The following is a 113325-nucleotide window of genomic DNA, read 5'->3' as shown; positions in this document are numbered from 1 at the left end:
ATCGCCGTGCCTGCTGCCCTTGCTCCGAGGCCGCTTCTTCTGCACCGGTGCTCGCAATCTTGTACTCGTCCGCCCTTGAAGCAGAGGTGACGCACGGTCACACGTGATGAGCGTCCCGACCCCTGGTACGGCTTCTGACCATTCCAGTGCTTTTGAGAGGGGGGCGCGCATCAACCACTCCGCCACCTGAACGAGTGAACATCACTCCAGAGTTAGCAAACAAGTTTCCTTTCAAACCTTCTCGGATACCCGCGATCCGCCGGTTGGAACTTCCGCGCGGGCTTTGGCAGGATGCCCGCCCGCACGCCGGACGGAGGCTTTCCTTCCGCCCAGGCACAACCCTGACCTGCTGGTACAGGCCAATATCGGCCTGATGCGGGCTTCGTGAAGGCATCGTGCAGACTGGCCGCATGCGCATCGACCTGGCCACCGCCGCCGGCAGCCCGGAACGTCCGAACGAGGACTGGGCCGCCACCGCACTGCCCGCGTCCGGGCAGGGTGGGGCGCTGGTCCTGCTCGACGGGGTGACTCCTCCTCCGGACGACGACGGTTGTGTGCACTCGGTCCCCTGGTTCACCGCGCGGCTGGGCGGGGCCCTGGTCGAACTGTCCGGTTCGCGGCGGGATCTGACCCTCCAGGAGATTCTGGCCACGTCCATTCGGCGTACCGCCGACGCGCACCGCACCTCATGTGACCTTTCTCACGTCCGCACGCCTCAGGCGACGGTCGTCATGGCCCGCTGGGACGAGGGCGGGGTCGAGCACCTGGTGCTCTCCGATTCCGTACTGCTGCTCGAAGCGCACGACGGAACCGTGCGCCCCCTGCTCGACGACCGGCTCGATCGCCTGCCGCCGGGTTCGCTGGCCAGTGCCGCGATCGCGGACGCCCGGGTGCGGAACAAGGAGGGCGGCTTCTTCACCGCCGCCGCCGACCCCTCCGTGGCGGACCGCGCGGTCACCGGCCACACCCCCGCCGGCCGGGTACGGGCGCTGGCCGCGCTGACCGACGGGGCGGCCCGTTGGACGGAGATGTTCCACGAGGGCGACTGGGCGGACTGCCTCGAAGTGCTGCGCAAGGAAGGGGCCCAGGGGCTGATCGACCGGGTGCGGGCCCTGGAGGGCGGGGAGACGGAGCGTACGCGTCCGGTCCGCGGCAAGATCCATGACGACGCGACGGCGCTCTACGCGGTGCTGTGACGGGCCCGAAGAACCCGAGTCCGGGGGCCTGATCGGTGGCGGCGACCGTCCCGCCCCGGCGTCACTCCTCGGCGCGGGCGTTCAACTGGTGCAGCAGCCGGGCCAGTTCGGCCACCTCGGCCCGGTCCCAGTCGTCGAGCTTGCGGACGTAGCGCTCGCGGCGGGCGTCGCGCACGCTGCGGTAGCGGGCCAGCCCCTCGGCGGTGAGGTGGACGAGGAAGGCCCGGCCGTCGGCCGGGTCGGGCTCGCGCGCCACCAGCCCGAGGCCCTCCAGGGCCCGCAGTTGACGGCTCATCGTCGCCTTGCCCACCCCGAAGTAGGCCGCGAGATCGGTGGCCCGCTGCTGCCCCGCCGACTCCAGCCGGACGAGGAGTCCGTACGCGGCGGATTCCAGCTCCGGATGGACCTCGCGCGCCATCTCCCCGGAATTGGCCCGCGCCCGGCGCAGAAAGACGGCCAACTCGCGTTCCAGAGCGAGGAATGCGTGGTCCACACCACTTTCCCCGGTCGCGCCGCGTTCACTACCGCTTTCGCTCCCGTGCACGTCAACACCCCTCGTGAGCTTTCCCGCTGCTGAAAAATTCTTTCGCCGCTGGTCATCACCGCAGCTCGGCCAGTATTTCGCAGGCGTAGACCAACGACGGCGCCCGGTACCTCTTCCGCAGCGCGTTTCTACGTGCGTAGAGTCATGCCTGGCATGTTCACACCATGACATGCGGCAGGGGTCGCAGCGCGCCCCCTGGGATCAGCGCGTCCCCCCACCACGTCCTCGGAGGCACTCCCATGCCGGTGCTCAGATCCACGTCCGGAAAGTCCCGTCGCCCCCGTCTCGCCGCGGCCGGAACCCTGCTCGCGGCCCTCTCCCTCCTCATCGCCCTGCCGGGCGCGGCAAGCGCCGCCGACCACGACCGGGCCGCCAAGAAGCCCGCCCGCGGCGCGGCCACCATGGGCATGGGCGTCATCGCCCACGACGGCCAGAGCAAGCAGGACAGCGGGTCGGTCAACACCCTCGCCACCCAGACCGAAGGCGTCGACGTCTCCGGCCACCAGGGCAACGTCGCCTGGTCGACGCTCTGGAACAGCGGCGTACGGTGGGCCTACGTCAAGGCCACCGAGGGCACGTACTACAAGAACGAGTACTTCGCGCAGCAGTACAACGGCTCGTACAACGTGGGCATGATCCGGGGCTCGTACCACTTCGCCACCCCGAACACCACGAGCGGCGCCACCCAGGCCGACTACTTCGTGAACAACGGGGGCGGCTGGTCACGGGACGGCAAGACGCTGCCCGGCGTGCTCGACATCGAGTGGAACCCGTACGGCGACCAGTGCTACGGCAAGACCCAGGCCGGCATGGTCTCCTGGATCCGCGACTTCGTGAACCGGTACAAGGCGCGCACCGGCCGTGACGCGGTCATCTACACCGCGACCAGCTGGTGGAAGACCTGCACCGGCAACAACAGCAGCTTCGGCACCACCAACCCGCTGTGGGTGGCCCGCTACAACTCCACCGTCGGCGAACTCCCGGCCGGCTGGGGCTTCTACACGATGTGGCAGTACACCTCGTCCGGCCCCTACGTCGGTGACCACGACCGCTTCAACGGCGCCTACGACCGCCTCCAGGCGCTCGCCAACGGCTGATCCCGACCCGCCGCGAGCCGCGCGGCGTACCTCCCCGCACCGCCACGCCCCGGTGACCCACCCGGTCACCGGGGCATCGCCGTCCCCCGGCCCACCAGGCGTTTCCCCTCCGGCCCGCCGGACGGACCCCCTATGAACCCGCTGTATACAGCATGTGTATAGTCCTCCTCCGTCGCACAAACGTGTGCCCGCACAGCCATGGAGGAGTGAACCGCCTTGTCCCTGAAGACGAAGTCGATCGGTACGGGGTTGGTCGCCGCCCTTGTGACGGCCCTCACTCTGACGCTGAGCGGCTGCTCCATGGAGACCACCGCACCGGGCTCGGCACGTGACGACGCGGGTTCCGACGCCAAGGGATCCTTCGGCCCGGTGGACTGCCGCAAGGCGAAGTGCATAGCCCTGACCTTCGACGCCGGCCCCGGCCAGTACACCCCGCGCCTGCTGGACATCCTCAAGGAGAAGAAGGTCCACGCGACCTTCTTCCTGCTGGGCAAGAACCACGTCAAGAAGCACCCCGACATGGTGCGCAGGCTCGCCGCCGAGGGGCACGAGGTGGCCAACCACACCTGGACCCACCAGGTCCTGACGGACCGGGAACCGGACGAGATACGCGCCGAGCTGGAGAAGACCCAGGACGCGATAGCGGCGATAACCGGCAAGAAGCCGCGGCTGATGCGCCCGCCGCAGGGCCGCACCGACGACACCGTCTCGGAGATCAGCAAGGACCTGGGGCTCTCCCAGATCCTGTGGAGCGCCACCGCGAAGGACTTCTCCACGAACGACTCGGCGCTGATCAAGAAGCGCATCCTGGACCAGGCGAGCAAGGACGGCGTCATCCTGCTGCACGACATCTACAAGGGCACGGTGCCCGCGGTGCCGGGCATCATCGACGCGCTGAAGAAGCAGGGCTACACCTTCGTCACCGTCCCCCAGCTGATGGCGCCCGCCGAGCCGGTCCCCGGCACCATCTACCGCCCCTGAGCCGGACCGCACCGGACGGGGCCCCGGCGTCCGTGCGCCGGGGCCCGCCTTCGTGCTCCGTGCCCCGTGTTCGATCCCGGTGCCGCCGAACGCCGCCCGGACCACGGTCTTCCCGTCGGTCGCCGGGTACACCCGGCAGCGGCCGTCGCCGGGGCCGATGGGCCGGGGCGCTCCCGGCCGTCGGGGCGTCCGGCGTGAACGGAGTACGGCTCCGAGCCGTCGTGGTTCGGCTTGGACGCGGCCGGCTGCCGGAACCGCTCGGGCTGCTCGCGGGGGCTTGAGGCGTGCGGGGCGTACGGGACGTGCGGGGCGTACGGGACGTGCGGGGCGTACGGGAGTACGAGAACGGCCCGCCCTCCCGTTGCCGGGGGGCGGGCCGTCCGTACCGGTCGCGCGCGTGACGCCGCGTCCGTCACGCCGTGGCGGTCACGCCGCGGCCGGGATCCTCCCGTCGGTCCGGGCCGAGGCCGGGGCCAGGGCGATCTCCAGCACCTGGCGGACGTCCGTCACCGGGTGGACCTCCAGCGTGTCCAGGACCTCGGCGGGCACGTCGTCCAGGTCGGCCTCGTTCCGCTTCGGGATCACCACGGTGGTGATCCCGGCCCGGTGCGCGGCCAGCAGCTTCTGCTTCAGGCCGCCGATCGGCAGCACCCGTCCGGTCAGCGAGACCTCACCGGTCATCGCCACGTCCGTACGGACCAGCCGCCCGGAGAGCAGCGAGGCCAGCGCCGTCGTCATGGTGATGCCGGCGCTCGGGCCGTCCTTCGGGACCGCGCCCGCCGGGAAGTGGATGTGCACGCCGCGGTCCTTCAGGTCCGCGACCGGCAGTTCCAGTTCCGCGCCGTGCGACCGCAGGAAGCTCAGCGCGATCTGCGCGGACTCCTTCATCACGTCGCCGAGCTGACCGGTGAGGGTCAGTCCGGACGCCCCGGTCTCCGGGTCGGCGAGCGACGCCTCCACGAAGAGCACGTCGCCGCCGGCGCCGGTCACCGCGAGTCCGGTTGCCACGCCCGGCACCGACGTCCGGCGCTCGGCCGGGTCCTGGGCGGACTCCGGGACGTGGTGCGGGCGCCCGATCAGACCCCGCAGGTCCGCCTCGGTGACCGTGAACGGCAGTTCCCGGTCGCCCAGTTCGTGCTGGGCCGCGATCTTGCGGAGCAGCCGGGCGACGGCCCGTTCCAGGTTCCGTACGCCCGCCTCGCGGGTGTACTCGCCGGCCAGCTTGCGCAGCGCGGACTCGTCGAGCGCGACCTCGTCCTTCTCCAGACCGGCCCGTTCCAGCTGGCGCGGGAGCAGGTGGTCGCGGGCGATGACGACCTTCTCGTCCTCGGTGTAGCCGTCGAGCCTGACCAACTCCATGCGGTCGAGCAGGGCCTCCGGAATCGCTTCGAGCACATTGGCCGTGGCGAGGAAGACCACGTCGCTGAGGTCGAGTTCGACCTCCAGGTAGTGGTCGCGGAAGGTGTGGTTCTGCGCCGGGTCGAGGACTTCGAGGAGGGCCGCGGCCGGGTCGCCCCGGAAGTCGGAGCCGACCTTGTCGATCTCGTCGAGCAGGACGACCGGGTTCATCGAACCGGCCTCCTTGATCGCCCGGACGATGCGTCCCGGCAGGGCGCCCACGTACGTGCGCCGGTGGCCCCGGATCTCCGCCTCGTCCCGCACTCCGCCGAGGGCGACGCGGACGAACTTGCGGCCCATGGCGTGCGCGACGGACTCGCCGAGCGAGGTCTTGCCCACGCCGGGCGGGCCCACCAGTGCCAGCACGGCACCGCCGCGCCGCCCGCCGACGACCCCGAGGCCGCGGTCGGAACGCCGCTTGCGCACGGCCAGGTACTCGGTGATGCGTTCCTTCACGTCCTGGAGTCCGGCGTGCTCGGCGTCGAGCACCTGCTGGGCGCCGCGGATGTCGTAGGCGTCCTCGGTCCGCTCGGTCCACGGCAGTTCGAGGACGGTGTCGAGCCAGGTCCTGATCCAGGAGCCCTCGGGGCTCTGGTCGGAGGAGCGTTCCAGCTTCTCGACCTCCTTGAGCGCGGCCTCGCGGACGTGCTCGGGGAGGTCGGCGGCCTCGACGCGGGCCCGGTAGTCGTCGGACTCGTCCTCCGGGTCGCCGTTGAGTTCGGCGAGCTCCTTGCGCACGGCGTCGAGCTGGCGCCGCAGCAGGAACTCGCGCTGCTGCTTGTCGACGCCCTCCTGGACGTCCTTGGCGATGGACTCGGCGACGTCCTGCTCGGCGAGGTGCTCGCCGAGCCACTGGATGGCGAGCCTCAGCCGGGCGACCGGGTCCGTGGTCTCCAGGAGCTGCACCTTCTGGGCGGTGGTGAGGAAGGGGGAGTAACCGGAATTGTCGGCGAGCGCGGAGATGTCCTCGATCTGCTGGACCCGGTCCACGACCTGCCAGGCACCGCGCTTCTTCAGCCAGCTGGTGGCGAGCGCCTTGTACTCCTTGACCAGCTCGGCGGCGGCGCCGGGAAGCGGGTCGGGGACGACCGCGTCGACCCTGGTCCCCTCCACCCACAGCGCTCCGCCCGGCCCGCTGGTCCCGGCCCCGATCCGCACCCGGCCCCGGCCGCGGATGAGCGCGCCCGGATCTCCGTCCGAAAGCCGTCCGACCTGCTCGACGGTGCCGATCACACCGGTGCCGGTGTACGTGCCGTCGATCCGCGGCACCAGGAGCACCTCGGGCTTGCCCCCGCCGTCCCGGGCTGCGGCCTGCGCGGCCTCCACCGCGGCGCGTACATCGGTGTCGGACAGGTCCAGAGGCACCACCATCCCGGGCAGCACGACCTCGTCGTCGAGCGGCAGCACGGGCAGGGCGAGCGGAGTGACCGCATTGGAATCGATAGCCATGATCTCCCCTTCGGCAGTCAAGTTGAGCTATGCAGACTCAATGCTCCTGAGCCGTCCATTGTTCCCCGGGAAGTGTTCGCTCTGAGCGATCATCCGGTAGCCGTCCAGAACCAATGGACCTCGCACGGCCGGCCCGCGCACGCCCCGCCGTCAGTACCCGTCCCCGGCATCCGGCATCCGGCATCCGGCATCCGGCCATGAGCATGATCGGGGAGTACGCCCGCCTGACACCCGCCGAACCGGATCGCGCGCTCCGTGACCCCGAGCGGGCCCGGGGGTTCGTCGTCCACCCCGCCGTCGCCCGGGAGCGCGGCGAGTCGCTCGACCACGTGACCAGCCACTACCAGGCGCTGGTTCCGTTCTTCCGGGCAGCGGCGGACGCCGGGGACGCCATGCTCGTCCGGCCGGACCGACAGGTGCGCGCCCGGCCGCCCGCGCGCCGCCGGAGGGATGCGCGTGCCGGGTCCGTCACTCCGCGGCGGCCGGGGAGAAGTCCGGCACCGGCACCGGGCGCGAACCGTTCCTCAGCGATTCCGCACCGGCCACGCCGACCAGCGACGCGGCCACCGCGGGCCGCACCGGGACCAGCGGCGGCTCCCCGCGTTCCACCGTGGCCCGGAATCCCTGGAGGACGCGCACCGTGCCCTCGGCCCGTCGCTCCACCGGCCGACCGTCCAGGGTGAGGGGCGGCGCGACCCGCTCCTCCTCGTGCGCGACGCCGTCGTCCCGGGTCCAGCCCTCCGCCCGGACGCGGACGGACCAGGACCGCTCGCCCGACGCGCGCACGGACTCGGCCAGCGCCCGGGTGCCGCGGACGGACAGCCAGCTCCAGTGGCTGTCGGGCTCGCCCTGGAGGAAGCCGTGGCGGGTCACGGCCAGCGCACCGGTGGACAGCCGGACGGTCATGACGACGGCCCGGGCCGGGTCCGCCTCGTGCGCCCGGAACGCGGACACCTCCACCGGCCAGGCGTCCGTGAGGGCCAGCACCGGCGAGACGGTGTGCGTGCAGTACGCCGTGGCGGAGATGCGGCCGCGCCAGCTGCCGGGGTCGCCGATCAGCGCGTGGACGTCCTGCGGCGACATGCCGTGCAGGTAGTCGGCCTCGATCAGGTCGACCCGGCCCAGCTCCCCGGCCCCGATCGCCTGCCGGAGCAGCCGGACGTGCGGGTGGAGGACGTAGTTCTCGGCGAAGGAGTAGGTAGCGGTGGACCGCTCCGCCGCCTCGACCAGCCGCCGGCCCTCCTCCTCGTCCACGCAGGCCGCGCACTCGGAGAGCACGTGCACGCCCCGCTCCAGGAACGCGATGGCCAACGGGGCGTGCGCGTCGAAGTCGTCGGCCAGGACGATCCCGTCCAGGGGGAGGTCCAGCAGGTCCTCCCACCGGTCGGTGAGCACCGCTCCCGGCAGTTCCTCCCGCGCCGCCTCCAGGCGTCCGGCCTCCCGGTCGCAGGCGGCCACCACCTCCATGCCCACCCGCCGGCACCAGCCCGCCAGGTACAGCCCCATCCCCAACCCGATCACGGCAACGCGCATACGCGCATGCTCTCCTGGCACCGCCCGCCCGCACCAAGCCTTTTCCGGCCGTCCTGCCCGGCGCGTGCACGCCCCTGCCCGACACACGCGGAAAATCGTTCGGCTCCGCACGAGGCACCGGGCACAGTGCCCCCATGGACGACGACAACGGCGGTGGCGGCAACGGGGACCGGGGGCTGGGCGAGGACGGGACGATCCGGCGGGAGGGCTCGCTGAGCCGGGTGTCCGCGGTGTTCGCCCCCGTGGTGGCGGCGGCCCGGTCCCGGATCTCCGTGGCGTTCGACGGCACGCGGCTGCACAGCGCGTACGTCTACGGCAGCATCCCGCGGGGCACGGCCGTGCCCGGTGTCTCCGACCTGGACCTGCTGCTGGCGCTGCACGAGGCGCCCACCCCGGCGGACGAGGCCGCGGCCCGCGCCGTCGAGGCCGATCTGGACGCCTCGTCCGACCGGATCGACGGGGTCGGCGTCCTCCTCTCCGACGTCGGGACGCTCACCGGTGAGCTCGAACGCGACGACCTCGGCTTCTTCGTCGCCTGCCTCTGCACGCCGCTGCTGGGCGAGGACCTCGCCCAGCGGTTGCCGTCCTACCGCCCGACCGGCCGGCTGGCCCGGGAGACCAACGGGGACCTCCATCTGCTGCTCCCCCGGTGGCGGCGGAGGGCCGCCGAAGCCGCCACGGACACCGAGCGCCGGCACCTCAGCCGCGGAGTGGCCCGCCGGCTCGTCCGTTCCGGCTTCACCCTCGTGATGCCGCGGTGGGGCGGCTGGACCAGTGATCTGACGGAGTCGGCCGAGGTGTTCGCCCGTTACTACGCCGACCGTCCGGAGCGGGTCGGGCAGATGCGGTCGGCCGCGCGCATCGGGCGCGCCCCGTCGGCCGACCCCGCCGTCATCGCGATGCTCGTCGAGGATCTCGCTCCGTGGCTGGCGGCCGAGTACCTCGCGGTGCACGGACCGAAGGCACCACGCCCCTGAGCACCGCGTCCCCGCCGAGCCCGTCCCTGCCGCCCGTTCCCCTGCCGAGCGCGCCTCCGCCGAAGCCGCCCGCGCCCCTGCGCGCCACGGCCCGCCGCAGCAGCGGCCGGCAGGCCACCCCCAGCAGCAGCGCCAGCAGATGGCCCCAGCCGGTGAGCGGGCTGCCCAGCTCGACCAGGTCCCGCACCACCATCGCGCCGACCGCGCCGAGCACCCAGATCCGCGGCAGCGGGGTGAGCAGCCCGGCGAGCGCGCCCACGCTCGCCATCAGCCCGAAGCTGATGCCGTGGTCGAGGCGGTGCAGGGACGACTCCGGCAGCCGGCCGGCCACCACGGACAGCCCGACCGGTATCTCCGTGGCGAGCGTCGCCACGACATGGCCGAGCAGGAACACCCCGGCGGTGCGCCATCCCCCGATGCGGCGTTCCAGCGCGGTCAGCACGAGGGCGAAGCCGAGGACGTACGGGGAGGCGAGGCCGCCGACGACCCACAGGGCGCCGGCGGCCAGGACGAGCAGCGGCCGTTCGCCGAGGTGCGCCACGTCCGTGCTCGATCCGTGCAGCACGGCGGAGACGGTGCCGGGATCGGCGTACCCCATGAAGAGGGACGTGGCGACCAGCACCGGCAGGTACCCGAAGGTGAACGGGGTACCGGTGGGGGTCGGCAGCAGCCCCGGCCACCACCGGCGCCGCCCGGCCGCAGGAGCGGCGGGGCCCTCCCCGGGCTCCGTGCGAACCGCCCTGTCCGTACGCTGATGCACCGCGTGGGGCCCCTTTCCGAACGAGCCCCGGATCCGGATCCGAACGCGTTCCGTATCCGTGCCGGACCCCTGCCGGCCCCGGAGCAGGGCCCCACCCTCCGTGATCCTCCTCCGCCCCGTCCATGGCGCGAGACACACGGGCCGTCCGTGAACCGGTCCGCTCCCGGTGCCCGATAGAAGAGGTGTGAAGCTGTTGCACCCCTCGGGGGAGGACCGGGACGACGAGGCGCTGCTGCGCGCCGTCGCCCGCGGGGACACGGAAGCGCTGGCGGCGCTCTACGACCGGCACGCCGGCTGGCTGCTCGCCCGGCTGAACAGGCGGTGCGCGGACGGCGAGACCGTGCGGGAGGTGCTCCAGGACACGTTCGTGACGGTCTGGCGCTCCGCCGGTTCGCACCGCGGTGCGCAGGTCGGCGGCTGGCTGTGGGTGATCGCCTCGCGCCGTCTGGTGGACGCGCAGCGGACGCACGCCCGTGTCCGGCTCGCCGTGCGGGCCGAGCGGGCCGGGCACGAGGAGCGGGCCGCCACCGCGCCGTCCGCCGAGGAGCGGGTGCTCGCCGGCCTGGAGTACGGGGACGTGGGCGCGGCGCTCGGCCGGATCTCGCCCGAGCTGCGGGAGGTCCTGCGCGCCACCGTGATCGACGGGCTGACGACCCGGGAGACGGCCCGGCTCCTCGGCATACCGGAGGGCACGGTCAAGTCCCGGGCGATGCGGGCCAGGCGCGAGCTGCGCGCCGCGCTGGAACTGCCGGTGCCGGGGGCCGGGCCGCTGGGGGGCACGGCATGACCACGACGGGAGGTGACGGCATGGCTCCGTGGCACGTGGCCGGGGAACTGGCCGGGCGGTACGCCGCGAACGCGCTGCCGGAGACGGACGCCTGGTCCGTGGAGAAGCACGTGGAGACGTGCGGGAGGTGCGCGGCGGAGGTCTCGGCCGCGGTGCGCGCGCGCCGGGAGACGGCCGCGGTGCTGGCCGGGGTGCGGGAGGGGGTGCTGGCCGCGGTGGCGGCGGAGGCCGGTGCGCCGGAGGGCGCGGGCCTGCGCCGTTCCGCGCCCCGGCGCGGTACGGATCCGGTGCGCCGCCTGCTGCGTACCGTACGCGGACCGCGCGCGGGGCGGGGGCGTTCGTCCGTCGGTGTGCCGGGGGTCCGGGGCGGGCGGCTGCTGTGGGCCGCGGGGCCCGCGCTGCGCGGACCGTGGCTGCTGGCGCTGGTGCTGGTGGCCGTCGGGGCCCTCGCCCTGGCGTACGGGGCCGGGCTCGGCGGCGCCGCGCGTCCGCTGCTGCTCGTCGTCGCGCCGGTGCTGCCGCTCGCCGGGGTCGTGGTCTCCTACGGGCGGCACACGGACCCGATGCACGAGATCGCCGCGGCCACCCCGTCCGGCGGGCTGCGGCTGCTGCTGACCAGGACCGCCGTGGTGCTGGGCGTGAGCATCCCGGCGCTCACCCTCGCCGGGGCGGCGCTGCCCCCGTCCGCCGCCGGGCCGGGTCCGGCGGCCTGGCTGCTGCCGGGACTGGCGATGACGCTGGCGGCGCTCGCGCTCGGTTCGTACGTCGGCTGCCGCACCGGCGCCTCGTCCGTGGCCGCCGCCTGGGCGGTTGCCGTCGTGCTGTCCGCCGGTGCCTCGCCGCCCGTCGTCGAGGCACCGGTGGCCGAGGCCGCGCGGTACTTCGCCGGTCCCTCCGCACAGGGCGCCTGGGCCGCGGCGGCGCTGCTGTGCGCCGCGCTGCTCGCCGCGCGCCGCAGATCCTTCGACCATCTGGAGACGTCGTGAACGTGAACGGCACCACGGCCGGGAACACGGTGGAGGTCGGGGAACTGACCGTCCGGCACCGCAGGACGACCGCGCTGGACGCGGTCGACCTCGATTTCGCCCCCGGTGTGCACGGGCTCCTCGGCCCGAACGGGGCGGGCAAGACCTCGCTGATCCGGGTGCTCGCCACGGTCGCGGCACCGTCCGGCGGCCGGGTGGAGCTGCTCGGCAGCCGGGTCGGCGGACGGGCGGACCACCGCAGCCGGGCGGAGGTCCGGCGCAGGCTCGGCTATCTGCCCCAGGAGTTCGGCCACTACCCGGGCTTCACGGTCCGCGAGTTCGTCTCCTACGTGGCCTGGCTCAAGGAGATGGACCCGGCGGCCGTGCCCGCCGCCGTCGAACGCGCGGTGGACCGGGTGGGCCTGACGGACCGGATCGATGCCCGGGTGAAGACCCTGTCGGGCGGCATGGTGCGACGGGCCGGCATCGCCCAGGCGATCGTCAACGAACCGGAGCTGCTCCTGTTCGACGAGCCCACCGCCGGTCTCGACCCGGAGCAGCGGGTCGAGTTCCGGGCGCTGATACGGGAACTGGGCCGCACCGCCACCGTGATCGTCTCGACCCATCTGGTCGAGGACGTGGCCGCGGCCTGCACCGGGGTCACGCTGATCGAGGCGGGCCGGGTCGCGTACCGGGGCACGACGCGCGAACTGGCGGAACTCGGCGGCACGGCGGGCGACGGAACGGGACTGCCGGACGGCAACCCCGTCGAGCGCGGCTACACCGCCGCGCTGCGCGCGCACCGGGCGGCGGTGGCGAGCCGATGACGACCCCCGCCGCCCCGAGAAGGACCACCCCGGAAAAGACCACGCCGGAGAAGAGCGCCCCGGAAAGGGCCCTGCCCGAAAGGACCGCCCCCGGGAGGCCCCGGCCCCGCGCCCTCCCGAGCACCGCCCTGCGCACCGAACTGCGGCGCGGGATCGCCCCGTGGACGGGCCCCGCCGTCGCCCTCACGCTCCTCGTCCCGCTGTGGAGCAAGGCGGCCCAGTGGCAGGGGAGTTGGGGCGGGACGCAGACCGAGCTGCACTCGGCGGCGACCCTGCTCGCCGGGCCGCTCGTCGCCGCGGCGGCCTGCTGGCAGGGCGGCAGGGAGCACCGGCGCCGCACCGCCGAGCTGCTGCTCTCCGTGCCGCGCGGCCGGCTCGCCCGGGTGGTGACGGCCATGGCGCCCGTGGCGCTGTGGGCGGCGGCCGGGTATCTGGTCGCGCTGGCCGCGGTGTTCGCGGCGACCGCCCCGTACACCGGTGCGGGCGGCCCGTCCCTCGCGATCGCCGTCACGGACCTCGGGTTCCTGCTGTCCGTCGCCCCCGTGGGCTTCGTCGTCGGCCGGCTGGTGCGGTGGCGGCTGGCCGCTCCGGTGCTCGCGGCCGTCCTGTACGTCGCGCTGGGCGCCCCGGGCTATCTGGAGGCGGACGCCCGCTTCCTGAGCCCGGCCGAACAGTTCTCCCTCGAAGGGTCCGTACCGGTGTGGTGGTTCGCCCCGGTCCTGCTGGCCTGGACGGGTGGCGTCGGCGTCGCCGTACTGCTGGCGTACACAACCCGGCGGCGTCTCCTGGCCGTCGTACCGCTCGTCCTGGCGGTCGCGGCCGGGACGGTGATCGTGCGCACGGGCGAGGACCTGCTCCGGGACGACCCGGCCACGACGCACAGGGTCTGTTCGCGGACCGGCCCCGGCACTCCGCAGATCTGCCTGGCCGCGTCCGACTCCCGGCTGCTGCCCCGGGTGTCCGAGGCCCTGGAGGGGATGTTCTCCCGGCTGGAGGGGGTGCCGGGCGCGCCGGTCCGGTACCTGGCCCCGCGGTACGGGCCGAAGGACGGCGAAGCCTCCCTCGCGCACGCCGTACGGGGCTGGGGCATCACCCGGGACCGGCTGACCGACCCCCGGGCGTACGCGGCGAACACCGCTCTGGGCCTGACCCTCCGCGACTGCCCGGACGGCGGGGGCGGCAGGAGCGCCGAGGAGGCCGAACGGATGGCGCGCACCGACGACGCGGTAGGGAGCTGGCTGGCCGACGAGGAGTCGCCGTGGTACCCGGAGTCCCGTCGGCTCGCCCGCCTCGAAGCCATGCCGGACGCCGACCGCAGGGCCTGGCTCGGCCGCTACCTGGCGACCCGGAAGAGCTGCGTCCCCGCGGAGGTGCCGGCCCTGTGAGCGCCCGCCCGGCCCCCGCCGCTCCCCCGCGCCCGTGGTCCCGTCCCTCTTTCCTCCACGTCCGTTCCCGCGCGCTCCCGCTCACCGCCGCCACCCTGGTCGGCATCGCCCTCGTCGCCGCCTGGGCGGCGCACTGGCTGGAGAGCCGGCCGTACTTCGACCACACCGCCCGCGTCCCGGTCGTCGTACTGGCCCCGCTGCTGGCCTCCGCCGCGATCGGCACCGGCCTGTACGCGCACTGCGACGAGCTGGACCGGACCGCGGTGCGCCGCTGGTGGCCGCGCAGGCTGCTGCACCTGCTGGCGCCGACCGCGCTGGCGGCCTGTGCGCTCGCGGCGGCCGTCCCCGGCCACCCGGAGGCATACGGGGCCCCGGGCATGGTGCGCAACGTGCTCGGCGCGACCGGGGTGGCCGCGGCCTCCGCCGCCCTGATCGGCGCCCGGCCGAGCTGGCTGCCGATGACGCTCTACGGCGGGGCGGTCTATCTGGCGGCGCCGCGCACCCCGGGCGGGGCGGCGGCGGTGTGGGCCTGGCCGATGCAGCCGGGCCCGCAGGTGGCGGCGTGGGCGGTGGCCGTGACCGCGTTCGTGGCGGGGTCGGCCCTCCTCGCGGTACGCGGCGCACGCCCGGAACGCGGGTAGGGGGCGACGGACCGGCCGAATGTCCTCATCGTCCTCCCGCGAGGGGCGGACCGGGCAATCCGCTGGCCTCCCACCGCGCCGACCGGACAGGATGGCGGTGACCTTGTCCGACGTCCACCGGAGACCTGCACCATGCCCGACACGCACCGCTCCGACGCCCCCACCCCCGTCACGCTCGACCGCCGCGAAGGCCCGTACGGCGAGGTCGTTCTGCGGGGGCGCGGTGAAGACTTCGAGATCATCGCCAACGGGTGCTTCCTGATGGACACCTCGGACGGGCGCTCCGAGCGGCTGCTGATCGACGCGGCGCTGGCCGCCCTGCCCGCCGACCGGCCGGAACCCTCGGTGCTCATCGGGGGGCTCGGGGTCGGTTTCTCGCTGGCCCGGGCCGCCGCCGAGCCGCGCTGGGGCCGGATCGTCGTGGCGGAGCGGGAGCAGGCGATCGTGGACTGGCACCTGGAGGGGCCGCTGGCCTCGCTCTCCGGCGCGGCGCTCGCCGACCCGCGGACCTCGATCCTGACGGCGGACCTGGTCGCCCACCTGCACACGACCACGGAGCGTTACGACGCCCTGTGCCTGGACATCGACAACGGGCCGGACTGGACGGTCACCGAGGACAACACGAGCCTGTACTCGCCCGCCGGTCTGGCCGACTGCATGGAGCGGCTGACACCGGGCGGCGTTCTCGCGGTGTGGTCCGCCCAGCCTTCCGCCGACTTCGAACAGGCCCTACGGAATGCCGGATTCAGTGGGGTAAGGACCGAAGAGGTCAGTGTTGCCCGAGGTGTTCCCGACGTGGTGCATCTCGCACTTCGGACGCGCTGAGATCCCCCTCCGGGTATCGACGGCCCCGAAAAGCCCCGGGGCCAAGCATCACAAGGCCGACACTCCGCCACTTCCTCGCGCCCGAGCCGTTACACCCTGCGTAGCCGAGAGCAGTCCGCTGCCTTTACGCTGCTGATCCGTAACGGGGTCACCCACGAAATCCACAAGCGAAGACCGTGCGTCCGGGGGAACGGCCCCCGCGAGGACGGGCAGGGGCGGGGCGATGGAACAGACACACACCACCCACAACAACGTCGCGGCCACCCCGGGAGCGCAGCGCCGGGTGCTGGTGGTCGAGGACGACGCCACGATCGTCGATGCCATTTCCGCCCGGCTGCGGGCCGAGGGCTTTCTGGTGCAGACCGCACTCGACGGCCCCGCGGCGGTGGACGCGGCCGAGGCATGGCAGCCCGACCTGATGGTGCTCGACATCATGCTTCCCGGCTTCGACGGCCTGGAGGTCTGCCGTCGGGTGCAGGCCCAGCGGCCGGTGCCGGTACTGATGCTGACGGCGCGGGACGACGAGACCGACATGCTGGTCGGCCTCGGGGTCGGCGCCGACGACTACATGACCAAGCCGTTCTCGATGCGCGAGCTCGCGGCCCGGGTGCACGTCCTGCTGCGCCGGGTCGAGCGCGCGGCGCTGGCCGCGGTGACGCCGCGGAGCGGGATACTGCGCCTCGGCGAGCTGGAGATCGACCACGCCCAGCGGCGGGTCCGGGTGCGCGCCGAGGACGTCCACCTCACACCGACCGAGTTCGACCTGCTGGTCTGTCTGGCGAACACCCCGCGCGCCGTCCTGTCCCGGGAGCAGCTGCTGGCCGAGGTCTGGGACTGGGCGGACGCCTCCGGCACCCGCACCGTGGACAGCCACATCAAGGCGCTGCGCCGGAAGATCGGCGCGGAGCGGATCCGCACCGTGCACGGTGTCGGCTACGCCCTGGAGACCCCGGCCCCATGACCGCCTCCGGTCCCGGGCTGAGGCCCTTCTCCGTCAAGGCCAAGCTGGGCACGCTCGTGGTGGTCTCGGTGTTCATCACCACCGGGCTGCTGATGGTCGCCGTGCGCACCCGGACCGAGCTGCGGTTCATCACGGTGTTCTCGGTGATCGCGACCCTGCTGATCACGCAGTTCGTGGCGCACGGCCTGACGGCGCCGCTGGACGAGATGACGACGGTGGCCCGGTCGATATCGCACGGCGACTACACCCGGCGGGTGAGCGGTGCCGACCGGCGCGACGAGCTGGGCGACCTGGCCCAGACGATCAACCTCATGGCGGACGACCTGGAGGCGGTGGACCGGCATCGCAAGGAGCTGGTAGCCAACGTCTCGCACGAGTTGCGCACCCCCATCGCGGCGCTGAGAGCCGTGCTGGAGAACGTCGTGGACGGGGTGTCCTCGGCCGATCCGGAGACCATGCGCACCGCGCTGAAGCAGACCGAGCGGCTCGGCCGGCTGGTGGAGACGCTGCTGGACCTTTCCCGGCTGGACAACGGGGTGGTCACGCTCAAGGCGAGCCGCTTCGAGGTGTGGCCGTACCTGTCGGGGGTGCTGAAGGAGGCGAACCTCGCCGTCTCGCACCGCAGGCTGTCGTCCGGCTCCGGGAACCACACCCGCAAGGACGTGCACCTGCATCTGGACGTCTCGCCGCCCGAGCTGACCGCGCACGCGGACGCGGAACGCCTGCACCAGGTGGTGGCCAATCTGATCGACAACGCTGTCAAGCACAGCCCGCCGCACGGCCGGGTCACCGTGCTGGCGCGGCGCGGGGCCGGGCCGGAATCCCTCGTGCTGGAGGTCATGGACGAGGGGCCGGGCATCCCGGAGGCGGAGCGGCACCGGGTCTTCGAGCGTTTCAACCGGGGCGAGGTGCCGTCTCCGCACGGGCCGGGCAGCGACGGGGGCACCGGGCTCGGCCTGGCGATCGCCCGCTGGGCGGTGGATCTGCACGGCGGGCGCATCGGAGTGGCCGAATCTGCTCGCGGCTGCCGAATTCAGGTCACTCTTCCGGGGGCCACACAACCGCGAGGTTGACATAGGGTTCGAACCGGAAGGGCACGTTCTGCGTGTTCCGTTCAAGGGGTGCGATCCAGGGGGCCGCAGCCGCTGTTCGGCGTACCCGCAGTGAAGCGGAACCATGCTTGTTTCCCGCCATTTCCTGCCCCGAAACCCGCCTTCTCGTGTGACTTGCGCGACGAAGACCGGCCCGGCCTGCAAGTAACGGCCCGGGAGGCGTAGCCTTGATTTCCGCTGTCCATCACCTTGTGAAGCGGAAGAGGGCGGTTGCCGCCGTGTCGTCTCAGTCCCCCAGTAACTCGAGCATCTCGACCGACCAAGCCAGCACGGGTGCGAACCCCGCCGCGGCTTTCGGGCCCAATGAGTGGCTCGTCGACGAGATCTACCAGCAGTACCTCCAGGACCCCAATTCGGTCGATCGCGCCTGGTGGGACTTCTTCGCCGACTACAAGCCGGGCGCGTCCGGCACGGCGGACAAGCCCGTTCCCGGCGCCCCGACCCCGGCGGCCCCGGTGACCCCGGCCGCTCCCGCGCAGACCGCCCCGGCGCAGGCCCCCGCGCCGGCCGCGAAGACCCCGGCGCCCGCGGCTCCGGCGCCGGCACCCGCACAGGCCGCCGCCGCCCCGGCGAAGGCCGCGCCGGCCGCCGCCAAGGCCGCCCCGGCCACCGAGACCGCCGAGGGCCCCGAGTACGTGACGCTGCGCGGCCCCTCGGCCGCCGTCGCGAAGAACATGAACGCCTCGCTGGAGCTGCCGACGGCCACGTCCGTCCGCGCCGTCCCGGTGAAGCTGCTCTTCGACAACCGCATCGTCATCAACAACCACCTCAAGCGCGCCCGGGGCGGGAAGATCTCCTTCACGCACCTCATCGGGTACGCGATGGTGCAGGCCATCAAGGCCATGCCGGCGATGAACCACTCCTTCGCGATGAAGGACGGCAAGCCGACCCTGGTCAAGCCCGAACACGTGAACTTCGGTCTGGCCATCGACCTGGTGAAGCCGAACGGCGACCGCCAGCTCGTCGTCGCCGGCATCAAGAAGGCCGAGACGCTCAACTTCTTCGAGTTCTGGCAGGCATACGAGGACATCGTCCGCCGCGCCCGCAACGGCAAGCTGACGATGGACGACTTCTCCGGCGTCACTGTCTCCCTGACGAACCCGGGCGGTCTCGGCACGGTCCACTCGGTCCCCCGTCTGATGCCCGGTCAGTCGGTCATCATGGGCGTCGGCTCGATGGACTACCCGGCCGAGTTCCAGGGCACGTCGCAGGACACCCTGAACAAGCTGGGCATCTCCAAGGTCATGACGCTGACCTCGACGTACGACCACCGGGTCATCCAGGGCGCCGCCTCCGGCGAGTTCCTGCGCATCGTCTCCCAGCTCCTGCTCGGCGAGAACGAGTTCTACGACGAGATCTTCAAGTCGCTGCGCATTCCGTACGAGCCGGTCCGCTGGCTGACGGACATCGACGCCTCGCACGACAACGACGTGACCAAGGCCGCGCGGGTCTTCGAGCTGATCCACTCCTACCGGGTCCGCGGCCACGTCATGGCCGACACCGACCCGCTGGAGTACCGCCAGCGCAAGCACCCCGACCTGGACATCACCGAGCACGGCCTCACCCTGTGGGACCTGGAGCGCGACTTCGCGGTCGGCGGTTTCGCCGGCAAGTCGATGATGAAGCTCCGCGACATCCTCGGCGTGCTGCGCGAGTCGTACTGCCGCACCACCGGCATCGAGTTCATGCACATCCAGGACCCGAAGCAGCGCAAGTGGATCCAGGACCGGGTGGAGCGCACCCGCACCCAGCAGCCCGAGCGCGAGGAGCAGCTGCGCATCCTGCGCCGGCTGAACGCGGCCGAGGCGTTCGAGACCTTCCTGCAGACCAAGTACGTCGGCCAGAAGCGGTTCTCGCTGGAGGGCGGCGAGTCCGTCATCCCGCTGCTCGACGCGGTCATCGACTCCGCCGCCGAGGCCCGCCTCGACGAGGTCGTCATCGGCATGGCCCACCGCGGCCGGCTGAACGTGCTGGCGAACATCGTCGGCAAGTCGTACGCCCAGATCTTCCGCGAGTTCGAGGGCAACCTCGACCCCCGGTCGATGCACGGCTCCGGCGACGTGAAGTACCACCTGGGCGCCGAGGGCACCTTCACCGGTCTGGACGGCGAGCAGATCAAGGTCTCGCTGGCCGCCAACCCCTCGCACCTGGAGGCGGTCGACCCGGTCCTGGAGGGCATCGCCCGCGCCAAGCAGGACATCATCAACAAGGGCGGCACGGACTTCACCGTCCTGCCCGTCGCGCTCCACGGCGACGCGGCCTTCGCGGGCCAGGGCGTCGTCGCCGAGACGCTCAACATGTCGCAGCTGCGCGGCTACCGCACCGGCGGCACCGTGCACGTGGTGATCAACAACCAGGTCGGTTTCACCGCCGCCCCGGAGTCCTCGCGCTCCTCGATGTACGCCACCGACGTGGCGCGCATGATCGAGGCCCCGATCATCCACGTCAACGGCGACGACCCCGAGGCCGTCGTCCGCGTGGCCCGGCTGGCCTTCGAGTTCCGGCAGGCGTTCAACAAGGACGTCGTGATCGACCTCATCTGCTACCGCCGCCGCGGTCACAACGAGGGCGACAACCCGGAGTTCACCAACCCGCAGATGTACACCCTGATCGACAAGAAGCGCTCGGTGCGCAAGCTCTACACCGAGTCCCTCATCGGTCGCGGCGACATCACGCTGGAAGAGGCCGAGCAGGCGCTCCAGGACTTCCAGGGCCAGCTGGAGAAGGTCTTCGCGGAGGTCCGCGAGGCCACCTCGCTGCCGGCCCCGGCGCACTCCCCCGAGGTCCAGCCGGAGTTCCCGGTCGCCGTGACCACCGCGGTCTCCCAGGAGGTCGTGAAGGTCATCGCGGAGTCCCAGGTCAACATCCCCGACCGGATCACCGTCCACCCCCGTCTGATGCCGCAGATGCAGCGCCGCGCGGCCTCGGTGGAGAACGGCACGATCGACTGGGGCATGGGCGAGACCCTGGCCATCGGTTCGCTGCTGATGGAGGGCACCCCGGTCCGGCTCGCCGGCCAGGACAGCCGCCGCGGCACCTTCGGCCAGCGCCACGCGGTCCTCGTCGACCAGGTGACCGGCGAGGACTACACCCCGCTGCTCTACCTCTCCGACGACCAGGCCCGTTACAACGTCTACGACTCGCTGCTCAGCGAGTACGCGGCGATGGGCTTCGAGTACGGCTACTCGCTGGCCCGCCCCGAGTCGCTGGTCATCTGGGAGGCCCAGTTCGGTGACTTCGTCAACGGCGCGCAGACCGTCGTCGACGAGTTCATCTCCTCGGCCGAGCAGAAGTGGGGCCAGACCTCCGGCGTCACGCTGCTGCTGCCGCACGGCTACGAGGGCCAGGGCCCGGACCACTCGTCCGCCCGCCCGGAGCGCTTCCTCACGCTGTGCGCGCAGAACAACATGACGGTCGCCATGCCGACCCTGCCGTCGAACTACTTCCACCTCCTGCGGTGGCAGGTGCACAACCCGCACCACAAGCCGCTGATCGTCTTCACCCCGAAGTCGATGCTCCGCCTCAAGGCGGCCGCGTCGAAGGTGGAGGAGTTCACCAGCGGCGGCTTCCGCCCGGTGATCGGCGACGACTCGGTGAATCCGGCCGACGTCCGCAAGGTCGTCTTCTGCGCCGGCAAGGTCTACTACGACCTGGAGGCCGAGCGCGCCAAGCGCGGCGTCACGGACACCGCGATCATCCGTCTGGAGCGCCTGTACCCGCTGCCGGGTGCCGAGATCCAGGCCGAGATCGCCAAGTACCCGAACGCCGAGAAGTACCTCTGGACCCAGGAGGAGCCGGCCAACCAGGGCGCCTGGCCGTTCATCGCCCTGAACCTGATCGACCACCTGGACCTGGCCGTCGGTGCCGACGTCCCGCACGGTGAGCGCCTGCGCCGCATCTCGCGCCCGCACAGCTCGTCCCCGGCGGTCGGCTCGGCCAAGCGCCACCAGGCCGAGCAGGCCCAGCTGGTCGCCGAGGTCTTCGAGGCCTGACCCGCTGCCGTACGGAAGGGGCCCGTTCCCGCGAGACGATCGCGGGGGCGGGCCCCTCGGCATGCGGCGCTGCGGGGACTGATCCGTCCCCAACGGCACTGCGGCAACAGGTCCGTTCAGACGATCATGGGCTCGAAGTCCCAGAACTCCAGGCGCCCGGCGCGCGCCGGTTCCTCCTCCGCCCGTCGGTAGGCCGCGGTGAGCGGGTGGTCCGGCCCCAACAGGGCCGTCGCCCGCGGGCCGTTCGCCCGGACCAGCCCGTGCGCCTCGTCGGTCCGCCCGTTCCGCACCCGGACGACCACCGCGTTGAACGTGCAGCCGAGCGCCCAGGGATGCCCGGGGTCCACCGCGCGGGACATCAGGGAGCGGGCCCGCTCGATCTCGTAACCGGCGGTGTCCCACTCCCCCAGCGTCCAGCGCATCAGCCCGAGGTTCCCCTCCGTCCCGATGGTGTACGGGTGTTCGTGGCCCAGCATCGACCGGTATCCCGCCACCACCTGTTCGTGCAGCAGCAGCGCCCGGTCCGGGTCCCCCGCCCGCCGCTCCGCGCAGGCCGTGCTCGCCGTGATCAGCAGGGTGAGCGGGTGGTGCTCGCCGAGGAGCCGCAGACAGTCCCGCCGCACCCGGGCGAGGTCGGACCGGGCAGTGCTCCCCTCTCCCGCGGAGTACCGGCACAGCGCGAGGTTGTGCCGGGCGCGCAGGGTCTGCGGGTTGTTGGCTCCGATCGCCTCCAGGTGCCCGCGGACCGTCTGTTCCAGGATCTCCTCGGCCTCGCGGTGATGTCCCAGCAGCCGCAGGTCGATGGCGCAGTTGAGTTCCGAGTACAAGGTGGCGGGGGCCTGTCCGCCCAGCACGGACCGCCGCAGGTCCAGGGTGTGCCAGTCCTGTTCCAGCGCCTCGCCGTAGCGGCCCAGCAGCCGCAGTGACACCGCGAGGTTGTTGTCCGCGTTCAGGGTGCGGTGGTCCTGCCGGCCGAGGACGTCGAGGTAGCGGTCCCGGATCGAGGTGGAGAGCCGCAGCGCCTCGTCGTACCGGCCCAGGCCCCGCAGGTCGGCGGCGAGGCCGCCGGCGGCCCGCAGGTGTGCCAGGTCGTGCTCGCCGCGTTCGGCCCCGAGGTGGTCGGCCGCCTCGCGCTCGACGCGTTCGCTCGTGCGGTAATCGCCCAGGGCGCGGAGCAGATTGGCGTAGTGGTGGCCGAGGTCCCAGATCCGGGGGTGGGCCGGGCCGAGCAGGGTGCGCCAGGAGGTCATGGCCGGTCCGGCGAGCCGGACGCCGCTGCCGTACTCCCCGGAGAGGTACATGTGGCGCAGGCAGTCGAGGACGAGGTCCTGCACCGCGGGTTCGGTGCTCTCCAGCACCTCCGCCCACTTCAGGTGCGGGGTGAGCATGGCGTACTCGGGCCATGCCCGGACGTCGGAGGGCAGGCCCCGGTCGACGGCGGCCAGCGCGCCGCGGGCCGCCGCGGCGCAGGTCGCGTGGTCGGCCGCCGTCAGTTCGTCCCGCACCATGCGGTGGACCATGCGGTGGATGTGGAGGGCACCGGACGGGTCCGCCGTTCCCCCGGCCGGGAGGGCCGCCGTCTCCAGCCTGACGACCGAGTAGCGCAGCAACTGCTGGACCGCGCGGTCGAACACCTCGGGGTCCGCGAGCGCCTCCAGGCCGTCGACGGGGCCCCGGACCACCTTGTGCAGCAGGTGCAGGGGGATGGAGCCGGGGGCGAAGAAGCTGCACAGCCGCAGCAGACCGACGGATTCCGGGACGGTCTCCCTGAGCTTGTTCAACAGGATCGACCAGGCGGTCCGGAAGGCGAGCGGGAAGTCGGCGGAGACCTTGACGACGTCCTGGTCGATGCCTCCCCCCAGCAGCAGTTCGATGTACTCCTCGACGGACATGTCGGATTCGCTGAGCCAGCCCGCCGTCTGGTCGAGGAGCAGCGGCAGGTCCTCCAGCGCCTCGGCGAGCCGGCCGGAGTCGTGCGGGGTCAGCCGCGGTGCGCGGCGGCGGATGAAGGCGACCGACTCGTCACGCCGGTATACCGGGACCTCGACGAGACTGCTGTTGTGTTCGCCCCAGCCCGGATTCCGGGAGGTGATCAGCACATGTCCCGGACCGGTCGGCACCAGGTCCCAGATGTGCTCGGGCTCGTCCGCGCCGTCCAGGACCAGGAGCCAGTGGGAGTGCGGTTCGCCGCGGCGCAGCGCGTCGCGCACCGCCCGCAGCCGCTCCCCGTACTCGGCCCCCGTGGACAGCCCCAGTTCGGGGGCGAGTTCGGCCAGCTTCTGCCGGTAGAGGGAGCGGCGTTCGGCCGGCACCCACCACACGACGTCGTACTCGGAGCCGAACCGGTGGACGTACTCCGCGGCCAGCTGCGTCTTGCCCACGCCCGGCATGCCGTGCAGGGTCACGACCCCGGCGGCGGGGCGAGCCCCGTGCAGGGCCTCGTACGTCGTGGCGAGCAGCTCGTCGCGGCCGGTGAACCGGGTGTTGCGGCGCGGGACCCCGCCCCACACCTCGGGGGCTTCGGCCGGGTACCGGGGCCCCCGTCCTGCCCCGACGGGCTCGGGCAGCGGGCCGGTGGGCAGGCCCAGCCGGACCAGGAGCCGACGCTCGGCCTCCTCGGCACCGACGTTGGTCAGGTCGGCCGCCCCGAGAGCCGCAGCGGCGACGGGCAGGGCGGAGGTGGTGACGCGAACGGCGGCGAAGCGGTCGGGGTCGGGGGCGACGACCTCGCGCAGGGCCTTGTTCCACTCCTCGTGGCCGCGCGGGCCGAGCTGGAAGTACCAGTCGCTGAGGACCACCAGGACCCGGCCGCGGGAGAGCGTCAGATCGCGCAGCGACTCCTCCAGCGGCACCTGCGCCGACGGGTCCCAGCGCTGCTGGACGACCGTCACCCCGCGTCGCTCCAGCCGGTCCCCGATCCACGCCGCCCAGGCACGGTTGAAACCGGCGAAACTGATCGTGACGTGGTCCCCCGGGCGCGCCGCGGGGTACGGGTCCGGGAGCGCTTCGAGGGGCGCGGGTTCCTCGGGGCCGGTCCCGGCCACCGGCTCGTGCGGCTCGGGCACGTACCCGACGACCGGGGCCGTCCGCCGCGAACCGGCCTCCGCCGGCTGGACGATCCGGCAGGGCAGGGCGGCCTTGCGGACCGGCGTCCCCCACTGGTTGGTGAGGGTCAGCCACAGCTCGGCGGGCCCGAGGACCGGGCGCGCTGTGACGACGAACCGGACCGGGCCGTACGTGCCCCCGTAGCGGTGCAGGACGAGGGAGGGGTCGTCGAGCACCTCGCAGACGAAGTGCCGGCCCCCGTCCAGCACGACGGTGAAGGTCAGTTCCTCGTCCTGGTACGGCCAGGCCCCCGGGTCCTCCTCGCCCCGCGACCCGAGCGGGCCGCGCAGGTCGACGGTGACGAGGTAGGCGCAGCCGGCCTCGGCCTGGCGGGGCCGGCTGACGACGGGTTCGACGAGCAGGGCCGGGTCGTCGCCGTTCACCGTGCGTCCCCCTCCCCGTGCGTCGTCCCGCCGGGGCGTGGTCCGCTCAGGCTGAGCGTGCTGAGCGGATGCCCGTAGTACTGGAACATGAGGCTGTACAGCAGACGCAGGACGGGCCGCTGTCCGTCCACGTTCAGCCGTCCTTCGTGCCGGGCGCGCGGCAGGTTCGTCAAGGGGCCGAACTCGTCCAGCGCGCGGGCCCGGAACAGGCGCAGCGAGTCGGCGACCGGCCGCCAGGGTTCGGCCGCCAGGGTGTCGACGAGTTGCCGGATGAGTTCGCGCGCCTCGCTGTCGCCGACCTGTCCGGCCGCGACGACGCAGCCCCCGGCGCCCTTGCGGAGGAAGAGTTCGGTGAAACCTCGCAGGTCCGTCTCCCCCAGTCCGGTGTTGCGGACGAACCTGGCCGAGTGGCAGGCGTTGAGGCAGACCATCGAGTGGTCCTTGTCGAGCACCGTCATCGGGCGGTCGTCGTACTCGGCCCAGGTCACCTCGGCGAGGGTGAGTGCGTCGACCCGGTCGTCGTAGGTGCCGTGGGCCGCCATGTAGACGAGGCCGACGGGGTCGGTCGGACATGCGTCGAGTTCGTCGAGGAAGTCGTCGATCGTCACGTGCGGACGGTGCGCGTAGCCCTGGAAGACCGTCATGTCGGCCCGCATGTCATGGATGCGGCGTACTGCGTCGCGGTGCGGGCGGGCCGGGCGCGCGTCGTGGAAGTAGTAGCCGAGCACGTCGCCCGCGGCCGCCACGGACGCCTCGGGCAGCACCAGGTCGGCGCTGCGGATGGTGAGCCACCGGGTGACCGGGACCAGGGCGCCGAGGAGTCCTTCGCCCAGCCCGTTCGCGGGGTCGGCCGGCAGCCAGAACGCCTCCCAGGGGATCTCGTAGCCGGTGTCGTCGTGGACGGTGATCCTCAGGTCGTCGCCGTGCACCGTGCGGGCGCGGTTGATCCAGGCGGCGAGCCGTCGCTGGTTGTGGGACCAGTGCCGGATGTCGCGGAGCAGTTGGGAGGGGGCGGGGCCGCCGCCCAGCGCGTTGCCCAGGCCGATGCCGGCGGGGCGCAGCTGGGTGGGGCCGGTGGTGTACGGGAGCCGGGGGATGCCTTCGCACCAGGCGCTGACCCCGAACGCCGGGACGCCGCCGTGGCTTTCGTGGTGCGGGACGACCGTGATCCGGGCGGTGTGCGGTGGGGGCCGGCTGTCGGCGTCGGCCTCCGTGAGTCCGAGCCGTTCGCGCAGTCCGGTGCGCACCCCGGCGGGCACGGGGGTCCTGGCCAGGCGTCGGCCGGTGGCCACGGAGTTCTCCAACAGGCGGCGCAGGCCCGCGGATTCACCGCCCATGGTCGGCCGCCTCGGGTTCCGGCCTGCCCGTGACCACCCTGCCGTCGAGGGCCTCGGCCAGCAGGTGCGGGAGTTCCGGGTAGGGCTGCCGGCCCGGGTCGACGACCAGGACGTGCAGCCGGGTCCGGTCCATGCCGCTGATCCGGCCGGCCGCGGCGAGCGCGTCGTCGATGCCGGTGCGGCCCACGGCGCCGCGCCCGGCCCGGCCGAGGTGGCTCGCGGCGAGCGGGACGTTGCCGCGCCCGTCGGTCACCACGACCAGCAGGGCCTCCACCAGGCCGGCGCGGTGGTGCCGGAAGGCCCGGCGCAGGGTCTGTTCGGCCAGTTCCAGTCCATGGGCGAGCGGGGTGGACCGGCCGGGCGGCCGGTCGAGGGCGGCGGCGATGCGCGGGGAGCGGGTGGACGGCGTGGTGAAGGACTCGGCCCGTACCTCGTTCGGTGCCCCGCGTCCGCCGATCTCGACCACGTGCACCGGGGCGCGGGTGACGTAGGCCCAGTGCAGGAACGGTTCGAGCGCCGGGTGCCAGTCCCAGTCCTCGCGGCAGGTGTGGTCCAGGACGAGGGTGAGCATCCGGACGGGTTCCGGTGCCCGGACGTATCCGCGCAGGTCGCGCGGCAGGACCACCAGGCGGTCGCCGCTCTCCCGCACCGCCCGGTACTTGGCCGCCTCCATGGCCGTGCGCACGGGGGCGAGGTCCCACAGGTCCCGGGCGGGGCGCACGCCGACGACGGGGCCGCGTGCGGCCCGGGGGCCGGTGGCGCGCCGGGCCGGGGTGCGCAGGGCGGTGTCCTCCGGCGGCGGTCCCGGGGCGTCCTCCGGGTACGGGGTGTCGGCGGCCGGCCAGGGACCGGCCGCGCGGGCCGAACCGATGTGTTCGGCGGGCCCGGGCTCCAGGACGGGGGTGCCGGGTGCGGGGGGCCGGTCGGTGCCGGGCCGGGGTTCGGGGAGGATGCGGGGAGCACTCCGGGCGGTGTCCGCGGCGTCGGGTCCGGGTGGGGGTTCGGCGCAGGGGCGCCGGGCGCCGCGCAGCCGGAGGAGGCGGGCGGCCGCCTCGGCGTGCCCGGCCGTGAGCCGTCCGGCGCCGTCGAGCCGGGCCAGGGCGCGGGCGGTCCGGGCCAGGGCGAGGGGTCTGCGCTGCCCGGTGCCGTCCTGGTCGTCGAGGAGTTCCAGAACCCGGGAGGCGAAGTCGGCGTCGGGGTGGAGGGGTGGCCTGGGACCGTGGGCGCGGGCCCGGTCCAGGGCCGTGTCCCAGGCGGCGGGGAGGGGGCCGAGCGGGGTGCCGCCCGGCCGGGTGCGCAGTTCCGGGAGGGTGAGGCGGAGCGGGAAGCGGTCCAGGAGGTGCGGGGGGACGCGTTCGACGTCCTCGGTGCGGCAGGCGGCCAGCCAGCGGGCCTCCGGCCGCCAGTGGCGGCTCAGTCCGGCGTGTTCGACGGTGGCGACGTCGGCGCCGAGGAGCTGCACGGCGGCCCGTTTCCCCGGCACGCTGAGCCTGGCGAGGTCGGGGACGACGACGAGGGAGGGGCCGGGCACCGGTTCGGTGAGCGGTCCGGGGTCCAGGGCGAAGTCGATGCCGTGCGGGCCGCGGCGCACCCGGGGCCGTAACCACAGGTCCTCGTCCGTGGTGGCCGCGGTGAGGGTGGTGCGGGGCACGGGCGGGCCGGCGGGTCCGGCGAGCAGCCGGTCGAACGCGGCGGCGACGGCCGCGAGGTGCCGGTCGGGGAGGTCGAACAGCAGCACCCCGGACAGTCCCGGTTCGACGGCGGCGCAGGCCAGTGCGGTGAGCAGCCGCCGGGGCGGTCCTTCGGGGTCCGCGACGGGCGAGGGCCGGGGCACGGGGGCGGGCATCGGCGGCTCAGCCGAAGAGGTCGGCGACGCGGTCGTCCTCGTCCGGCCCCCAGACGAGGGCGGCGCCGTGGGCGGAGTCCGGTCTGCGGTGGCGCAGGGCGAGCGGCAGCACCCGGCGGACGTGGTCCGGCCCGACCCGTGGGTCCCCGTCCCGTGCGGCCAGTGCGCGGGCGGTCTTCGCCACGAGGAGGTCGCCGCGCTGCCCGACCGCGCCCACCCGTTGCGCCGCTTCGGCGCAGAGCCCGCTCATGTCCTCGTCGATCCGGACGTCCCCGAGCCGGTCCCGCGCCGTCAGGAGCGCGGCGCGCAGGGCGTCGTTCTCCTCCTGCGCGGTGCGCAGCCAGGCGGAGTCCTCGTTCTCCAGTTCCTCCTCGAAGGCGAGCACGGTCGTGATCATCCGCCGGCGTTCGTCGAGGTCCAGTTCGGACGCCGCCACCATCAGCCCGAACCGGTCGAGCAGTTGGGGGCGCAGGCTGCCCTCCTCGGGGTTCATGGTGCCGACGAGTCCGAACGACAGCTGCCTGGACAGGTCGATGCCCTCCCGCTGGATGGACAGCACACCGGTGGACACGACGTCCAGGATGATGTTGACGAGGTGGTCGTCCAGCAGGTTGACCTCGTCGATGTACAGCAGCCCTTTCCCGTCGGCCTCCTCCAGCAGCCCGGGCTGCGGCTTCGCCACGCCCCGCATCAGCGCGTCCAGCTCCCAGCCGCCGACGACCCGGTCGTCGGTCGCGTTGATCGGGAGGGTGACGGGCAGTTCGCCGCCGGACATGAGGGCGAAGGCGCGGACGACGGTGGACTTGGCGGTGCCCCGCTGCCCGGCGATCAGCACGCCGCCGATCCTCGGGGAGACGAAGTTGAGTTCCAGGGCCAGTTTGAGTTCGTCCTGCCCGACGATCCGGCTGTACGGGAGGATCGGCATCCGGTCCGCCGGGCCGGCGGGCGGGGGCGGCGCCCCGCTCATGAGGGGGTCGCCACGGCGGTGGCCCGCCCCTCGTTGCCGGGCTGCCAGCGGAAGGTGACCTGGATCTGGGCCTCGGCGCCGGCCTTCACCACGGCCGCCATACCGGCCTCGAAGGTGATCCCGACCTGGAGTTCGATCTCGTCGGGGCGCATCCCCTCGCCCAGGTCGCCGAGTCTGCGCATCGCCTGGGCGGCGCAGCGTCGCGCGAGGTCGAGCCCGTCGCCGTACAGATCACCGGCGCCGCTCAGGGCGCGCCGGGCGGCGTCCGCACCGCCCCGGGTCTCCTCCGGGCTGTAGAAGGACTCGTCCGCCCCGGCCTGTTCCGGTTCCGCCGCGAAGGCATCGGCGTCCACGACGACCGGGATCGGGCCGTCCTCCCCCGGTGCCGCGGATCCGACGACGACCGCCATTCGCTCCCCCGATTCATCTCAACCACCGTGACGAGCAAGGATACTGACGGGCATTCAATTATTGAGCCGCTTTCCCGGAACGGGTCAGATCATCTGCGGTTCGAAGTCCCAGTACGGCCGGTTGCGGGAGCGGGCCGAGACGGTGTGGACGTGCTGGTCGCCCAGGGTCGCCCGGAGGTCCTCCAGCGCCTCCGTCTCGATCTTGTCCGCGCGCTGCCGCTCGCGGAGGCCGCGCAGGTCCGCGGCGTGCGCGATCCGGGCGGAGAGGGTCAGCGGGTGGAGCCGGCCGAGGACCTCGACGGCCCTCGTGGCGACGGCGTCCGTCAGCGCGGCCGCGGATTCCGGGTCGCCCACCAGGTTGCGCAGCGCGGAGGCGTTGATCGCGCAGCCCAGGGTCCAGGGGTGGTGCTCGCCCACGGCCCGGGTCATGTCGGCGAGTGCCTGTTCCAGGAGGGCGTGGGCCTGGTCGCGTTCGCCCACGTTGCGCAGGATCAGGGCATGGTTGGCGCGGGTTCCCGCCACGTAGGGGTGTTCCTCGCCGAGCATGTCCGTGTAGCCGCCGACCACCTTCTCGCTTATGGCCCTGGCCTGGTCGATGTCGGCGTGCTCCCGGGCGAAGAAGCTCTGGCTGGCCGCGAACATCATCGTCAGCGGGTCGTTCTCGCCGAGTACCCGCTCGCACCGTTCGAGGACCCGGGTGAACAGGGCCGCGGCCTTGGACCGCTCCCCCGAACGGTACTGGCACAGCGCGAGGTTGTGCTCGGCGCGCAGGGTCTGCGGGTTGTCCTGGCCCATGACCAGGCGGTGCACCCGGACGCTCTGGTTCTGGAGCGACAGGGCGTCGCCGTACCGGCCGAGCAATCGCAGGTCGGTGGCGTAGTTGATCTCGGAGTAGAGCGTCCAGCTGTGGCGCGGCCGCAGCAGCTGGCGGCGGGCGTCCAGGGTGCGCCGGTTGAGTTCGAGCGCTTCCTCGTACCGGCCCAGCAGGCGCAGTGACGTGCCCAGGTTGTTCTGCGCGCTGAGCGTGCGCGCGTCCTGGTCGCCCAGCAGTTCGCGGTAGGACGCCAGGATCCAGGCTGACATCTCGAACGCCTCGTCGTACCGGCCCAGGCCCCGCAGGTCGGCGGCGAGGCCGCCGGCGGCGCGCAGGTGTTCCAGGTCCTGTACGCCGCGTTCCTCGCGCAGGTGGTCGACGGCGGCGCGCTCGATGGCTTCCGTTCCGGCGTAGTCGCCGACGGCCCGCAGCAGGTTCGCGTAGTGGTGGCTGAGGTCCCAGACCCGGGGGTGGTTCTCGCCGAGGAGTTCCCGCCAGGCCCTCATCGCGCGTTCGCCCAGCTTGATGCCGGCCCGGTACTCGCCGGAGAGGTACATGTAGCGCAGGCAGTTGAGCACCAGGCCGTGCACGGCCGGGTCGGTGCTCATCAGGACGTCGGCCCACTTCAGGTGCGGGCTGATCTCGGCGTAGGCGGGCCACAGCCGGGTGTCGTGGGGGCGGCCGGGGTCCGCGGCGGCGAGGGCCCTGCGGACCACGCCGATGAACTCGTCGCGGTCCCGTTCCGGCATGTCCTTGCCGACGATCTGGTGGACCATGCGGTGCATGTAGAGCGATTCGCCGGACGACGGCTCCTCGCCGGCCATCTCGTGGGACTCCAGGCGGACCACGGAGTACTGGCGGAGCTGGCCGATCGCCTTGTTCCACAGCAGCGGGTCGTTCATCAGGCCGGAGAGCTGTTCCGGCAGATCGCCGGGGGGCATCTCCCGCAGCAGCCGCACGGGGATGGAGCCGGGGGCGAAGAAGCTGCACAGCCGCAGCAGGTCGACCGATTCCGGGACGGTCTCCTTGAGCTTGTTCAGCAGTATCGACCAGGCGGTCTGGAAGGCGAGCGGGAAGTCGGCGGAGACCTTGACGACGTCCTGGTCGATGCCGCCCTCGAGGAGTTCGATGTACTCCTCGACGGACATGTCGGAGTCGTTGAGCCAGCCCGCCGTCTGGTCGAGGAGCAGCGGGAGGTCTTCGAGGGCCTCGGCGAGCTGGTCGGCCTCGTGCGGGGTCAGCCGCGGTGCGCGGCGGCGGATGAAGGCGACCGACTCGTCGCGGTCGTAGACCGGGACCTCGACGAGGTTGCTGTTGTGCTCGCTCCACTCCGGGTTGCGGGAGGTGATCAGCACGTGTCCGGGGCCGGTCGGCACCAGGTCCCAGATGTGCTCGGGCTCGTCCGCGCCGTCCAGGACCAGGAGCCAGTGGGAGTGCGGTTCGCCGCGGCGCAGCGCGTCGCGCACCGCCCGCAGCCGCTCCCCGTACTCGACGCCGGTGGACAGGCCCAGTTCGGGGGCGAGTTCGGCCAGCTTCTGGCGGTAGAGGGCGCGGCGGTCGGCGGGCACCCACCACACGACGTCGTACTCGGAGCCGAACCGGTAGACGTACTCCGCGGCCAGCTGCGTCTTGCCGACACCGGACATGCCGTGCAGGGCCACGACCCCGGCGCCGGAGCCCGCGTCCTGGAGGGCCTCGTACGTCCGGGCGAGCAGCTCGTCGCGGCCGGTGAACCGGGTGTTGCGGCGCGGGACCCCGCCCCACACCTCGGGGGTGTCGGCCGGGTACCGGGGTCCCGGCCGGGCCTCGGCCGCCTCGGGCAGCGGGCCGGTGGGCAGGCCCAGCCGGACCAGGAGCCGGCGCTCGGCCTCCTCGGCACCGACGTTGGTCAGGTCGGCCGCGCCGAGGGCCGAGGTGGCACCGGGCAGGGCGGAGGTGGTGACGCAGACGGCGGCGAACCGGTCGGGGTCGGGGGCGACGACCTCGCGCAGGGCCTTGTTCCACTCCTCGTGGCCGCGCGGGCCGAGCTGGAAGTACCAGTCGCTGAGGACCACCAGGACCCGGCCGCGGGAGAGCGTCAGATCGCGCAGCGACTCCTCCAGCGGCACCTCCACCGGCGGGTCCCAGCGCTGCTGGACGACCGTCACCCCGCGTCGCTCCAGCCGGTCCCCGATCCACGCCGCCCAGGCACGGTTGAAACCGGCGAAACTGATGGTGACGGTTTGCGCCCCGGTTGCTCCAACTTGCTTACGCGTTGCGGGCATTCAACCGTCTCCCTGCCTCGATCCGAGCCTTGTCAACATACACCGGAGCGCGGTCGCTCCGGCGGACGATCCCGGGGTCCCTCACGGCCTTCGCGGGCCGTTCCTCTGCTGCCATATCACCTTGGCGGTGGCCACGTACGCCTCCGCGCGCGCGAGGTGCCCCGCAGGGGGCGGACAATCGTCCAGACGGTGGTAGAGCGCGATCATCTCGTTGACCAGGACCCGGCCCTCGCGGGTGAGTGCCGCCGAGCCGGCCAGGACGGGCAGTACGGCTCCGACCTGTTCGCGGCAGCGGGCGTGCTCGGCCCAGGCCAGGTCCCGGTGGGTGACGCGCCGGGCGCCGCGTGCGAACCGCTGCCAGTAGTCGGCGAGCGCGATGTGCGAGTAGGCGCCCTGCAGGAGGCCGTCGAAGGGCCGGGGGTCGGAGCGCCAGGGGGCGAAGTGGCGCGGCTCGGCGTCCTCGTGGTGCAGCGGTACGAGGGCGCAGAGCGCGGCCAGTTTGGTGTGCTGGAGTTCGTGGACGAGGGTGGAGGCGAAGTAGGCGGGGGTGGCGGGTTTGCTGCTGAGGACGGCGCCGAACGCCTCCCGCCGGGTGCCGCTGCAGTGTGCCGCGCTCTCGCCGACGGGTCCGGAGCCGGGCGGCGGGCCGAGCGGGACCAGACAGCGCAGCAGGAGCGCCGCTTCGGCGAGGCGGTGTTCGCCGCCGATGGCGAGCAGGGGCGCCACTCCGGCCCAGGACTCGGCCCAGGACTTGCGTTCGTGGTCGTCGATGTGGGTGGCGGCGCTCAGCCCGTGGCGCTGGAGTCCGCGGCCGTCGGTGCGGTAGGGGTCGACGTCGTCCAGGGGCACGGGGCCGATGCCGTGCGCCACGGCGGGCAGGGCGAGCACCGGCAGCCAGCGCGGGTCGGCCGAGCCGGTGGTGCCGTCCGGCTGCGGGTGGGCGACGAGGGGCGGTGCGGTCGCGCCGTCCTCACGCATCGTCAGTTCACCGGCGCGGAAGGCGATGTCGACGGCCACGGGGCTCGGGGACGCCGTGCGCAGGGCGCCCAGGGTGGGCAGCGCCAGGAATCCGCCGTGGGCGGTGAGCCGGGTCGTGAACGGGGTTCCGGAACGGATCGCGGCAGCTGCCGCCAGTGCGCTCAAGTGGTCCAGATCGGCGCGGAGTTCGGGGTCGGGGACGGTGCCGGTACGGGCGGGGGCGGGCGTACCCGGGCCGGTGCGGGGGGCGGGGGCGGAGAGGCCGCGCAGGCAGCGGTGGACCCAGGGGCCGGTGAGCGGGTGCAGCAGGACGGCGCGCACCGCGGCCCGGTCGGCGCGTTCGGCCGTCTCCAGCAGGGCCCAGTCCGCGTGGAGGCGGTCGAGTGCCCGGGGCGGGCAGACGGTGGCGGGGGCCGCGCCGGCCGCGTCGAGCAGGGCCCGCAGCAGGACGAGCCGACGGGTGTCCTGGTCGCGCACGAGGACTTCGAGGGTGTGGGGGTCGCCCTCGGTGCGGCCGAGTTGGCGCAGCATGTGGTCCGTGAGTGGGGGGATCATCGGCGTTCTCCTGCGGTTGCGTCGGACAGCCGGGCGGCGACGTGACGCACCAGCCGTTCGAGGTCGGCGCAGTAGACGGACGGGTTGGCGAAGCCGTTCTCTGCGCGGTAGCGGTGGGCGTAGTGGCCGCCTCCGCAGACGGTCAGCAGCGGGCAGGCGCGGCAGGCGGCGGCGAGCGCGTCGGCGCCGGCCCGGCGGGCCGCGACGCCGGGGTGGCGCAGGGCGTCGTCGAAGGTGTGGTGGAAGACGTCGAGCCCGGTGGCCGCGGCCGTGTCGTAGGCGGACTTGAGGGAGTCGACCTGCTCGATCGTCCCGTCCGTCTCGACCACGATCGCGTCGACGGGGTCGAGGCCGAGGGACTCGGTGGCGCCGGGCAGGCCCAGCAGCAGGGCGACGCACTCCTCGAAGAGCCGGACCCGGGTCTCCCTGCGGCCGGTGTGCCACCAGCGGTCGAAGACGGTGACGAGCCAGTCGCCGTACGGGGTCGGGCGGCCGGGAGCCGCGGGCGGGAGGCCGGGGCCGGGGTGCGGTTCGTCCGCGGGCGGGAGGCCGGGCGGCGGGTTGGTCCAGTTGCCGTGCGGCAGCAGCAGATCGATCGCCGGGGGCCGCAGGCCGAGCAGCGACTCGTACGTCTCGATCGGGTCGCTGCGGGGATTGACGACGGTGAGGATGCCCGCGTAGGCGTCGGGGTGCCGGTCGGCGAGGAGCCGGGCGCCGCGTGACGCGGCGGGCCAGGAGGGGCGTCCGGCGTGGTCGGTGCGCCGGGCGTTGTGGGCGGCCAGGCCGCCGTCGAGGCTGATGCCGATGCGTATGCCGTGCCGGGCGAGCGTGGCGATGCGGGCCCCGGTGAGGAGGGTGGCGTTGGTCTGGAGGGTGGTGTGGACGGTGCAGCCGTCGGGTGCCAGGCCGCGTACCCGGTCGGCGAAGGCGGCCAGCCGGTCGGCGCCCGCGAGGAGGGGTTCGCCGCCGTGCAGGACGAGCGCGACGTCGCGCAGTCCGTGGGCCGCCGCGTGTTCGGCGATGCGGTGCGCGGTGCGGTCCAGGACGGCGGGCGCGGCGGCGGCCGGGCGGTCGCGCCAGGTGTGGTCGGGGCCCTCGTAGAGGTAGCAGTAACGGCAGGCGAGGTTGCAGCGGCCGTGCATCTTGACGATGAACTGCCCGAAGGAAGGCCGGATTTGGTTGTTTTCGGCGCACGGGGGCGGTTTCGGCGTCGCCTGTCGAGACACTCCCGCACCCCCGCGCCGTTCATGTTCGCCGGTACGGCCCCCGTTGCCGTCCCGAGGCGAGTATCCCTGGCCCGCCGGGCGGGCAAACCCGTCCCGCGTCACGATGTCCTGTTCAACCGGCCCCCGGACCGAAATCGTGTGTCCCCGGCACCTTTCCTCCGGTGCCGGGGTGCGGGGACCGGCGAAGGGGCGCCGGGGCCGGGAGGAGTGGGGGGGTCAGAACGCGTTGGTGAACCCCCACAGCATCTCCCGGGGTTGCTCGGCCCGCCCGCGCAGATCCGCGACCACCTCGGCGAGCACCGGGTGGTCCAGTGTCCGCAGCGACTCCAGGTCGAGCCCCAGCAGGTCCGGCAGCGCCTCCGGGCCGCCGTCCGGGACGTTCCTGTGTACCGTCTCGCTCATCACGCCTCCCCGTAAGCACCGCTCGTGCCCGCCCCGGCGCGCTCGCCCTCGAACGCGCCCCGCCGGACCCGTGTCCTCGATCTGCCGGCCTGCCGATCCGCGGCCCGTGGTGCGTGGCCCGTGATCCGCGCACCGGCGCGAAGCGCTTCCTCGCAACCGGTCGCCACTGTACGGATGCCCCGCAGGGCCGGGGCTACGCCTTGTGGAACGCACGGCCCGGAGGCGCCGGGCCGTGCGAGGGCGGCCCCGCGCCGCTCCGCCGCCGCTCAGCGTTCCAGTTCCGCCAGCCGTTCGGCGGTCGATTCGCCCGCGGCGCCGCCGCCGTCCGGCAGTTTGTGCCACTCCCGGCGGGCGGCCCAGTACGCCGCGCGGGCCGCCCGGGGGCGCCCCGCCCGCTCGTACGTCACGCCCCGCCAGTGGTGGGCCGTGGCCTGCAACTCGACGGCCGGGCACGCCTGTTGTGGTGCGTCCGGGTCCGACTCCGCCACGCCCGCCGCCTCCGCCGCGCCCCGGAACGCCTCGGCCGCGTCGTCGAGCCGGGCGGGGCGCCGCAGCACCCGGGAGGCGTCGAGGTGGGCGCGGCCCAGCTCCAGCCAGCAGCGCGCCTCGGTCAGCGGGTCGACCGCCTCCTGGGCCGCGAGACCGAAGAGGTGCTCGGCCTCGCGCAGGTCGACCCGGTCCTCGGTGGCCCGGTGCCGCAGCATCAGCGCCCCGCCCAGCATCAGCAGCCGCTCGGCCTGGTGCGCGCTGCCCGCGGCCGTCTCCGTGCGGCAGTCGCGCAGCACCCGGATCGCGGCGCCGACGTGCGGCCCGCCGTCGGGCAGCCGGGCCCGGCGCAGCAGGGTGCCGCCCCATTCGGCGAGCAGGTCGGCGTGGGCCTGCGAGTCACGCGGGACGCCCCGGGCGGCCCGGGCGAACAGGTCGGCCGCCGCCACGAGTTCGTCCGGCTCGCCGGTGTGCTCGTACCGTGCCACGCGGACCCGCCCGGCCCTGATCCGCAGCGAGGCGCGCAGCCGCTGGTCGCGCACGGTCTCCAGGGCCTGTCCGATCAGGGTCGCGGCCTCGTCCGGTTCCTCGCCGGAGCCGAGCAGCGCGTCCACCAGGTCCAGCAGGATGCGCACCTCGGTGCCCATGGTGTACCGGCCGCCCTGCTCGAACGCGGTGCGCAGGGAGCGGGCCGCCTGTCCGGCGTACACCCGGGACTGTTCGGCGTCGGCGGTGGCGCCGGCCAGTTTCAGCAGGGTCCTGCCGTGCGCCAGGGGGAGGGAGGCGGGCCGGTTCTCCTGGTCGGGCCAGACGTCGGCGAACGCCTCCAGCATCCCGCAGGCCGCCTGGAGCAGGGCGGTGTCGCCGTCGAGCCGCCACTGCGCCTCCAGGGCCCGGACCCGTTCCAGGGTGAGCCGCAGCGCCTCGGCGGGTTCCAGGCCGGGGGCCGCGCAGGCGGCCGTGTACTCGCGGTCGGCGCGCCGCAGCAGCTCCACCGCGCCGCGCCGGTCGCCGCGCCGCCGCCGGTCGTCGGCCGCGGCGTGCAACACCTTGGCCAGCACGGCCCGTTCGCGTACGGAGCCGGGGTGCTCGGCGGCCCGTTCGGCGGCGTACTCGGCCTCGCGGAGCAGTTCCGCGTCGCCCTGGACCTCCCACAGGCGCAGGACGCAGCGGGAGTACTCCGCCCACAGCCCGGGTCCGGCGCCCTGTTCCCCCTCGCGTCCGGCGGCGCCGCGCAGCAGCTGCACGGCGTCGATCAGGTACTGCACCATGCGGTCCGACTCGAACTGCCGCAGGAGGTCCCGGGCGCTCTCCACCGCGGCGTTCGGGGTCCGGACGGCGCTCGGGGAGCCGCTTCGTCCGGTCCGTGCCACGAACTGTTCGGGCAGGGGCATGAAACGCTCCAGTACGCGGACCGCCACCTCGGCGAAGGGGTGGGGGACCCGCGACGCGCCGCTCGCGCCGCCCTCCCCGTTCTCGCCGCCCTCCTCGGCCTCTTCGTCGGGCACGACGCCCCCGGCTCCCGTGGGACGGACGTGCCGCGACGGTCCGTGCCTGCCGTCGCCGAGCTGGGCGAAGGCCAGGGCGGGGAAGTTCGGCCCGCCCTTCCCGAACCGCTGCTCGATGTACTCCGAGCAGTGCTTCAGCACCAGCAGCGCCTCGTCCCGCCCCAGCGGTCCGAGCAGCGCCTCCCGGACGCCGGGCACGAACTCGAACCACTGCCCGTCGTCGCCCTCCTCGCCCCTGCTCCGGGTCAGCAGACCGCTCAGCAGCACCTCGGCCAGTTCGGAGGGGCCGGAATGGGGCAGCATCGTGCGCTGCACCAGTTGCATCACCGGCAGGTGCAGCGGTGCCGCCGCGAGGTAGACGGCCAGTTGTCCGGCGACCGGCGAGGCCGCCGAGCGGAAGCGGCTGACCAGTTGGAGCGAGGACAGGCCGCCGCCGGAGCGCTGTGCCGCCGCGGCCGGCTGGTCGGCCCGAACCCAGCCGACCGCGCCGGAGATGTGTCCCGCGCCGCTGCCGGAGAGCAGCCTCGCCCAGGCCGCCAGCGCGGGTTCCACCGGCGGCAGCACCGGGACCGCGAGGGCGCCCGGGTGGACGGCGGGGCCGGCGCCCGGGTGTTCCACCACCTTCAGGACGGCGGCTCCGCCGGGTCCGTCGCCCCGGGACAGCGAACCGTGGGTGACCGGCAGCCTGGTCCGGTTCCACATCCGCTGCGGCAGCGGCTGGAGCACGGCGGCGGGGGCCTGTGCCGCCAGGTGGTGCAGCAGCCGGTGGGCCCGTCCGCTCTGCCAGAGCGGGCCGGCGCAGTCGCTGACCAGGACGGTGACGCGGCGTCCGGTCGGGTCGCTCAGCCGGTCCGCGGAGCTGAGCGGCGCGGCGGCCGGGTCGGGGCTGCGGCTCACCGCGGCCGCGCCGTCGGGCCCCTGGTGCAGATAGCGGACCTGGACGTCCCTGAAGGCACCCAACTGGCCGAATATCTGCTGGAGTTCACCGAACATCCGGTCCCACACCAGCATCGAGGACGAGGCGTCCATGACGCACTGGAGGACCGCTTCGCGCCGGGACTCGCCCCGGAACACCGGCATGATCAGCCCGCCGGCCCGGGCGCTGCGCTCCGCGGTCGCCGCCTCGTCGAGGGTGCGGCGCAGCGGCGGGGCGGCCGGGCGGTAGCGCTGCAACGGGCGCATCGCGCGCTGGAGCCGCAGCGGTGCGGGGAGGACCGGCGCGGCGGGCACCCCGAACGTGAGGGCCCGCGCGCCGCCCCTTCCCGTGCCCGTCCGGCCGGTGTCCGGCGGGGCGCCGGGCCGGGCGGCGGGGGCTCCGGTGCGCGGTACGGGGTAGAGGGTGATCCGCCGGTCGGCGTCCGCCCGGTCGTCCGGCGCCGGACCGTCGTCCGGTTCGTCCTCCGTCCCGGTGGCCGCCCCGGCGCCCGGCGGTTCCACGGCGTCGGGCCCGGTGCGTGCGGACGGCCCGGCCGCCCCCTCCTGGGGGAGGCGGACGAGCGGAACGTCTCCCTCCGTGATGGCGTCGACCGGTGGTGCGTCCGGGTGCCGGGCCCATCGGGCCAGCCAGAAGGCGTCACGGAGCTGCTCGACGTCGGGGTCGAGCCCGGCCTCGCGCAGCCGTGCCACGAACGCGGGGTAGAGCCCGGCGTCGTCGGCGGCGGCCGGGGCGCTCCGCGGCGCCGCGCCCTCCCCCGGTGCCGGCACGCTCTCCGGCGCCCCGGTGTGGCCGGGCTCGCGCCCTCCGTCCGGCCCGTGTCGCGGCCCGGCGCCCGTCATCGGCTCATCACCTCGGCCGGTCGAGTCGCTGGATGAGCAGGTCCGCGAGCCGGTCGCGGCCCGCCGGGGCGGCGGCGTCGGTGAGGTAGATCGCGTTCAACAGCTGGTCGGTGGCGAGGAGTTCGCTGCGGGAGCGCTCCAGGAAGTGGGCGATGAGGTCGTCCCCGGAACGGGCCGCCTCGTCGCCCAGGTGGGCACGGACGAACGTGGCCAGGCGCTGGTGGTCGGGGCGGCCGAGCTCCAGGTGGATGCAGCGGCGCATCAGGGGCGCCGGGAAGTCCCGTTCGCCGTTGCTGGTGAGCACCACGAACGGGAAGGACGTGCACTGCACCCGGCCGCCGCGCACCTTCACCTTGTTGCCGTCGTCGTCGAGCACCTCCGCCTCCCCGTCGGGCAGCCGGTCGGCGATCCGCTCCAGCTCGGGGATGCCGAACTCGCCCTCCTCCAACACGTTGAGCAGGTCGTTGGGGAGGTCGATGTCGCTCTTGTCGAGTTCGTCGATCAGCAGCACCCGGGGCCGTTCGGAGGGCAGCAGCGCGGTGCCGAGCGGGCCGAGCCTGATGTAGGCGCCCACGTCACCGGCGGCGTCGGCGCCGCCCGCGCCCGCCGCGGCACCGTGCGCGGCGATCTGCACGTCCTGGAGCCGGGCGATCGCGTCGTAGTGGTACAGCCCGTCGAGCAGCGTCGTCCGGCTCACGATCGGCCAGCGCAGGACCCGGCCGAGCCCGAGCTCGTGGGCGACGGAGTGGGCCAGGGTGCTCTTGCCCGCCCCGGGGGTGCCGGTGACCAGCAGGGGGCGCCGCAGATAGAGCGCGGCATTGATCATTTCCAGCTCCTCGGCACCCGGCCGGTGGAGCTCGGCGACGTGCCGGTGGCCGCCGAGACGGCGGTCGGCGGAACCGTCCCCGTCCGCCTCGTCCGGGTCCGGCGCGCCCCGGCTCGCGAAGTCCCGCCAGGGCGGCGGCGGAGGCAGCCGTTCGATGCCTTCGTGCGGTTCGCCGGCCCCTCGGTAGATGAGCCACTCGCTGGGTTCACTCATAACGTGTTCCTCGTCGTCACTCGTCCGCCAGGGCCGGCAGTCGAACGTGCTTCACGGTAGTCATCCGGCACACACCCCGTAAGGGGATTCACAGCGCTTGCAGCAACTCACCGGCGCCGCACGCCGGATGTTGCGGGTCGTCGAACATCAGCACCACCCCATGGGACCAATACGTCTCCGCCTGCCCCGCGAACACCCCTTGTCTCAGTTCGTGGATCTTTCGCGGGAGTTGGCCGGCCGACCGGCTCCCGGCGACCGTGTCGCCGACGTGGAGGTGGAACTCCGTGCAGACCGCGGCCGGTTCGGATCCGGGCCGCCGCCACAGGGCCACGCCGAAACCGCCGTCGAGCACGCGCACGAACCCCGCGAGGCTCTGCGCGTCGCCGCTCCCGCCGTACCGGCAGAGCACCGGAACGGTCTCGTAGCCCAGTTCGCGCAGCTCCGCCACCGCGGGTACGGATACCCGCAACGCGTCCGCGCAGTCGACGACCGCGGCCCTCATCGGGCCGCTCCGGGTGCGGCTCCAGCGCGCCTCGCGCTCCCGGAACCCGTCGTCGGACGGTTCGGGGCGCTCGTCCGAGCAGCGGACGACCACCGGCCGCTGGACCCCGAGCGGCCGGCCGTCCGGCGGCAGCCGCCACTCCTCGACCTCCAGGTCGAGCAGCGCGAGCGGCACCGAGACCTGGAGGACGGCGGGGCTGCCGGGTTCGTCGCACAGCCGGAACGCCTCGGTGAGGGGCGCGGCGAGCCTGCACCGCAGGTCACCGACCGCCGTTCCCTGGTTGTCCTCGGTCATGGGCACGGCCTGGCCGGAGGGGAAGGCCACGATCCGCCAGTCGTAGCTGCCCGGCTCCCAGGCACGGGCCTGGAGGCTCAGCAGGACGAACGGCGCGGGCCCCGGCGGCTCGGGGTCGTGCGGAGCCGGGTCGTGCCGGGCCGGATCGTCCTGGGCGGGGTCGTACCGTTCCCGGTGCCGGAGCCTGGTCATCTCCAGGCGGAACGACGGGTCGAGCCGGTTCTTCGCCGTCTCCTTCACCCAGTCCCACAGGGCGTCCTCGGCGAGCTTGGTGGAGGGAACCGCGTAGGGGCGCTCGGCGGCGATGACGCCCATGCAGTAGCGCAGGACGAGCTTCAGCGCCTCGTCGCCCTCGCGCGCGTCGTAGAGGACGCCCAGCCCGTCGCGCCAGCCGCGCGGGGCCGGGACGCCGACCGGCCGGTACACGTGGCCCAGGCCGCCGAGGATGTCGAGGAGGTTGCGGGTGCTGACCGGCGGCGGGAGCTTGGCGAGCCGGCCGAGCAGGTCGACGCGCTGCTGCGGGGTGAGGGCCGGGCCCGCCGTGGTGCCCAGGTCCCGTTGGACGTCCGCCCAGGTCTCCTCGCCGTCGACGGGGTTGTCGTGCCGGTCGGCGTGGTAGCGGTCGTGGGCGTGGAACACGGCCTGGTACGGGTCGTCGGACTCGGCGGTCGCCGCCGACTCCGGCACGGGGAGCGTGCGCAGCCGCTCGATGCCGATGGCCGTGCCGCCGGTGGCGTCGTCGGAGCGCGACTTGAGGATGCCGACGACCTCGCCGCGGGCCAGGTCCACGAGGGGGCCGCCGGACATCCCCGGATACAGCTGGCTCGCCTCGACCAGCATCTGTTCGTCGCCGTCGGACCAGTCGTCGATGGTGCCCACCACCCGGCACTCCCGGCCGAGCCGCTTGAGCGTCCCGGCCCCGCCGTCCGCCCAGCCCGCGAAGTAGTACGGGCCCCGGTTCAGTCCCGTGGAACGCTCGCTGAGGTACACGCAGGGGTGATCCACGGGGCGCAGCAGCTGGATCAGCGCGAGGTCGGGGGCCGGCCATCCGCCGGTGGCGGGCCGCTCCTCGGGCAGGGCGGCCACGACGGTGCCCCCGACGGTGACGGCCTCGCCGCCGCGAGCCGTCCGGTAGACCACGTCCACCCGGCGTCCCCTCCCCTCCGACGCCACGTGCGCGCACGTGAGGACCCAGCTCGGGGCGATGAAGAAACCGCTCCCCAGGAAGTCGCCCCCGGATTCCCCAGGGGCATACCCGGGCCCCGGACGATGGATGCGCACCGTCGCGTCCTTCACGAGGCTCATCAGAGCGGACTCCCCGCCGTTCGGGCCGGGCCACGCGCCCCCCTCCGGCGGCCGCGTCACGATCCGCTTCCGTCCTCCGGCCCGGTGCCGCTCGCGTGCGCCGGTGCGCCGGTGGATGCCCCGGCGGACGGGCCATCGCCGTCCGGATCACCGGCGGACGGGGCCCCGGACGCCGGCGGAGGTACGGGCACGGGCTCGGGAGCGGGTCCGGCGGCGGGCTGCCCGGCGGAAGGCGCGGGCTCGGGCGCGGGTGCCGGTACCGGGGGACCGATCAGGGGCGGCGCCGAGGGCACGGGCGGCAGTACGGACGGGGCGGCCGGCTGTCCGGTCGTCTGCGCCGGCACCTGCGCGGGGGACGACAGGTCGACGGGCGGGCCGCCGTTCCAGGTCAGGGTGACCTTGATCGACCCCTTGGCCTCGCCGTCCGCGAGGAGTCCGACGACCTTGCCCGCCTTCGCGGTGAGCTCGATGCCGAACTCGACGCTGACCTCGTCGGGCCGTACGGACCGCAACGGCTCGGCGAGCGAACGCGCGACGCTGGTCACGACGCCGTGCAGACTCTCGACACGGGCCTGCACCCGGTCCGATGCCCGGTCCGCCCTCCGGTCGGCCCGGATGTCCGTGAAGGACGGCCCCGACCCGGGGCGCGCCCCGACGTCCGTGAACGACGGTCCCGTCGAGGGCACCGGCTCCGCCGCTGCCGTCGGTTCCGTCAGCTCCTCCGCCCCGGAGATCCGTGCCCAGACCTCCGTGCCGTCGGGCATCTCGATACGCGTGATGCGGGCCTGGCTGTCGCCCATGTAAACCCCCCGTTCCCCAACTACCCGCAGGCTAACGGCAGTACGCACCCGAAGCGAGGGACACGAGGAAGCGCGCGGCCCGGGACGCGGGGGCGGCCCGGGCCGGTTCCGGACGGGCTCCGGGCCGGTTTCGTACGGGCTCCGGGCAAGGCGCCGGACCGGGTCCGGGCCGGGTCCGGGCCGGGCCCGCGGGGCCGTCACCAGGCATTAGGCTTGGCGCATGTACTTCACCGACCGCGGTATCGAGGAGCTGGAGAAGCGGCGAGGCGAGGAGGAGGTCACCTTCGAGTGGCTCGCCGAGCAGCTGCGCACGTTCGTCGACCTCAACCCCGACTTCGAGGTGCCGGTCGAGCGCCTCGCGACCTGGCTGGCCCGGCTCGACGACGAGGACGACGAGTAACCACCCGCGACAACCACCGCGCCCGGGCTCTCACGCACCCGGGCGCCGTGCCCGGTCCCTCCCGCGGCCCGCTCCCGTCTCCCCCTCCCCTTCCCCGGGCCCCTCTCGTGCGTCGCGGAGGACGAGGAGGCCGAGCGCTCCGTGCACCAGCAGCAGCACCCCCGCCAGGGCCCAGCCGTCCCCGCGCCGCCTGATCCCCCAGAGGGTCAGCGGCAGTCCGACGGCGAGCTGGGCACCGGCCAGCGCGCGGGCCCGGGGGCCGCGCGTCCAGGGACCGATGCGGCTGTTCCCGACCGCGTCGAGCCCGGCCCGCACCGCCTCGCGGGGGCCGGGCCGGACGATCGGTTCCGCCCCGGGGCATTCGCCGACCGCCGCGTACAGCCGGTCGCCGGGCGTGTCCGGGTCCAGGCCCTCCGGGAGGAACAGCCCGATCCGGGTGAGGACGGCCAGCAGTCCGCGCAGCCGGGTGCGGGCGTCGGCGTCCGGATCGGACCGGATCAGCTCTTCGAGCGCCTGCACATCCAGTACGGGATCGAGGCCGAGCCGCTCGGCGATCGTGCGCACGGCCTCCTCCTCGCCGGCCGGGGTGCCGTCCGCGAGCCAGACGTAGCCGACCGGGCGGCGGAAACCCGACGCGAGCAGGCAGCCGGCCCGGTCGCCGTCCCACCACAGGGCGAGCACCGGCCACGCCGAACCGACCGCGAGCGCGGCGGCCCAGCCGGCCACGACCCGGTCCACCGGCTCCACGCCGTCCCCGTCGCCGCCCGCCCCGGCCCTCGCACCCGGGTCCTGCCAGGGCCTTCCCTCCGGTACGAGGGCGGACCAGTCGTCCCCGGCGGGCACGAGCAGCATCCGTTCGCGCAGCAGATGGGCCACCGGTCGCACGAGCTCCGGTTCGGCACGGCACAGCAGCAGCGCCCCCACGGGGGATGTCGCTTTCATGCCCCACACCGTAGGCCGGTTCGTCCCGTTCGGCGCCCTTTGATCGGCCACTGGAATCGCGACACGTCTTGACTTCCCCGAACCGCGATATATCGTCTTCAATAAGAGACGCGATATGTTGCGTCATTCCGTGTTCCCTGGAGGTCAGATCCATGCCTGTGTCGTCATGGGCCATCGCCGAGCCCCGGAAACTGACCTTCGACGACCCCGTGACGTCGCTCAACGTGCGGATCGTCGGGGGCACCGTCAACGTCGTCGGCACCGACGACCCGACCGCCCGGCTGGAGGTCTCCGGCGTCGAGGGCCCGCCCCTGACCGTGACCCGGGAGGGCGGCACGCTCACGGTCGCGTACGAGGACCTGCCCTGGCACAACTTCCTCAAGTGGCTCGACCCCAAGGGCCGGCGCCGCAGCGCGGTCGTCTCGCTCGCCGTGCCGGCCGGCGCGGCGGTGGAGGTCGGCGTGGTCGGCGCCGGGGCCGTCGTGTCCGGGATCCGCGGGCGCGCGGAGGTGCGGAGCGTCACCGGCGACACCACGCTCGTCGGGCTCACGGGCCCGGTCCGGGCCGAGACCGTGTCCGGGAGCGTGGAGGCCCAGGCGGTCACCGGCGAACTGCGCTTCCACTCGGTCTCGGGCGACCTGACGGTCGTCGAGGGCGCGGGCACCTCGGTACGGGCGGACTCGGTCAGCGGCGACATGGTGCTGGACCTGGATCCGGGCGGGAACCCGACGGACATCCGGCTGACCACCGTCTCCGGCGAGGTCGCCATCCGGCTGCCGCACCCGGCGGACACGACGGTCGAGGCCAACACCGCGAGCGGCACCGTCTCCAACGGCTTCGAGGACCTGCGGGTCAGCGGCCAGTGGGGCACGAAGAAGATCACCGGCACGCTGGGCGCCGGTACCGGCGAGCTGCGGGCGACGACCGTCTCGGGATCGATCGCCCTGCTGCGCCGCCCGCCGACCGAGGACGACCCGTACGTTGCCGAGCCGACCGGAAAGGTGCTCTGACATGCCCCCCGTATTCGCCCACGGCCGCCTCCGTCTCTATCTGCTGAAGCTCCTCGACGAGGCCCCCCGGCACGGCTACGAGGTGATCCGGCTGCTGGAGGAACGCTTCCAGGGGCTGTACGCCCCCTCCGCGGGCACCGTCTACCCGCGCCTGGCCAAGCTGGAGGCCGAGGGCCTCGTCACGCACGCCACCGAGGGCGGCCGCAAGGTCTACTCGATCACCGAGGCGGGCCGCGCCGAACTGGCCGACCGCACCGGCGAACTGGCCGACCTGGAGCTGGAGATCCGGGACTCGGTCTCCGAACTGGCCGCCGAGATACGGGACGACGTGCGCGGCGCCGCCGGCAAGCTCCGCAGCGAGATGCGCGCCGCCGCCCGCGAGACCAGGCACACCGGCTCCGGCACCGGGGACGACCGGGAGTCCCCCTTCGGGAACTTCGGGGGCTTCGGGGGCTTCGGCGACCTCGGCGACCTCGGCGACAAGGAGGCGTGGCGGGCCGCGAAGGAGGAGCTGCGCAAGGCCAAGCAGGAGTGGAAGGAGCAGGCCCGCCGGGCGAAGGACGAGTCCCGCCGTGCCCGGGAGGAAGCCCAGAAGGCCCGGCGTCAGGCCAAGGAGGCCCAGGAGCGGGCGCGCGAGCAGATGCAGAACGCCGCCCGCCAGGTGCAGGAGCACTTCGCCCGGGGCGACTGGCCCTCGGGCGTACGGGAGGGGCTGGCCGAGATCACCGGTCAGCTGGGCGGCTTCGCCAGGACCGGCACGTGGCCGCCGTACATCAAGCCGGAGCCCGCCGACGCCGATCCCGACTGGGGCCGGGACGCCGCCCGCACCGGCGACCCGGCCCGTGACCTGGACCGGCTGCTCGACCGCTTCCGCGACGACATCCGGGACGCGGCCAGGGACCGGGGGGTCACGGCGGAGCAGGTGGCCGAGGCCCGTCGCCACCTGTCGACGGCGGCGGCGCACATCGACGCGCTGCTGCGGAAGGACGACGGCGAGGACGAGAACGGCGCCGAGAAGCGCTGACCGGCGGGCGGGACGGGGAAGAAGGGTGTACGCCCTCCCCCGTCCCGCCCGCGGTTCAGCCCGCCTTTCGCCAGGGACCCCCGTCCCCCTCCCCGGCGCCGTACAGCGCGCGGTTCACCGTCCCGTACGTCGCGCCGTACGCGGCCAGCACGTCGGCGGCCACGCCGGGGCAGGCCGTCAGGGCCAGCAGGACGTGCTCGTCGCCGATGGAGCGGTCCCGGCGTCCCGTCGCGATCCGCAGCGACCTCGCCAGGACGTCCTTCGCCCCGCGGGTGAACGGGCGGCGCCCGGTGCCGCGCCGCCTGCCCCGGTCCAGCGCCCCCTCCCCGTGGGCCTCCTCGACACGGGCGACGACCTCGGTCACGTCGATGCCGAGTCCGGCGAGCGCCTCCGTGTCGGCCCGGGTCAGCCCGCCGCGACGGCGCGCCTCGGCCAGGTCGGCCTCGACGGACGCGCGGCGGTCGGTCAGGCCGAGCGCGGTGAGGGCGAAACCGGCCCGGCCGTCCTGCCGGTCCAGCAGGGCGAGCAGCAGGTGTTCCTCGGTGACCGATTCGGCGTCGGCCCGTTCGGCGTGGGTCACCGCGCCGGTCACGGTCTCCCGGGCCCCCCGGGTGAAACGTTCGAACATCAATGCCTCCCGTACTTCTTGTGCACGGCCTGTCGGCTGACACCCAGTTCGGCCGCGATCTCCTGCCACGACCAGCCCTGCACCCGGGCGCTCCTGACTTGTACGGCTTCCAGTTGTTCCAGCAGTCGGCGCAGCGCGGCGACCGCCCGCAGCCCCACCCGGGGGTCGCGGTCGCCTGCGCGCGCGGCGAGATCCGTCGCTTCGGTCATGCTGTCAATTTAGGTTGACACCTCTCCCTTGTCAACCATGGTTGACAAGGGAGAGGTGTGCCGGGCCGGTGTGCTCAGCGCTCCGTGCGGCCGGGTCCCGTCCCGGTCGCGGTGACCGTGACGCGCTCCCCCGCGCGGGCCCGGATCCGGACCTCGTCGCCGTGCCTGCGGACCTCGGCACGGCCGCGCACGGAGATCCGCCACCTGCCCGCCTCCGTCGGCAGCGAGATCTCGGTGACGCCCCGGCGCCCCGCCGTGTAGACGAGCCGGTAGGTGCGGCCGGTGTCGTCGTAGGTGTCGGAGTGGACGGTTCCGGCGACGGCGGGCGCGTACGGGGTGGCGGTGCGCTCCTTGTTGGCCGCGAAGGCACCGTTCTCGTCCAGGGCGCAGTAGCCCCCGCCGTAGCACCACACGTAGCCCGCCCAGCCCGAGGTGTAGCGGCTCAGGGAGTTCATCGCGTCCCGGTAGAAGCGGCCCATCATCGGCAGCCCGTTGTTCAGCGGGCCCCACTCCCCGACGACGACCGGGACGCGCCGCTGTCGCGGGTACGCGGTGACGGCCGCCTCGTACGACTCGATCCAGCCGGCCGACGGGTCGTAGTCGGCGCCCGCCTCCATCGCGGTGTTGTAGAAGTGCGGGGCGTAGACGGTCCGGTGGTCCCCGATCGCGCCCAGGCCGGTGGGCACGCCCTCGCCGACGATGGGGGTGGGTTCGACGAACAGCCAGTTGGCGCGGTCGACCGAACGGACCGCGCGGGCCAGCCGGTTGTACATCGGGGTGAGCTGCCGGGCCTCGATGCGGCGGGCGGCCGTCGGCAGGTCCTCGCCCTCGGCGAGCTCCCCCATCGGCTCGTTGATCAGGTCGTAGCCGAGGACGGCGGGGTGGTGACGGAAGCGTTCGGCGACGACCTGCCACATCCGGGCCTGGGCGCGCTGGAGGTCGGGGTCCTCGTAGAGGTGGGTGAAGGCGCGCTGGACGGCGGGTTCGAAGTACTCCGAGAACCAGTCGTCGGGGTTCGGTGTGAAGGGCAGCCCGTCGGTGCGGGTCGCCCAGGCGGGGATGCCGCGGTGGCCGAACGCCGGGCCGAACACGTCCTGGTGGGCGTCGAGCAGCACCTGGATGTCGTACTTCCGCGCCCAGTCGAGGATCCGGTCGATCCGGCGCAGGTACTCGGCGCTGTAGTGGCCCCGGCGTGGCTCCAGGTCGTCCCAGAAGAAGAGCAGCCGGGCGAAGTTGAAGCCCTTGGCCCGCAGGTCGCGGAAGTGTTTCTCGGTGATGGCGGTGAGTGCCCGGTCACCGCTGTTCGCCTTGTCCTCGACGTTCCAGCCGCGCAGGGTGAGCGTGCGCCCGGCGTCGTCGGTGAGGCGGGGGATGCCGGCCCGTTCGGGGGCCGGCGCCGGTGGTGCGGGACGTGCGTCGGCGGCGGGGGCGAGCGCCCCCGCCGCGAGCACGAACGACGTGACGATCGAGGTGAGTACGCTGCCCATTCGTATCCGCGTCCGCATTCGCATGGCGCAGATCAGAGCAGCTCACCCCGGACACCTCAAGAGCAGGTGAGCACAATCTTTCCGAACTGGTCGCCCGATTCCAGCCGTTCGAAGCCCTCGCGGGCCCGGTCCAGCGGCAGCACCTCGTCGATGACGGGCCGCACCCCGCTCGTCGCGCAGAACGCCAGCAGGTCCTCCAGCTCGTCCTTGGAGCCCATGGTCGAGCCGACGACCTTCAGCTCCAGGAAGAAGATCCGGGTCAGCTCGGCGTGCGAGGGCCGGTCGCCGCTGGTCGCGCCGGAGATGACGATCGTGCCGCCGGGGCGCAGCGACTTCACCGAGTGGGACCAGGTGGCGGCCCCGACCGTCTCGATGACCGCGTCCACGCGCCGCGGCAGCCGCGCGCCCGGTTCGAACGCCTCGGTCGCGCCGAGCTCGACGGCGCGCCGGCGCCTGGCCTCGTCGCGGCTGGTGGCGTAGATCCGCAGTCCGGCCGCCCGGCCGAGCACGATCGCCGCCGTGGCGACGCCGCCGCCGGCCCCCTGGACGAGGACCGAGTCGCCGGGGCGCACCCCCGCGTTGGTGAAGAGCATCCGGTACGCGGTGAGCCAGGCGGTCGGCAGGCAGGCGGCCTGCTCGAAGGTGAGCTCCTTCGGCTTGGGCAGCACGTTCCAGCTGGGGACGGTGACCCGCTCCGCGAAGGTGCCCTGATAGCGCTCGGTGAGGATGGAGCGGGGCTCCCCCGGTCCGACGCCGTGGCCGCTCTGGCCGATGACGGAGTGCAGGACGACCTCGTTGCCGTTCTCGTCGATCCCGGCGGCGTCGCAGCCGAGGATCATCGGCAGCTTGTCCTCCGCGAGGCCGACGCCGCGCAGGGACCAGAGGTCGTGGTGGTTGAGGGAGGCGGCCCGTACGTCGACGGTGGTCCAGCCGGGCCGCGCCTCGGGAGCGGGGCGTTCACCCAGCTCAAGGCCGTTGAGGGGGTGGTCACGGTCGATGCGGGATGCGTAGGCGGCGAACATGGCCCCGACGATAGGCCGGGGCACGGGCCCGCGTAACCGGCCACGGGTGTGACGCGCACCGCGCCCCCTCCCCGCCGGCCTGCCGACGCGTACGGGCACGGAAAAGGGCGGGGTGCGGAACGGGTCCGCCGCGGGCGGGCCCTCCCGCCCGCGGCCACACTCCTCGACCGGGCACCCACACCCGCGTCCGCACCCCGCCCGGGGCCTCCGTCCGGGTCCCGCCGGCCCGCCGCACCCGACGGCCGGCGGTCCGGACGGAGATCCGGGGATCAGCGCCGGGCCACGCCCTCGGCGCGGGCCGCCGCGGCCACCGCGGCGGTGACCGCCGGGGCCACCCGCTCGTCGAACGGCGACGGGATCACGTAGTCGGCGGCCAGCTCGTCGCCCACGACGTCGGCCAGCGCGTTCGCCGCGGCGATCTTCATGCCCTCGGTGATCCGGGAGGCCCGGACCTGGAGGGCGCCCGCGAAGATGCCGGGGAAGGCCAGCACGTTGTTGATCTGGTTGGGGTAGTCGGACCGCCCGGTCGCCACGACGGACGCGTACTTGTGCGCGACGTCGGGGTGGACCTCGGGGTTCGGGTTGGCCATGGCGAAGACGAACGCGCCGGGCGCCATCGAGGCGACGGCCGCCTCGGGGACCGTGCCGCCGGAGACGCCGATGAAGACGTCCGCGCCGGCCAGCGCGCTCTCCAGCGTGCCGGAGATCCCGGCCCGGTTGGTGATCCCGGCCAGCTCCCGCTTGACCTCCGTCAGGTCCTCGCGGTCCCGGCTGACGATGCCCTTGCGGTCGGCCACGGCGACGTCGCCGAGCCCCGCCTCCAGCAGGAACTTGGCGATGGCCACCCCGGCCGCGCCCGCGCCGGAGATCACCGCGCGCAGGTCGCCGAGGCTGCGGCCGGACAGCTTCGCGGCGTTGCGCAGGGCCGCGAGCGTCACGACCGCGGTGCCGTGCTGGTCGTCGTGGAAGACCGGGATGTCGAGCCGCTCCTGGAGCTTGCGCTCGATCTCGAAGCAGCGCGGCGCCGAGATGTCCTCCAGGTTGACCCCGCCGAAGGACGGCGCGAGCCGGACGACGGTCTCGACGATCTCGTCCGCGTCGGTGGTCGCGAGCGCGATCGGCACCGCGTCCACTCCGCCGAACTGCTTGAAGAGGATCGCCTTGCCCTCCATCACCGGGAGGGATGCCTCGGGCCCGATGTCGCCGAGGCCGAGCACCGCGGTGCCGTCCGTCACGACGGCGACGACCTGCGACTTCCAGGTGTAGTCGTGGACCAGCTCGGGATTCTCGGCGATGGCGCTGCACACCTTGGCGACGCCGGGGGTGTACGCGAGGGAAAGGTCGTCCTTGTCGCGGATCGGGACGGTGGCCTGCACGGCCATCTTCCCGCCGCGGTGGAGCGCGAAGGCCGGATCGAACGGCTCATCGGTGGTGCTGTCGGTGGTGCTGTCGCTGCGAGGATTGACGATCTCCGCTGCCATGGTGTTGACCCCTTAAGTCTTCATCGTTTGAGGGTGGCCACTCCTGGTTGAGGAGGGGTGGGCGGGCACCGCGTACGTGCCCTGCACCGGCGGTTGGCCCGCCCCGGCAGGGGGAAATACATACGCGCGGGCGCGCCGCACACGCGCCCTGAGCCCCGGATGAGGGGTGTAAAGGTCTTTCTTACCGGACGGACCGCATTACGGACGAGTTCATAACAGTGCGGTGACGTGGCTCATAGTCGAATATCAGGACAAGTAGAACAAGCGACGAAAAAGTGTCCGTCTGTCGAGACGCGCCACAGATCCTCCGGCGCGGACGGGGAAACCCCAAAGATGGTCCGGTGCGAGCGCTGCGGACCCTGATGTTCCGGGTCCGCCCGTTATCCGATTTTGACATGACAGGCCCCCTGAACGGACTAGTCCGAATGGCAAGATGCCCTAATCACACAGGGCGGCGACATCCGACGTCGTGTGTCTGCACTGCCTGGCAACACCACGCACAACTGCCGGAGGAACCTGATCATGACCGCATGCACCACTCGTCGTACGTCTGCGAAACACCGAATTGCAGCGGTCGGCACCATCGCGGTCGCCGGCACCATGCTGCTGACCGCCTGTGGCGATCAGACCAACAGCGGGTCGACGAAGACCGGCGGAGAGACCACTTCCAGGAACAGCGCCCCGCTCTTCGACAAGCTGCCCGAGAAGTACCAGAAGTCCGGCGTCATCAAAGTCGGCACGAATGCCGAGTACGCCCCGATGGAGTCGGTGGAGAACGGCAAGATCGTCGGTGTCGACCCCGATATCGCCGAGGCCCTGGGCAAGCAGCTGGGTGTGAGGTTCACGTTCACCTCAGGCTCCTTCGACGGTCTGATCACCGCGCTGAACACCGGGCGCCACGACATGGCCATGTCGTCCATCACGGACAACAAGCAGCGCCAGGAGGGTCTGGACGACAAGGGCAAGAAGCTCGGCAAGGGCGTCGACTTCGTCGACTACTTCCTGGCCGGCACCGCCGTCTACACCAAGAAGGGCAACCCCGAGGGCATCAAGTCCATCGAGGACCTGTGCGGCAGGACCACGGCGGTCCAGCGCGGCACCACGTACGAGGCGACCCTGCAGAAGCAGTCCAAGGCGTGCGAGGCGGACGGCAAGAAGCCCGTCGACATCGAGTCGTTCGAGAACGACACCGAGGCCCAGACCCGGGTGAAGTCCGGTGGCGCGGTCGCCGGGGTCAACGACTACCCGGTCGCGCTCGACCTGTCCCGCAAGTCCGGCGGCGGCAAGGACTTCGAGGTCGTCGGCGAGCAGGTGGACGCCGGCCCGTTCGGCATCGCCGTGAGCAAGGACAACACCGCACTGCGTGACGTGCTCAAGGAAGCCGTGGACGCGATCATCGCCGACGGCTCCTACAAGAAGGTGCTCGACAAGTGGGGCGCGGGCACGGGGGCGATCGACAAGGCCGCCATCAACGGCGGCAAGTGACCGGCTTCCCAGCGAAGGGCAGTCACCATGACTGACAAGTTCGACAAGGTGCCCGGCGGTCCGTCGCCCGTCGCCTCACCCGTCTCCAAGGCGTCCTCGGTCGCCCCGGAGGCCATCCGGGCCATTCCCGTACGGCACTACGGCCGCTGGGTCAGTGGCATCGTTGTCTTCGCGCTCCTCGCCACCCTCGTGTACGCCTTCTCGCAGGGCAACATCCAGTGGCAGGCCGTCCAGGACAAGGTCTTCGACAAGACCGTCCTGGCCGGGGCGAGCCGCACCCTGCTGATCAGCGTGCTGGCGATGGTGCTCGGCGTGGCGCTGGGCGTGCTCCTCGCGGTGATGCGGCTCTCGAAGAACCCCGTCACGAGCTGGGTCGCCTGGCTCTACATCTGGTTCTTCCGCGGCACACCGGTCTATGTGCAGCTGCTGCTCTGGTTCAACCTGGCCCTGATCTTCCCGATCCTGAACATCCCGTTCATCTACAAGGACGAGATGACCGATGTGATGACGCCGTTCATGTGCGCCCTGCTGGGCCTCGGCCTCAACGAGGCCGCGTACATGGCGGAGATCTGCCGGGCCGGCATCCAGTCGGTGGACGAGGGCCAGACCGAGGCGTCGCACGCGCTGGGCATGACGCAGGCGAAGACCATGCGCCGCGTGGTGCTCCCGCAGGCGCTGCGGGTGATCATCCCGCCGACCGGCAACGAGTTCATCAACATGCTGAAGACCTCGTCGCTGGTGTACGCGGTCACGTACAACGAGCTGCTGCGCTCCACCTCGCAGATCGGTTCGACCAGTTACGCGGTGATGGAGATGCTCTTCGTCGCCTCGATCTGGTACATCGTGATGACCAGCGTGTTCAGCGTGGGCCAGTACTACCTGGAGCGTCGTTACGCCCGGGGCAGCCTGCGGAGTCTGCCGCCCACCCCGTGGCAGCGGGTCAGGGCCAACCTCGCGTCGCTCAGCAACCGCCGCACGGGAGGTGCCTCCGCATGAACGCCATGGTGAAGGCCGAGGGCGTCCACAAGTCCTTCGGCGCCGCGCACATCCTCAAGGGCATCGACCTGGAGGTCGCCCCGCGGGAGGTCTTCTGCCTGATCGGCCCGTCCGGTTCCGGCAAGTCGACCTTCCTGCGGTGCATCAACCACCTGGAGAAGATCAACGCCGGCCGGCTGTACGTGGACGGCGACCTGGTGGGCTACCGCCAGAAGGGCGACAAGCTGTACGAGCTCAAGGACAGCGAGGTCGCCCTGAAGCGCCGGGACATCGGCATGGTCTTCCAGCGCTTCAACCTCTTCCCCCACATGACGGCGCTGGAGAACGTCATGGAGGCCCCGGTCCAGGTCAAGGGCGAGTCCAAGGCCGTGGCCAGGGCCCGTGCCGAACGGCTGCTGGACCGGGTCGGCCTGGCCGGCAAGGCGAAGAACTTCCCCTCCCAGCTGTCCGGCGGCCAGCAGCAGCGGGTGGCCATCGCCCGTGCCCTGGCCATGGAGCCGAAGCTGATGCTCTTCGACGAGCCGACGTCGGCGCTCGACCCGGAGCTGGTGGGCGACGTCCTGGACGTCATGCGCGACCTCGCGGAGGACGGCATGACGATGGTCGTCGTCACCCATGAGATGGGCTTCGCCCGCGAGGTCGGCGACGCGCTGGTCTTCATGGACGACGGCGTGGTGGTCGAGGCGGGCCACCCGCGCGACGTGCTGACCAACCCGCAGCACGACCGGACGAAGTCCTTCCTGTCGAAGGTGCTGTAGCGGCATCGCAGGGGACACGGAGGGGCGGTACGGACCGATTCCGTACCGCCCCTCCGGCGTTCCCGGAGCCCCCTCCTCCTTGCTTCTACTTCACCGCGAGCACCAGGGTGTCCGAGGGGGACGCCCAGACGGGCCGCGCCTCGCCGAAGCCCGCCTTGCGCAGGGTCTCGACGTGCCAGGCCACGGAGGGCATGTCGCCGTCCGCGTGCTCGCCGTAGATCCGGTACCGCTCGGCGGTGGGCTCGGCGAGCGCCGGGTCCTCGGCGGCCAGGGCCCACCAGTCGGCCCAGTCCAGCGCGCCCGCGGCCCTGGCCCGGTCCATGGCCGCGTGCCGGTGGGCGCGCTCGGCCGCGTTGATCCGGGGAGTGGCGGTGTCGATCATGTGGTCGGCGTTCATGAACACCCCGCCGTCCCGGACGAGCCCTCCGATGTGCCCGTAGAGCGCGGTGAGCGGCTCGGCGTGCAGCCAGTGCAGGGCGGTGGCGGTGAGGACCGCGTCGTACGAGTCGTACGGCAACCGCCCCGCCCACTCCGGGTCCTTGAGGTCGGCGGTGACGAAGTCGACCCGCCCGTCGCCCTCGAAGTGGCCGCGCGCGATGGTGAGCAGCGCCGGGTCGAGATCCACCCCGGTACTGGTGGCTTCCGGGAACCGCTTCAGCAGCCGGTCCGTAATACTTCCCGTACCGCACGCGAGGTCCAGCACCCTCGGCCGCGGCCCCACGAGGGCCTCGACCATGTCCAGCATCACCCGGAACCGTTCCTCGCGGTCGGGCATGTACCACTCCTGCTGCCGGTCCCAGCTCTCCTGCCAGGCCCGCCAGTCCGTACCGGTCGTTTCCGCCACCACCAGAACCTCCATGTAATACCCTGGGCCCATAAAAGCCCATTACAGCGTTGGCTGCATCGACCTTAGACCGCCACCGTAAGGACTACAAGTGGAACTGGCCTATTACTCGGACTATGCCGTGCGCCTGGTCAACACCGAGGAGCCGGCCCGCAACAAGGACTGCCTCACCTCCGTCGAGGCGATCCGGGAGCTGTTCGGCCCCAACCGCCAGGCGGCCCGGCGGGCGACCGACACGGACGTGACCCGCTTCAGGTCCGTACGGGCCCGGCTGCGCGCGGTCTTCGAGGCGGCCGACGGCGGCGACGAGACCCTCGCCGTCGACCTGCTCAACTCGCTGCTGCTGGAGTTCCCGGTCAGCCCGCAGATCTCCGGGCACGAGACCCGGGACGAGGACGGCAAGCCGGACTGGCACATGCACCTGGCGGACCACCCGTCGAACGCCACGGCCGGGTACGCCGCCATCGCGGCGATGGGCCTCGCCTTCCACCTCACCTCGTACGGGGTCGACCGGCTCGGCCTGTGCGAGGCGCCGCCGTGCCGCAACGCCTACCTCGACACCTCCACCAACCGGTCCCGCCGCTACTGCTCGGACCGTTGCGCCACCCGGGCCAACGTGGCCGCCTACCGGGCCCGGAAACGCCTGGAGACCGAGCGCGCCGCCGAGACCGGCCGCAACGCGGAGACGGCCCAGGCCACCACGCCCAGCACCGACCGCTGACCCTTCTTCAGCGGGCGGTAGCGCACCCGGGCGGTGGCCAGCACGAGCTCCTCCGGCACCGTCCCGTAATCCGTGCTGTCACCGCCCGCGAAGGTGTTGTCCGCCAGCACCCACCAGCCGCCCCGCCGCCGCTCGGCGGCCCGCTTGACGACGAGCAGGTCCTGCTGGAACGGATGCCGCAGGATCACCACGTCACCGGGCCGCACCCGCGCCCCGTACTGCACGAGCAGCCAGTCCCCGTGATGGAGCGTCGGCACCATCGACGGCCCGGTCACCTCCACCACCTGGAACGGGACCCGCCCGGCCCGCCCCTGCGCCGTCCCGGGCACCTCCGGCATCTCCGGCACCTCCCGCATCCCTCCGGCACCTCCCGCTCCCTCGGTAAACGTCCTGATACGGCGTTCCGTACATTCGGCCACTGGTCTCATCCTCGCCCCGGACTTTTGGCCTAAGCCCACGGGGGCACCCACAAAAACCCCTCTCCCACCGAGTAATGTCCCACCTGAGAAGACGATCACGAGGAAGGACAGCTCAATGCTTTCCCGCCTGTTTGCCCCCAAGGTGAAGGTCAGCGCCCACTGCGACCTGCCCTGCGGCGTGTACGACCCGGCCCAGGCCCGCATCGAGGCGGAGTCCGTCAAGGCCGTCCAGGAGAAGTACCAGGCCAACGAGGACCCGCACTTCCGGGCCCGCGCGGTGGTCATCAAGGAGCAGCGCGCCGAGCTCGCCAAGCACCACATCTCGGTGCTGTGGAGCGACTACTTCAAGCCCCCGCACTTCGAGAAGTACCCGGAGCTGCACCAGCTGGTCAACGACGCCCTGAAGGCCCTGTCGGCCGCGAAGGCGTCCACGGACCCGGCGACGGGCCAGAAGGCGCTGGACTACATCGCCCAGATCGACAAGATCTTCTGGGAGACGAAGAAGGCCTGACCTTCCTCCCGCTCTGCTCCACCCGCCCCCTCCCGGGGGCCGACCGCACCCGGTCCGCAGTTCGCCGTCGACGGCGTCCGTGGCGGCCGGGTGCGGTCTTCTTTTTTCCGGTGCGGGTGCATGTGGATCCGCGGCGTGGTGACAGCGGGGGCCGTGGGGCAGGGGTCGTCAGGGGCCCGGCCGGATCGGTCGCATCGGTTCCGGAGAAAATCGGCCCCGGGGTTCCCAGCGGCCGGCCTCTCGGACGTCATCCCGTCGAACGGGCTCAAGCCCCTGAACGGAACCGAGGTAAGCCCCCTTGACATCCGAATCCGTACCGACGCGGGCATTACCGGCGCAGAGGCAGCGCCGCGTCCCGGAACTGTTGCGCCTCCGCAGGAAAACCCCCCGCACGATCGACGAGCAGCTGGAGGACCTCGCCCGCGCATCGGCCTCCTACTTCCCGGCGATCGCTCGTCGGCTCGGGCAGCACAACCGCTCCCAGCTGGTCGAGGACGTCTGGCAGAACGCCTTCGCCAAGGTGACCGAGCGGCTGCGCGAGGACGCCGGGTCCGTGGGCGACCTCCGCGCCTACATGCGCCAGGTATGCGTCAACTGCGCCGTCGACGAACTCCGCCTCATCCGGCGCCGTTCCGAGATCCTCGTCGGTGACGAGACCGCCACGCTGGAGAAGCGGGAGAACGCCGAACTCGACGCCTCCGGCGTGTACTACGCCGACATCCGTGACGAACTCAAGGCGCTGCTGACCCCGATGGAGCACCGGGCGGTGTTCCTCACCTCGGTGCTCGACTTCACCTCGGACCGGGCGGCGGAGCTCATGGACGTCTCCCCCAGTTCGGTCCGCAAGGCCCTGGGGCGAGCCCGGGAGAAAGTGGCGAGGCGCAAACCCGATCTCGGCCAGGAGGCGTAGCCGCTGCCCAGGGTGCGCGCTCCCGTTCGCCCGCGCGGCGGGAGCGCGCGCCCGAGGGAGGGACTATCCCGCCTCCAGTCATAAGGAAAGGAACCCATGTGCTGACCGTTCTTCTCCACCTGCCGATCTCATGGTGCACAGCCTTGCTCAATGCCGTTGTCGTCCGTTTCGACCGATGGAGGCGACCCAGGCCGGACTTCTCCGTCTTCGCCGCTCGAAGCGCGGCTTCCGCAGTGTCCGCGACGGGCTTGCGGTCCGCTCCGGGCGAGGGGCTGCAGCCCCGGCAGGCGTAGGTCCGATCGCTCGGGGCGGTTCCGGAACCCTCGGGGGAGGCGCCGGAGACGTCCCGACAAGGGGTGACCCCCCACGGGCCGGGCCCCGCAGTGGATGTTCCCACTGCGGGGCCCGGCCCTCGTCGTATCCGGTGAAGGCCACCGCACACGACACCTCACGGAGACCGGGATGACCATCCGCCGAAGCCGCCCCGCCCTGACGCTCGCCCGCGTCGACCGACTGCTGATCACCGCCGAGCGGGACGTCGCCGACCGGCGGACGGCGTACGAGGCGGCCAAGGCCGAGCGACGCCGCGTGCGTCGCCTGAAGGTGGCCGCGCGCTCCCGGGTTCGCCGTGTCGCGCTCCGCCGGGCACGGCCCGCCCTGCGCCTCGCCCTCGTGCTGTGCGGCCTGTCGTCGTTCGTCGTCGGGGTGGCGTTCCTGGGCCTCCATCGGGCCGGTGGCCCCGAGTTGCTCGGGGTGACCGCCGCCGCCTGGTCTCTCTGCGCGGCGGTCCCGAAGGCCCGTTGACCACCTGTCCGGCCGCATCGGCGGGGGCGGTACGGCGGAGCTAGTGGGAATCCTCCAAGCCCGGTCGGGCATCGTTGTGCCGGTCAAGGCCACCGTGTTCCTCCGTGCGGCCGCAGACTTGCAGGACGGGGCGGCCTGGGCGGCCGTCGCGTCCATGTCCGTGACGACACCTGGGGCACCACACCGTGAGCGAACGCGTCATTGCGCCCAAGAGCCGGGGCTTCCTGTTCCTGGACTCCCACCCCGACGGCTGCCGGCAGCTGGTGGACGAGATGTGGCGTGCCGTCCCCGTCCCGGTCGCCGCCGAGGGCGAGGGGCCGGTGGCCCTGGTCATCGGTTCGTCCGCCGGATACGGGCTGGCCGCCACGATCGCGGGCCTGGCCCGGGCCGGTATCCGCGGCATCGGCGTGTGCTTCGAGAAGGCGCCCGCGCGGCGCACCGGCACGGCCGGCTGGTACCGCACCGCCGCCACCGCCCGGCTCGCCCGGGAGCACGGGCGGGACATCGTCTTCCTCAACGGCGACGCGTTCGGCGACGCGATGAAGGAGCAGGTCGCCGACCTCCTCGTCGAGCGGTTCGGGGGACGGCTCGACTACCTGATCTACTCGGTGGCCGCGCCCCGCCGCACCGACCCGGACACCGGCGACGTGTACGCCTCGGTCCTCAAGCCGATCGGTTCGCCGTACACCACCAAGACCCTCGCCTTCGACGAGAACGGCGTGCCGGAGGTGAAGGAGGTCACCACCGCACCGGCCGAGGGCGACGACATCGAGCAGACCGTGGCGGTGATGGGCGGCGACGACTGGGAGCGGTGGATCACGTTCCTGGCCGACCGGTCCCTGCTCGCCGACGGCTTCACCACCGCCGCCCTGTCCTACATCGGCTCGCCGCTCACCGGGGCGATCTACCGGCAGGGCACCATCGGCGCCGCGAAGTCCCATCTGGAGGCCACCGCGCGCACGTTGGACGAGCGGCTCGGGAAGACCGTGGGCGGCCGGGCCGTGACGTCGGTCAACGCCGCCGCCGTCACCCAGTCCTCCACCGCGATCCCCGGCATCGCCCTATACGTCGGCCTGCTGCGCGGCGTCCTCGGCGACACCATGGTGGCCCCGATCGGGCAACTGGTTCAGCTGTGGGACCAGTTGACCGGGGTCCGCCCCCTCGAAACCGACGACGAGGGCCGGGTCCGCCTCGACACCTGGGAACTCGACCCCGCCGTGCAGGACGCCGTCGCCGAGCGCTGGGCCACCGCCACCAGCGACAGCATCACCGAGCTCGCCGACCTCGACTGGTTCAGCGAGGAGGTCCGTCGCCTCTACGGTTTCTCCGTCCCCGGCATCGACTACACCGCCGCCGTCGAGACCGACGTCCCCTGGCCCGTTCCCACCGCCTGACCCGCACCACGGGCGCCCCCGTTCCGCGACACACGCGAGCGGGGGCGCCGCAGTCCGTGCGCGGTTCACGGGACGCGGGCCCGGCCGTTCCGGCGGCCGGGTGCCGAGGGCGCTCAGGCCGGTCGCCCCGCGTCGTGCCTCCGTACGGACGGGAGGGCCAACACCATCGCGACTGCGGCCAGTTGCCACAGCACCCCGAACCCCAGGAGCCGGTCCACGCCCACGACTCCCGACACCGGCCCGGCCAGTGCCAGGCCGAGCGGCCCCAGGGCGAAGGCGCCCAGGCTGTCGAAGGCGCCGATGCGGCCGCGGGCCTCGGCGGGGATCTCGCGCTGGATGACGGTCGCCATGAGGGCGCTGCACACCGCCGCACCGCCTCCCGCGACGAGCGCGGCGGCCGCCACCCAGGCCAGCGGCGCCCGCACGGCCAGTGCGGCGACCGGAACGGCCCAGCCGACGGACGCGGCCACGGACCAGGCGACCGCCCGGCCGGGGCTCCTGCCGAGCAGCGCCAGGCCGCCGACGACCGAGCCGGCGCCGTACAGGGCCAGCACCAGCCCCCAGGCCCTCGCGCCGCCGAGCCGCTGCTGGGCGAGCATCGGCCCCAGCACCAGGAACGGCGCCCAGAGGAAGAAGTTGAAGAGACCGATGTGCAGGGTCGTGACCCACAGCCAGGTGCGGGAGGTGAACTCCTTCCAGCCCAGGCCCAGTTCGGCGAGCAGCCCGCGGCGGGGCGCGGCCGGCCGTGACAGGGGCAGCCCGGCCAGGGCCAGGACGCTCACGCCGTAGCTGACCGCGTCGACGGCGACCACCGTGCCCGCGTCGGCGACCGCGATGAGCAGGCCGGCCAGGCCCGGCCCCGCGACCGAGGTCACCGCCTGGGTGATCTGCAGCAGCGCGTTGGCGTCCGCGAGGTCGTCCTCGGGGACGAGGCCGGGCACCAGGGCCGTCAGTCCCGGGCTGAATCCCCCCTCGCCGATTCCGAGGACCACCGCCAGCACGACCACTTCCCAGACCCTCGCACTGTGGGTGAACAGCAGCACGGCCAGCACGCCCTGGGAGCCGAACCGCAGCAGGTCCGACGTCAGCATGACCGCACGGGCCCCGAGCCGGTCGGTCAGTACGCCGCCGAGCAGCAGCACGGCCAGCACCGCGAGGATCCGGGCCGCCATCACCACCCCGACGGCGTCGACCCCGCCGCCGGGCAGCTGCAGCACGGCGAAGGCCGTGGCGATCGTGTTCATCCCGGAGCCGAGCAGCGACGTGCTCTGGCCGACGAGGAAACGGCGGAATCGCGAGTGCCGCAGAACGCGCAGCCGGTGCACGGCGGTCCGGGTCCCGGGCACGGCGGGAGAGCGGGTACGAAGCGTCATGGGTCCGCACTCTCCCTCCGCCGAACCATTTCCCACAAGCGTTTCCGGAAAGAAAGTTGAGCCTTTTGCCATCAGTTTTACTTCTTCGCGAACCGGCGCAGTAAATAGCCTTCATTTACTGCAACATGGCTGGTGGTAGGCTCAGTTGAAAACTTCCGGAAGAGCAATTACGAAGCCCATTTACTGCGGGAGGGCGAGATGGGGGAACATCACATCGACGACGCGGGCACGCCCCGCCCGGCGCCGGTGGAATACGGTGCCGCCGTCGATCGCTATCTCGCCGCGGCCGACCTCGGGAGCGCCTCCCGCCGCGTCTACCGCATTTCGCTGCTCGGGTGGGCCTGGCCGTTGGTCGACCGGCGGGCGCCGACCGGCCGCGAGCGCAGGGGCGCCCGTCCGCCCGTCGTTCCGCTCGCCCTGCTCGACGCCCCGGAGGCGGCGGAGCGGCTGCGGAGGGGACTGGCCGACCGCGCCGGCACCGCGCGACCGCGCACGCTGGACCGCGAGCTGGCCTGCCTCCGGGCTGCCACGGCGTGGTGGTCGGCGCGGGGCTGGATCACCGCGGACCCGGCCGCCGGGCTGGTACCGCCGACGCCGCGCCCCGACCCGGCGCCCGCCCCCGTCGACGCTTCTGTTCCCGTGGTCACCGTCGCAACGCCGGCCGTCGGCGTTCCGGACCGGGCCCGCGCCGCCCTCGCCCTGCGGGCTCCCCTCAGGGAGTTGACACTGTGGCACCTCCTGCACGAGTCGCGGGCCGCCGTCGAGCAGGTGCTCGCCCTCGACATCGACCACCTCGACCTGCCCGCCCGGCGCACCAGGGGGAGCGCGCCGGGGACCCTGCGCTGGGGGCCGGGCGCGGCACGTCTGCTGCCCATGCTGCTGGCCGGGCGCACCGCGGGGCCGGTGTTCGTCACCGGCCGGCGGGCCCCGGCCGGTACGGCAGCGGCCGAGCGCTGTCCGGTGACCGGCCGGGGGCGGCTTTCCTACCGCCGGGCCGCGGAGCTCTTCACCGCCGCGACCCGACCGCTCGATCCGGCCGGACGCGGCTGGACCCTGATCGTCCTGCGCGACCGGACGCCCCGGAGCGGGCGGGCCGCCGGATGACACACCGGCGGCCGGCCGCCGGGCGCCCCGTACGCCCCGCGGTTCAGCTCGCGGAGGCGGGGCCGGGCGGGATGTGGACCGTCATGATCAGGTGGCAGGTCTCGGTGCCCGCCCCTCGGTAGGTGTGGGGGGTGTCGCCGTCGAACGTGGCGGTCTGCCCGGCCTCGACGGGGTGCTCGGTGCCGTCGACGACCAGGATCATCCGGCCGGAGGTGACGCTGAGGGTCTCCACGACCCCGGCCTGGTGGGGGTGGCTGGGGTACTCCTCGTCCGGTCGCAGCCGCCAGCGCCAGATCTCCACGGGCGCCGGGCCCGAGGTGGTCAGCATGAGCCGGGCCTCGCCGCCGTGCCCGCCGGTCCACAGGGGCGCCACGGCATCGGCGGTCACGACCCGGACGCGGCCTTCGGAGGGGCCCTGCATCAGGGCGGAGACGGAGATGCCGAGGGTGTCGGCCAGCCGGACCAGGGTGGCCAGGTTGGGGTTGCCCTGGGCCTTCTCCAGTCCCACCAGGGCCCCCTTGCTGACCTGGGCGCGCCGGCCGAGCTCCTCCAGGGACAGGCCGGCCCTGATGCGGGCCGCCCGGACGTTGTGCGCGACCGTCCGCAGGGCCGCGGCCGTCTCGGTCACGGGATCACCATCTCTCACAGCTGAACTATTTCGATGAACCGTCCGGTCGTTTCATTGACACACCCCGGTCGGTCCGTTGTACGGTGCGGTCATTCCACTGAATGGTAAGGGATGTGCTGTGATCGCTCTGCTGCTGGCCCTGGGCAGCTCGCTCGCTTACGGGTGCGCCGACTTCCTGGGCGGCCTCGGCGCCCGCAAGGCCCATGTGCTGCGTACCGTGATGATCGCGGCCCCGGCCAGCCTCGTGGTCGAACTGCTGCTGTGGCCCGTGCTCGGCGCCTCGTTCAGCGCCGGCGCCCTCGGCTGGGGCGCCGCGTCGGGGGTCGCGTCGGCCGCCGCGTTCGCGTTGCTCTACCGCACCCTGGCGATCGGGCCGATGAACGTGCTGTCGCCCGTCACCGCGCTGGTGTCCGCGGCCCTGCCCGTCGGCGTGGGCCTGTTGCAGGGCGAGCACCTGGCCGCCGCCGGGCTGATCGGCCTGCCGCTCGCGCTGGTCGCGGTGGTGCTGGTCAGCGCCGGGCACGGCGCCGGGGCGGCACGGCCCTCCCGCACGGCGCTGCTGCTGGCCTTCGGGGCCGGTGCCGCCATCGCCCTCCAGCTGGTCTTCCTGCACCAGGCGCCCGCCGACAGCGGGGTGGCCCCGCTGCTCATCGGCCGGACGGTCTCCTCGGCGATCACCCTGACCGCGGCGGGGCTGCTGCGCCGCCGGCTGGGCCCGGAGCGGCCGGCGTACGCGACCTCGGCGGCCGCGGGTGCGCTGGACTCCGTGGCGAACCTGCTGTTCCTGCTCGCCGCCCGCAGCGGGGACCTCGCCGTCGTCGCCGTGATCACCGCCCTCTATCCGGTCGGCACGGTCCTGCTCGCCCGCAGCGTGCTCGCCGAGCGCATCCATCGCGGCCAGCTCGTCGGCCTGGGCACCGCCGCCGTCGCCGTCGGCCTCCTCGCCCTGACCTGAATCCGGGCTCCCCCGGAATCCTCACCCCTTCGCCCCCGTACGCACGCAGAAAACGGAACCACGCACCATGCCCGCCTTCCGCATCGCCCCCGCCGTCGTGGAGTCCTTCCCCGGCACCCTCATCGCCCTGGTCACCGCCACCGGTCTGCGCGGCCGCGAGCCCTGGCCCGGCACCGTCGCCGCCCTGGCGGAGCTGGAGGAACGGCTCGCCGACGGCAGCTGGCGCCCCGCCGACGAGACCGATCCCCGCATCGAGGCGTGGCACACCGCCTACCGCTCCTTCGGCACCAACCCCCGCCGCGTCCGCCCCAGCGTCGACGCGCTCGGCCGCCGCCTCGCCAAGAAGGGCACCCTCCCGCGCATCAACCCGCCCGTCGACTCCTACAACGCCGTCTCCGTCCGGCACGGTCTGCCCGCCGGGGCCTTCGACCTGGGCCGGGTCACCGGCGACGTCGAGATCCGGCACGCCGACGGCTCCGAGTCCTTCACCCCGCTCGGCGAACCCGGCACCGTCGAGAACCCCGGTCCCGGCGAGATCGTCTACGCGGACACCACCGGCGTCCTGACCCGGCACTGGAACCACCGCGACGCCCACCGCACCCGGGTCACCGAGGACTCCGCGGACGTCGTGTTCATCCTCGAAACCCTCCATGCCGCCCGTGACGGCCACCTCGTCGAGTCCGCCGCGCACGAACTGCGGGACCTGCTCGCCCCGCACGCCGACCGGACCGCGGTGCACCACCTGGACGCGGCGCGGCCCCGGGTCACCGTCTGAGCCCCGTTCCCCCGATGCCCGGCCGTGCCCATCCGCTCCACCGGCAGCGCGGCGCGCAGCCGGGCGCCGACGGAGGATGCCGGGGTGTCCACGAGGACCGTTCGGTTCGTCATGCCCCCCGACGATGCCGCCCCTCCCCCGGCCGGGGCATCGGAGCAGGGCCCGGACCTCGGGGTCGGACCTGGGTATGACATCGCGCGCCCCGCACGATCACGTCGTGTTCCTCCCGCGCGATCACGCCATGCGCCCCGGGTGACCGGAGCGGGCCGGTCGCCCGGCGCGGAGTGCACCCGTGTCGTCGGGCGGGTTCGGGGCCGTCCGCGGGGGACCATATGGAGTCGGCCGATCCCTCTTCCTCGCAGAGGGGCGTTTCCCGTACAGCGATGAGTTTTCGGGACGGGATCGGTCCATATGGGTGGACATGCGCAGGCGACGGGGCTGCGCGCATTACGGGGTTGCGCATGTGACGGGGCTGCGCACACGACAGGAGACAGCGATGACCACCAAAGGCTTCACCACATGTCTGTGGTTCGACGGGCAGGCCGAGGAGGCGGCGGAGTACTACCTCTCGGTGTTCAAGAACTCACGCCTCGGCAGGATCGGCCGCTACACCGAGGCGGGGCCGGGGCCCGCCGGATCGGTGATGACGGTCGAATTCGAGCTCAACGGCCAGAAGTTCGTCGGACTGAACGGCGGACCGGAATTCACGTTCAACGAGGCCATCTCGTTCCAGATCCACTGTGCGGACCAGGCCGAGGTGGACCACTACTGGAGCAGCCTCACCGACGGGGGCGAGGAGGGGCCCTGCGGCTGGCTGACGGACCGGTACGGCGTCTCCTGGCAGGTCGTGCCCGAGGCGCTGCTGGAGATGGTCCTCGATCCCGACGCGGAGAAGGGGGCCAGGGCCACGAGGGCGATGATGACCATGAAGAAGCTGGACATCGCCGCCCTGCGCGCGGCCCACGACGGGGGCTGAGACACGCGGAGACCGGCCCCGGCCCGGAACCGGGGCCGGGACCGGGACCGGAACGCGCGGTTGCGGCGATGCCGGGCGGCGGCCGGATCAGGCCGATCCGCCGCCCGGCATCGCCGCACCGTTCCCCGGCCTCACCCCCGGATGCCGCTCCCGGCGCCGGGTCGCGCGCCGCGTCGCGGCCCGAGGAAGGCGCCCGCGAGCAGCGCGCCCGCGAGGACCAGCGCCGAGTTGACCAGGATCGCGACCGACACCCCCGAGAGGACGCCTTCGGGGCCGGTGTCGCCGATGGCGGACATCCGGGCGGTGGCGACGGCGCTCATGACCGGGATGCCCATGGTGATGCCGACCTGCTGGGTCATGGTGGCCAGGCCGGTGGCCAGCCCCTGCTCCTCGTCGGGCAGCCCGGAGGTCGCGGTGACCATGAAGCCGACGATCATCAGCATGTTGCCGATCCCGCCGACGAAGGTGGCCGCCAGCAGGAGCAGGATCCACTCCCCCGCCGTCCCGAGCGCCACCAGGGAGAGCGTGGCGACGGCCTGGACGATCCCGCCGGCGACGATGGTCGTACGGTTCCCGAAGCGTCCGACCGCGCGGCCGCCGAACGTGCCGCCGATCACGGTGCCGATGCCCAGGACGCCGAAGGCGAGGCCGGTGGCGAGCGGCGAGTGACCGAGGACCTCCTGGAGGTAGAGGGTCAGCAGGAAGACCAGCGAGGTCTCGGTGACGAAGGCGATCAGACCTGCGGTGTTGCCCCAGATGACGCTGCGCCGCTTCAGGATGTGCACGGGGACCAGCGGCGACGCCGCCCTCTTCTCGACGGTCCAGAAGCCGACCAGGAGCACGAGGCCCGCGAGGAGCGCGGCCAGGGTGGTGGGCGTGGTCCAGCCGGACTCGCCGGCCTGCGTCAGCCCGTAGACGAGCAGGAGCAGACCGCCGGTGACGGTCACGGCTCCGGGGACGTCGAGCCGGGGGCGCCCGGCGGGTCGCGATTCGGTGATGACGGACGGGGCGAGGACGACCACCAGGGCGGCCACGGGCACGTTGATGAAGAACGCCCAGCGCCAGGAGAGCAGATCGGTGAGCAGGCCGCCGAGGATGGCTCCGGCGGTGAACCCGGCGGACATCAGTGCGCCGTTGAGGCCCAGGGCCCGTTCCCGCAGGGGGCCTTCCCTGAAGGAAGTGGTCAGCAGCGCGAGCCCGGCCGGGGTGACGGCCGCCGTGGCGAGCCCCTGCAACACCCGTGCCACGAGCAGCATTTCGGGCGAGGTGGCGAGTCCGCCCAGGACGGAGGAGAGGCCGAGAACGGTCATGCCGCCGAGGAACAGCCGCTTGCGGCCGACGAGATCGGCGATCCGCCCGAACAGCAGGGTGAAGCCGGCCGCGGCGAGCGCGAACGAGGTGGCGATCCACTGCAGGTGCGAGAGGGAGAACCCCAGCCCCTCGCCGACGACCGGCAGCGCGACGTTCAGGATCGAGAAGTCCACGGCGATCATGAACTGCGCGCCGAGGAGAAGGGTGAGGACGAGCTTCTGCCGCCCGGTCATGCGGATCTTCGACGGGGAGGTGTCGGCAGCGATGCCGACGGCACCGTCGGTGGCGGTGTCGGTGGCGGTGTCGGTGTCGGTGTCGGTGGCAGTCGGGCCCGACGGGGCCTGGCAGGGTGCGGACATGAGGGGACTTCCTCAGGCAGGAGTTTTAAACGGGACTACAGTTCCGTTAAGATGAAGTCACCGTAGCAGAGAAAGGGCCACTAATGGAACTGGAGACCCGTTATGACGTCTGAGGGTGTGGAACCCGGCTCCGTCCGGCCCGGCGGCCGTACCGCCCGGGTCCGGGAATCGGTTCTGCGGGCCGCGGGCGACGCCCTGGCCGAGCACGGCTTCGACCGGCTGGACCTGGCCGATGTCGCGCGCCGGGCGGAGGTCGGCAAGACGACCGTCTACCGGCGCTGGTCCTCCCCCACCGGCCTGGTCGCGGACCTGCTCGACGACATGGCCGAGCAGTCCTCGCCCCGTACGGCCACGGGCTCGCTGATCGAGGACCTCAGGGCCAACGCCCGGCTGGTGGCCACGGCCCTCTCCGACCCCCGGCAGGGCCCCCTCTTCAAGTCCGTGATCGCCGCGGCCACGTGCGATCCGCGCACGGCCGGGGCGCTGCACCGGTTCTACGCGGTCCGCGTCGAGGAGTGGTCCGGCTGTGTCACCGAGGCGGTCGAGCGCGGGGAACTGCCCGCGGGTACGAACGCGGGCGAGGTGATCCGTGCCGTGTCGGCCCCCCTCTACTACCGGCTGCTGGCCGGCGGCGGGCCGCTCGACGAGGCGGCCGCGGACCGTGCCGCCGAGGCGGCGGCCGCGGCGGCACGGGCGGGCGTGTACGTGGACTGAGCGCCACCGGACGCCCCGTCACACGAAACGGCCGGCAGGGGCACGTGCCGGCGGTGCGGTCAGTACGCGGTCAGGGCTGCTTCAGCAGGTGCCGGTAGCTGTCCGGGTGTTGTCTCAGATAGGCGGCCAGGCCCATCGCCGGACGCCCCGTCAGGTTCGGCACCGCGTCCGAGACCGTGGCCATCTCACCGGCCGCGATGGCCTCGTACGAGGTCACCCAGCCGGCCACCTCCCAGTCCTCGGCCCCGTACTGCGCCCGTGAGGCGTACGCCTCCTCGCGGGTCTCCGGTACGTAGGTGACGGTCCGGCCGGTGGCCCTGCTCAGTTCCTCGGCCGCCTCGGCGAGGGTGAACGCCTCGGGGCCCGTGAGGTCGTACGTCACCCCGTCGTGGCGGGTGCCGGCGTGCTCGGTGTCGGCCAGCAGTACGGCGGTCGCGGCGTCCGCGATGTCCTCGTGCGCCACCGCCGCCACCCGGCCGTCGCCGCCCGGACCGCGCAGCACCCCGTCGGCGCCGGTCATCGCGGGGAGCCCGGCGAGGTACAGGCTGTCGCGCAGGAAGGTGTGGCGCACGTCGGCGGTCCGGATGTACGCCTCGGTGTGCCAGTGGTCCCGGGCGAAGGTGAACGTGGCCTCCGGCGCGGCGCCGAGGAAGGAGACGTACACGATGCGTTCGACACCCACGGCGACCGCCGCGTCCACGGCCGTCGTGTGCTCGCGCACCCGGTAGGGGCTCTCGTGCGCCGATACGAGGAACAGCGTGTGCGCCCCGGCGAGTGCGCGGCGCATGGCCTCCCCGTCGCCGTACCGGGCGGGCGGGGCGGCGACCGCGCCGGGCAGTTCGGGCAGTCGTGCCAGATCGCGCCCGAGGAGCCGTACGGGCACCCCGGCGCGCACCAGGCGCCGCGCGACCCGGCCGCCCACGGCACCGCTCGCCCCGGTGACGGCGATGACGGGGATTTCGGGGTTCACCGGACCCTCGGGGTCCGCAGGGGATGGAGCGTTCATACGGGATCGCCTTCCTTGTCCGGCCAGGGGCGCACTTCCACGACCGCGTCCACCGGGACGGGCCCGTAGATGTGCGGGAACTCCTCGCCACCGGGCGGTACGGACTCGTACCGCACGGGCGCCGGGAGCCGGTCGGGGTCGATGACGAGGACCACGAGTTCCTGGTCACCCGCCCCGGCCCCGCTCCCGGCGCCGTACAGCATCTCGGCCACGCCGGCGAGCTGGTGCGGCAACGAGCAGTGGATGAAGCCCTCTTCGTGCAGGGTGCGGCCGCGGGTGGACATCTCGTACGTCCCGATCCCGCGGGCCGCCTCCCACAGGGGCCCTTCGGTGAGGTGCAGCAGCAGTTCGGCCATGGGCCAAAGCTAGCTGCGTCGACGCGCTCTCCGGGCCATCAGCGTGGCCGCCGAACCGGCCACGAGCAGAGCCGCGGCGATGCCACCGATGATCCATTCACCGCCCCGGGAACCCGTGTGGGGAAGTTCTCCCCCGGGGTGGGGCTTGTGCGGCCAGCTGTGGGTCGGGACGGGATCCGGCCCGGGCACCGTCTCCGAGGGCCACGGCCCGGGGGTGTGGGTCCGCGTCGGGGTGCTCGTGGGCGTGGGGGTGTCGGTGTGCGTGGGGGTACCCGTCGGGGTGGGCGTGTCCGTCGGAGTGGGAGTGTCCGTGGGCGTCGGCGTATCCGTCGGGGTCGGGGTATCCGTCGGGGTGGGTGTATCGGTGGGCGTCGGAGTATCCGTCGGGGTGGGCGTCGGCGTAGGGGTGGGTTCTTCGGCGCAGCTCGGCAGGTCCCCGTCGAAGGGGTAGGAGTGCAGTTCCTGGCCGCCCGACTGTCCCGCCGACGTGTGGATCAGCGAACCGGCGGTGTAGAAGCGGCCGTTGGTGCCGCTCATGTCCAGGGTGGTCGTGCTCGACGGTTGGCCGACCAGCACGCTGCCCTGGAACTGGGTGGAGCCGTGCAGCCCGATCTCGGTGGCGTCGGGGAAGTTCCACAACAGGCGTTCGCGCAGCCCGGCCTGGGGCAGCGACCCCATGTACGTGTTGATGTTGCGGCTGCTTCCGTAGACGTTGACGAGCACCGTCGCGCCGTCCGGGATCGCGTTGAACGTGATGCCCTGCTGGCCGCCCCCGCCCGCCGCCACGTCCGCGTCCACGGCGAACACCTGGAGGGCGGAGGTGCCGTCGCCGACGAAGGTCGTCTCGAAACCGGCGTTCACCGTGGTGCCCGTGACGGGGCGTCGGTGGCCCTGGTCGTCGTCGTACGCGTAGCAGTGGCTGGCCTCGGTCAGCTGGTCGCGCAGCGCCGTGTACGGGTCCGTGGCGGCGGGGTCCCTGAGCGGCGCCGGGGTCACCGTCCCGCTGACGGTGTCGGCGTACTTGACCACCCCGTGGTTCGGCCCCTCCTCGGCGATCAGCCGCTGCCCGTCCGCGACGGTCAGCGGGCCGCCCACCGTCAGGTAGTCGGAGTCGTTCGGGGGCGGCACCCGGGAGCCCACGCCGACCACGCCGACGTTGTAGACCTGCGAGGCCCCCTCGCGCTTGTTCATGTCGAAGCGGCCGAGGGTGACGATCTTCCCCTCGGCCTCCGCGGCGGCCTCCCGGACCAGGAAGTCGCCACCGACGAAGATGTTGATGTTGCTGTCGTGGTGGGTGACGGCCCCGTTGTTCGGGTCGAGCCAGGTGGTCGGGCAGTCGTCTCCCCGGCAGGGGCCGAGCCCGCCGGGCAGCGGGTCGGCGAGAGCGGTGGCCGCCAGCGTGCCCACCAGTGCCGCGGCCGCCGCCGCGGCCACCGCCGCCCGGATGCTTCTGCCGCGCCTCTGTGTATCTGTTGCCATAAAGGGCAATATGCAGCTTTACGTATCAAACAAGGCGGAGTGCCACGCCGGATCGGATTCGATGCACCCGGATACCCCGGCCGGGGGGGGGGGGGGGGGGGGGGGGGGGGGGGGGGGGGGGGGGGGGGGGGGGGGGGGGGGGGGGCGGGGGCGGGGGGGCCGCCGGGCGGGGGGGGGGGCGCGGGGGCGCGCCCCCGCCCCCCCCCCCCCCCGTCCCCCCCCCCCCCGCCCCCCGGCCCCCCCCCCCCTCCGCGCCGCCCCGCCGCCCGCCCGGCGCCCCCCCCGCCCCCCCCCCCCCCCCCCCCCCCCCCCCCCCCCCCCCGGGTCCGTGCGCCTGCCGGTCCGGCACGTCCCCGCCGGTACGCTGCGGAGCGCCGGAGCCGGTCAGTCCTGTTTCGCCAGCAGTTCGGCCTCCACCCGCGGGTCCAGGCCGAGCGTCGGCCGGTCCGCCCGCTGCGGAGCCCGTCCGCCCAGCTCCTCCAGCCACTTCCAGGTGTCGGCGACCGTCTCCTCGACCGGTCGGCAGCGCAGGCCGGACGCGTACGCCTTGCTCACGTCGCTCCGGTGCACCGTGTCGTACAGCTCGCCCGGCGGCACCCAGACCGGCAGGTCGTTCCACGGCTCCACGCCCGCCGCGAGGACCGTCTCCGCGGGCGTCCAACGGAGCGTCGCGTCGGAGCCGGTGGCGCGTACGCAGGCGTCCAGCAGCTGCCCCATGGTGGCGTGGCCCGGCCGGCTGACCAGGTTGTACGGACCGCCCAGGCCGCCGCTGCCCGCGTCCAGCAGCCAGTTCGCGAGGTCGCGGGCGTCGATGTACTGGAGCTCCAGGTCCGGGGTTCCCGGGGCGAGCACCGGTCCGCCCCGGGCGATCCGCGTCAGCCACCAGGGCAGCCGGCCGACGTTCTCGCCGGGGCCCAGGATCAGGCCCGCGCGGACGAGCAGGGCCCGGTCCCCGAAGGCGTCGAGCGCGGCCAGTTCACCGCCCCGCTTGGCCAGGGCGTACGGGACCTCCCCGCCCGCCCCGTCCTCGTCGGGCGAGGCCCCGGCCACCAGCGGGCCGTCCTCCGCCAGCCCGGCCGGGGCCGGGTAGTCGTACACGGAGCGGCTGGAGACGTACACGTACCGGCCGGCCCGGCCGGCCAGCAGCCGGGCCGCGTCCCGTACGGCGGAGGGCGCCCCGGTCCAGGTGTCGACCACCAGGTCCCAGGCGTACCCGCCACCGTCGCCGTCCCCGCCCTCGCTCGCGTTCCCGGCGCGGGGGCCGGGCGCGGCCAGTGCCGCGAGTCCGTCCTCGGCGGTGCGGTCGCCGAGGAGTTCCGTCACCCCGGACGGAGGGGCGTGCCGGCCCCGGTGGAACACCGTGACCTCCCAGCCGCGTGCGAGTGCCTCCTCCGTGACGGCGCGTCCGACGAATTCCGTACCACCCAGCATCAGAAGTCTCATGGGTCGACTCTGCCTGCCGCTCACCCGGCCCGGAACAGGTCCTCGCTCTCAGCGCAATCGGGCACCGGTTCGCCCCTCCGGCCGTCCCGCTCGCCCCTGCCGCCGAGGGCGTCGTTCAAGGGGCGCAGACGAGCGGGCTGCGGTTGCGCAGCAGCCACTGGTGGTAGCCGGCCGCCCGCTGGGCCGCCTCCCGGTAGGCCGCCTCCAGTTCGGCGTACGCCGCCGTCATGTCGGTGCCCGGCCGGGACACCAGCAGCAGCCGTACCGCGAGGGGGTCGTCGCGCAGCGGGCGGATCGCCATGTCGTCGCGCGGCCCCGAGGTGGGCTGGCAGGGGGCGACCGCCTCGCCGAGCACGATGAGGGAGGCGGCGGTGAGGTAGTCGCCGTGCAGGACGGTCGGTGCCAGGCCGGCCTCGTCGAACACCCGGCGCAGCCCGTCCCATTCGCCGTCCACCGTGGGGTCCACCATCCACCGGTCGGCGGCCAGATCCTCCAGGTCGACCACGGACCGGGCGGCGGCCGGATGGTCCCTGGCCATGGAGATGAACTGCGGTTCGCGCTCCAGGAGCACGCGCTGTTCCAGGCCCTCGGGGACGGCCAGCGGGCAGCCCTCGACCTCGTGCACGAAGGCGACGTCCAGCCCGCCCGTCCCGACGTCGTGGAGCAGCGCGCGGGCCGACACGTCGACCCGCAGCGAGATGTCGGTGTCGGGCAGTCGGAGCCGCAGTCTGCGCAGCCAGCCGCCGATGACCCGGCTCGCGGTGCAGCCGATGCGCAGCCGCGGGCCGGTGGCGCGCACCGCGGCGGCCTCCGCCTTCGCGTCGCTGACCAGGGCGGTCATTCCGTCGACCAGAGGGCGGGCCCGGCTGAGGACGGCGCGGCCGAGCAGCGTCGGCCGGCAGCCGGTCCGTTCGCGGGAGAACAGCTCGGCGCCCAGGGTGTTCTCGATCCGTCGCAGCTGGGTGGTCAGGGAGGGCTGGCTCACGCCCAGACTGCGTGCGGCCCGGTGCAGACTGCCCGTGTCGGCGATGGCGCACAGCGCCCTGAGGTGTCTCACCTCAAGCTCCATGCCGTCGAGCGTAGGGCGGCGGGCGAGGGTCGCACCAGACTCCCCAATCCCATCAAAGCCCGTTAATTCATCTGGAGTTGACGCAGGATTCGGTGAAGATACCGAGGGCGGTGATAGTGCGGCGCTATCGCCGGTTGACATCATCCGCCGCGGGCTTCGCTCCCCGACACTCTCTCCGTACCCCACCCCGTCCCCGTCCGGTCATCGGACAGGTTCACCGGACGGGTCCATCGGACCGGTAATCGGTAGGAGACCCCCCATGAGACACCCCAGGACCGTCATGTCGGCCGTGGTCGGCCTCGGCTTCGGCCTCGCCTCCGTACTGGGCACGGCCCCCGCCATCGCCGCCTCCACGGCCTCCGACGCGGCGCCCGCCGTCGCCTCGTCAAAGGCCCGGGCCGGCTACACCGCCTACTCCGAGTCGAAGGAGAACGCCGCCGCGAACAAGGCGTTCTTCGAGGCGGTCGCCAAGTCCGTGGCGAAGAAGCGGGCGGCGAACCCCGGCGCCCAGGCGGTCACCGTCGTCTACAGCGCCGCCAACGCACCGAGCTTCCGCAGCCAGATATCCAGCAGCGCGCAGATCTGGAACAGCTCCGTCTCCAACGTCCGGCTGCAGGAGGGTTCGAACGCCGACTTCACCTACTACGAGGGCAACGACTCGCGCGGCTCGTACGCGAGCACCGACGGGCACGGCAACGGGTACATCTTCCTGGACTACGCGCAGAACCAGCAGTACAACTCGACCCGAGTCACCGCACACGAGACCGGGCACGTGCTCGGCCTGCCGGACCACTACTCCGGTCCGTGCAGCGAGCTGATGTCGGGTGGCGGTCCCGGCACGTCCTGCACCAACGCGTACCCCAACGCGAGCGAGCGCAGCCAGGTCAACTACCTGTGGCAGTACGGCTTCGCGGCCGCACCGGCCCGCAGCTCCTCCTGATCCGTTCCCCCGCACCTCCCCCGGGCCGCGGCACGGCCCGTCGCGCGGGATCCGGGGCCACCTCGTAGGACGGGGTGGCCCCTCGGGGTTCCCCGGGGCCGCCGGGCCGGGTGCCCCGGACTCAGGGCGCGTTCAGGGCGGTACGCACCAGATCCAGCAGCTCGTCCTCCGTCATCCCCAACTCGCGTGCGTCGGCCACTACTTCACGCACCCGCTCCAGCAGCCGGGCCCGGTGCGGCGGGACGCCGCCGGTGACGACCGCGCCGCGGCCCCGGCGCAGCTCGATGAGTCCCTCCTCGCGGAGCCGCTGGTAGCCGCGCAGCACGGTGTGGACGTTGACGCCGAGGGAGTCCGCGAGCACCCGGGCCGCGGGCAGCCGCTCGCCCGGCACCACCGCCCCGTCGGCGACCGAGCGGCGCACGGACGCCGCGATCTGGTCGCCGAGCGGCACGGTGGACGTGGGATCTACACGGAACAGCATGCTCAGTGCTCCACCTTGCGCTGGTCGATCAGGGTGTTGAGGAGCGCGGCCCCGGTCGCCGAGTCGTCGACGGTCACCGCGAACTTCCGGCCGCCCGCCAGCGTCGCCACGATCCCCTCACCGGCGCGGAGCACCACCCCGGTACGTCCCGGCCGGACGCGGTATCCCCAACCACCGTACTCCGCCAGGGGGTTGATGTGCGTGCTGCTCGCCGCCTCGATCCGGTCGAGCGGCACCCTGACGCGCGGCCAGCGCAGCGTTCCGGAGACGGTGATGCCGCGCCGGTCGACCACCACGCACGGCCGTACGAACCCGGCCATCAGCACGGCGATGAGCAGCGGAGGCAGCCCGGCGGCCCAGCCCGACACGGTCAGGCCCACCGCGCCCAGGACGACGAGCAGCAGCACGATCAGCGGCAGCCACCGGTTCCCGACGCTGCGTGTCCAGCCGACGACCTCCCCGTCCGCGAGCGCGATCCGCGCGGCGTCCCCGGCCGGTTCGTCCCCGGCCGGTGGCACCGGCGCGGGCCGGAGCGCGGCCAGCCCCGCACCGATCCCGCCCGCGAGCACGGCGACGCCCAGGGCGGCGGCGAGCTGCCACATCGGGAACGAGACGCCCTGCGCCTCCCCCCGCGCACCCTCGACGGCGTCCACGTTGACCAGCAGCGTGGCGGCCATCAGCCAGCCGAGGAACCCCGCGAGGGCGTAGCCCCCGGCGACGACCAGGCGATGGGCCCGCCCGTGGAACTTGCCGCGCGTCACCATGAGGGCCCACGAGACACCGGTCACGGCGAACACCAGCGCACAGAACACCGGGTACCAGATCAGTCCCATGTGGCCGTTCGCCCGGCCGCCGGCCGCGAAATGACTGGCCGGCCGGTCGGGCAGCCGGTCGCGGAACACGAGGAACAGCACCAGGTCGACGACGGACGCGAGCAGGAACGGCAGGGCGACGAGAACGGCCCCGCCCCAGTTCTTACGGTTCATTAAAACCTCCCTTGTTCGCATGCTAGTAGAACAATGACGGGACAACAATCCCGCTCCCCGCCCCCCCCCGGCCCTCATCGCCCCGGGCAACAGAGCTGCCCCGTACCGGAACGGTTCCGGTACGGGGCAGCGTCGACGGGCGGAAACGTACTACGGGAGAGGCGGGGCGGAACGGGTCGGGAAGCGGGAGGACATCAGGCGTGTTCCAGCGGGAACGCGCCCCGGTGCCCGGTACCTGCGCCGCCGTCCGGGCGGGGCTCGTACTCGCGGCAGCTCCAGACCTCCTGGACGAATCCGGTGCGCCGGTCCCACAGTTCCAGGAGGTCGCCCTCACCGGACGCCCCGCGGTAGGCGTCCTTGGCCCCCCGGAAACAGGCGAGGCCCCCGGACAGTCCGCGCTCCGCGCCCGGAGCCGGCTCCGGGGCCGGGAAGTAGTCCGAGAAGGCGCAGGCTATGCAGGTCCGCAGGCGCACCCCGGGCGGCAGGGAGCGCTGGATCGTGGCGAGGGCGGAGGCGAAATCGCTCTCGGCGCGACGGGAGGCGTAGGCCGCACCGCCGAACTGCAATTCGAGGCTGAGGTACGAATCGGGGCGGCGCAGCGACAACAGGCAGCTGAGCGTGGCCTGATGGACGGCTCCGTCCCAGGCCACCGGGAGCGGCAGGTCCCACTCCAGGACGCAGTCGCTCAACGCGCCGTCCACCAGGGCGAACCGGTCGTCGGCCGGTGGTGCCCCGAGGACCGGGGCGAGGCCGTCGAAGCTCGTGCCCTCGAAGTCGATCCCCCTTGTCCGGAGACGTAGTTGCTGTCCGTCGGTGGTGAGGACGACGGCGTCGGAACCCTGCCGGTCCCGGTACCACCCTGCCCATGACTCATCTGTCATGGGCAGGGACTGTAGTCCGTGCCCATGACAGTCGGCCTGTCGCCCTCCTCTTCGCCGAACGGCCCTCGTGACCTCGGTTCCTGCCCCCTTCCGCGTCCGGTGCGCCCGGGCGTTTGCCGTTCCCCCGCGCCCGGGCGTTTCCCCCTTCCTCCCGTCCGGTGCTCAGTGCGTCCGACGGGTGACGAACTCCGCCAGGGTCAGCAGGTCGCCCGCCCGGGCCAGGTCGGGAACCGCCCTGGACAGGTGGTGGATCGCGCGTGCCATCCGGTCCGCGGCGCAGATCTGCGCCCAGTCCCGGCCGCCGGCCCGGTCCACGGCGTCGGCGGCGCGGCTCACCTCGTCGGGGGTGTCCATGGCCCCCCGGTAGAGCGTGGCGAGTTCGGCCGCCGCGGGGGTGCCGGAAGTCAGGGCCGCGACGACCGGCAGGGACTTCTTGTGGGCGATGAGGTCCGCCCCCACCGGCTTCCCGGTCCGCTCCGGGTCGCCCCAGATGCCGATCAGGTCGTCGATGAGCTGGAAGGCGAGGCCCGCCTCCCGGCCGAATCCGTCCATCGCGCCGACCGCCCGCTCCTCCGCGTCCGCGTAGAGCGCGCCCGTCGCGCAGGCACAGCCGAGCAGGGCGCCCGTCTTGGCGACGGCCATGGTCAGGCACTCGTCCAGCGTGACCCCGTCGGGGTCCCGGTCCTCAAGGGCGCAGTCGGCCTGCTGGCCCGCGCACAGCTCGATGACGCAGGTGGAGAGCCGTGCCGAGGCCCGCGCGGCCGCCGGGTCCGGGTCCTCGGCGAGCAGCCGCTGGGCGAGGGCGAGCATGGCGTCGCCGGTGATCACCGCGGCGGGGATGCCGAACACCGCCCAGGCCGTGGGCCGGTGCCGGCGGGTGCGGTCCTCGTCGATGATGTCGTCGTGCAGCAGGGTGAAGTTGTGGGCCAGCTCCACGGCGACGGCGGCCCGCACCGCGCGCTGCGGGTCGCCGCCCAGGGCCCGTGCGGCGGCGAGGACCAGCGCGGGCCTGATCGCCTTTCCCGCCCGCCCCGAGGACGGGGAGCCGTCGGCCTCCTCCCAGCCGAAGTGGTACGCCGCGACGCGGCGGATCGACCCGGGCAGGGAGTCGACGGCGGCGCGCAGCCGCGGGTCGACGAGGGCCCGGCTCTGTTCCAGGAGCGCCTGCGCCTCCTGGCCCTGCGCGACGGGGGCGACCGGGTCGCCGTCGTCCGGGGCGCGGGGGATGGGTGGTTGGGGTACGTGTCGGGTCTTCACTGGCCGTCCTCCCGGAACCGCCCCGGACGCGGCTGCCCGGGGCGGAGATCGACGGGGCCGGACACCGCCGTCCGGCCCCCGGTGCGTTACTGGCGACGACCGACCTCGACGTTCTCCAGTACGCCCAGCGCGTCCGGCACGAGGACGGCCGCGGAGTAGTAGGCCGTCACCAGGTACGAGACGATCGCCTGCTCGTCGATGCCCATGAAGCGGACCGAGAGGCTGGGCTCGATCTCGTCGGGGATGCCGGACTGCTGGAGCCCGATGACCCCCTGTTCGGCCTCGCCCGTCCTCATGCAGATGATCGACGTGGTCCGGGCGTCGCTGACCGGGATCTTGTCGCACGGGAAGATCGGCACGCCCCGCCAGGCCGACACGTGGTGTCCGCCGACCTCGACGCTCTCCGACGCCAGGCCGCGCCTGCTGCATTCGCGGCCGAACGCCGCGATGGCCTTCGGGTGGGCGAGGAAGAGCTTCGAACCGCGGCGGCGCGAGAGCAGTTCGTCCATGTCGTCGGGGCCGGGCACCCCGTCGTGGGGCTGGAGGCGCTGCCCGTAGTCGCAGTTGTTGAGCAGCCCGAACTCGCGGTTGTTGATCAGTTCGTGCTCCTGGCGCTCGCGCAGCGCCTCGACCGTGAGCCGCAACTGCTGCTCGGTCTGGTTCATCGGCTGGTTGTACAGGTCGGCGACCCGGCTGTGGACCTTCAGCACGGTCTGGGCGACGCTCAGCTCGTACTCGCGCGGCGCGAGCTCGTAGTCGACGTAGGTGTGCGGGATGACGGCTTCGCCCACGTGCCCGGCGGAGAGGTCGATCGCCGCCTCGCCGTACTTGTTGGTGCGTTGCCGCGGGATGGCGAGGAGGCCGGCGAGGTGGGTGCGGAGCGAGTCCGCGCGCTCCGCGAGGTTCAGCACGTCCGCCCGGCTCAGCGTCAGCACCGTGCAGGCGGTGACGGCGCGGGCCGTGCAGTCCCAGACGGCGTCGCCGTCGACCAGTGCCCGGTCCCCGAAGTAGGCCCCGTCGGCGTGGACCCCCAGCACCGCCTCGTCCCCGTAGGGACCGGTGCCGACCTTCTCGACCTTGCCGTGCGCCAGCAGGTAGACGACGTCCGCCGCGTCCCCCTCGGAGGCCAGCACCTGCCCGGCGGCGATCTCCCGCTGCTCGCAGCGCCGGGCCAGCTCGCCCAGCACCTCCTCGTCGCCGAAGTCCCGCAGTGCGGGCAGCTCCCCGAGCTCCGCGGGGACGACCTCCACCCGGTCACCGGTCTGCACGAAGGTCACCCGGCCGTCCCCGACCGAGTGGCTCAGCCTCCGGTTCACCCGGTAGGTGCCGCCCTGCACCTGTACCCACGGCAGCATCTTCAGCAGCCACCGCGAGGTGATCTCCTGCATCTGCGGGGCGGACTTGGTGGTCGTCGCGAGGTTCCGCGCCGCCGCCGTGCCCAGACTCTGCTGGGGCGGCGTCGACGCGCTCCGAACCTCTTCACCAACGGACATCTGGCGTCCTCTCAACTCTTCGATCGACCTGCGCGAAGAAGCCTTTCAGCACGGAGAGCCACGACGCCATTACACAAAAGAGTGCGACTAATCTGCCTACGGGCTGGGCAAAGCGTCCGACCGCACCCGAGGAGCGGGATAACTTGCATCTCATATGCAAGTTATCTACCGTGAGGGTCATGCGGCTGACGAAATTCACCGACGTGGCGTTGCGCGTACTGATGCGCCTCGCCGTCGCGGAGAACGAGGAACCGCCGACCACCCGGGAGGTGGCGGCCACCATGCAGGTGCCGTACACCCACACCGCGAAGGTCGTCGCCAAACTCCAGCACCTCGGCCTCATCGAGGCGCGACGGGGGCGCGGCGGCGGGCTCAGCCTCACCTCGGCGGGCCGTTCCGCCTCCATCGGCGGACTCGTCCGCGAACTGGAGGGCCCCGGGGACGCCGTCGACTGCGAGGGCACCACCCCCTGTCCGCTGCGTGCGGCCTGCCGGCTGCGCGTGGCCCTGCGCCAGGCGGAGGACGCCTTCTACGCCTCGCTCGACCCGCTCACCATCGGCGAGCTCGTCGCCGCTCCCACCGGACCCCTGCTGATCGGCATCAGCAGCAGCCGCCCCTCCGGCTGACCGGCAACCGCCCCCGCACACGCACCACCGCCACGAACCGGGCTCCCCTGCCCGGTTTTCCTCTCGCAAAAAATACGCATCTCAGATACCAATTCAAGGTTCCAGGAGGAACAGATGCTCTCCGAGACGTCGACCGCCACCGTCCGTGCCACCCTCCCCGCCGTGGGCGCGGCCATCGGAGACATCGCCGATCTCTTCTACCGCAAGATGTTCGCGGCCCACCCCGAGCTGCTGCGCGACCTCTTCAACCGCGGCAACCAGGCATCCGGCGCCCAGCGCCGGGCACTGGCGGGCTCCATAGCCGCCTTCGCGACCCAGCTGGTGGAGCACCCGGACACCCGCCCCGACGTGATGCTCAACCGGATCGCCCACAAGCACGCCTCGCTCGGCGTCACCGCCCCGCAGTACGAGATCGTGCACACCCACCTGTTCGCCGCCATCGCCGAGGTGCTCGGCGACGCGGTCACCCCGGAGGTCGCCGCCGCCTGGGACGAGGTCTACTGGCTGATGGCCGGTGCCCTGATCTCGATCGAGGAGCGGCTGTACGCCCAGCAGGGCGTCGTCGCCGGTGACGTGTGGCGCGAGTGGGAGGTGGTCGCCCGGATCGAGGAGACCTCGGACGTCGCCACCTTCCAGCTGCGCCCGGCCGACGGCGTGCCCGCCCCGGCCTTCCGCCCCGGCCAGTACGTCTCCGTGCAGGTGGAACTCCCCGACGGGGCCCACCAGATACGCCAGTACAGCCTCTCCTCCGCCCCCGGTTCGCGACTCCGCTCGATCACCGTCAAGCGGGTGCACCGGGCCGGCGCACCCGACGGCGAGGTCTCCAACCACCTGTACACCGAGGTCGGGGCCGGCGACCGGCTGCGCGTCTCCGCCCCGTACGGCGACCTCGCGCTCGGCTCCGCCGACGTCCCGCTGCTGCTCGCCTCCGCGGGCATCGGCTGCACCCCGATGCTCTCGATGCTGGAGCACCTCGCGGCGATCGGCCATCGCGCCCCCGTCACCGTCGTGCACGGCGACCGCTCCCCCGCCACCCATGCGATGCGCACCGACCACGCCCTGCTCACCGAGAAGCTCCCCGCCGCCACCGCCCACTTCTGGTACGAGGACCCCGAGCCCGGCCACCCCGCCGAGCGCACCGGCCTGGTCGACCTGAGCGAGGTCGTCGTCGCCCCCGGCACCCACGCGTACCTCTGCGGCCCCCTGCCCTTCATGCGCTCCGTGCGGACCCAGCTGCTGGCCAAGGGGGTCCCGGCGGCCGACATCCACTACGAGGTGTTCGGCCCGGACATGTGGCTGGCACAGGACTGATCCCGGTCACCGCTCGCGGCCCCGCGAGGACATGACCGCCGTGGCCGGCCGGGCCCGTCGCCCGGCCGGCCACGGCCGTGCCGCGACAATGGGGGCATGGCAGCCTCCTCCCCCTCCCCCGTCCTCCGGCCCCGGCTGCCCTCCCCGGCGCAGGAGGTCCGCGACGAGCGGTTCGAACAGCACGGCGTCCGGCTGCTGCTCAAGCGGGACGACCTCATCCACCCCGAGCTGCCGGGCAACAAGTGGCGCAAGCTCGTCCCCAATCTGCGGGCCGCCGCCGGGCGCACCGTGCTGACCTTCGGCGGGGCGTACTCCAACCACCTGCGGGCCACCGCCGCCGCCGGGCGGCTGCTCGGGTTCCCCACCGTCGGGATCGTGCGCGGCGACGAGCTGGCGGACCGCCCGCTGAACCCCTCGCTCGCCCGGTGCGCGGCCGACGGGATGACCCTGCGCTTCGTGGACCGGGCGACGTACCGCGCGAAGGGCGATCCGGAGGTCCTGGCGGGGCTGCTGAGCGCCTTCGGGGACTGCTTCGTGGTCCCGGAGGGCGGAAGCAACTCCCTGGCCGCACAGGGCTGTACGGAGCTGGGACGCGAGCTGCGCGGTTCGGTCGACGTGGCCGCGGTGGCCTGCGGCACCGGGGGCACCCTGGCCGGTCTCGCCGCCGGGCTGGGCCCGGGGCGGCGCGCCCTCGGCGTCCCGGTGCTGCGGGGCGGCTTCCTCGGGGACGCGGTGCGCGCCCTTCAGGAGGAGGCGTTCGGCGGCCCGGCCGGGTCGTGGTCCCTGGACGAGCGCTTCCACTTCGGCGGCTACGCCCGTACTCCCCCGGCACTGCACGCCTTCGCGGACGACTTCGAGCAGCGCCACGGGATGCCCGTCGAACGGATCTACGTCGCCAAGCTGCTGTACGCGCTCACCGAGCTGGCCGCGGAAGGCGCGTTCCCTTCGGGAACCACGGTCGCGGCGGTCGTCACGGGCTGCCCCTGAGGCCCTTCAGGGGGCGTCCGCCTCCCGGTGGGCCGCCGCCTCCTCCAGGTCGAGCCGTCTGAGCAGGGTCCGCAGCAGTTCGTCGTCGATCCGCCGCTCGTCCCGCAGCCGTACGAAGACCCCGCGCTCGGCGTCGATCATCTCCCTGGCCAGGCGGCGGTAGGTGTCGTCCGCCGACTCCCCGGTGACCGGGTCGGCCGCGCCGAGCCGTTCCCACACCGCGTTGCGACGGCGCTCCAGGACGGCGCGCAGCCGGTCGGCGAGGGGGCCCGGCAGGTGGTTGTGCGGGTCGGTGAGGAGTTCCTCCAGGCGGGCGTCGGCGGCCGCGGACGCCTCGCTCTGGGCCTGTGCCTCGGCCAGCGTCTCGGCCCGCGCGTCGCGCCCGGGGAGTTTCAGGACCCGGACCAGGACCGGCAGGGTGAGCCCCTGGACGACCAGGGTGCCGATGACGGTGGTGAACGTCAGGAACAGCACCAGGTCGCGGGCCGGGAAGGGGCTCCCGTCGGCGGTGACGTACGGGACGGAGAAGGCGATGGCCAGGGAGACCACGCCCCGCATCCCGGCCCAGCCGACGATCAGCGGCGCCCTCCAGTCCGTGCCCGGTTCGCGCTCCCTGATCCGTCTCGACAGCCACCGGGGCGTGTACGTCGCCGGGTAGACCCAGAGGAAGCGGACCACCACGACGGCGAGGAAGACGAGGACCGCGTACCGGGCGGCCTCGCCCGCGTCGTACGCGCCGAGCCCCTTCAGTACGAAGGGGAGCTGGAGCCCGATCAGCGCGAAGACCGAGGACTCCAGGACGAACGCGACCATCTTCCGGACGGCCTCCTCCTGGAGCCGGGTCGCGAAGTCCACCTGCCAGGACCGGTGCCCCAGGTAGAGCGCCACGACGACCACGGCGAGCACCCCGGAGGCGTGCACGCGCTCGGCCGCCGCGTACGCCACGAACGGGATCAGCAGCGACAGCGTGTTCTGGAGCAGCGCCTCCTTCAGGTGCGTGCGGAGCCAGTGCAGCGGCACCATCAGGGCCAGGCCGACCGCGACGCCGCCGACCGCGGCGAGCAGGAACTCGCCGATCCCCGCGCCCCAGCTCATGCCCTCGCCCACGGCGGCGGCGAGCGCCACCTTGTACGCGGTGATCGCCGTGGCGTCGTTCACCAGGGACTCGCCCTGCAGGATCGTCGTGATCCGGCCGGGCAGCCCGACCTTGCGGGCGACCGCCGCGGCCGTGACCGCGTCCGGCGGGGCGACGACCGCGCCGAGCACCAGGGCGGCGGTGAGCGGCAGACCGGGCACGAGGCGGTACGCCAGCCAGCCGACCGCGACGGTCGCGAACAGGACGTAGCCGACGGACAGCAGCGCGACCGGCCGCAGATTGGCCCGCAGGTCGAGGTAGGAGCTGTCGAACGCCGCCGCGTAGAGCAACGGCGGCAGCAGCAGCGGAAGCACGATGTGCGCGTCCAGGGTGTACGCGGGAATCCCCGGCAGGTACGAGGCGATCAGCCCCGCGGCGACCAGCAGCAGCGGGGCCGGTACGGGGGTGCGGCGGGCCGCGCCCGCGATCGCGGCACTGCCCGCGACCAGTCCCACCAGTGGCAACGCATCCATTCCACGGTCCTCGCATCCGCGTCCACGGACCGGCGTCCGTCGCGATTCACGGCCCACGCGACCGTCGTAACCTGACAATCATGAGCGACTGCCCCCACGTGTCCGCGTTGCCCCGCCCCGAACCGGTGCCACTCGGCGAGACCTGTCCCGGTTGCCTCGCGGCGGGCACGCACCCCGTGCAGCTGCGGCTCTGCCTGGTCTGCGGCCATGTCGGCTGCTGCGACTCCTCGCCCCTGCGGCACGCGACGGCGCACTTCGAGGAGACCGGTCACCCGGTGATGCGGAGCTTCGAGAAGGGCGAGAGCTGGCGCTGGTGCTTCGAGGACGGTTCGATCGTCTGACGTCTGGGTACGTCAAACCGGCGCCGGTCGTTCGCAATTGGCCGCCGCAGACCCCTACCCACTGTGCGTACCCATGGGCTTACCATGAGTGACAGTCATGGGCCGGGGATCCGGCGACACGGCATCATGGGTCGCGATAGCGTCGCCGGGCCACAACCGAAGACGTACCGCATGGTTCCGGGGCTTCTTCCCGGACCCTCGAAAGAGTTTGTGCCACCTTGGAGGTGAGGGTGTCCCAGATCGCAGGCGAGCCCGGGAATCAGGACTTCGTAGAGGTCCGGCTGCCCGCTGCGGGTGCCTACCTGTCGGTGCTGCGCACGGCCACGGCCGGGCTGGCAGCACGTTTGGATTTCACCCTCGACGAGATCGAGGATCTTCGCATCGCGGTCGACGAGGCCTGCGCGATCCTGCTTCAGCAGGCCGTGCCGGGCTCCGTCCTCAGCTGCGTCTTCCGGCTCGTCGAGGATTCTCTCGAGGTGACGGTGTCGGCCCCGACGACGGACGGCAGGGCGCCGGAACGTGACACCTTCGCCTGGACGGTGCTGTCCGCACTGGCCGGAAAGGTCGACTCCTCGGTCGCCGACGACCGGACGGTCAGCATCAGCCTCTACAAACAGCGCGGCGCGGGACCCGGGCCGGCGTGAGCAAGGGGAACGGGGAAGGTCCTGTGCGGGACGAGACGATGCGATCAGGGGTGGTACGCGCAACAGGCATCCCGGAGCAGCAGGCCCTGCCCCATCCGGTGGACGGGGCGGACGGGCCTGCGGGCCGTACGGTCGCGATGGAGCAGTCGCAGGCGGAGCGGGCAGGCCAGATGAGCGAGCACGTGCACCACGATCCACATGACCGCAGCGGGGCGCGGGCGCTCTTCGTCGAGCTGCGCTCGCTTCCCGACGGGTCGCCCGAGAAGGCCGAGCTGCGCAACCGGCTGGTGCGGATGCACCTGCCGCTCGTGGAGCACCTGGCCCGCCGGTTCCGCAACCGGGGCGAGCCGCTGGACGACCTCACCCAGGTCGCCACGATCGGCCTGATCAAGTCGGTGGACCGGTTCGACCCGGACCGCGGGGTCGAGTTCTCGACGTACGCGACCCCCACGGTCGTGGGCGAGATCAAGCGCCACTTCCGTGACAAGGGCTGGGCGGTCCGGGTGCCGCGCCGGCTCCAGGAGCTGCGGCTCTCGCTGACCACGGCCACCGCCGAGCTCTCCCAGCAGCACGGGCGCTCCCCCACGGTCCACGAGCTGGCGGAGCGGCTGGGCATCTCCGAGGAAGAGGTCCTGGAGGGCCTGGAGTCGGCCAACGCGTACAGCACGCTCTCGCTGGACGTGCCGGACACCGACGACGAGTCCCCGGCGGTCGCGGACACGCTGGGCTCCGAGGACGAGGCGCTGGAGGGCGTCGAGTACCGGGAGTCGCTCAAGCCGCTGCTGGAGGACCTGCCGCCGCGCGAGAAGCGGATTCTGCTGCTGCGGTTCTTCGGCAACATGACCCAGTCGCAGATCGCGCAGGAGGTCGGCATCTCCCAGATGCACGTCTCGCGGCTGCTGGCCCGCACGCTGGCGCAGCTGCGCGAGCGGCTGCTCGTGGAGGAGTAGCGGCCGGCGGGCCGCGGTGGCGCCGGCGTCACCTGCCCGTACCGTCACGCGCCCCGTCGTCCGGTCCGCCCCGTGGGGCGCGCCGGGCGGCGGGGCGCGTGACGGTTCCGGCGGGGTCAGGCGTCCGGTGTGGTGCCCGGCCTGCGGATGCCCAGCGCCTCGACCGTCGTCGGCCTGACCAGCTGGTAGAGCGCCGTCAGCGTCACCGCGGCGAGCACGATCCCGGCCGGGATCAGCACGCCCTGCGACCTCAGCAGCGTCCAGGCCACCGGGAGCGCGATGATCTGTGTGATGAGCGCGGGCCCCCGGCTCCAGCTGCGCCGCAGCAGCAGGCCGCGGGCGGCGAACAGCGGGATCAGGGCGAGCGCGATCAGCGTCAGCCCGCCCATCTCCGCCTGCTGCGGGCTCTCGGGCCGGCCGAGCAGGCCCATGACCAGCATGTAGATCCCGCCGATGGCGAGCGCCGCCCCTTCCAGGGCGGTGAGTGCGGCCACCAGGGTGATCCTGCTCGGCTTCGCCGGTTCGAGCCGCGGCGCGGGCGACGGGTCGGACGTGTTCTGCTGAGTACTCACCCCTGCAGGTTGGCATCCCGGTGCCGCGAAAGCGAAGCCGGGGTCGGAATCGGTACGGGACGGGCCACCCGCCCGGCCCCGCCGCACCCGAGCCGTCACTGAGCGTAAAGGTCATGGGGAAGGACTTCAGGGCGATACCGCGCGGTAGGTAGTCTGGCGGTCATGCGCGCACTCCTCGTGGTCAATCCAGCTGCTACCACCACCAGTGCGCGGACCCGTGACGTGCTCATCCACGCGCTCGCCAGCGAGATGAAGCTGGAGGCCGTGACCACCGAGTACCGCGGCCACGCCCGGGACCTGGGGCGGCGGGCCGCGGAGTCGGACGACATCGACCTGGTGGTCGCCCTGGGCGGCGACGGCACGGTCAACGAGGTCGTCAACGGCCTGCTCCACAACGGCCCCGACCCGGACGCCCTGCCGAGCCTCGCGGTGGTCCCCGGCGGATCCACCAACGTGTTCGCGCGCGCCCTGGGGCTGCCCAACGACGCGGTGGAGGCGACCGGCGCGATCCTGGACGCACTCGCCAACCGCACCGAACGCACGGTCGGGCTCGGGCTGGCGGCCGGTACTCCGGGCAGCGAGGACGAATCCGTTCCCGAACGCTGGTTCACTTTCTGCGCCGGACTCGGATTCGACGCGGGCGTGGTCGGCCGGGTCGAACAAAAACGCGAACGCGGTAAGCGTTCGACCCATGCGCTGTACGTGCGCCAGGTGGTCCGGCAATTCCTGGAGGAACCGCGTCGCAGGAACGGGGCGATCACCCTGGAGATCGCCGGGGAAGAACCCGTCACCGACCTCGCGCTGTCCATAATCTCCAACACCGCCCCCTGGACCTACCTGGGGAATCGCCCCATGTACGCGTCCCCCAAGGCGAGTTTCGACACCGGCCTCGACGTGCTCGGACTGAAGCGGCTCTCCACTTCGGCGGTCGCTCGTTATGGCACCCAGCTGCTCACTTCGAGCCCCGAGAAGGGTCCGCACGGGAAGCACGCGGTTTCACTTCATGACCTCACCAACTTCACCTTGCATTCAAAGGTGCCGCTGCCCTTCCAGATGGACGGCGACCACCTGGGAGTGCGTACGAGTGTGACGTTCACAGGCGTACGCCGTGCACTGCGTGTGATTGTGTGAGTGGAAGGGACCAAAGTCCTTTAACTCGAACGTTTGGGCTGGGCTCCACCCCATAGAAGTACGGCTGTGACCTAGTCGACACCGAGGAATCAAAAAAAAGTTTCCAGAAGGGGTTGTATCCGCCGCTGAGGTTTGCGAATCTCTACATGGCGATCGGGACGGCCCGCAACAACGGCCTCCACTGAGAGCCAGAACCCCTCCTCACTGCACAGGACCACAACCAGCTCGACTGGGCGTCGGCCCTTCACCTGCGGGGGGATTCGTGAAAGCGTTCACATTCACAAGCAACAGTATGCAATACCAAGGAGAGGTAGCAGCCATGGACTGGCGTCACAACGCCGTTTGTCGTGAGGAAGACCCCGAGCTGTTCTTCCCCATCGGCAACACCGGTCCTGCGCTGCTGCAGATCGAGGAAGCCAAGGCCGTCTGCCGCCGCTGCCCCGTCATGGAGCAGTGCCTGCAGTGGGCGCTCGAGTCCGGCCAGGACTCCGGCGTCTGGGGTGGCCTCAGCGAGGACGAGCGCCGCGCGATGAAGCGCCGGGCCGCTCGCAACCGGGCGCGTAACGCCAGCGCCTGAGCCGACGCCACCGCTACGAGCCTCAGCCAGGCGGCGCGTACAGCGCGTACGCACCACCCCGCCCCCCGAGTCGCAGCGCGCAGTACCCCCGAAGCGCATGCTTGAACAGTGGACCCGGGCCGTGTGATCACACAACGGCCCGGGTCCACTGCTGTGTTGACCCTTCCGGGACGGGCCGGACGCCGGGAGCGGACCCGCCCCCGGCCGAGGTCACTTCTCGGCGCGGACCGGGATGTCGAGGACGACCCGGGTGCCGCGTCCGGGGGCCGGGACCATGCCGAAGGTTCCGCCCAGCTCCCCCTCCACCAGGGTCCGGACGATCTGGAGTCCCAGATTGCCGGCGCGCTGCGGGTCGAAGCCCTCGGGCAGACCGCAGCCGTCGTCCTGGACGGTGATCAGCAACCGCTGTTCGACCGAGGAGCCCCCGCGCACCGCGGAGACCTCCACCGTGCCGGACTCGGCGAGCGTGAACGCGTGCTCCAGGGCGTTCTGCATGATCTCCGTGAGCACCATCGCCAGCGGTGTGGCCACCTCGGCGTCGAGGATGCCGAACCGGCCCGTGCGGCGGCAGGTGACCTTGCCCGGGGAGATCTCGGCGACCATGGCGATGACCCGGTCGGCGATGTCGTCGAACTCCACCCGCTCGTCCAGATTCTGGGACAGCGTCTCATGGACGATGGCGATCGAACCGACGCGCCGCACCGCCTCGTTGAGCGCCTCGCGGCCCTGCTCGGAGTCCATCCGCCGGGCCTGGAGCCGCAACAGGGCGGCAACGGTCTGGAGGTTGTTCTTCACCCGGTGGTGGATTTCCCGGATGGTGGCGTCCTTGGTGATCAACTCGCGTTCGCGGCGGCGCAGTTCGGTGACGTCCCGGAGCAGGACCAGGGAGCCGATCCGGACGCCCTTGGGCTTGAGCGGGATCGCCCGGAGCTGGATCACCCCGCCCGCGCACTCGACCTCGAACTCCCGGGGCGCGTAGCCGCTGGCGAGCTTGACGAGGGCCTCGTCCACCGGGCCGCGGGAGGGGGCCAGTTCGGCGGTGATCTTGCCCAGGTGCTGGCCGACCAGATCGGAGGCGAGGCCGAGACGGTGGTACGCGGAGAGGCCGTTGGGGCTGGCGTACTGGACGATTCCGTCGGCGTCGAGCCTGATCAGTCCGTCTCCGACGCGCGGCGACGCGTCCATGTCGACCTGCTGGCCGGGGAACGGGAAGGCCCCGGCGGCGATCATCTGGGCCAGGTCGGAGGCCGACTGGAGGTAGGTGAGCTCCAGCCGCGAGGGGGTGCGGACGGTGAGGAGGTTGGTGTTGCGGGCGATGACGCCGAGCACCCGGCCCTCCCGGCGCACCGGGATCGACTCGACCCGTACCGGCACCTCCTCGCGCCACTCCGGGTCCCCCTCGCGCACGATCCGGCCCTCGTCCAGCGCCGCGTCCAGCAGCGGACGGCGCCCGCGCGGGACGAGGTGGCCGACCATGTCGTCCTGGTAGGAGGTGGGGCCGGTATTGGGCCGCATCTGGGCCACGGAGACGTAGCGGGTGCCGTCGCGGGTGGGGACCCACAGCACGAGGTCGGCGAAGGACAGGTCGGAGAGCAGCTGCCACTCCGATACCAGCAGGTGGAGCCATTCCAGGTCGGTGTCACCGAGGGCCGTGTGCTGGCGGACGAGGTCGTTCATGGAGGGCACGTGTGCGAGCGTACCCGCGGACGGGCAATGGTTCCGAACCGGACGACCCGGCCGTACGTGCAAGGGTGGGAGGGCCCGGAAATTTGCCGTGCTCCCATGGATGGACACGGACGAATGGTCTAGTCCACAATGCTAGGACACGACTTCCGCTCTCCCCGCACAGGAGGGCGGATCGAGGTACCGCGCTCTCTGCCCTGACCGCGTCGGTACCTCTCCCCGGCCGGGGGCACCGCACACCGCCGGCCTTGCTCCGGGCTGCGGTGCCGGACGGGCTGAGGGTCCCGTCCCGGCGCCGTGGCCCGCGGGTGTTTCCGGGGCCGTTCCCCGCGCTCAGTGGGTCTCGGTGACCTTGGCCAGCGCCCGGGGCGCGTCCGGGTCCTGGCCACGGGCGATCGTCACCTCGTACGCCAGCATCTGCAGCGGCAGGATCTCCAGGACCGGCTGGACCTCCTCGGCGACCCCGGCCGTCGGCAGCACGAAGCCCGCGGACGCCGCCGCCACCTGGGCCTGCGGGCCGACCACGAACAGGTCCGCGCCCCGGCCGCGCAGCCGGTCGAGCACCGGCTGGAGCGCCTCGCCGCCCCGCCCGTCGGTGACCACGGCGATCACCGGGGAGATGTTGTCGACCATGGCGAGCGGGCCGTGCAGCAGATCGGCACCGGAGTAGGACAGGGCCGGGATGTAGCTGGTCTCCATCAGCTTCAGGGCCGCCTCCTTGGCAGTGGGGTAGCCGTAGCCGCGGGAGGTGATGACCATGCGCTCGGCGAAGCGGTAGCGCGCGGCCAGGGTCCGGACCTCGTCCTTGCGGGCCAGGATCTCCCCGGCCCGCTCCGGCAGGATCTCGGCGGCCGCCCCGTCCCCGCCGCGCAGGCCCTCCACGAAGAGGTAGAGGGACAGCAGCGAGGCGGTGTACGTCTTGGTCGCCGGGAGGGCCCGTTCCGGGCCCGCCAGGATGTCGACGTGGTGCTCGGAGACGGCGGCGAGCGGCGAGTCCCGGTTGTTGGTGACGGCCAGGGTGATGGCACCCGCCTCGCGGGCCGCCCGGGTCGAGGCCACCAGGTCGGGCGAGCCGCCGGACTGGCTGACGGTGACGACCAGGACGTCCCTGAGGTCGGGTCGGGCACCGTACGCGGTGGTGGTGGACATCGAGGCGAGACCGCAGGGCATGCCGAGCCGGATCTCCAGCAGGTACTTGGCGTACAGCGCCGCGTTGTCGGACGTGCCCCGGGCGGTGAGCAGCACGAAGCGGGGCTTGCGCGCCGCGACGGCGGCGGCCGTCTCACGGATCCTCGGGGCGCCCTCGTCGAGGACGCGCCGCAGCACCGCGGGCTGCTCGGCCATCTCGCCGGACATGATCCGGCCCGGCCGTTCGCTGCCGTCGGCCGGAGGGGTGGCGGACATGTCGGGAGCCTCCCAGGGGTGCCCCGGGGCGTCGGCGACGCCGTTCGGTCCAGTCGACCACGGGGCCCCCGGCACCCGCCAGCGGACAACCCCCGAGACAGCCGTGCCCGCGGCGGACAGGTCTGCTAAATTGGGGCGCGATTGGTCTATACCACATCTCGATTCGACTCCTCAGATCGGCAGGCCCCGCGTGGAAGTTGTCATCGTCCCGGACGCCAAGGCAGGCGGAGAACTCATCGCGGAGGCCATCGGCGCCCTGCTGAGCCGCAAGCCCGACGCCCTTCTCGGCGTTGCCACCGGCTCGACCCCGCTGCCCATCTACCAGGCGCTGGCGGCCAAGGTCCGCTCCGGCGCCGTGGACGCCTCGCGCGCCCGCATCTGTCAGCTCGACGAGTACGTCGGACTGCCGGCCGGCCACCCCGAGTCCTACCGCTCCGTGGTGCTGCGCGAGGTCGTCGAACCGCTCGGCCTGTCCGAGGAGTCCTTCATGGGCCCCGACGGCTCCGCCGAGGACGTCCCGGCCGCCTGCCGGGCGTACGACGAGGCGCTCGCCGCGGCCGGCGGGGTGGACCTCCAGCTCCTCGGCATCGGCACCGACGGGCACATCGGCTTCAACGAGCCGTGCTCCTCGCTCGCCTCGCGCACCCGGATCAAGACGCTCACCGAGCAGACCCGGATCGACAACGCGCGCTTCTTCGACGGCGACATCGACCAGGTGCCGCACCACGTGATCACCCAGGGCATCGGCACCATCCTGGAGGCCCGCCACCCGATCCTGCTCGCCACCGGCGAGGGCAAGGCGGACGCCGTGGCGCAGACGGTGGAGGGGCCGGTCGCCTCGATCGTGCCCGCGTCGGCGCTCCAGTTGCACCCGCACGCGACGGTCGTGGTGGACGAGGCCGCGGCGTCGAAGCTGAAGCTGGCGGACTACTTCCGCGCCACGTACGCGGCGAAGCCCGCGTGGCAGGGGCTGTAGACCGGTCCTGAGGCCGGTGGGAGGGCCGGGAGCACCCGTGGCGGTGTTCCCGGCCCTCCCGCGTGCCATGACCTGCTCCCGGGCCGTACGGGGCCGCGGCACGCGGGGACCCGCCCCGGGTGCGCGAAAACGCCCGGTGCCCGTCCCCGCGGACGGGCCCCGGGCGTTCCGGCCGGGTGTGACGCGCCCCCCGGACCGCGTCACACCCCGTTCGCTCAGGCCGTCGGGCCGACCGTGCCCCCGACGATGACCTCCGCCGCCGCCAGGCCGCAGACGCGGGCGGCGCCGTGGGTGGCGATGTGCGGGGCGCCGACGGGCGCCGACTGCGGTACCCCCATCTCGACCACGACCGTGTCGGGGCGCCGCGCGACCAGGCCGTCCAGGGCCCGGGCCATCCAGTCGTGGCGGTGGACGTCGCGGACCACCACGACGATCCGCCGCTCCCCCGCGGCCCGCAGCACCGCGTCGACGGGCTGCTCGGTCTCGCTGCTGTACGTGCCGGTCTCCGTGCCCGGCAGCAGCCGGCCCAGTTCCGCGGCGACGCCCCAGGGGGTCTCGTCGCCGACGGCGATGTTCGACGCGGAGGTGAACGCGGCGACGTAGCCGGGCCCGGTCAGCGGCGCCGCGGAGCCGGTCACCCGCACCGCGCGGCGGGCGGCGACCAGGCCGATGTCGGAACCGGCCGCGGTCCCCTCCCGCGCTGCCGCGCCCGGCCCCGACCCGGTCCCCCGGGCCCCCTGGGTCCAGGACGCGAGGGCGCGCACCCGTGCGGCGGCGTCCGCGAGCCGCTCCTCGGGGAGTTCGCCGCCGCGCACCGCCGCGACCAGCGCGTCGCGCAGCCGCCGGACCGTGCCCTCGTCCTCCAGGCCGCCGCCGACGCACAGGGCGTCGGCACCCGCGGCGATCGCGAGGACGGAGCCGCGTTCGATGCCGTACGTCGCGGCGATGGCCTGCATCTCCACGGCGTCGGTGACGATCAGCCCGTCGTAGCCCAGTTCCTCGCGCAGCAGCCCGGTGAGGATCCGCGGGCTCACCGTCGCGGGGCGGTCCGGGTCGAGGGCGGGCAGCAGGATGTGCGCGCTCATCACGCACTTGGAACCCGCGGCGACGGCGGCCCGGAAGGGCACCAGTTCCCGGGCGTGCAGGGTCTCCAGGTCCACGTCGATGCGGGGCATCGCGTGGTGCGAGTCGATCGCGGTGTCGCCGTGCCCCGGGAAGTGCTTGGTGCAGGCGGCGACCCCGGCGGCCTGGAGGCCCTCGACGTACGCGGCGGTGTGCCGGGCGACCAGTTCGGTGTCGGCGCCGAAGGACCGTACGCCGATGATCGGGTTGCCCGGGTTGGAGTTGACGTCGGCGGACGGCGCCCAGTTGAGGTTGACGCCGCACTCGGCGAGCCGGCGGCCGAGTTCCTGGGCGACCGCGCGGGTCAGGCCGAGGTCGTCGACGTGGCCGAGGGCGAGGTTGCCGGGGAACGAGGAGCCGGTGCGCACCTCCAGCCGGGTGACGTCACCGCCCTCCTCGTCGATCGCGACGAGGAGGTCGTCGCGATCGGCCCTGAGCTGGGCGGTGAGCGCGGTCACCTGCTCGGGCGTGCGGATGTTCCGGCCGAACAGGGCGACGGAGCCGAGTCCCTCGCCGATCTGGCGCAGTACCCAGTCCGGGGCGGTGGTACCGGTGAATCCGGGCTGGAGGACGGCGAGTGCGTCGCGGGTGACGGTGTCCGTCGCGGATATGAGGGTGGTCATGAGCGGCGTTATCCCTTCACGGCACCGTCGGTGAGGCCGCTGACGGCCTTGCGTTGCAGGAAGACGAACAGGATGAGGATCGGGATGGCGAAGATCGACGCGGCGGCCATGGTGGCGCCCCAGTCGTCGCCGAACTGGCTCTGGAACTGCGAGAGCCACAGCGGGAGCGTCTTGGCCCCGGGTTCCTTGTTGAGGATCAGGACCAGCGGGAACTCGTTCCACGCGGTGATGAAGCCGAAGAGCGAGGTGGCCATCAGGCCGGGGGCGAGCAGCGGCAGGATGACCTTGGCGAACGCCTGCGGGCGGGTGCAGCCGTCGACCATGGCGGACTCCTCCAGTTCCTTGGGCACCGCGGCGACGTAGCCGCGCAGCGTGAGGATCGTGAAGGGGAGCACCATCACCATGTAGAAGAGCGTCAGCGGGACCAGGCTGTTGAGCATGTCCGCGTCGCGGACCAGCATGTAGATCGCGATGACCATGACTTCCCAGGGCGCCATCTGGGCGATCATGAAGACCAGGATCATGCCCTTGCGGCCCTTGAACCGCATCCGGGCCAGTGCGAACGACGCGAAGAGCGCGATGATCAGTGAGAAGGTCACGGCGAGCAGCGTGACGGTGAGCGAGTTCCCGACCAGGGTCAGGAAGTCGGGTGCGTTGTACGCCGTCCTGAAGTGCTCGAACGTGACGTCGGTCGGGAACCAGACGGGCGTCTCGGTGATGATGTCGCCGGTCGGCTTGAACGCCGTGCTGAACATCCAGTAGACGGGGAAGACCAGGCCGGCGAAGAGGACGATCGCCGTCGCGTTGGGCCAGATGCGGCCGAACAGTGAGCGCTTCACAGCTCGTCCTCCTCTTGCTTGAGAACGATGCGGAGGTAGTAGGAGGTCAGCCCCAGCATGATCAGGATGGTGAGCAGCGAGATCGCCGCGCCCATGCCGTAGTGCTGGTTGCCGACGCCTTCGACGAAGGCGTAGATGGGCAGCGTCTCGGTGAGGCGGTTGGGGCCGCCCTCACTGATGGTGAAGATCTGCGGGAACGCCTTGAAGACCCAGATGACTTCGAGGAAGGTCGTGGCGTAGAGGAAGGGCCGCAGGAAGGGGAACGTCACCGAGGTGAAGCTCTTCCAGACGCCGGCGCCGTCGAGCGAGGCGGCCTCGTACAGCTCCTTGGCGATCGTGGTGGTCGCCGCGTAGAGGTTGATCGCCACGAACGGGATGGACTGCCAGACGATCATCAGGGTCACCACGAAGAAGGTGGAGAACTGCGATCCGGTCCAGTTGAAGTCGGCCATCGAGTGCCAGCCGAGCTTGTCCAGCACGTAGTTGACCACGCCGAAGCGCGAGGCGAACAGCCACTGGTAGACGGTGGAGGCGGCCACGATCGGCATGGCCCAGGCGAGCACCAGGCCGATCATCAGGGTGAACCGCATCTTCTTGCCGAGGCGGGCCAGGAGCAGTCCGACCAGGGTGCCGATGAGCATGATCAGTACGACGTTGACGCCGGTGAACACGATCGTGCGGAGGGTGACCCGCCAGAAGTCCTCACCGGTGAGGATCTCCTGGTAGTTCTCGAAGCCGTTCCACTCGGTGACATGCCGGATCAGCTGCCCCATGTTGAGGTTCTGGAACGACAGCATGGCGTTCTTCACCAGGGGGTACCCGAGGAAGAGCGCCGTCACCGCGAGCGCGGGGACCATCAACAGGTACGGTGCCGCGCCGATGCCCGGCCTTCGCTTGTTTCCCCCGTGCTGCCCGACGGGTGGTTTCCCGTCCTGCCCGCGGGCCGCAGCCGTCTTGGCCACGTCCGAGGGGTCGGTCTGCACTGCCATGCTCGCCATCTCTTCCAACAGAGCCCTACACGGAACGGTGCGTACGCCGGGGCGGCGGGTACGGGACCCGCCGCCCCGGCGCGGACGCGGACTTGCGCTTACTGCTGCTGGCTGAGGCGCTTGTTGAGCTCGCCCTCGACCTGCTTGGCGGCGTCGGCGGGCGACTTGCCCTGCAGAACCAGCGTCATGTAGGTCTTGATCGGGTTCGGCGGGTTCTCGACCGGCGCCCACTCCGGGATCAGCGGCGTGGTGCCACCGGACTTGGCGGCGGCCGGGGCGGCGGCCACGGCGGCGGGCTGGTCGGCGGCGAACTTCTGCATGGCGTCGGACTTCGGCGTCCAGCCGACCTCCTTGACCAGCGCGCCGTCGTTCGCCTCGGAGAGCGCGATCTTCAGGAACTCCTGGGCGAGCTCCTGCTTCTCGCTGCCCGCGGCCACGGCGAGGTTCGAGCCGCCGAGGAAGACGCCCTCGGGCTTGTCGGCGGTCTCACCGGGGATGGTGAAGAAGCCGATGTCGTCCTTGATCGCCGGGTTGGCCTTGATGGCCGTGCCGGCCTCGTAGCCCATGGCGATGATGGCGCCGGTCTTGCCCTTGGCGAAGACCTCGGCCTGCTGCGGGGTGGCCTCGTCCTTGTCCTTGGGGGCCTTGGAGAACGCCTGGTACTGCTTGTAGACGTCCATGGCCTCGGCGACCTTGGGGTCGGCCAGGTTGGAGACGTACTTGTCGCCCTCCTTCTTGACCGGCTCGACGCCCTTGCCGACGAGCAGGCCGTCGAAGAAGTACCAGTTCTGGCCGGGCAGGTAGATCGGCTCGGCGTCGCCCTTCTTCTCGATGGCCTCGAATGCCTTGAAGAGGTCGGCGCGGGTCTTCGGCGTCTCGGTGATGCCGGCGTCCTTGAAGACCTTCTTGTTGTACATGACGACGCGGTTGCCGATGTACCACGGCAGGGCGTACTGCTTGCCGTCGAAGACGGAGGGGGCGTTGATCGCGTCGGCCCAGCCGGAGCCGATCTCCTTCTTCAGGTCGCCCAGCTCGGCGAGGCCACCGGTCTTGGCGTACGCGGGGGTCTGGGTGTTGCCGATCTCCAGGACGTCCGGCGGGTTGGTCTCCGAGAGGGCCGTGGTGATCTTCTGCTGAATGCCGTTCCAGTCCTGGACTTCGATCTTCAGCTTGGCCTTGGTCTTCTTCTCGAACTCATCGGTGACCGTCTTGGTCCATCCGGGCGGGTTGGAGCCGGACATCGTCCAGACGGTGAGGGTCTGGCCCTCGTAGCTGCCGGCACTCGACTTCTTGCCGCCGTCGTCGTCGGACCCGCATGCCGCGAGGCCGATCATCATGCCCGCGACGCCGATCGCCGCGATGAGCTTGCGCTTCACGCCAAACCCTCCTCAGGGATACTGCAACCCCGCCCACCGCGAAGACATTCGACGAGTACTGCTGGGGCTGGACCTGGTCTTTAATGGTTTAGACCAGTACCGGGAGCTTGGCCTAGACCTTTAGGGGTGTCAAGGGTGTATAAGAAGTGCACTCGCGTCCGTTATAGGACCGACACCTAAGGGAGGGCGACGAGCCGTGACCGGACCGTGCCACCATGTGAGCCGCGACAGACGGAGGAGCCGGTGACGGCAGCAACGCAGCAGTCGGGAAGGCGGGCCATGGGTGCCGACGGGGGAAGTGCGGAGAACGAGACGGGCGCGGCCACGCGGACGGCGCGCGTCCCGAAGTACTACCGGCTGAAGCGACATCTCCTCGACATGACGGACACCATGCCGCCGGGCACCCCCGTGCCGCCGGAGCGGACCCTGGCCGCCGAATTCGACACCTCGCGCACCACCGTGCGCCAGGCGCTCCAGGAGCTGGTCGTCGAGGGCCGGCTGGAGCGCATCCAGGGCAAGGGCACCTTCGTGGCCAAGCCGAAGGTCTCACAGGCCCTCCAACTGACCTCGTACACCGAGGACATGCGCGCCCAGGGACTGGAACCGACCTCCCAGCTGCTGGACATCGGCTACGTCACGGCCGACGACACGCTCGCCGGGCTGCTCGACATCACCGCCGGCGGCCGGGTGCTGCGGATCGAGCGGCTGCGGCTCGCCAGCGGGGAGCCGATGGCGATCGAGACCACCCACCTTTCGGCCAAACGCTTTCCCGCGCTGCGCCGTTCACTGGTGAAGTACACCTCGCTCTACACCGCGCTGGCCGAGGTGTACGACGTGCGGCTGGCGGAGGCCGAGGAGACCATCGAGACCTCGCTGGCCACCCCGCGCGAGGCCGGTCTGCTCGGCACGGACGTGGGCCTGCCGATGCTGATGCTGTCCCGGCACTCGCTCGACGGGCGGGGCGAGCCGGTGGAGTGGGTGCGTTCGGTCTACCGGGGCGACCGGTACAAGTTCGTGGCGCGCCTGAAGCGGCCCACCGACTGAGCACGGCGGGCCAGGGTCGAATTCCGGCCACCGACCCGCCGCCACCGCCCTTCGAAACCCCTGCGGAACCCCTCGTTCCGCAGGGGTTCCGCATGTCGCCCACCCTCTTGGTACGGACCAGAACCGCACGTCCGACCGCTCGTCGCACGTATCCGCCCGCTCGACGCACCGTTGCCGGACCGCAATGCGGACAGGGGGTGACGCTGATCGGAGGCTCGCCTAGATTTCCTGCGCATCCGAGGTAACCAGCGAGGGGACGGAGCCGCCTCATGCCCGCAGAACCCGAAGAAAAACCACCCACCGTCACACCCGTGCGCGTGGTCATCGCCCTCTGTCTCGTCGCCCCGTTCGTGGCGATGCTCTGGGTGAGTTCCTACGCGAAGGTGGACCCCACCTTCATCGGCATCCCGTTCTTCTACTGGTACCAGATGCTCTGGGTACTGATCTCCACCGCGCTCACGATGGTCGCGTACAAGCTGTGGCAGCGTGACCAGCGCGCCCGCAAGGGGGGTGCTTCCTCATGAAGGACGGTGTGAACGGCGTCGCGCTCGGCGTCTTCATCTTCTTCTTCGTCGCCGTCACGGTCATGGGGTTCATGGCGGCCCGCTGGCGCAAGGCGGAGAACGAGGCCAGTCTCGACGAATGGGGCCTGGGCGGACGGTCGTTCGGCACCTGGGTCACCTGGTTCCTGCTCGGCGGCGACCTGTACACCGCGTACACCTTCGTCGCCGTTCCCGCGGCGATCTACGCGGCGGGCGCGGCCGGCTTCTTCGCCGTGCCGTACACGATCCTCGTGTACCCGCTGATCTTCACCTTCCTGCCCCGGCTGTGGTCGGTCTCGCACAAGCACGGGTACGTCACCACCTCGGACTTCGTGCGCGGGCGGTTCGGCTCGAAGGGCCTGTCGCTGGCGGTCGCCCTCACCGGCATCCTCGCCACGATGCCGTACATCGCGCTCCAGCTCGTCGGCATCCAGGCGGTGCTGGACGTGATGGGCGTCGGCGGTGGCGAGAACACCCACTGGTTCATCAAGGACCTGCCGCTGCTGATCGCGTTCGCGGTGCTCGCCGCGTACACCTACTCGTCCGGACTGCGGGCCCCCGCGCTGATCGCGTTCGTCAAGGACGGGCTGATCTACCTGGTCATCGCGGTGGCGATCATCTACATCCCGATCAAGCTGGGCGGCTTCGACGACATCTTCGCCAAGGCGGGCGAGGCGTTCTCGCAGACCAACCCGGCCACCGGCAAACCGCGCGGCGCGCTCGCACCGGGCGAGGCGGGCCACTGGGGATACGCCACCCTGGCACTGGGCTCGGCACTGGCACTCTTCATGTACCCGCACTCGATCACGGCGACGCTCTCCAGCCGCAGCCGGAACGTGATCCGGCGCAACACCACGATCCTGCCGCTGTACTCGCTGATGCTGGGCCTGCTGGCGTTGCTCGGCTTCATGGCGATCGCCGCCGGGATCAAGGTGGACAACGGGCAGCTGGCCATTCCGCAGCTGTTCGAGAACATGTTCCCGGACTGGTTCGCGGGCGTCGCGTTCGCCGCCATCGGCATCGGTGCCCTGGTGCCCGCCGCGATCATGTCGATCGCCGCGGCCAACCTCTTCACCCGCAACATCTACAAGGACTTCCTGAAGCCGGACGCGACCCCGGAGCAGGAGACCAAGGTCTCCAAGCTGGTCTCGCTGCTGGTCAAGGTCGGGGCGCTCGCCTTCGTCCTCACGATGGACAAGACGGTCGCGATCAACTTCCAGCTGCTCGGCGGGATCTGGATCCTCCAGACGATGCCGGCCCTGGTCGGCGGCCTGTTCACCCGCTGGTTCCACCGCTGGGCGCTGCTCGCGGGCTGGGCCGTCGGCATGGTGTACGGGACGGTGGCCGCGTACGGCGTCGCCTCGCCGACACAGAAGCACTTCGGCGGCTCGTCCGCGGAGATCCCCGGCATCGGCGAGATCGGCTACATCGGTCTCACCGCGTTCGTGCTGAACGTGGTGGTCGTGGTGGTGCTCACCTTCGTCCTGAACGCCCTGAAGGCGCCCGCCGGGATCGACGAGACCTCGCCGTCCGACTACACGGCCGACGCGGGCGACCCGGGTGTCGCCACCGAGCTCCCGCCCGCCACGGCGGGTGCGCCCGGCGGCCACTGACGCCCGACCCGCACGAAAGGAACGGGCCGCCGGTCGTTCCCGGAAGGCCCGCAGGGCCCTTCCCGTCGGTCCGGATCGAACCGACCGACACAACATGTGGGGGCCGCCTCATCGGGCGGCCCCCACATGTATGCTCATCCTCGCTGTCGCCGCAGGGGAATCCGGTGCGAATCCGGAACTGTCCCGCAACGGTGTACTCAGTGCGCATTCGCGCACCCCGAACAAGTCCGAGGACCTGCCGGCAGCGCGTCCGGTTCGACCGATCCGGGCGCCAGACGTCCGGGCCTCGCGGTTGGGCCGGCGGACGCCGTGCGCGGTGCTGTCCCGTTCCCGGGCGCGCCCGCCCGGCCGCCCGTTCCCCCGCCGGCCCCGAGCCGAGCGAGGGAGAGCCCCCACGTGACCATCGCACCAGCCGATCCGGCATCGGTCGCCACGTCCACGGCCGCCGTTTCCGAGGCAGCCGCACCCGACGGACCGGGGGCCGCGCTGCTGCGGACCCTGACCGACCTCACCGCCGATCTGCCCGACACCGACCCCGGTCGCGTCGCCGCCGCCGCGCTGCGCGGCCGCAGCGCACGGGCGGACGAGGCCGAGCTGTGTTCGCTGGCCACCGAGGCCGCCGCCGGGCTGATCTCCGAGGACCCCGCCTACTCCCGGCTCGCCGCCCGGCTCCTGACCCGCGCCATCGCGGACGAGGCCGCCGGACAGGGCGCCGTCTCCTTCTCCGCCTCGGTCGCCGTCGGACACCGCGAGGGCCTGATCGCGGACCGCACGGCCGACTTCGTCGCCCGCAACGCGGACGCCCTCGACGCGCTGGTGGAGCGGGCGCTCGCCGACGGCGCCGACGACCGCTTCGGCTACTTCGGGCTGCGGACCCTGCACAGCCGCTACCTGCTGCGCCACCCGCACACCCGCCAGGTCGTCGAGACGCCGCAGCACTTCATGCTCCGGGTCGCGTCCGGGCTCGCCGAGGACGACTCCCCGCGCGCCGTGGACGAGGTCGCGGCGCTGTACGAGCTGATGAGCCGGCTCGACTACCTGCCCTCCTCGCCGACCCTCTTCAACTCCGGCACCCGGCACCCGCAGATGTCCTCCTGCTACCTGCTGGACTCCCCGCTCGACGAGCTGGACTCGATCTACGACCGCTACCACCAGGTGGCCCGGCTCTCCAAGCACGCCGGCGGCATCGGTCTGCCGTACTCCCGCATCCGTTCCCGGGGTTCGCTGATCCGCGGCACCAACGGGCACTCCAACGGCATCGTGCCGTTCCTGAAGACGCTCGACGCCTCGGTCGCCGCGGTCAACCAGGGCGGCCGGCGCAAGGGTGCCGCCGCGGTCTACCTGGAGACCTGGCACGCGGACATCGAGGAGTTCCTGGAGCTGCGGGACAACACGGGCGAGGACCAGCGGCGCACGCACAACCTCAACCTGGCGCACTGGATCCCGGACGAGTTCATGCGCCGGGTCGAGGCGGACGGCCGCTGGTCGCTGTTCTCGCCCGCCGACGTGCCCGAGCTGGTGGACCTGTGGGGCGAGGAGTTCGACGCCGCGTACCGGGCCGCCGAGGCGAAGGGGCTGGCCCGCAAGTCGATGCCCGCCCGTGAGCTGTACGGCCGGATGATGCGTACCCTCGCCCAGACCGGTCAGGGCTGGATGACGTTCAAGGACGCCGCCAACCGGACCGCCAACCAGACCGCCGAGCCGGGCCGCGTCGTCCACTCCTCGAACCTGTGCACGGAGATCCTGGAGGTCACCGACGACGGCGAGACGGCCGTCTGCAACCTGGGCTCGGTCAACCTCGGCGCGTTCGTCGTCGACGGTGCCATCGACTGGGAGCGGCTGGACGCCACCGTCCGCACCGCGGTGACCTTCCTGGACCGGGTCGTCGACATCAACTTCTACCCGACCGAGCAGGCCGCCCGCTCCAACGCCCGGTGGCGCCCGGTGGGCCTGGGAGCCATGGGTCTCCAGGACGTCTTCTTCCGGCTGCGGCTGCCGTTCGACTCCGCCGGGGCCCGCGCGCTCTCCACGAAGATCTCCGAGCGGATCATGCTCGCCGCGTACGAGGCGTCCTGCGACCTGGCCGAGCGGTCCGGCCCGCTGCCCGCCTGGGAGCAGACGCGCGCCGCGCGCGGGGTGCTGCACCCCGACCACTACGGCGTCGAGCCGAACTGGCCGGAGCGCTGGGACGCGCTGCGCGCCCGCGTCGCACGGACCGGGATGCGCAACTCGCTGCTGCTGGCCATCGCGCCGACGGCGACGATCGCCTCGATCGCGGGCGTGTACGAGTGCATCGAGCCGCAGGTCTCCAACCTCTTCAAGCGCGAGACGCTCAGCGGGGAGTTCCTCCAGGTCAACGCGTACCTGGTGGAGGACCTGAAGCGGCTGGGGGTGTGGGACGCGCGCACCCGGGAGGCGCTGCGCGAGGCGAGCGGCTCCGTGCAGGGCTTCGCCTGGATCCCCGAGGACGTGCGGGCGCTGTACCGCACGGCGTGGGAGATCCCGCAGCGCGGTCTGATCGACATGGCGGCGGCCCGTACCCCGTTCCTCGACCAGAGCCAGTCGCTGAACCTCTTCATGGAGACGCCGACGATCGGCAAGCTCTCCTCGATGTACGCGTACGCCTGGAAGCAGGGGCTGAAGACCACGTACTACCTGCGTTCGCGCCCGGCGACCCGGATCGCCCGGGCCGCGTCCGGCCAGGCGTCGGCCGCCGCCCCCGTCCCCGTACAGCAGGCTTCGGCGCCCGACGCGGACGCCATCGCCTGCTCCCTGGAAAACCCCGAGTCCTGCGAGGCCTGCCAGTAATGACCGCCAGCGAAGCGAAGAACCTGCTCGACCCGGGCTTCGAACTGACCCTGCGTCCCATGCGCTACCCGGACTTCTACGAGCGCTACCGGGACGCGATCAAGAACACCTGGACGGTGGAGGAGGTCGATCTGCACTCCGACGTGGCCGACCTCGCCAAGCTGTCGCCGGGCGAGCAGCACCTGATCGGCCGGCTCGTCGCGTTCTTCGCCACGGGTGACTCGATCGTCTCCAACAACCTCGTGCTGACGCTGTACAAGCACATCAACTCCCCCGAGGCGCGGCTGTACCTGTCGCGGCAGCTCTTCGAGGAAGCCGTGCACGTCCAGTTCTATCTGACGCTGCTGGACACCTACCTGCCCGATCCGGACGACCGGGCGGCGGCGTTCGACGCGGTCGAGGAGATCCCCTCGATCCGGGAGAAGGCACAGTTCTGCTTCCGGTGGATGGACTCGGTCGAGAAGATCGAGCGGCTGGAGACGAAGGCCGACCGCCGCCGCTTCCTGCTGAACCTGATCTGCTTCGCGGCGTGCATCGAGGGGCTGTTCTTCTACGGCGCGTTCGCCTACGTCTACTGGTTCCGCTCGCGGGGGCTGCTGCACGGTCTCGCCACGGGCACCAACTGGGTGTTCCGGGACGAGACGATGCACATGAACTTCGCCTTCGAGGTCGTGGACACCGTCCGCAAGGAGGAGCCGGACCTCTTCGACGAGGAGCTCCAGCAGCAGGTCACGGACATGCTCAAGGAGGCCGTCGAGGCGGAGCTGCAGTTCGGCCGCGACCTGTGCGGCGAGGGCCTGCCCGGCATGAACACCGAGTCGATGCGGCAGTACCTGGAGTGCGTCGCCGACCAGCGGCTCACCCGGCTGGGCTTCCCGGCGGTCTACGGCTCCGAGAACCCGTTCTCGTTCATGGAGTTGCAGGGCGTGCAGGAGCTGACGAACTTCTTCGAGCGCCGCCCGTCCGCGTACCAGGTGGCGGTGGAGGGCTCGGTCGCCTTCGACGACGACTTCTAGGTCTGCTACACCCTGGCCCAGCTTCTGACGTACGGGCGCCGCGCGGTTCTGACAGGCTGCGCGGCGCCCGCCGTTTTCGGCGGTCCGTCGTTCCGTGCCCGCTGTGCGGAGCGCAGTTCGCGGTCGATGCGGCGCTCCCGGGCGAGCCCGGCCAGGGCGGGCAGCAGGACGAGAGCGATAAGTGCGGCTATGCCCAGGACGTTCAGGAATGCGTTCATGGCTCTACTGTCGCCTGCGCGGGCCCGTCGCGGCAGTGGCAGGACTGTCATGGAACGTCGAATTACTGCCACACTGACTCCATGCTGAACAATGTCGCCGCTCTGCTGCTCGACGATGTCCACCCCTTCGAACTGGGCGTGCTGTGCGAGGTCTTCGGGCTCGACCGCAGCGAGGACGGACTGCCGGTGCACGACTTCGCCGTGGTCTCCGCCGAAGGCCCGGTGCTCCGGACCCACGCCGGTTTCACCATCGGCACCTCGCACGGCCTCGACCGACTGGAGGAGGCCGACCTCATCGCCGTCCCCGCCGGCGGCCGCTTCGTGGACCGGGAATACCCCGAGGAGGTCCTCGACGCCCTGCGCCGGGCGGTGGACCGGGGCGCCCGGGTGCTGAGCGTCTGCTCCGGCGCGTACCTCCTCGGCGCGGCCGGACTGCTGGACGGGCGCCGCTGCACCACCCACTGGCGCCACGCCCGGGAGCTGGCCCGCCGCTTCCCCCGGGCCGTCGTGGAACCCGACGTGCTGTACGTGGACGAGGGCCAGATCATCACCTCGGCGGGCACGGCGGCCGGGATCGACGCCTGCCTGCACCTGGTCCGGCAGGCGTACGGGCCCCACGTCGCCAACGCGATCGCCCGTCGCATGGTGGTGCCGCCGCACCGGGACGGCGGCCAGGCGCAGTACATCGAGCGGCCGCTGCCGCGCACCTCCTGCGACACCGTCGGCGAGACGCTCGCCTGGATGGAACGCCACCTCGACCGGGAGATGACCGTCGAGCAGCTGGCCGCCCAGGCCCACATGTCGCCGCGCACCTTCGCCCGCCGCTTCCAGCAGGAGACGGGCACCACGCCGTACCGCTGGCTGCTGCGCCAACGGGTGCTCCTGGCGCAGCACCTGCTGGAGACGTCCGACGAGACGGTGGACACCATCGCCGGGCGCACCGGTTTCGGGACCGCCGCCGCGCTGCGCCACCAGTTCGTGCGCTCCTTGAACACCACTCCGAACGCGTACCGCCGCGCCTTCCGCGGCCCCGGCGTGGTGCCCGAGGTGGCCTGACCGGCGGACCCGCACGGCGGGCGGCACGCCGCACGCGGCGCGCGAAGGGCCCCGTGCGCCGGTCCGTGAGGAGCCGGTGCGCGGGGCCCGGTGTGGCAGGACGTGCCGGGTGCGTCAGATGCCGCAGCTGGGCGCCGACCAGTAGTGCGAGGGGCCCTGGTTCACGTGGATGTGGTCGTTGTGGCCGGGGTAGCCCGGGCCGAGGATCCCGTTGAAGCCGTGGTAGCGGGCCTGCTTGGCGATGGTGCACAGCGAGTGCGGTCCGGAGCCGAGGTCGACGGCGTCCCCGTACATGTGACGGCTGTTGGACGCCCCGCCGACCGCCGCGTTGCAGGAGACCGAGCGGAATCCGCTGGTGACCCGGATCGACTGGTCACCGAGCGCGTGCCGCAGCGCCTCCAGCTTCCACATGGAACTGAGCGCGTTGGCTCTGGCCGTTCCGGCCGCCACCTTGCCGCCGGCCCAGGTGCTGTTGCACTTGTTGAGCTCGGGGTAGGTGAAGTGCGCCGGGGTGCAGTCGCTGTCCTGCAGCGCGTAGATCTTGGCCTGGGTGGCCGGGCCCGCGATGCCGTCGGCGGCGAGTCCGTAGGCGGCCTGGAAGCGCTTGACGGCAGCGGTGGTGGCCGGGCCGTAGGAGCCGTCGATGGCCAGCACGGAGTTGTAGCCGGGGTATCCGGCCACCCGTATCTGGAGCTGGACGACGTCGTTGCCCGTGGCGCCGGGGCGCAGCGTGCGGGTCCAGGTGTAGCAGTCGTCGGCCTGCGCGGTGCCGGCGGTCACCACGGCCCCACCCAAAGTGAATGCCATGGTCATGACAAGGCCGAGCAGGAGTCGTGCGGTACGTCTGAGCATGAGGGAGCTCCCTACCCGAAAAAGGTGTGGGAAGAAAGCCTGTCGGACGAGTCGACGCGCGTCAACTTCCCGTAAAAAAATGGCAGTTGACGGCCAGAGCCGGTCCGGGAACCCGACGGGCCCCGGTCCGCCCCGCAGGGTGGACCGGGGCCCGTCGGCAACAAGCTGACGCCCGATCAGTCGTTCGGCACGACCTCGTAGCGCGGGGTGTTCTCCGCCATCTGCCGCAGCGCGTCCTTGCGGTCCCGCTTGGAGAGGCGGTCGATGTACAGGTAGCCGTACAGGTGGTCGGTCTCGTGCTGGAGGCAGCGGGCGAAGTAGCCACTGCCGCGGACCTTGATCGGGTTGCCCTTGGCATCCTGCCCGCGGACCACCGCGTAGTCCGGGCGGGCCAGCGAGGCGTACGCCGTCGGGACGGAGAGGCAGCCCTCGTTGGAGTCGTCCAGGACCCGGTCCTCGGGCGCCAGCTCCTCCAGCACCGGGTTGCAGACGGCGCCCACGTGCCGCACGCCGTCGTCGTCCGGGCAGTCGTAGACGAAGACCTTGAGGTCGACGCCGATCTGGTTGGCGGCCAGGCCCACGCCCTCCGCCGTCCGCTGGCTGGCGAACATGTCGTCGATCAGCCCGGCCAGCTCGTCGCCGAACTCGGTGACGTCCTTGCACTCCTTGTGGAGCACCGGGTTGCCCACGACCGTGATCGGACGGGAGGTGCCGCGCTCGCGGTAGGCGGCCTCGCGCGCCTCACAGTCCTCGGTGTCCACGACGAATCCCTCGTCGTCGACATTGATCTGCTCGTCCGTGTCCTGTTGCGCCATGTCCGCCGTATGCCTTCCTCAAAAACCTTGGGGCCCGGGCAGTCCGGGGAACCGCCGGGCACCTCGACCGGTGCGCGTACAGCCTAACGGCCCCGCCCCTGGCGGAGAGCGGATCGGCGAGCGGTCAGCAGACCTCTTCGAGGTCCCGCCACTCGCGGCTGTCCGGGCTGTCCGCCACCCAGCCGTCCAGCAGACCGCGCACCAGCCCGGCCGGCGCGGCTATCCCGCACTCCCGCTCCGGCACCCACAGCTCGCCGGCGGTGCGGTGGCCCAGCGGGCCGGGGTGCCCGGGCTCGCTGTGGTCGTGCGGGTCGAGGTGTTCGCCGTCGCCCTCGTCGCTCTCCATCCGGCTCTCCGAACAGGCCCGGCAGAGCAGCCGCACGGAGGACGACCAGTCCTCGGCGGCGAACCCGGCGTCGGACGCCAGCCGCTCCAGCGCGTCCCGGTCCGCCTCGGTGGCCGCTTCGAGCAGCACCACCCAGGTGGGCACCGGGGACGGCGCCCACAGCTCGATCTCGTCGAAGACCGGGTACGAGGGCCCGGCCGCGGTGACCCGCTCGCCGTTCGGCACCCCGTCGTGCAGGACGACCTCGCCCCAGCGGCGCCCGGACGAGGGCAGCGGGATGGACAGCACCTCCATCCGGGCCGGATCGAGCCTGCGGCCCCACACGACCTCGGCCTCGCCCTCCGGCGACAGCCGCACCGCGGCGCTGCCCAGCTCCATGCCGACCGGCTCGCTGTTGGCCGCCGCGGTGTGCTGACCGGCGCCCGGCACCTTCAGGCCGTACGCCTGCCAGGCGCGGCGCGCCAGCGGCCAGTCCTGCAGCGCGGTGGCGGCGATCCCGACGTTCCACCAGTCGGGGGCGCCGGATTCCTTGTCGAGCAGCGCCACGGCCCGCAGGCCCGCCGCCCTCGCCTGTTCCCAGTCGTGCCGGAACTTGTGCAGCAGCGCCAGGTTGAACCACGACTCGGAGAGCCAGGGTTCCAGATCCGCCGCACGTGTCAGCAGCGCGCCCGCGTCCTCGTACCGGCCGTCGCCGATCAGCGTGAACGCGCGGTCCGTGGCCTGCCGCCAAGAGGCGGAGGGCCGATGCCGTACCTTCCCGAAGATCCTCACGATTCCCGCCCGTCCCGACTGGACACCCTCGTTTTCCGCTCTTCTTCGCATCCAACCATGCCGGGCCGGACGCTCGCTCATTACCCATGGGTTACCCGGGGAGAACCGGGGCCGGACCGCTCCGGGACAGGACCCGGGCCAGCGATTCCACGACTTCGGGCTGATAGTCGTGGGCGGTCCCGAGCCTGAGCTGTTCCAGTGCGCCCAGCGGCCCGATGAGGCTTTCCCCGCAGAGGTCGTCGTATGCGTTGACCGTCCTGACGATCCTGGCGGACAACGGCTGCTCGCGATAGGGGTCGGCCTGTCTCTCCACCACGACGGCCACCTCGGCGTCCACCCCGGTCTGCCGGACCACGGCCCCGCCGAGCAGCGCGATCCGGCGCTGTTCGGCGGCGGGCAGGGTGGCCGTCGCCCCGTCCGGCACCGGGTCGACGAGGGAGAGCTGCCCGATGTCGTGCATCAGGGCCGCGTACTCCAGCACGGTCAGCTGGCTCCCGGAGAGGCCCAGCTCACGGCCGACGGCCCGGCAGAGCACCGCGACCCGGCGGGCGTGCCCGTGCGGGGTGTACCCGGCGATCTCGGTGGCCCGGGCGAGCGAGGCGATGGTCTGCCGGTAGGTGGTGCGCACGGCGACGAACCGGCGGAAGGAGACCTGGGTCAGCAGCAGCGGCACGCACAGCACGGGCAGCGCCCACAGCCCGGCGACGGCCACCCCCAGCGCCATCACGACGCCGGTCGCGCAGACCGCCGAGCCGATGCCGACGAGCCCGCGCAGCTGGTCCCGCAGCAGCGGCGGATAGGGGTGGCGGGTGCGCGAATGCAGCAGCAGGGCCGCGAGGACCGCGTCGCACAGGGCGGTGAGCACCAGGAGCAGCAGCAGGACGAGCACGTAGTACGGGCCCTCGCCGAACCAGCTCGCGATGCGGCCGGAGTTGTACAGCGGCTGGAAGCAGACGGCGGCGAAGGTGACGGACAGGATCCGGCGGGCCACCCGGTCGGGGCCCGGCCCGGTGCCGCGCGCCACCTGGGGCACGCAGGCGACGAGCTGCGCCGCGACGAGCACGGCGATCACCTGGAGGACGCCGTGCCCGGTGGGCGTGCCGCCGCTGCGGCCGAGAAGGGCGTACGCGAGCGCCCCGGCGGCGCCGAGCGGGGCGGGCTCGCGCTCGGCGGGCAGGGCTCCCCAGCGGGCCAGTTCGCCGACGGCGATCAGGACGCCGAAGGCGAGGGCGTGGCCGGGGTCGTGGACGCCGTACCAGAAGGTGTGGGCCAGCCCCGCGACGGCGAACAGGGCGGCGGCGCCCCGGACGGCGAGGGCCACGGGGGACGGCCGCGCCCCGGCCCGGTCCCGGCTCACCGGCGGCGGTCCGCGGGCGGCTGCGGACCGGGCGACTGGGTGCGGGCGGGCCGGCCGGTCCCGTCCCGCGGCGACCGCGCGGGGGGCATCCGGCCGGTCCCGCCCTGCGGCGGGCGGTGGCACGGCGCACCGCGGCCGGGGGGCGGTACCCGGGCGGGTCCGGCCTGCGGCCGAAGCGTCTCGGCGCCCCCGCCCTCGGCCGGGGGCTCGTCCGCCGTCACCCCGGCCGTCACCGCCGACCAGCCGTGCCGCTCCAGCCCGCGCACCAGCGCCCGCACCATCTGCGGATCGAACTGCGTGCCCGCGCACCGCTTCAGCTCCTCCAGCGCGGCGGGCACCGGCCTCCCCCGCCGGTACGAGCGGGTCGAGGTCATCGCGTCGAACGCGTCCGCCACCGCGACGACCCGCGCGAACTCCGGGATCTCGCGCCCCCGCAGCCCGTACGGATAGCCGCTGCCGTCGAGCCGTTCGTGGTGGTGCAGGATCGCGGCCCGCGCCTCGCCGAGGAAGCCGATGCCGCGGACGATCTCGTGCCCGTACTCCGGGTGCAGCTCGATCACCTGTCGTTCCTCCGGGGTGAGCGGCCCGTCCTTGCGGAGCACCCGGGTGGGGACGCCGAGCTTGCCGACGTCGTGCAGGATGCCGGCGAACCGGAGGACCTCCAACCGGTCCTTCTCCATGCCCAGTTCGCGGGCGATGATGACGGAGGCCCGGCCGACCCGTTCGCTGTGGCCCCGGGTGTAGGTGTCCTTGAGGTCGACGGCCTGCACCAGCGCCCTGATGGTGGCGCGGTGGGCGGCGTGCTCACGGTGGTACTGGGCGAAGACCCAGCAGGAGATGTACATCGGCAGCAGGACGATGAGCGCGGACAGCGGTCCGTACGGGCCGCGCCACAGCACCGCCATCATCAGCCCGGCGAGCCCGTGCACCAGGTGCGGCCCCAGCGAGCGGGACAGCAGTCCGCCCCAGGCGCGCCCCGGCGGCAGCCGCTCGGCCACGACCAGGATCGAGCCGTCCAGCGCGGTCAGCACGAGGCTGAAGACCAGGGCCGCGGCGCAGGCGGGCAGGATCGCGTACGGGAGGTCGGGTCCGGTGCCGGTGCCGCCGAGTGCCGCGGTGCCGCCGAGCAGGGCGTGGGCGGTCGAGGCCGCCCAGACCGTGACGGCGAGCTGCGCGGCCCGCCAGACCCGCCGGGCGGCGGCGGGCGGCTGCTCCACCCGGCCGACGAGCGATCCGGGCACGGCGACGAGGGCGGCCGCGGCGGGCGGCAGCAGGAACGCGGCGGCGAGCAGCAGCGGAAAGAACGATCCGGCGCTGATCGGCACGGAGCCGCCGAAGAACGGGAAGCGTCCGGGGAGTTCGCAGACCAGGTAGAGCCCGGTGAGCAGCGCGAGGGTGAACCACGGGACCTCCGCCCCGGTCCGCAGGACGGGGAGCACACAGCACAGGGCGCCGACCGCGGCCACCAGGATGTATCCGCGCGCCGCCCCGCGTGTGGCTCTCACCCGCCCGGCCCGCCCCCCAACATGGTCAATGGAGGCGCCACGCTAGCGATTTGTGGGCGGGCCCGAGCCGCAATGGACCGGATTAGCACATTCGGGTGACGGGTGGGATGACGTACCGGCCCGGAACCGTCAGTGCCCGGCGCGCGTCCGGGCGGACCGGCGCGGGGCGTGCCCGGACACGCGTGTGGGGGCGCGCCGCGTCGTGCGCGGCACGCCCCCACCCGTGCGGAACGCGAGGAGGACCGGTCGGGGCCGAGGCCCGGCCGTCACTCCTTGGCGGCGGCCGGCGTCTCGCTCTCCGCGGCCGTCACGTCCTGCTCGGGAACCGCCTGGCCCGAGCGGATCAGATCGATCCGGCCCATCACCTTGGACCGCAGATCGGTCGGTACGTCGTCCTGGCCGCAGCAGCGCTTCACCAGCTTCTTCACGGCCTGCTCCAGACCGTACTTCTCCAGGCACGGGGAGCACTCCTCGAAGTGCACCTCGAACTTGGTGCAGTCACTGTCGGGCATCTCGTGGTCGAGGAACTCGTAGAGGTGGTCGAGCACCTCCGAGCAGTCCGTCTCGTGCGGCTCTCCGCAGCTCATGAGCCCGAGCCTTTCCGATCGTCCGACTCTCCGGCACCGGCCGGGACGAGCCCGCGCTCACGGGCGTAGTCCTCCAGCATGCCGCGCAACTGGCGGCGGCCCCGGTGCAGTCGGGACATCACCGTACCGATGGGAGTCCCCATGATGTCCGCGATCTCCTTGTAGGCAAAGCCCTCTACATCGGCGAGATACACGGCGATGCGGAACTCCTCGGGGATCGCCTGCAGGGCGGACTTCACGTCCGAGTCGGGCAGGTGGTCGAGCGCCTGCGACTCCGCGGAGCGCAGACCGGTCGACATGTGCGACTCGGCGCGCGCCAGCTGCCAGTCCTCGATCTCCTCGGCGGCGCTGCGCTGGGGCTCCCGCTGCTTCTTGCGGTACGAGTTGATGAAGGTATTGGTGAGGATGCGGTACATCCACGCCTTGAGGTTGGTGCCCTCACGGAACTGATGGAAGGAGCCGTACGCCTTGGCATACGTCTCCTGGACCAGGTCCTCGGCGTCCGCGGGGTTGCGCGTCATGCGCAACGCGGCCGAGTACATCTGGTCGAGGTAACCGAGAGCGTCCCGCTCGAAGCGTGCGTTGCGCTCGGCAGCCGTCTCCGGTACGCGGCCGTCGTCGGTCCCTGTGTCGGTCCCAGTGACCGGACCCACCTCCTCCAACGCTGTGGCGGAGCCGAAACCGGACCCGCTCGAATCGGAGAATAGTCGACCTTGCTTCGAGACGGGCTGTCGATTCGATCCGCCCGACGCCCGCTCGGGAGCGGTCCTGGCCGCATGCAGGACCGTCCACTCCAGGTCAGCGGCGTTCGAGCGACGCGGGCAGATGGTCGAACCCATGCGACGGACTCCCTCTCCACACATACGACGTTGTTGTACCGATGACACGCACAACAGCCGCCCCCCACCCAACATTCCCGGGGTGTGCGTCACACGGGAGCGAGACCGGTGGAGAGCCATCCGGCCACGGCGGCGGTCA

101 protein-coding genes and 1 riboswitch (2 of these 102 running past the window's edge) are annotated in these 113325 nt (G+C 72.5%); of the genes, 45 read left to right on the top strand and 56 right to left on the bottom strand.

Annotated elements, in window-relative coordinates; translation table 11 throughout:
• Positions 1 to 45: the 5' portion of a nitrate- and nitrite sensing domain-containing protein gene (locus ACFYW1_RS11800; protein ID WP_388990451.1), read on the bottom strand. It extends 3024 nt beyond the left edge of the window; 45 of the gene's 3069 nt are visible here — the first part of the coding sequence; the start codon lies at positions 43 to 45; the stop codon falls past the left edge of the window.
• A gap of 365 nt (positions 46 to 410) precedes the next feature.
• On the opposite strand from ACFYW1_RS11800, the gene ACFYW1_RS11795 reads away from it, so the two are divergent.
• Entirely contained in the window at positions 411 to 1196 is a 786-nt protein-coding gene (locus ACFYW1_RS11795) for a hypothetical protein (RefSeq protein WP_388990449.1), read from the top strand.
• Positions 1197 to 1257: 61 nt separating this feature from the next.
• Here the strand turns inward: ACFYW1_RS11795 and ACFYW1_RS11790 are convergent, their stop codons facing one another.
• On the bottom strand, positions 1258 to 1740 hold the full coding sequence (locus ACFYW1_RS11790; RefSeq protein WP_388990447.1) for a MarR family winged helix-turn-helix transcriptional regulator: 483 nt from the start codon (positions 1738 to 1740) through the stop codon (positions 1258 to 1260).
• A gap of 239 nt (positions 1741 to 1979) precedes the next feature.
• Between ACFYW1_RS11790 and ACFYW1_RS11785 the strand changes: the two genes are divergently transcribed.
• Both ACFYW1_RS11785 and ACFYW1_RS11780 read left to right on the top strand, forming a co-directional pair.
• Positions 1980 to 2837 (top strand): lysozyme, encoded by an 858-nt coding sequence (locus ACFYW1_RS11785; protein WP_388990445.1) that lies wholly within the window; start codon positions 1980 to 1982, stop codon positions 2835 to 2837.
• Between the two features lie 300 nt (positions 2838 to 3137).
• On the top strand, positions 3138 to 3818 hold the full coding sequence (locus ACFYW1_RS11780; protein ID WP_388990786.1) for a polysaccharide deacetylase family protein: 681 nt from the start codon (positions 3138 to 3140) through the stop codon (positions 3816 to 3818).
• Between the two features lie 426 nt (positions 3819 to 4244).
• Here ACFYW1_RS11780 and lon read toward each other — a convergent pair whose 3' ends face one another.
• Positions 4245 to 6665, bottom strand: coding sequence for an endopeptidase La (gene lon, locus ACFYW1_RS11775; RefSeq protein ID WP_388990443.1), 2421 nt, complete (start codon positions 6663 to 6665; stop codon positions 4245 to 4247).
• Positions 6666 to 7133: 468 nt separating this feature from the next.
• On the bottom strand, positions 7134 to 8198 hold the full coding sequence (locus tag ACFYW1_RS11770) for a Gfo/Idh/MocA family protein (protein WP_388990441.1): 1065 nt from the start codon (positions 8196 to 8198) through the stop codon (positions 7134 to 7136).
• 134 nt (positions 8199 to 8332) lie between these two features.
• Between ACFYW1_RS11770 and ACFYW1_RS11765 the strand changes: the two genes are divergently transcribed.
• Positions 8333 to 9175 carry a nucleotidyltransferase gene (locus tag ACFYW1_RS11765; RefSeq protein ID WP_388990439.1) on the top strand — a complete coding sequence of 281 codons (843 nt, stop codon included), beginning with the start codon at positions 8333 to 8335 and terminating at the stop codon, positions 9173 to 9175.
• On the opposite strand, the gene ACFYW1_RS11760 is transcribed toward ACFYW1_RS11765, so the two are convergent.
• Entirely contained in the window at positions 9090 to 9935 is an 846-nt protein-coding gene (locus tag ACFYW1_RS11760) for a rhomboid-like protein (RefSeq protein WP_388990437.1), read from the bottom strand. The two genes, ACFYW1_RS11765 and ACFYW1_RS11760, sit on opposite strands and share 86 nt — an antisense overlap.
• A gap of 184 nt (positions 9936 to 10119) precedes the next feature.
• On the opposite strand from ACFYW1_RS11760, the gene ACFYW1_RS11755 reads away from it, so the two are divergent.
• The 9 genes from ACFYW1_RS11755 to ACFYW1_RS11715 all read left to right on the top strand — a co-directional run bounded on the left by ACFYW1_RS11755 (position 10120) and on the right by ACFYW1_RS11715 (position 21430).
• Positions 10120 to 10722 (top strand): RNA polymerase sigma factor, encoded by a 603-nt coding sequence (locus ACFYW1_RS11755; protein WP_388990435.1) that lies wholly within the window; start codon positions 10120 to 10122, stop codon positions 10720 to 10722.
• A gap of 20 nt (positions 10723 to 10742) precedes the next feature.
• Positions 10743 to 11708 carry a zf-HC2 domain-containing protein gene (locus ACFYW1_RS11750; protein WP_388990784.1) on the top strand — a complete coding sequence of 322 codons (966 nt, stop codon included), beginning with the start codon at positions 10743 to 10745 and terminating at the stop codon, positions 11706 to 11708.
• Between the two features lie 2 nt (positions 11709 to 11710).
• Positions 11711 to 12514: an ATP-binding cassette domain-containing protein gene (locus tag ACFYW1_RS11745; RefSeq protein WP_388990782.1), complete on the top strand. Its 804-nt coding sequence runs from the start codon at positions 11711 to 11713 to the stop codon at positions 12512 to 12514.
• Positions 12511 to 13899, top strand: coding sequence for a hypothetical protein (locus ACFYW1_RS11740; protein ID WP_388990433.1), 1389 nt, complete (start codon positions 12511 to 12513; stop codon positions 13897 to 13899). Before ACFYW1_RS11745 ends, ACFYW1_RS11740 begins: the two co-directional genes overlap by 4 nt.
• Positions 13896 to 14540, top strand: coding sequence for a hypothetical protein (locus ACFYW1_RS11735; protein ID WP_388990431.1), 645 nt, complete (start codon positions 13896 to 13898; stop codon positions 14538 to 14540). Before ACFYW1_RS11740 ends, ACFYW1_RS11735 begins: the two co-directional genes overlap by 4 nt.
• Positions 14541 to 14672: 132 nt before the next feature.
• On the top strand, positions 14673 to 15365 hold the full coding sequence (locus ACFYW1_RS11730) for a spermidine synthase (RefSeq protein WP_388990429.1): 693 nt from the start codon (positions 14673 to 14675) through the stop codon (positions 15363 to 15365).
• A gap of 223 nt (positions 15366 to 15588) precedes the next feature.
• On the top strand, positions 15589 to 16326 hold the full coding sequence (locus ACFYW1_RS11725) for a response regulator transcription factor (protein WP_148839177.1): 738 nt from the start codon (positions 15589 to 15591) through the stop codon (positions 16324 to 16326).
• Positions 16323 to 17399 (top strand): ATP-binding protein, encoded by a 1077-nt coding sequence (locus ACFYW1_RS11720; protein WP_388990426.1) that lies wholly within the window; start codon positions 16323 to 16325, stop codon positions 17397 to 17399. The genes ACFYW1_RS11725 and ACFYW1_RS11720 overlap by 4 nt, the downstream gene beginning before the upstream one ends.
• 257 nt (positions 17400 to 17656) lie before the next feature.
• The gene (locus tag ACFYW1_RS11715) at positions 17657 to 21430 is read left to right on the top strand and encodes a multifunctional oxoglutarate decarboxylase/oxoglutarate dehydrogenase thiamine pyrophosphate-binding subunit/dihydrolipoyllysine-residue succinyltransferase subunit (protein WP_388990424.1); all 3774 of its coding nucleotides are present in this window, start codon (positions 17657 to 17659) and stop codon (positions 21428 to 21430) included.
• 116 nt (positions 21431 to 21546) lie between these two features.
• Here ACFYW1_RS11715 and fxsT (ACFYW1_RS11710) read toward each other — a convergent pair whose 3' ends face one another.
• The 13 genes from fxsT (ACFYW1_RS11710) to ACFYW1_RS11650 all read right to left on the bottom strand — a co-directional run bounded on the left by fxsT (ACFYW1_RS11710) (position 21547) and on the right by ACFYW1_RS11650 (position 43427).
• Positions 21547 to 24918 carry an FxSxx-COOH system tetratricopeptide repeat protein gene (gene fxsT / locus ACFYW1_RS11710; RefSeq protein ID WP_388990422.1) on the bottom strand — a complete coding sequence of 1124 codons (3372 nt, stop codon included), beginning with the start codon at positions 24916 to 24918 and terminating at the stop codon, positions 21547 to 21549.
• On the bottom strand, positions 24915 to 26255 hold the full coding sequence (locus ACFYW1_RS11705; protein ID WP_388990420.1) for a CHAT domain-containing protein: 1341 nt from the start codon (positions 26253 to 26255) through the stop codon (positions 24915 to 24917). The genes fxsT (ACFYW1_RS11710) and ACFYW1_RS11705 overlap by 4 nt, the downstream gene beginning before the upstream one ends.
• Entirely contained in the window at positions 26245 to 28101 is a 1857-nt protein-coding gene (locus ACFYW1_RS11700; protein WP_388990418.1) for a hypothetical protein, read from the bottom strand. The genes ACFYW1_RS11705 and ACFYW1_RS11700 overlap by 11 nt, the downstream gene beginning before the upstream one ends.
• 7 nt (positions 28102 to 28108) lie before the next feature.
• On the bottom strand, positions 28109 to 29068 hold the full coding sequence (locus ACFYW1_RS11695) for an ATP-binding protein (RefSeq protein WP_388990416.1): 960 nt from the start codon (positions 29066 to 29068) through the stop codon (positions 28109 to 28111).
• Positions 29065 to 29478 carry a CU044_2847 family protein gene (locus tag ACFYW1_RS11690; RefSeq protein ID WP_388990413.1) on the bottom strand — a complete coding sequence of 138 codons (414 nt, stop codon included), beginning with the start codon at positions 29476 to 29478 and terminating at the stop codon, positions 29065 to 29067. The genes ACFYW1_RS11695 and ACFYW1_RS11690 overlap by 4 nt, the downstream gene beginning before the upstream one ends.
• Positions 29479 to 29562: 84 nt before the next feature.
• Positions 29563 to 32556, bottom strand: a complete 2994-nt coding sequence (gene fxsT / locus ACFYW1_RS11685) for an FxSxx-COOH system tetratricopeptide repeat protein (RefSeq protein ID WP_388990411.1) — start codon at positions 32554 to 32556, stop codon at positions 29563 to 29565.
• An 81-nt stretch (positions 32557 to 32637) separates the two neighbouring features.
• Positions 32638 to 34089, bottom strand: a complete 1452-nt coding sequence (locus tag ACFYW1_RS11680; RefSeq protein ID WP_388990409.1) for an aKG-HExxH-type peptide beta-hydroxylase — start codon at positions 34087 to 34089, stop codon at positions 32638 to 32640.
• Positions 34086 to 35231: an FxsB family cyclophane-forming radical SAM/SPASM peptide maturase gene (locus tag ACFYW1_RS11675; protein WP_388990407.1), complete on the bottom strand. Its 1146-nt coding sequence runs from the start codon at positions 35229 to 35231 to the stop codon at positions 34086 to 34088. The genes ACFYW1_RS11680 and ACFYW1_RS11675 overlap by 4 nt, the downstream gene beginning before the upstream one ends.
• A 300-nt stretch (positions 35232 to 35531) precedes the next feature.
• Positions 35532 to 35717 (bottom strand): FxSxx-COOH cyclophane-containing RiPP peptide, encoded by a 186-nt coding sequence (gene fxsA, locus ACFYW1_RS11670; protein WP_388990405.1) that lies wholly within the window; start codon positions 35715 to 35717, stop codon positions 35532 to 35534.
• 266 nt (positions 35718 to 35983) lie between these two features.
• Positions 35984 to 39487, bottom strand: a complete 3504-nt coding sequence (locus ACFYW1_RS11665) for an SAV_2336 N-terminal domain-related protein (protein ID WP_388990403.1) — start codon at positions 39485 to 39487, stop codon at positions 35984 to 35986.
• A 7-nt stretch (positions 39488 to 39494) separates the two neighbouring features.
• Entirely contained in the window at positions 39495 to 40526 is a 1032-nt protein-coding gene (locus ACFYW1_RS11660) for an AAA family ATPase (RefSeq protein ID WP_388990400.1), read from the bottom strand.
• 88 nt (positions 40527 to 40614) lie between these two features.
• Entirely contained in the window at positions 40615 to 42627 is a 2013-nt protein-coding gene (locus tag ACFYW1_RS11655; protein WP_388990398.1) for a trypsin-like peptidase domain-containing protein, read from the bottom strand.
• Positions 42628 to 42683: 56 nt separating this feature from the next.
• Positions 42684 to 43427, bottom strand: coding sequence for a CU044_2847 family protein (locus ACFYW1_RS11650; RefSeq protein WP_388990396.1), 744 nt, complete (start codon positions 43425 to 43427; stop codon positions 42684 to 42686).
• A gap of 220 nt (positions 43428 to 43647) precedes the next feature.
• On the opposite strand from ACFYW1_RS11650, the gene ACFYW1_RS11645 reads away from it, so the two are divergent.
• The gene (locus ACFYW1_RS11645; RefSeq protein ID WP_003992906.1) at positions 43648 to 43827 is read left to right on the top strand and encodes a DUF6104 family protein; all 180 of its coding nucleotides are present in this window, start codon (positions 43648 to 43650) and stop codon (positions 43825 to 43827) included.
• A 30-nt stretch (positions 43828 to 43857) separates the two neighbouring features.
• Here ACFYW1_RS11645 and ACFYW1_RS11640 read toward each other — a convergent pair whose 3' ends face one another.
• The gene (locus ACFYW1_RS11640; protein ID WP_388990394.1) at positions 43858 to 44769 is read right to left on the bottom strand and encodes a hypothetical protein; all 912 of its coding nucleotides are present in this window, start codon (positions 44767 to 44769) and stop codon (positions 43858 to 43860) included.
• A gap of 152 nt (positions 44770 to 44921) precedes the next feature.
• Between ACFYW1_RS11640 and ACFYW1_RS11635 the strand changes: the two genes are divergently transcribed.
• Both ACFYW1_RS11635 and ACFYW1_RS11630 read left to right on the top strand, forming a co-directional pair.
• Positions 44922 to 45779 (top strand): DUF4097 domain-containing protein, encoded by an 858-nt coding sequence (locus ACFYW1_RS11635; protein ID WP_388990392.1) that lies wholly within the window; start codon positions 44922 to 44924, stop codon positions 45777 to 45779.
• Position 45780: 1 nt separating this feature from the next.
• Positions 45781 to 46803: a helix-turn-helix transcriptional regulator gene (locus tag ACFYW1_RS11630; RefSeq protein ID WP_388990390.1), complete on the top strand. Its 1023-nt coding sequence runs from the start codon at positions 45781 to 45783 to the stop codon at positions 46801 to 46803.
• Between the two features lie 55 nt (positions 46804 to 46858).
• Here the strand turns inward: ACFYW1_RS11630 and ACFYW1_RS11625 are convergent, their stop codons facing one another.
• The 5 genes from ACFYW1_RS11625 to ACFYW1_RS11605 form a co-directional block, all read right to left on the bottom strand.
• Positions 46859 to 47431: a Clp protease N-terminal domain-containing protein gene (locus ACFYW1_RS11625; RefSeq protein WP_388990389.1), complete on the bottom strand. Its 573-nt coding sequence runs from the start codon at positions 47429 to 47431 to the stop codon at positions 46859 to 46861.
• Positions 47431 to 47640, bottom strand: coding sequence for a sigma factor-like helix-turn-helix DNA-binding protein (locus ACFYW1_RS11620; RefSeq protein ID WP_014154112.1), 210 nt, complete (start codon positions 47638 to 47640; stop codon positions 47431 to 47433). The genes ACFYW1_RS11625 and ACFYW1_RS11620 overlap by 1 nt, the downstream gene beginning before the upstream one ends.
• Positions 47641 to 47714: 74 nt before the next feature.
• Entirely contained in the window at positions 47715 to 49127 is a 1413-nt protein-coding gene (locus tag ACFYW1_RS11615) for a cellulase family glycosylhydrolase (RefSeq protein WP_388990386.1), read from the bottom strand.
• Positions 49128 to 49183: 56 nt separating this feature from the next.
• The gene (locus tag ACFYW1_RS11610) at positions 49184 to 50149 is read right to left on the bottom strand and encodes a zinc-binding dehydrogenase (protein ID WP_388990384.1); all 966 of its coding nucleotides are present in this window, start codon (positions 50147 to 50149) and stop codon (positions 49184 to 49186) included.
• Positions 50150 to 50418: 269 nt separating this feature from the next.
• The gene (locus ACFYW1_RS11605; RefSeq protein WP_388990382.1) at positions 50419 to 51630 is read right to left on the bottom strand and encodes an NADP-dependent malic enzyme; all 1212 of its coding nucleotides are present in this window, start codon (positions 51628 to 51630) and stop codon (positions 50419 to 50421) included.
• A 522-nt stretch (positions 51631 to 52152) separates the two neighbouring features.
• On the opposite strand from ACFYW1_RS11605, the gene ACFYW1_RS11600 reads away from it, so the two are divergent.
• Genes ACFYW1_RS11600 through ACFYW1_RS11590 form a run of 3 tightly spaced genes read left to right on the top strand, consistent with a single transcriptional unit; the run spans position 52153 to position 54869 of the window.
• Positions 52153 to 53115, top strand: a complete 963-nt coding sequence (locus ACFYW1_RS11600; RefSeq protein WP_388990380.1) for an ABC transporter substrate-binding protein — start codon at positions 52153 to 52155, stop codon at positions 53113 to 53115.
• Between the two features lie 27 nt (positions 53116 to 53142).
• Complete coding sequence (locus ACFYW1_RS11595) at positions 53143 to 54111, top strand: amino acid ABC transporter permease (RefSeq protein WP_388990378.1); 969 nt, start codon at positions 53143 to 53145, stop codon at positions 54109 to 54111.
• Entirely contained in the window at positions 54108 to 54869 is a 762-nt protein-coding gene (locus ACFYW1_RS11590) for an amino acid ABC transporter ATP-binding protein (RefSeq protein ID WP_148839159.1), read from the top strand. The genes ACFYW1_RS11595 and ACFYW1_RS11590 overlap by 4 nt, the downstream gene beginning before the upstream one ends.
• An 85-nt stretch (positions 54870 to 54954) precedes the next feature.
• On the opposite strand, the gene ACFYW1_RS11585 is transcribed toward ACFYW1_RS11590, so the two are convergent.
• A complete protein-coding gene (locus tag ACFYW1_RS11585) occupies positions 54955 to 55713 on the bottom strand; it encodes a class I SAM-dependent methyltransferase (RefSeq protein ID WP_388990780.1) in 759 nt (252 codons plus the stop codon).
• Positions 55714 to 55804: 91 nt separating this feature from the next.
• Here ACFYW1_RS11585 and ACFYW1_RS11580 point away from each other — a divergent pair, with 91 nt between their 5' ends.
• Positions 55805 to 56434, top strand: a complete 630-nt coding sequence (locus ACFYW1_RS11580; RefSeq protein ID WP_388990375.1) for a CGNR zinc finger domain-containing protein — start codon at positions 55805 to 55807, stop codon at positions 56432 to 56434.
• Here the strand turns inward: ACFYW1_RS11580 and sodX are convergent.
• Complete coding sequence (sodX, locus tag ACFYW1_RS11575) at positions 56338 to 56790, bottom strand: nickel-type superoxide dismutase maturation protease (RefSeq protein WP_388990373.1); 453 nt, start codon at positions 56788 to 56790, stop codon at positions 56338 to 56340. The two genes, ACFYW1_RS11580 and sodX, sit on opposite strands and share 97 nt — an antisense overlap.
• 178 nt (positions 56791 to 56968) lie before the next feature.
• Here sodX and sodN point away from each other — a divergent pair, with 178 nt between their 5' ends.
• The 4 genes from sodN to fabV all read left to right on the top strand — a co-directional run bounded on the left by sodN (position 56969) and on the right by fabV (position 60472).
• Positions 56969 to 57364, top strand: a complete 396-nt coding sequence (gene sodN, locus ACFYW1_RS11570; protein WP_072483792.1) for a superoxide dismutase, Ni — start codon at positions 56969 to 56971, stop codon at positions 57362 to 57364.
• 364 nt (positions 57365 to 57728) lie between these two features.
• On the top strand, positions 57729 to 58274 hold the full coding sequence (locus tag ACFYW1_RS11565; protein WP_388990371.1) for an RNA polymerase sigma factor: 546 nt from the start codon (positions 57729 to 57731) through the stop codon (positions 58272 to 58274).
• Between the two features lie 462 nt (positions 58275 to 58736).
• On the top strand, positions 58737 to 59078 hold the full coding sequence (locus ACFYW1_RS11560; protein ID WP_388990369.1) for a hypothetical protein: 342 nt from the start codon (positions 58737 to 58739) through the stop codon (positions 59076 to 59078).
• Between the two features lie 185 nt (positions 59079 to 59263).
• Positions 59264 to 60472: an enoyl-[acyl-carrier-protein] reductase FabV gene (fabV, locus tag ACFYW1_RS11555; RefSeq protein ID WP_388990367.1), complete on the top strand. Its 1209-nt coding sequence runs from the start codon at positions 59264 to 59266 to the stop codon at positions 60470 to 60472.
• Between the two features lie 113 nt (positions 60473 to 60585).
• Here the strand turns inward: fabV and ACFYW1_RS11550 are convergent, their stop codons facing one another.
• Positions 60586 to 61845 (bottom strand): MFS transporter, encoded by a 1260-nt coding sequence (locus ACFYW1_RS11550; RefSeq protein WP_388990365.1) that lies wholly within the window; start codon positions 61843 to 61845, stop codon positions 60586 to 60588.
• 198 nt (positions 61846 to 62043) lie between these two features.
• On the opposite strand from ACFYW1_RS11550, the gene ACFYW1_RS11545 reads away from it, so the two are divergent.
• Positions 62044 to 62949: a hypothetical protein gene (locus tag ACFYW1_RS11545; protein ID WP_388990363.1), complete on the top strand. Its 906-nt coding sequence runs from the start codon at positions 62044 to 62046 to the stop codon at positions 62947 to 62949.
• 43 nt (positions 62950 to 62992) lie between these two features.
• On the opposite strand, the gene ACFYW1_RS11540 is transcribed toward ACFYW1_RS11545, so the two are convergent.
• Positions 62993 to 63577 carry a helix-turn-helix domain-containing protein gene (locus ACFYW1_RS11540; RefSeq protein ID WP_388990361.1) on the bottom strand — a complete coding sequence of 195 codons (585 nt, stop codon included), beginning with the start codon at positions 63575 to 63577 and terminating at the stop codon, positions 62993 to 62995.
• Between the two features lie 118 nt (positions 63578 to 63695).
• Between ACFYW1_RS11540 and ACFYW1_RS11535 the strand changes: the two genes are divergently transcribed.
• The 3 genes from ACFYW1_RS11535 to ACFYW1_RS11525 all read left to right on the top strand — a co-directional run bounded on the left by ACFYW1_RS11535 (position 63696) and on the right by ACFYW1_RS11525 (position 66283).
• Positions 63696 to 64532, top strand: a complete 837-nt coding sequence (locus ACFYW1_RS11535; RefSeq protein WP_388990359.1) for an EamA family transporter — start codon at positions 63696 to 63698, stop codon at positions 64530 to 64532.
• 67 nt (positions 64533 to 64599) lie between these two features.
• Entirely contained in the window at positions 64600 to 65307 is a 708-nt protein-coding gene (locus ACFYW1_RS11530) for a B3/4 domain-containing protein (protein ID WP_388990357.1), read from the top strand.
• 496 nt (positions 65308 to 65803) lie between these two features.
• A complete protein-coding gene (locus ACFYW1_RS11525) occupies positions 65804 to 66283 on the top strand; it encodes a VOC family protein (RefSeq protein ID WP_388990355.1) in 480 nt (159 codons plus the stop codon).
• Between the two features lie 131 nt (positions 66284 to 66414).
• Here the strand turns inward: ACFYW1_RS11525 and ACFYW1_RS11520 are convergent, their stop codons facing one another.
• The gene (locus ACFYW1_RS11520) at positions 66415 to 67827 is read right to left on the bottom strand and encodes an MFS transporter (RefSeq protein ID WP_388990778.1); all 1413 of its coding nucleotides are present in this window, start codon (positions 67825 to 67827) and stop codon (positions 66415 to 66417) included.
• Positions 67828 to 68055: 228 nt separating this feature from the next.
• On the opposite strand from ACFYW1_RS11520, the gene ACFYW1_RS11515 reads away from it, so the two are divergent.
• Positions 68056 to 68667: a TetR/AcrR family transcriptional regulator gene (locus ACFYW1_RS11515; protein WP_388990353.1), complete on the top strand. Its 612-nt coding sequence runs from the start codon at positions 68056 to 68058 to the stop codon at positions 68665 to 68667.
• Positions 68668 to 68737: 70 nt separating this feature from the next.
• Here the strand turns inward: ACFYW1_RS11515 and ACFYW1_RS11510 are convergent, their stop codons facing one another.
• The 5 genes from ACFYW1_RS11510 to ACFYW1_RS11490 form a co-directional block, all read right to left on the bottom strand.
• Positions 68738 to 69673 (bottom strand): NAD(P)H-binding protein, encoded by a 936-nt coding sequence (locus ACFYW1_RS11510; RefSeq protein WP_388990351.1) that lies wholly within the window; start codon positions 69671 to 69673, stop codon positions 68738 to 68740.
• Complete coding sequence (locus ACFYW1_RS11505; RefSeq protein ID WP_388990349.1) at positions 69670 to 70029, bottom strand: DUF952 domain-containing protein; 360 nt, start codon at positions 70027 to 70029, stop codon at positions 69670 to 69672. Before ACFYW1_RS11505 ends, ACFYW1_RS11510 begins: the two co-directional genes overlap by 4 nt.
• 9 nt (positions 70030 to 70038) lie before the next feature.
• Positions 70039 to 71508, bottom strand: coding sequence for a choice-of-anchor A family protein (locus ACFYW1_RS11500; protein ID WP_388990347.1), 1470 nt, complete (start codon positions 71506 to 71508; stop codon positions 70039 to 70041).
• A gap of 384 nt (positions 71509 to 71892) precedes the next feature.
• Entirely contained in the window at positions 71893 to 72939 is a 1047-nt protein-coding gene (locus ACFYW1_RS11495; protein WP_388990776.1) for an NAD-dependent epimerase/dehydratase family protein, read from the bottom strand.
• A 127-nt stretch (positions 72940 to 73066) separates the two neighbouring features.
• Complete coding sequence (locus ACFYW1_RS11490) at positions 73067 to 74020, bottom strand: LysR family transcriptional regulator (RefSeq protein WP_388990345.1); 954 nt, start codon at positions 74018 to 74020, stop codon at positions 73067 to 73069.
• A gap of 280 nt (positions 74021 to 74300) precedes the next feature.
• Here ACFYW1_RS11490 and snpA point away from each other — a divergent pair, with 280 nt between their 5' ends.
• A complete protein-coding gene (snpA, locus tag ACFYW1_RS11485; RefSeq protein WP_388990774.1) occupies positions 74301 to 74960 on the top strand; it encodes a snapalysin in 660 nt (219 codons plus the stop codon).
• Positions 74961 to 75081: 121 nt separating this feature from the next.
• Here the strand turns inward: snpA and ACFYW1_RS11480 are convergent, their stop codons facing one another.
• The 5 genes from ACFYW1_RS11480 to ACFYW1_RS11460 all read right to left on the bottom strand — a co-directional run bounded on the left by ACFYW1_RS11480 (position 75082) and on the right by ACFYW1_RS11460 (position 80058).
• A complete protein-coding gene (locus tag ACFYW1_RS11480) occupies positions 75082 to 75441 on the bottom strand; it encodes a GntR family transcriptional regulator (protein WP_388990343.1) in 360 nt (119 codons plus the stop codon).
• A gap of 2 nt (positions 75442 to 75443) precedes the next feature.
• Positions 75444 to 76427 (bottom strand): DUF1648 domain-containing protein, encoded by a 984-nt coding sequence (locus ACFYW1_RS11475; RefSeq protein WP_388990341.1) that lies wholly within the window; start codon positions 76425 to 76427, stop codon positions 75444 to 75446.
• A 194-nt stretch (positions 76428 to 76621) separates the two neighbouring features.
• Complete coding sequence (locus ACFYW1_RS11470) at positions 76622 to 77308, bottom strand: DUF6304 family protein (RefSeq protein WP_388990339.1); 687 nt, start codon at positions 77306 to 77308, stop codon at positions 76622 to 76624.
• Between the two features lie 162 nt (positions 77309 to 77470).
• On the bottom strand, positions 77471 to 78535 hold the full coding sequence (locus ACFYW1_RS11465) for a family 2 encapsulin nanocompartment cargo protein polyprenyl transferase (protein ID WP_388990769.1): 1065 nt from the start codon (positions 78533 to 78535) through the stop codon (positions 77471 to 77473).
• 116 nt (positions 78536 to 78651) lie between these two features.
• Entirely contained in the window at positions 78652 to 80058 is a 1407-nt protein-coding gene (locus ACFYW1_RS11460; protein ID WP_388990337.1) for a family 2B encapsulin nanocompartment shell protein, read from the bottom strand.
• A gap of 179 nt (positions 80059 to 80237) precedes the next feature.
• On the opposite strand from ACFYW1_RS11460, the gene ACFYW1_RS11455 reads away from it, so the two are divergent.
• The 3 genes from ACFYW1_RS11455 (at position 80238) to ACFYW1_RS11445 (ending at position 82982) form a co-directional block, all read left to right on the top strand.
• Positions 80238 to 80684: an RrF2 family transcriptional regulator gene (locus ACFYW1_RS11455; RefSeq protein WP_388990335.1), complete on the top strand. Its 447-nt coding sequence runs from the start codon at positions 80238 to 80240 to the stop codon at positions 80682 to 80684.
• Positions 80685 to 80798: 114 nt separating this feature from the next.
• The gene (locus ACFYW1_RS11450) at positions 80799 to 81995 is read left to right on the top strand and encodes a globin domain-containing protein (protein WP_388990333.1); all 1197 of its coding nucleotides are present in this window, start codon (positions 80799 to 80801) and stop codon (positions 81993 to 81995) included.
• Between the two features lie 96 nt (positions 81996 to 82091).
• Positions 82092 to 82982 (top strand): 1-aminocyclopropane-1-carboxylate deaminase/D-cysteine desulfhydrase, encoded by an 891-nt coding sequence (locus ACFYW1_RS11445; RefSeq protein ID WP_388990331.1) that lies wholly within the window; start codon positions 82092 to 82094, stop codon positions 82980 to 82982.
• 6 nt (positions 82983 to 82988) lie between these two features.
• Here ACFYW1_RS11445 and ACFYW1_RS11440 read toward each other — a convergent pair whose 3' ends face one another.
• Positions 82989 to 84590: a Na+/H+ antiporter gene (locus ACFYW1_RS11440; protein ID WP_388990329.1), complete on the bottom strand. Its 1602-nt coding sequence runs from the start codon at positions 84588 to 84590 to the stop codon at positions 82989 to 82991.
• Between the two features lie 80 nt (positions 84591 to 84670).
• Here ACFYW1_RS11440 and ACFYW1_RS11435 point away from each other — a divergent pair, with 80 nt between their 5' ends.
• The 3 genes from ACFYW1_RS11435 (at position 84671) to ACFYW1_RS11425 (ending at position 86525) form a co-directional block, all read left to right on the top strand.
• Positions 84671 to 84931, top strand: coding sequence for a UBP-type zinc finger domain-containing protein (locus ACFYW1_RS11435; RefSeq protein WP_384227037.1), 261 nt, complete (start codon positions 84671 to 84673; stop codon positions 84929 to 84931).
• 230 nt (positions 84932 to 85161) lie between these two features.
• Entirely contained in the window at positions 85162 to 85575 is a 414-nt protein-coding gene (locus ACFYW1_RS11430; RefSeq protein WP_148839137.1) for an anti-sigma regulatory factor, read from the top strand.
• A gap of 23 nt (positions 85576 to 85598) precedes the next feature.
• Complete coding sequence (locus tag ACFYW1_RS11425) at positions 85599 to 86525, top strand: RNA polymerase sigma factor SigF (RefSeq protein WP_148839136.1); 927 nt, start codon at positions 85599 to 85601, stop codon at positions 86523 to 86525.
• A 116-nt stretch (positions 86526 to 86641) separates the two neighbouring features.
• Here ACFYW1_RS11425 and ACFYW1_RS11420 read toward each other — a convergent pair whose 3' ends face one another.
• Positions 86642 to 87019, bottom strand: a complete 378-nt coding sequence (locus ACFYW1_RS11420; RefSeq protein ID WP_388990767.1) for a hypothetical protein — start codon at positions 87017 to 87019, stop codon at positions 86642 to 86644.
• Positions 87020 to 87259: 240 nt separating this feature from the next.
• On the opposite strand from ACFYW1_RS11420, the gene ACFYW1_RS11415 reads away from it, so the two are divergent.
• Together ACFYW1_RS11415 and ACFYW1_RS11410 are read left to right on the top strand one after the other, a co-directional pair.
• Entirely contained in the window at positions 87260 to 88228 is a 969-nt protein-coding gene (locus tag ACFYW1_RS11415) for a diacylglycerol/lipid kinase family protein (protein ID WP_388990326.1), read from the top strand.
• Positions 88229 to 88547: 319 nt separating this feature from the next.
• Positions 88548 to 88805 (top strand): WhiB family transcriptional regulator, encoded by a 258-nt coding sequence (locus tag ACFYW1_RS11410; RefSeq protein WP_003953983.1) that lies wholly within the window; start codon positions 88548 to 88550, stop codon positions 88803 to 88805.
• A gap of 210 nt (positions 88806 to 89015) precedes the next feature.
• Here the strand turns inward: ACFYW1_RS11410 and ACFYW1_RS11405 are convergent, their stop codons facing one another.
• Entirely contained in the window at positions 89016 to 90482 is a 1467-nt protein-coding gene (locus ACFYW1_RS11405; protein ID WP_356930969.1) for a histidine kinase N-terminal domain-containing protein, read from the bottom strand.
• A gap of 339 nt (positions 90483 to 90821) precedes the next feature.
• On the bottom strand, positions 90822 to 91892 hold the full coding sequence (locus tag ACFYW1_RS11400; RefSeq protein ID WP_388990323.1) for an SIS domain-containing protein: 1071 nt from the start codon (positions 91890 to 91892) through the stop codon (positions 90822 to 90824).
• Positions 91893 to 92082: 190 nt separating this feature from the next.
• Here ACFYW1_RS11400 and nagB point away from each other — a divergent pair, with 190 nt between their 5' ends.
• Positions 92083 to 92868, top strand: a complete 786-nt coding sequence (gene nagB / locus ACFYW1_RS11395; protein WP_388990321.1) for a glucosamine-6-phosphate deaminase — start codon at positions 92083 to 92085, stop codon at positions 92866 to 92868.
• Positions 92869 to 93083: 215 nt separating this feature from the next.
• Here nagB and ACFYW1_RS11390 read toward each other — a convergent pair whose 3' ends face one another.
• The 4 genes from ACFYW1_RS11390 to ACFYW1_RS11375 form a co-directional block, all read right to left on the bottom strand.
• Positions 93084 to 94613 carry a glycoside hydrolase family 3 protein gene (locus tag ACFYW1_RS11390; RefSeq protein WP_388990319.1) on the bottom strand — a complete coding sequence of 510 codons (1530 nt, stop codon included), beginning with the start codon at positions 94611 to 94613 and terminating at the stop codon, positions 93084 to 93086.
• A gap of 8 nt (positions 94614 to 94621) precedes the next feature.
• On the bottom strand, positions 94622 to 95452 hold the full coding sequence (locus ACFYW1_RS11385; protein ID WP_388990317.1) for a carbohydrate ABC transporter permease: 831 nt from the start codon (positions 95450 to 95452) through the stop codon (positions 94622 to 94624).
• Positions 95449 to 96441, bottom strand: a complete 993-nt coding sequence (locus ACFYW1_RS11380; protein ID WP_388990315.1) for a carbohydrate ABC transporter permease — start codon at positions 96439 to 96441, stop codon at positions 95449 to 95451. Before ACFYW1_RS11380 ends, ACFYW1_RS11385 begins: the two co-directional genes overlap by 4 nt.
• A gap of 98 nt (positions 96442 to 96539) precedes the next feature.
• The gene (locus ACFYW1_RS11375; protein WP_388990313.1) at positions 96540 to 97817 is read right to left on the bottom strand and encodes an extracellular solute-binding protein; all 1278 of its coding nucleotides are present in this window, start codon (positions 97815 to 97817) and stop codon (positions 96540 to 96542) included.
• Between the two features lie 279 nt (positions 97818 to 98096).
• Between ACFYW1_RS11375 and ACFYW1_RS11370 the strand changes: the two genes are divergently transcribed.
• From ACFYW1_RS11370 to ACFYW1_RS11350, 5 genes are all read left to right on the top strand, one after another.
• Entirely contained in the window at positions 98097 to 98861 is a 765-nt protein-coding gene (locus ACFYW1_RS11370) for a GntR family transcriptional regulator (RefSeq protein WP_356930970.1), read from the top strand.
• A 269-nt stretch (positions 98862 to 99130) separates the two neighbouring features.
• The gene (locus tag ACFYW1_RS11365; RefSeq protein ID WP_388990311.1) at positions 99131 to 99385 is read left to right on the top strand and encodes a DUF3311 domain-containing protein; all 255 of its coding nucleotides are present in this window, start codon (positions 99131 to 99133) and stop codon (positions 99383 to 99385) included.
• Positions 99382 to 101016: a monocarboxylate uptake permease MctP gene (mctP, locus tag ACFYW1_RS11360; protein WP_388990309.1), complete on the top strand. Its 1635-nt coding sequence runs from the start codon at positions 99382 to 99384 to the stop codon at positions 101014 to 101016. The genes ACFYW1_RS11365 and mctP overlap by 4 nt, the downstream gene beginning before the upstream one ends.
• A gap of 127 nt (positions 101017 to 101143) precedes the next feature.
• Positions 101144 to 101274, top strand: a riboswitch (cobalamin riboswitch).
• A gap of 138 nt (positions 101275 to 101412) precedes the next feature.
• Entirely contained in the window at positions 101413 to 103824 is a 2412-nt protein-coding gene (locus ACFYW1_RS11355; RefSeq protein WP_388990307.1) for a ribonucleoside-diphosphate reductase subunit alpha, read from the top strand.
• Complete coding sequence (locus ACFYW1_RS11350; protein WP_388990305.1) at positions 103824 to 104840, top strand: ribonucleotide-diphosphate reductase subunit beta; 1017 nt, start codon at positions 103824 to 103826, stop codon at positions 104838 to 104840. Before ACFYW1_RS11355 ends, ACFYW1_RS11350 begins: the two co-directional genes overlap by 1 nt.
• 5 nt (positions 104841 to 104845) lie before the next feature.
• Here the strand turns inward: ACFYW1_RS11350 and ACFYW1_RS11345 are convergent, their stop codons facing one another.
• Entirely contained in the window at positions 104846 to 105058 is a 213-nt protein-coding gene (locus ACFYW1_RS11345) for a hypothetical protein (RefSeq protein WP_388990303.1), read from the bottom strand.
• Between the two features lie 81 nt (positions 105059 to 105139).
• Here ACFYW1_RS11345 and ACFYW1_RS11340 point away from each other — a divergent pair, with 81 nt between their 5' ends.
• Positions 105140 to 106114 carry a GlxA family transcriptional regulator gene (locus ACFYW1_RS11340; RefSeq protein ID WP_388990301.1) on the top strand — a complete coding sequence of 325 codons (975 nt, stop codon included), beginning with the start codon at positions 105140 to 105142 and terminating at the stop codon, positions 106112 to 106114.
• Between the two features lie 114 nt (positions 106115 to 106228).
• Here ACFYW1_RS11340 and ACFYW1_RS11335 read toward each other — a convergent pair whose 3' ends face one another.
• From ACFYW1_RS11335 to ACFYW1_RS11300, 8 genes are all read right to left on the bottom strand, one after another.
• Complete coding sequence (locus tag ACFYW1_RS11335) at positions 106229 to 106966, bottom strand: D-Ala-D-Ala carboxypeptidase family metallohydrolase (RefSeq protein ID WP_388990299.1); 738 nt, start codon at positions 106964 to 106966, stop codon at positions 106229 to 106231.
• Positions 106967 to 107142: 176 nt separating this feature from the next.
• A complete protein-coding gene (gene def, locus ACFYW1_RS11330; protein WP_388990297.1) occupies positions 107143 to 107781 on the bottom strand; it encodes a peptide deformylase in 639 nt (212 codons plus the stop codon).
• Between the two features lie 124 nt (positions 107782 to 107905).
• Positions 107906 to 108898, bottom strand: a complete 993-nt coding sequence (locus ACFYW1_RS11325; protein WP_351835196.1) for a hypothetical protein — start codon at positions 108896 to 108898, stop codon at positions 107906 to 107908.
• 91 nt (positions 108899 to 108989) lie between these two features.
• Positions 108990 to 110255, bottom strand: coding sequence for an HD-GYP domain-containing protein (locus tag ACFYW1_RS11320; RefSeq protein WP_388990294.1), 1266 nt, complete (start codon positions 110253 to 110255; stop codon positions 108990 to 108992).
• Positions 110252 to 111760 (bottom strand): HD domain-containing phosphohydrolase, encoded by a 1509-nt coding sequence (locus ACFYW1_RS11315; RefSeq protein WP_388990292.1) that lies wholly within the window; start codon positions 111758 to 111760, stop codon positions 110252 to 110254. Before ACFYW1_RS11315 ends, ACFYW1_RS11320 begins: the two co-directional genes overlap by 4 nt.
• A gap of 266 nt (positions 111761 to 112026) precedes the next feature.
• Positions 112027 to 112347, bottom strand: a complete 321-nt coding sequence (rsrA, locus tag ACFYW1_RS11310; protein WP_148839118.1) for a mycothiol system anti-sigma-R factor — start codon at positions 112345 to 112347, stop codon at positions 112027 to 112029.
• Positions 112344 to 113000: a sigma-70 family RNA polymerase sigma factor gene (locus tag ACFYW1_RS11305; protein ID WP_187438842.1), complete on the bottom strand. Its 657-nt coding sequence runs from the start codon at positions 112998 to 113000 to the stop codon at positions 112344 to 112346. The genes rsrA and ACFYW1_RS11305 overlap by 4 nt, the downstream gene beginning before the upstream one ends.
• A 275-nt stretch (positions 113001 to 113275) precedes the next feature.
• On the bottom strand, positions 113276 to 113325 hold the end of the coding sequence (locus ACFYW1_RS11300; protein ID WP_388990289.1) for an alpha/beta family hydrolase. 619 nt of this gene lie beyond the right edge of the window; only the last 50 of its 669 coding nucleotides appear in the window; its start codon lies off the right edge, out of view — the gene reads right to left on this strand; its stop codon occupies positions 113276 to 113278.

The organism is Streptomyces sp. NPDC002669, from assembly GCF_042889165.1.
Classification (GTDB): domain Bacteria; phylum Actinomycetota; class Actinomycetes; order Streptomycetales; family Streptomycetaceae; genus Streptomyces.
The sequence above is the reverse complement of the archived record's forward strand: the minus strand, read 5'-3'. Positions and strand labels throughout refer to the sequence as shown.

Coding starts and splice junctions, on each gene's coding strand:
- ACFYW1_RS11620 (WP_014154112.1), bottom strand. CDS start 47,640: ATGACCGAAGCGACGGATCTCGCCGCGCGCGCAGGCGACCGCGACCCC.
- ACFYW1_RS11370 (WP_356930970.1), top strand. CDS start 98,097: ATGGGTGCCGACGGGGGAAGTGCGGAGAACGAGACGGGCGCGGCCACG.
- sodN (WP_072483792.1), top strand. CDS start 56,969: ATGCTTTCCCGCCTGTTTGCCCCCAAGGTGAAGGTCAGCGCCCACTGC.
- ACFYW1_RS11700 (WP_388990418.1), bottom strand. CDS start 28,101: ATGCCCGCCCCCGTGCCCCGGCCCTCGCCCGTCGCGGACCCCGAAGGA.
- ACFYW1_RS11515 (WP_388990353.1), top strand. CDS start 68,056: ATGACGTCTGAGGGTGTGGAACCCGGCTCCGTCCGGCCCGGCGGCCGT.
- ACFYW1_RS11345 (WP_388990303.1), bottom strand. CDS start 105,058: ATGAACGCATTCCTGAACGTCCTGGGCATAGCCGCACTTATCGCTCTC.
- ACFYW1_RS11440 (WP_388990329.1), bottom strand. CDS start 84,590: ATGGATGCGTTGCCACTGGTGGGACTGGTCGCGGGCAGTGCCGCGATC.
- ACFYW1_RS11390 (WP_388990319.1), bottom strand. CDS start 94,613: ATGACCACCCTCATATCCGCGACGGACACCGTCACCCGCGACGCACTC.
- ACFYW1_RS11480 (WP_388990343.1), bottom strand. CDS start 75,441: ATGCTGTTCCGTGTAGATCCCACGTCCACCGTGCCGCTCGGCGACCAG.
- ACFYW1_RS11650 (WP_388990396.1), bottom strand. CDS start 43,427: ATGGGCGACAGCCAGGCCCGCATCACGCGTATCGAGATGCCCGACGGC.
- ACFYW1_RS11740 (WP_388990433.1), top strand. CDS start 12,511: ATGACGACCCCCGCCGCCCCGAGAAGGACCACCCCGGAAAAGACCACG.
- ACFYW1_RS11490 (WP_388990345.1), bottom strand. CDS start 74,020: ATGGAGCTTGAGGTGAGACACCTCAGGGCGCTGTGCGCCATCGCCGAC.
- ACFYW1_RS11510 (WP_388990351.1), bottom strand. CDS start 69,673: ATGAACGCTCCATCCCCTGCGGACCCCGAGGGTCCGGTGAACCCCGAA.
- fxsT (WP_388990411.1), bottom strand. CDS start 32,556: ATGCCCGCAACGCGTAAGCAAGTTGGAGCAACCGGGGCGCAAACCGTC.
- ACFYW1_RS11600 (WP_388990380.1), top strand. CDS start 52,153: ATGACCGCATGCACCACTCGTCGTACGTCTGCGAAACACCGAATTGCA.
- ACFYW1_RS11455 (WP_388990335.1), top strand. CDS start 80,238: ATGCGGCTGACGAAATTCACCGACGTGGCGTTGCGCGTACTGATGCGC.
- ACFYW1_RS11730 (WP_388990429.1), top strand. CDS start 14,673: ATGCCCGACACGCACCGCTCCGACGCCCCCACCCCCGTCACGCTCGAC.
- ACFYW1_RS11495 (WP_388990776.1), bottom strand. CDS start 72,939: ATGCTGGGTGGTACGGAATTCGTCGGACGCGCCGTCACGGAGGAGGCA.
- ACFYW1_RS11635 (WP_388990392.1), top strand. CDS start 44,922: ATGCCTGTGTCGTCATGGGCCATCGCCGAGCCCCGGAAACTGACCTTC.
- ACFYW1_RS11415 (WP_388990326.1), top strand. CDS start 87,260: ATGCGCGCACTCCTCGTGGTCAATCCAGCTGCTACCACCACCAGTGCG.
- ACFYW1_RS11450 (WP_388990333.1), top strand. CDS start 80,799: ATGCTCTCCGAGACGTCGACCGCCACCGTCCGTGCCACCCTCCCCGCC.
- ACFYW1_RS11765 (WP_388990439.1), top strand. CDS start 8,333: ATGGACGACGACAACGGCGGTGGCGGCAACGGGGACCGGGGGCTGGGC.
- ACFYW1_RS11405 (WP_356930969.1), bottom strand. CDS start 90,482: ATGAACGACCTCGTCCGCCAGCACACGGCCCTCGGTGACACCGACCTG.
- ACFYW1_RS11695 (WP_388990416.1), bottom strand. CDS start 29,068: ATGAGCGGGGCGCCGCCCCCGCCCGCCGGCCCGGCGGACCGGATGCCG.
- ACFYW1_RS11655 (WP_388990398.1), bottom strand. CDS start 42,627: ATGAGCCTCGTGAAGGACGCGACGGTGCGCATCCATCGTCCGGGGCCC.
- def (WP_388990297.1), bottom strand. CDS start 107,781: ATGGCGCAACAGGACACGGACGAGCAGATCAATGTCGACGACGAGGGA.
- ACFYW1_RS11645 (WP_003992906.1), top strand. CDS start 43,648: ATGTACTTCACCGACCGCGGTATCGAGGAGCTGGAGAAGCGGCGAGGC.
- ACFYW1_RS11500 (WP_388990347.1), bottom strand. CDS start 71,508: ATGGCAACAGATACACAGAGGCGCGGCAGAAGCATCCGGGCGGCGGTG.
- ACFYW1_RS11545 (WP_388990363.1), top strand. CDS start 62,044: ATGGGGGAACATCACATCGACGACGCGGGCACGCCCCGCCCGGCGCCG.
- lon (WP_388990443.1), bottom strand. CDS start 6,665: ATGGCTATCGATTCCAATGCGGTCACTCCGCTCGCCCTGCCCGTGCTG.
- ACFYW1_RS11750 (WP_388990784.1), top strand. CDS start 10,743: ATGGCTCCGTGGCACGTGGCCGGGGAACTGGCCGGGCGGTACGCCGCG.
- ACFYW1_RS11705 (WP_388990420.1), bottom strand. CDS start 26,255: ATGGGCGGTGAATCCGCGGGCCTGCGCCGCCTGTTGGAGAACTCCGTG.
- ACFYW1_RS11445 (WP_388990331.1), top strand. CDS start 82,092: ATGGCAGCCTCCTCCCCCTCCCCCGTCCTCCGGCCCCGGCTGCCCTCC.
- ACFYW1_RS11640 (WP_388990394.1), bottom strand. CDS start 44,769: ATGAAAGCGACATCCCCCGTGGGGGCGCTGCTGCTGTGCCGTGCCGAA.
- ACFYW1_RS11380 (WP_388990315.1), bottom strand. CDS start 96,441: ATGGCAGTGCAGACCGACCCCTCGGACGTGGCCAAGACGGCTGCGGCC.
- sodX (WP_388990373.1), bottom strand. CDS start 56,790: ATGCGGGAGGTGCCGGAGATGCCGGAGGTGCCCGGGACGGCGCAGGGG.
- ACFYW1_RS11630 (WP_388990390.1), top strand. CDS start 45,781: ATGCCCCCCGTATTCGCCCACGGCCGCCTCCGTCTCTATCTGCTGAAG.
- ACFYW1_RS11680 (WP_388990409.1), bottom strand. CDS start 34,089: ATGATCCCCCCACTCACGGACCACATGCTGCGCCAACTCGGCCGCACC.
- ACFYW1_RS11435 (WP_384227037.1), top strand. CDS start 84,671: ATGAGCGACTGCCCCCACGTGTCCGCGTTGCCCCGCCCCGAACCGGTG.
- ACFYW1_RS11720 (WP_388990426.1), top strand. CDS start 16,323: ATGACCGCCTCCGGTCCCGGGCTGAGGCCCTTCTCCGTCAAGGCCAAG.
- rsrA (WP_148839118.1), bottom strand. CDS start 112,347: ATGAGCTGCGGAGAGCCGCACGAGACGGACTGCTCGGAGGTGCTCGAC.
- ACFYW1_RS11625 (WP_388990389.1), bottom strand. CDS start 47,431: ATGTTCGAACGTTTCACCCGGGGGGCCCGGGAGACCGTGACCGGCGCG.
- ACFYW1_RS11725 (WP_148839177.1), top strand. CDS start 15,589: ATGGAACAGACACACACCACCCACAACAACGTCGCGGCCACCCCGGGA.
- ACFYW1_RS11615 (WP_388990386.1), bottom strand. CDS start 49,127: ATGGGCAGCGTACTCACCTCGATCGTCACGTCGTTCGTGCTCGCGGCG.
- ACFYW1_RS11525 (WP_388990355.1), top strand. CDS start 65,804: ATGACCACCAAAGGCTTCACCACATGTCTGTGGTTCGACGGGCAGGCC.
- ACFYW1_RS11795 (WP_388990449.1), top strand. CDS start 411: ATGCGCATCGACCTGGCCACCGCCGCCGGCAGCCCGGAACGTCCGAAC.
- ACFYW1_RS11530 (WP_388990357.1), top strand. CDS start 64,600: ATGCCCGCCTTCCGCATCGCCCCCGCCGTCGTGGAGTCCTTCCCCGGC.
- ACFYW1_RS11560 (WP_388990369.1), top strand. CDS start 58,737: ATGACCATCCGCCGAAGCCGCCCCGCCCTGACGCTCGCCCGCGTCGAC.
- ACFYW1_RS11665 (WP_388990403.1), bottom strand. CDS start 39,487: ATGACGGGCGCCGGGCCGCGACACGGGCCGGACGGAGGGCGCGAGCCC.
- ACFYW1_RS11475 (WP_388990341.1), bottom strand. CDS start 76,427: ATGAACCGTAAGAACTGGGGCGGGGCCGTTCTCGTCGCCCTGCCGTTC.
- ACFYW1_RS11780 (WP_388990786.1), top strand. CDS start 3,138: ATGGAGACCACCGCACCGGGCTCGGCACGTGACGACGCGGGTTCCGAC.
- ACFYW1_RS11400 (WP_388990323.1), bottom strand. CDS start 91,892: ATGTCCGCCACCCCTCCGGCCGACGGCAGCGAACGGCCGGGCCGGATC.
- ACFYW1_RS11335 (WP_388990299.1), bottom strand. CDS start 106,966: ATGCTCAGACGTACCGCACGACTCCTGCTCGGCCTTGTCATGACCATG.
- ACFYW1_RS11550 (WP_388990365.1), bottom strand. CDS start 61,845: ATGACGCTTCGTACCCGCTCTCCCGCCGTGCCCGGGACCCGGACCGCC.
- ACFYW1_RS11520 (WP_388990778.1), bottom strand. CDS start 67,827: ATGACCGGGCGGCAGAAGCTCGTCCTCACCCTTCTCCTCGGCGCGCAG.
- ACFYW1_RS11770 (WP_388990441.1), bottom strand. CDS start 8,198: ATGCGCGTTGCCGTGATCGGGTTGGGGATGGGGCTGTACCTGGCGGGC.
- ACFYW1_RS11470 (WP_388990339.1), bottom strand. CDS start 77,308: ATGACAGATGAGTCATGGGCAGGGTGGTACCGGGACCGGCAGGGTTCC.
- mctP (WP_388990309.1), top strand. CDS start 99,382: ATGAAGGACGGTGTGAACGGCGTCGCGCTCGGCGTCTTCATCTTCTTC.
- ACFYW1_RS11340 (WP_388990301.1), top strand. CDS start 105,140: ATGCTGAACAATGTCGCCGCTCTGCTGCTCGACGATGTCCACCCCTTC.
- ACFYW1_RS11460 (WP_388990337.1), bottom strand. CDS start 80,058: ATGTCCGTTGGTGAAGAGGTTCGGAGCGCGTCGACGCCGCCCCAGCAG.
- ACFYW1_RS11595 (WP_388990378.1), top strand. CDS start 53,143: ATGACTGACAAGTTCGACAAGGTGCCCGGCGGTCCGTCGCCCGTCGCC.
- ACFYW1_RS11605 (WP_388990382.1), bottom strand. CDS start 51,630: ATGGCAGCGGAGATCGTCAATCCTCGCAGCGACAGCACCACCGACAGC.
- ACFYW1_RS11785 (WP_388990445.1), top strand. CDS start 1,980: ATGCCGGTGCTCAGATCCACGTCCGGAAAGTCCCGTCGCCCCCGTCTC.
- ACFYW1_RS11365 (WP_388990311.1), top strand. CDS start 99,131: ATGCCCGCAGAACCCGAAGAAAAACCACCCACCGTCACACCCGTGCGC.
- ACFYW1_RS11410 (WP_003953983.1), top strand. CDS start 88,548: ATGGACTGGCGTCACAACGCCGTTTGTCGTGAGGAAGACCCCGAGCTG.
- ACFYW1_RS11350 (WP_388990305.1), top strand. CDS start 103,824: ATGACCGCCAGCGAAGCGAAGAACCTGCTCGACCCGGGCTTCGAACTG.
- ACFYW1_RS11590 (WP_148839159.1), top strand. CDS start 54,108: ATGAACGCCATGGTGAAGGCCGAGGGCGTCCACAAGTCCTTCGGCGCC.
- ACFYW1_RS11675 (WP_388990407.1), bottom strand. CDS start 35,231: ATGCACGGCCGCTGCAACCTCGCCTGCCGTTACTGCTACCTCTACGAG.
- ACFYW1_RS11690 (WP_388990413.1), bottom strand. CDS start 29,478: ATGGCGGTCGTCGTCGGATCCGCGGCACCGGGGGAGGACGGCCCGATC.
- fxsA (WP_388990405.1), bottom strand. CDS start 35,717: ATGAGCGAGACGGTACACAGGAACGTCCCGGACGGCGGCCCGGAGGCG.
- ACFYW1_RS11505 (WP_388990349.1), bottom strand. CDS start 70,029: ATGGCCGAACTGCTGCTGCACCTCACCGAAGGGCCCCTGTGGGAGGCG.
- ACFYW1_RS11660 (WP_388990400.1), bottom strand. CDS start 40,526: ATGAGTGAACCCAGCGAGTGGCTCATCTACCGAGGGGCCGGCGAACCG.
- snpA (WP_388990774.1), top strand. CDS start 74,301: ATGTCGGCCGTGGTCGGCCTCGGCTTCGGCCTCGCCTCCGTACTGGGC.
- ACFYW1_RS11610 (WP_388990384.1), bottom strand. CDS start 50,149: ATGTTCGCCGCCTACGCATCCCGCATCGACCGTGACCACCCCCTCAAC.